At 68.5% G+C, this 115,343-nt stretch carries 98 protein-coding genes and 1 pseudogene (1 of these 99 cut by a window edge); 57 read left to right on the top strand and 42 right to left on the bottom strand.

The window, feature by feature from the left end; translation table 11 throughout:
- The 5 genes from sctN to asnB all read left to right on the top strand — a co-directional run.
- Positions 1–625, top strand: partial view of a type III secretion system ATPase SctN gene (gene sctN / locus WS49_RS09045; protein ID WP_059526754.1) — the final stretch only. It extends 761 nt beyond the left edge of the window; the window shows 625 of its 1,386 coding nt (coding positions 762–1,386); the start codon falls outside the window, past its left edge; it ends in the stop codon at positions 623–625.
- Positions 618–1,292, top strand: a complete 675-nt coding sequence (locus WS49_RS09040) for a hypothetical protein (RefSeq protein ID WP_059526751.1) — start codon at positions 618–620, stop codon at positions 1,290–1,292. The genes sctN and WS49_RS09040 overlap by 8 nt, the downstream gene beginning before the upstream one ends.
- Positions 1,286–2,095 (top strand): type III secretion system export apparatus subunit SctT, encoded by an 810-nt coding sequence (gene sctT, locus WS49_RS09035; RefSeq protein ID WP_059526749.1) that lies wholly within the window; start codon positions 1,286–1,288, stop codon positions 2,093–2,095. Before WS49_RS09040 ends, sctT begins: the two co-directional genes overlap by 7 nt.
- 24 nt (positions 2,096–2,119) lie before the next feature.
- Positions 2,120–3,151, top strand: coding sequence for an EscU/YscU/HrcU family type III secretion system export apparatus switch protein (locus WS49_RS09030; RefSeq protein WP_059526746.1), 1,032 nt, complete (start codon positions 2,120–2,122; stop codon positions 3,149–3,151).
- Positions 3,152–3,407: 256 nt separating this feature from the next.
- On the top strand, positions 3,408–5,375 hold the full coding sequence (gene asnB, locus WS49_RS09025; protein ID WP_059526743.1) for an asparagine synthase (glutamine-hydrolyzing): 1,968 nt from the start codon (positions 3,408–3,410) through the stop codon (positions 5,373–5,375).
- 15 nt (positions 5,376–5,390) lie between these two features.
- Here the strand turns inward: asnB and WS49_RS09020 are convergent, their stop codons facing one another.
- From WS49_RS09020 to WS49_RS08990, 7 genes are all read right to left on the bottom strand, one after another.
- Entirely contained in the window at positions 5,391–18,827 is a 13,437-nt protein-coding gene (locus tag WS49_RS09020) for an LWXIA domain-containing protein (RefSeq protein ID WP_059526739.1), read from the bottom strand.
- Positions 18,828–19,061: 234 nt separating this feature from the next.
- Positions 19,062–19,856, bottom strand: coding sequence for a lytic transglycosylase domain-containing protein (locus WS49_RS09015; RefSeq protein ID WP_059526737.1), 795 nt, complete (start codon positions 19,854–19,856; stop codon positions 19,062–19,064).
- Complete coding sequence (gene sctR, locus WS49_RS09010) at positions 19,853–20,527, bottom strand: type III secretion system export apparatus subunit SctR (protein ID WP_044847619.1); 675 nt, start codon at positions 20,525–20,527, stop codon at positions 19,853–19,855. The genes WS49_RS09015 and sctR overlap by 4 nt, the downstream gene beginning before the upstream one ends.
- Positions 20,528–20,530: 3 nt before the next feature.
- Positions 20,531–21,709 carry a type III secretion system cytoplasmic ring protein SctQ gene (gene sctQ, locus WS49_RS09005; protein ID WP_059526734.1) on the bottom strand — a complete coding sequence of 393 codons (1,179 nt, stop codon included), beginning with the start codon at positions 21,707–21,709 and terminating at the stop codon, positions 20,531–20,533.
- A 359-nt stretch (positions 21,710–22,068) separates the two neighbouring features.
- Positions 22,069–22,467, bottom strand: a complete 399-nt coding sequence (locus tag WS49_RS09000; RefSeq protein WP_059526731.1) for a winged helix-turn-helix domain-containing protein — start codon at positions 22,465–22,467, stop codon at positions 22,069–22,071.
- A gap of 462 nt (positions 22,468–22,929) precedes the next feature.
- Positions 22,930–25,140, bottom strand: a complete 2,211-nt coding sequence (locus WS49_RS08995; protein WP_059526728.1) for a xanthine dehydrogenase family protein molybdopterin-binding subunit — start codon at positions 25,138–25,140, stop codon at positions 22,930–22,932.
- A gap of 2 nt (positions 25,141–25,142) precedes the next feature.
- Complete coding sequence (locus WS49_RS08990; protein ID WP_059468378.1) at positions 25,143–25,604, bottom strand: (2Fe-2S)-binding protein; 462 nt, start codon at positions 25,602–25,604, stop codon at positions 25,143–25,145.
- 183 nt (positions 25,605–25,787) lie between these two features.
- Here WS49_RS08990 and WS49_RS08985 point away from each other — a divergent pair, with 183 nt between their 5' ends.
- Positions 25,788–26,714, top strand: a complete 927-nt coding sequence (locus WS49_RS08985) for an AraC family transcriptional regulator (protein ID WP_059526726.1) — start codon at positions 25,788–25,790, stop codon at positions 26,712–26,714.
- A gap of 12 nt (positions 26,715–26,726) precedes the next feature.
- Here WS49_RS08985 and WS49_RS34915 read toward each other — a convergent pair whose 3' ends face one another.
- Complete coding sequence (locus WS49_RS34915; protein ID WP_156441367.1) at positions 26,727–26,876, bottom strand: hypothetical protein; 150 nt, start codon at positions 26,874–26,876, stop codon at positions 26,727–26,729.
- A gap of 103 nt (positions 26,877–26,979) precedes the next feature.
- Between WS49_RS34915 and WS49_RS34910 the strand changes: the two genes are divergently transcribed.
- The 7 genes from WS49_RS34910 (at position 26,980) to WS49_RS08955 (ending at position 33,977) form a co-directional block, all read left to right on the top strand.
- The gene (locus tag WS49_RS34910; RefSeq protein WP_156441366.1) at positions 26,980–27,144 is read left to right on the top strand and encodes a hypothetical protein; all 165 of its coding nucleotides are present in this window, start codon (positions 26,980–26,982) and stop codon (positions 27,142–27,144) included.
- A gap of 1,477 nt (positions 27,145–28,621) precedes the next feature.
- On the top strand, positions 28,622–28,948 hold the full coding sequence (locus tag WS49_RS08980; RefSeq protein WP_059527202.1) for a hypothetical protein: 327 nt from the start codon (positions 28,622–28,624) through the stop codon (positions 28,946–28,948).
- A 111-nt stretch (positions 28,949–29,059) separates the two neighbouring features.
- The gene (locus WS49_RS08975; protein ID WP_059526722.1) at positions 29,060–29,650 is read left to right on the top strand and encodes a hypothetical protein; all 591 of its coding nucleotides are present in this window, start codon (positions 29,060–29,062) and stop codon (positions 29,648–29,650) included.
- Between the two features lie 76 nt (positions 29,651–29,726).
- Positions 29,727–30,008: a hypothetical protein gene (locus tag WS49_RS08970; RefSeq protein WP_059526717.1), complete on the top strand. Its 282-nt coding sequence runs from the start codon at positions 29,727–29,729 to the stop codon at positions 30,006–30,008.
- A gap of 44 nt (positions 30,009–30,052) precedes the next feature.
- Positions 30,053–31,702, top strand: a complete 1,650-nt coding sequence (locus WS49_RS08965) for a hypothetical protein (RefSeq protein WP_059526713.1) — start codon at positions 30,053–30,055, stop codon at positions 31,700–31,702.
- A gap of 156 nt (positions 31,703–31,858) precedes the next feature.
- Positions 31,859–32,443 (top strand): hypothetical protein, encoded by a 585-nt coding sequence (locus WS49_RS08960; RefSeq protein ID WP_059526709.1) that lies wholly within the window; start codon positions 31,859–31,861, stop codon positions 32,441–32,443.
- Between the two features lie 112 nt (positions 32,444–32,555).
- Positions 32,556–33,977, top strand: coding sequence for a sigma-54 dependent transcriptional regulator (locus tag WS49_RS08955; protein ID WP_059526706.1), 1,422 nt, complete (start codon positions 32,556–32,558; stop codon positions 33,975–33,977).
- Between the two features lie 75 nt (positions 33,978–34,052).
- On the opposite strand, the gene WS49_RS08950 is transcribed toward WS49_RS08955, so the two are convergent.
- On the bottom strand, positions 34,053–34,544 hold the full coding sequence (locus WS49_RS08950; protein WP_059468385.1) for a hypothetical protein: 492 nt from the start codon (positions 34,542–34,544) through the stop codon (positions 34,053–34,055).
- 373 nt (positions 34,545–34,917) lie between these two features.
- Here WS49_RS08950 and WS49_RS08945 point away from each other — a divergent pair, with 373 nt between their 5' ends.
- On the top strand, positions 34,918–35,595 hold the full coding sequence (locus tag WS49_RS08945; protein WP_059526704.1) for a response regulator transcription factor: 678 nt from the start codon (positions 34,918–34,920) through the stop codon (positions 35,593–35,595).
- Positions 35,596–35,717: 122 nt separating this feature from the next.
- Here the strand turns inward: WS49_RS08945 and WS49_RS08940 are convergent, their stop codons facing one another.
- Positions 35,718–37,271: a methyl-accepting chemotaxis protein gene (locus tag WS49_RS08940; protein ID WP_059526701.1), complete on the bottom strand. Its 1,554-nt coding sequence runs from the start codon at positions 37,269–37,271 to the stop codon at positions 35,718–35,720.
- A 258-nt stretch (positions 37,272–37,529) separates the two neighbouring features.
- On the opposite strand from WS49_RS08940, the gene panE reads away from it, so the two are divergent.
- From panE to WS49_RS08900, 8 genes are all read left to right on the top strand, one after another.
- Positions 37,530–38,468 (top strand): 2-dehydropantoate 2-reductase, encoded by a 939-nt coding sequence (gene panE / locus WS49_RS08935; protein ID WP_059526697.1) that lies wholly within the window; start codon positions 37,530–37,532, stop codon positions 38,466–38,468.
- 295 nt (positions 38,469–38,763) lie between these two features.
- A complete protein-coding gene (locus tag WS49_RS08930) occupies positions 38,764–39,723 on the top strand; it encodes an AraC family transcriptional regulator (protein WP_059526694.1) in 960 nt (319 codons plus the stop codon).
- A 118-nt stretch (positions 39,724–39,841) separates the two neighbouring features.
- A complete protein-coding gene (locus WS49_RS08925) occupies positions 39,842–40,783 on the top strand; it encodes a substrate-binding domain-containing protein (protein WP_059526691.1) in 942 nt (313 codons plus the stop codon).
- Complete coding sequence (locus WS49_RS08920; RefSeq protein ID WP_373557188.1) at positions 40,780–42,366, top strand: sugar ABC transporter ATP-binding protein; 1,587 nt, start codon at positions 40,780–40,782, stop codon at positions 42,364–42,366. Before WS49_RS08925 ends, WS49_RS08920 begins: the two co-directional genes overlap by 4 nt.
- Positions 42,353–43,360, top strand: a complete 1,008-nt coding sequence (locus WS49_RS08915) for an ABC transporter permease (protein ID WP_059526688.1) — start codon at positions 42,353–42,355, stop codon at positions 43,358–43,360. The genes WS49_RS08920 and WS49_RS08915 overlap by 14 nt, the downstream gene beginning before the upstream one ends.
- 46 nt (positions 43,361–43,406) lie before the next feature.
- Positions 43,407–44,495 (top strand): alcohol dehydrogenase catalytic domain-containing protein, encoded by a 1,089-nt coding sequence (locus tag WS49_RS08910; protein ID WP_059526685.1) that lies wholly within the window; start codon positions 43,407–43,409, stop codon positions 44,493–44,495.
- 34 nt (positions 44,496–44,529) lie between these two features.
- On the top strand, positions 44,530–46,077 hold the full coding sequence (locus WS49_RS08905) for an FGGY-family carbohydrate kinase (RefSeq protein WP_059526682.1): 1,548 nt from the start codon (positions 44,530–44,532) through the stop codon (positions 46,075–46,077).
- The gene (locus tag WS49_RS08900; RefSeq protein WP_059526679.1) at positions 46,074–46,832 is read left to right on the top strand and encodes an SDR family oxidoreductase; all 759 of its coding nucleotides are present in this window, start codon (positions 46,074–46,076) and stop codon (positions 46,830–46,832) included. The genes WS49_RS08905 and WS49_RS08900 overlap by 4 nt, the downstream gene beginning before the upstream one ends.
- Before the next feature lie 30 nt (positions 46,833–46,862).
- Here WS49_RS08900 and WS49_RS35565 read toward each other — a convergent pair whose 3' ends face one another.
- From WS49_RS35565 to WS49_RS08880, 5 genes are all read right to left on the bottom strand, one after another.
- Positions 46,863–47,006 (bottom strand): hypothetical protein, encoded by a 144-nt coding sequence (locus WS49_RS35565; protein ID WP_006752960.1) that lies wholly within the window; start codon positions 47,004–47,006, stop codon positions 46,863–46,865.
- A 200-nt stretch (positions 47,007–47,206) separates the two neighbouring features.
- Complete coding sequence (locus WS49_RS08895) at positions 47,207–47,791, bottom strand: nucleotidyltransferase family protein (protein WP_059526676.1); 585 nt, start codon at positions 47,789–47,791, stop codon at positions 47,207–47,209.
- 368 nt (positions 47,792–48,159) lie between these two features.
- Entirely contained in the window at positions 48,160–48,843 is a 684-nt protein-coding gene (locus WS49_RS08890) for a Fe2+-dependent dioxygenase (RefSeq protein WP_059526674.1), read from the bottom strand.
- Positions 48,840–49,595: a tetratricopeptide repeat protein gene (locus tag WS49_RS08885; RefSeq protein ID WP_059526671.1), complete on the bottom strand. Its 756-nt coding sequence runs from the start codon at positions 49,593–49,595 to the stop codon at positions 48,840–48,842. Before WS49_RS08885 ends, WS49_RS08890 begins: the two co-directional genes overlap by 4 nt.
- A gap of 3 nt (positions 49,596–49,598) precedes the next feature.
- Positions 49,599–51,842 carry a TonB-dependent receptor gene (locus WS49_RS08880; RefSeq protein WP_059526668.1) on the bottom strand — a complete coding sequence of 748 codons (2,244 nt, stop codon included), beginning with the start codon at positions 51,840–51,842 and terminating at the stop codon, positions 49,599–49,601.
- Between the two features lie 323 nt (positions 51,843–52,165).
- Between WS49_RS08880 and WS49_RS08875 the strand changes: the two genes are divergently transcribed.
- Entirely contained in the window at positions 52,166–52,405 is a 240-nt protein-coding gene (locus WS49_RS08875) for a FitA-like ribbon-helix-helix domain-containing protein (RefSeq protein WP_059527196.1), read from the top strand.
- Entirely contained in the window at positions 52,402–52,821 is a 420-nt protein-coding gene (locus WS49_RS08870) for a type II toxin-antitoxin system VapC family toxin (RefSeq protein ID WP_059526665.1), read from the top strand. The genes WS49_RS08875 and WS49_RS08870 overlap by 4 nt, the downstream gene beginning before the upstream one ends.
- A gap of 88 nt (positions 52,822–52,909) precedes the next feature.
- Here WS49_RS08870 and WS49_RS08865 read toward each other — a convergent pair whose 3' ends face one another.
- Positions 52,910–54,205 (bottom strand): aspartate carbamoyltransferase, encoded by a 1,296-nt coding sequence (locus tag WS49_RS08865; protein ID WP_059526663.1) that lies wholly within the window; start codon positions 54,203–54,205, stop codon positions 52,910–52,912.
- Between the two features lie 235 nt (positions 54,206–54,440).
- On the opposite strand from WS49_RS08865, the gene WS49_RS08860 reads away from it, so the two are divergent.
- Positions 54,441–54,575, top strand: coding sequence for an entericidin A/B family lipoprotein (locus WS49_RS08860; RefSeq protein WP_059449563.1), 135 nt, complete (start codon positions 54,441–54,443; stop codon positions 54,573–54,575).
- Between the two features lie 90 nt (positions 54,576–54,665).
- Here the strand turns inward: WS49_RS08860 and WS49_RS08855 are convergent, their stop codons facing one another.
- The 3 genes from WS49_RS08855 to WS49_RS08845 form a co-directional block, all read right to left on the bottom strand.
- Positions 54,666–55,214, bottom strand: a complete 549-nt coding sequence (locus WS49_RS08855) for a hypothetical protein (RefSeq protein ID WP_059526660.1) — start codon at positions 55,212–55,214, stop codon at positions 54,666–54,668.
- 151 nt (positions 55,215–55,365) lie between these two features.
- Complete coding sequence (locus tag WS49_RS08850) at positions 55,366–56,289, bottom strand: DMT family transporter (RefSeq protein ID WP_059527193.1); 924 nt, start codon at positions 56,287–56,289, stop codon at positions 55,366–55,368.
- A gap of 205 nt (positions 56,290–56,494) precedes the next feature.
- On the bottom strand, positions 56,495–57,289 hold the full coding sequence (locus WS49_RS08845) for an AraC family transcriptional regulator (RefSeq protein WP_059526657.1): 795 nt from the start codon (positions 57,287–57,289) through the stop codon (positions 56,495–56,497).
- Between the two features lie 170 nt (positions 57,290–57,459).
- Between WS49_RS08845 and WS49_RS08840 the strand changes: the two genes are divergently transcribed.
- Positions 57,460–58,293, top strand: a complete 834-nt coding sequence (locus WS49_RS08840) for a molybdenum cofactor biosynthesis F family protein (RefSeq protein WP_059527190.1) — start codon at positions 57,460–57,462, stop codon at positions 58,291–58,293.
- Positions 58,290–59,099 carry an SDR family oxidoreductase gene (locus tag WS49_RS08835; protein ID WP_059526654.1) on the top strand — a complete coding sequence of 270 codons (810 nt, stop codon included), beginning with the start codon at positions 58,290–58,292 and terminating at the stop codon, positions 59,097–59,099. The genes WS49_RS08840 and WS49_RS08835 overlap by 4 nt, the downstream gene beginning before the upstream one ends.
- 79 nt (positions 59,100–59,178) lie before the next feature.
- On the opposite strand, the gene WS49_RS08830 is transcribed toward WS49_RS08835, so the two are convergent.
- A complete protein-coding gene (locus WS49_RS08830) occupies positions 59,179–59,856 on the bottom strand; it encodes a dihydrodipicolinate reductase C-terminal domain-containing protein (protein WP_059526651.1) in 678 nt (225 codons plus the stop codon).
- Between the two features lie 297 nt (positions 59,857–60,153).
- On the opposite strand from WS49_RS08830, the gene WS49_RS08825 reads away from it, so the two are divergent.
- Both WS49_RS08825 and WS49_RS08820 read left to right on the top strand, forming a co-directional pair.
- Entirely contained in the window at positions 60,154–60,867 is a 714-nt protein-coding gene (locus WS49_RS08825) for an SDR family NAD(P)-dependent oxidoreductase (RefSeq protein WP_059526647.1), read from the top strand.
- Positions 60,868–61,044: 177 nt separating this feature from the next.
- On the top strand, positions 61,045–61,242 hold the full coding sequence (locus WS49_RS08820) for an oxidoreductase-like domain-containing protein (RefSeq protein WP_059468460.1): 198 nt from the start codon (positions 61,045–61,047) through the stop codon (positions 61,240–61,242).
- Between the two features lie 69 nt (positions 61,243–61,311).
- Here WS49_RS08820 and WS49_RS08815 read toward each other — a convergent pair whose 3' ends face one another.
- A complete protein-coding gene (locus tag WS49_RS08815) occupies positions 61,312–62,772 on the bottom strand; it encodes an MFS transporter (protein ID WP_059526644.1) in 1,461 nt (486 codons plus the stop codon).
- Between the two features lie 137 nt (positions 62,773–62,909).
- Between WS49_RS08815 and WS49_RS08810 the strand changes: the two genes are divergently transcribed.
- Both WS49_RS08810 and WS49_RS08805 read left to right on the top strand, forming a co-directional pair.
- Positions 62,910–63,782, top strand: coding sequence for a LysR family transcriptional regulator (locus WS49_RS08810; RefSeq protein ID WP_059526642.1), 873 nt, complete (start codon positions 62,910–62,912; stop codon positions 63,780–63,782).
- A 196-nt stretch (positions 63,783–63,978) separates the two neighbouring features.
- A complete protein-coding gene (locus WS49_RS08805) occupies positions 63,979–64,299 on the top strand; it encodes a DUF7660 family protein (protein ID WP_059526639.1) in 321 nt (106 codons plus the stop codon).
- Between the two features lie 40 nt (positions 64,300–64,339).
- Here WS49_RS08805 and WS49_RS08800 read toward each other — a convergent pair whose 3' ends face one another.
- Complete coding sequence (locus WS49_RS08800) at positions 64,340–65,239, bottom strand: LysR family transcriptional regulator (RefSeq protein ID WP_059526635.1); 900 nt, start codon at positions 65,237–65,239, stop codon at positions 64,340–64,342.
- 99 nt (positions 65,240–65,338) lie between these two features.
- Between WS49_RS08800 and WS49_RS08795 the strand changes: the two genes are divergently transcribed.
- Positions 65,339–66,319 carry an NAD-dependent epimerase/dehydratase family protein gene (locus tag WS49_RS08795; protein WP_059526632.1) on the top strand — a complete coding sequence of 327 codons (981 nt, stop codon included), beginning with the start codon at positions 65,339–65,341 and terminating at the stop codon, positions 66,317–66,319.
- 76 nt (positions 66,320–66,395) lie between these two features.
- Here the strand turns inward: WS49_RS08795 and WS49_RS08790 are convergent, their stop codons facing one another.
- The 5 genes from WS49_RS08790 to WS49_RS08770 form a co-directional block, all read right to left on the bottom strand.
- Positions 66,396–67,097, bottom strand: a complete 702-nt coding sequence (locus WS49_RS08790; protein WP_059526630.1) for a DUF2848 domain-containing protein — start codon at positions 67,095–67,097, stop codon at positions 66,396–66,398.
- A 49-nt stretch (positions 67,098–67,146) separates the two neighbouring features.
- Positions 67,147–68,466 carry an MFS transporter gene (locus WS49_RS08785; protein WP_059526627.1) on the bottom strand — a complete coding sequence of 440 codons (1,320 nt, stop codon included), beginning with the start codon at positions 68,464–68,466 and terminating at the stop codon, positions 67,147–67,149.
- A gap of 99 nt (positions 68,467–68,565) precedes the next feature.
- On the bottom strand, positions 68,566–69,252 hold the full coding sequence (locus WS49_RS08780) for a DUF4286 family protein (RefSeq protein WP_059526624.1): 687 nt from the start codon (positions 69,250–69,252) through the stop codon (positions 68,566–68,568).
- Between the two features lie 99 nt (positions 69,253–69,351).
- On the bottom strand, positions 69,352–70,398 hold the full coding sequence (locus WS49_RS08775) for a LysR family transcriptional regulator (protein WP_059526621.1): 1,047 nt from the start codon (positions 70,396–70,398) through the stop codon (positions 69,352–69,354).
- A gap of 216 nt (positions 70,399–70,614) precedes the next feature.
- Positions 70,615–71,406, bottom strand: a complete 792-nt coding sequence (locus WS49_RS08770) for an SDR family NAD(P)-dependent oxidoreductase (protein WP_059526619.1) — start codon at positions 71,404–71,406, stop codon at positions 70,615–70,617.
- A gap of 394 nt (positions 71,407–71,800) precedes the next feature.
- Between WS49_RS08770 and ypfJ the strand changes: the two genes are divergently transcribed.
- The 11 genes from ypfJ to WS49_RS08715 all read left to right on the top strand — a co-directional run bounded on the left by ypfJ (position 71,801) and on the right by WS49_RS08715 (position 84,739).
- Positions 71,801–72,676: a KPN_02809 family neutral zinc metallopeptidase gene (ypfJ, locus tag WS49_RS08765; RefSeq protein ID WP_059526616.1), complete on the top strand. Its 876-nt coding sequence runs from the start codon at positions 71,801–71,803 to the stop codon at positions 72,674–72,676.
- A gap of 320 nt (positions 72,677–72,996) precedes the next feature.
- Positions 72,997–73,752: a helix-turn-helix transcriptional regulator gene (locus WS49_RS08760; protein ID WP_059526613.1), complete on the top strand. Its 756-nt coding sequence runs from the start codon at positions 72,997–72,999 to the stop codon at positions 73,750–73,752.
- A gap of 147 nt (positions 73,753–73,899) precedes the next feature.
- A complete protein-coding gene (locus WS49_RS08755) occupies positions 73,900–75,402 on the top strand; it encodes an aldehyde dehydrogenase family protein (RefSeq protein WP_059527187.1) in 1,503 nt (500 codons plus the stop codon).
- 88 nt (positions 75,403–75,490) lie between these two features.
- Complete coding sequence (locus WS49_RS08750; RefSeq protein WP_059526610.1) at positions 75,491–76,831, top strand: aspartate aminotransferase family protein; 1,341 nt, start codon at positions 75,491–75,493, stop codon at positions 76,829–76,831.
- A gap of 253 nt (positions 76,832–77,084) precedes the next feature.
- Positions 77,085–78,587, top strand: coding sequence for an APC family permease (locus WS49_RS08745; RefSeq protein WP_059526608.1), 1,503 nt, complete (start codon positions 77,085–77,087; stop codon positions 78,585–78,587).
- Positions 78,584–79,174 (top strand): DUF3156 family protein, encoded by a 591-nt coding sequence (locus WS49_RS08740; RefSeq protein WP_059526604.1) that lies wholly within the window; start codon positions 78,584–78,586, stop codon positions 79,172–79,174. The genes WS49_RS08745 and WS49_RS08740 overlap by 4 nt, the downstream gene beginning before the upstream one ends.
- A 59-nt stretch (positions 79,175–79,233) precedes the next feature.
- The gene (locus tag WS49_RS08735; protein ID WP_059527184.1) at positions 79,234–80,172 is read left to right on the top strand and encodes a helix-turn-helix domain-containing protein; all 939 of its coding nucleotides are present in this window, start codon (positions 79,234–79,236) and stop codon (positions 80,170–80,172) included.
- A gap of 171 nt (positions 80,173–80,343) precedes the next feature.
- Positions 80,344–81,552 carry a porin gene (locus tag WS49_RS08730; protein WP_059526602.1) on the top strand — a complete coding sequence of 403 codons (1,209 nt, stop codon included), beginning with the start codon at positions 80,344–80,346 and terminating at the stop codon, positions 81,550–81,552.
- Between the two features lie 187 nt (positions 81,553–81,739).
- Positions 81,740–82,978, top strand: coding sequence for an ABC transporter substrate-binding protein (locus tag WS49_RS08725; RefSeq protein WP_059526600.1), 1,239 nt, complete (start codon positions 81,740–81,742; stop codon positions 82,976–82,978).
- A gap of 34 nt (positions 82,979–83,012) precedes the next feature.
- A complete protein-coding gene (locus tag WS49_RS08720; protein WP_059526597.1) occupies positions 83,013–83,882 on the top strand; it encodes a carbohydrate ABC transporter permease in 870 nt (289 codons plus the stop codon).
- Positions 83,879–84,739, top strand: coding sequence for a carbohydrate ABC transporter permease (locus WS49_RS08715; protein ID WP_059527180.1), 861 nt, complete (start codon positions 83,879–83,881; stop codon positions 84,737–84,739). The genes WS49_RS08720 and WS49_RS08715 overlap by 4 nt, the downstream gene beginning before the upstream one ends.
- A gap of 9 nt (positions 84,740–84,748) precedes the next feature.
- Here the strand turns inward: WS49_RS08715 and WS49_RS08710 are convergent, their stop codons facing one another.
- On the bottom strand, positions 84,749–85,771 hold the full coding sequence (locus WS49_RS08710; RefSeq protein ID WP_059526594.1) for a LacI family DNA-binding transcriptional regulator: 1,023 nt from the start codon (positions 85,769–85,771) through the stop codon (positions 84,749–84,751).
- 6 nt (positions 85,772–85,777) lie between these two features.
- On the opposite strand from WS49_RS08710, the gene WS49_RS08705 reads away from it, so the two are divergent.
- Complete coding sequence (locus tag WS49_RS08705) at positions 85,778–86,710, top strand: phosphatidylinositol-specific phospholipase C (RefSeq protein ID WP_156441365.1); 933 nt, start codon at positions 85,778–85,780, stop codon at positions 86,708–86,710.
- A 249-nt stretch (positions 86,711–86,959) separates the two neighbouring features.
- Positions 86,960–87,388: a hypothetical protein gene (locus WS49_RS08700; protein WP_059526591.1), complete on the top strand. Its 429-nt coding sequence runs from the start codon at positions 86,960–86,962 to the stop codon at positions 87,386–87,388.
- 90 nt (positions 87,389–87,478) lie between these two features.
- Here WS49_RS08700 and WS49_RS08695 read toward each other — a convergent pair whose 3' ends face one another.
- Positions 87,479–88,090: a LysE family translocator gene (locus tag WS49_RS08695; protein ID WP_059526588.1), complete on the bottom strand. Its 612-nt coding sequence runs from the start codon at positions 88,088–88,090 to the stop codon at positions 87,479–87,481.
- A gap of 83 nt (positions 88,091–88,173) precedes the next feature.
- Here WS49_RS08695 and WS49_RS08690 point away from each other — a divergent pair, with 83 nt between their 5' ends.
- The gene (locus WS49_RS08690; RefSeq protein WP_059526586.1) at positions 88,174–88,701 is read left to right on the top strand and encodes a GNAT family N-acetyltransferase; all 528 of its coding nucleotides are present in this window, start codon (positions 88,174–88,176) and stop codon (positions 88,699–88,701) included.
- 15 nt (positions 88,702–88,716) lie between these two features.
- On the opposite strand, the gene WS49_RS08685 is transcribed toward WS49_RS08690, so the two are convergent.
- The 3 genes from WS49_RS08685 to gcvA form a co-directional block, all read right to left on the bottom strand.
- A complete protein-coding gene (locus tag WS49_RS08685; protein ID WP_059526583.1) occupies positions 88,717–89,778 on the bottom strand; it encodes an alkene reductase in 1,062 nt (353 codons plus the stop codon).
- Between the two features lie 71 nt (positions 89,779–89,849).
- A complete protein-coding gene (locus WS49_RS08680; protein ID WP_044846683.1) occupies positions 89,850–90,158 on the bottom strand; it encodes an ArsR/SmtB family transcription factor in 309 nt (102 codons plus the stop codon).
- Positions 90,159–90,302: 144 nt separating this feature from the next.
- The gene (gene gcvA / locus WS49_RS08675) at positions 90,303–91,202 is read right to left on the bottom strand and encodes a transcriptional regulator GcvA (RefSeq protein WP_059526580.1); all 900 of its coding nucleotides are present in this window, start codon (positions 91,200–91,202) and stop codon (positions 90,303–90,305) included.
- A 121-nt stretch (positions 91,203–91,323) separates the two neighbouring features.
- Here gcvA and WS49_RS08670 point away from each other — a divergent pair, with 121 nt between their 5' ends.
- Complete coding sequence (locus tag WS49_RS08670; RefSeq protein ID WP_059526577.1) at positions 91,324–92,028, top strand: SDR family oxidoreductase; 705 nt, start codon at positions 91,324–91,326, stop codon at positions 92,026–92,028.
- Positions 92,029–92,055: 27 nt separating this feature from the next.
- Here the strand turns inward: WS49_RS08670 and WS49_RS08665 are convergent, their stop codons facing one another.
- The 3 genes from WS49_RS08665 to WS49_RS08655 form a co-directional block, all read right to left on the bottom strand.
- Positions 92,056–93,195: a patatin-like phospholipase family protein gene (locus WS49_RS08665; protein ID WP_059526574.1), complete on the bottom strand. Its 1,140-nt coding sequence runs from the start codon at positions 93,193–93,195 to the stop codon at positions 92,056–92,058.
- Positions 93,196–93,311: 116 nt separating this feature from the next.
- Complete coding sequence (locus tag WS49_RS08660) at positions 93,312–93,653, bottom strand: cupredoxin domain-containing protein (RefSeq protein ID WP_059527173.1); 342 nt, start codon at positions 93,651–93,653, stop codon at positions 93,312–93,314.
- Between the two features lie 23 nt (positions 93,654–93,676).
- Positions 93,677–94,621 carry a metallophosphoesterase family protein gene (locus WS49_RS08655; RefSeq protein WP_059526571.1) on the bottom strand — a complete coding sequence of 315 codons (945 nt, stop codon included), beginning with the start codon at positions 94,619–94,621 and terminating at the stop codon, positions 93,677–93,679.
- 255 nt (positions 94,622–94,876) lie between these two features.
- Between WS49_RS08655 and WS49_RS08650 the strand changes: the two genes are divergently transcribed.
- The 3 genes from WS49_RS08650 (at position 94,877) to WS49_RS08640 (ending at position 98,294) form a co-directional block, all read left to right on the top strand.
- Entirely contained in the window at positions 94,877–95,101 is a 225-nt protein-coding gene (locus tag WS49_RS08650; protein ID WP_059526569.1) for a hypothetical protein, read from the top strand.
- A gap of 80 nt (positions 95,102–95,181) precedes the next feature.
- Positions 95,182–96,936, top strand: a complete 1,755-nt coding sequence (locus tag WS49_RS08645; protein WP_059526566.1) for an ABC transporter permease — start codon at positions 95,182–95,184, stop codon at positions 96,934–96,936.
- 11 nt (positions 96,937–96,947) lie between these two features.
- Positions 96,948–98,294: an ABC transporter ATP-binding protein gene (locus tag WS49_RS08640; RefSeq protein ID WP_059526563.1), complete on the top strand. Its 1,347-nt coding sequence runs from the start codon at positions 96,948–96,950 to the stop codon at positions 98,292–98,294.
- Between the two features lie 27 nt (positions 98,295–98,321).
- On the opposite strand, the gene WS49_RS08635 is transcribed toward WS49_RS08640, so the two are convergent.
- A complete protein-coding gene (locus tag WS49_RS08635; protein WP_059526560.1) occupies positions 98,322–99,200 on the bottom strand; it encodes a MurR/RpiR family transcriptional regulator in 879 nt (292 codons plus the stop codon).
- 344 nt (positions 99,201–99,544) lie between these two features.
- Here WS49_RS08635 and ggt point away from each other — a divergent pair, with 344 nt between their 5' ends.
- On the top strand, positions 99,545–101,296 hold the full coding sequence (gene ggt, locus WS49_RS08630; RefSeq protein ID WP_059526557.1) for a gamma-glutamyltransferase: 1,752 nt from the start codon (positions 99,545–99,547) through the stop codon (positions 101,294–101,296).
- Between the two features lie 230 nt (positions 101,297–101,526).
- A complete protein-coding gene (locus tag WS49_RS08625; RefSeq protein ID WP_059526554.1) occupies positions 101,527–102,855 on the top strand; it encodes a dicarboxylate/amino acid:cation symporter in 1,329 nt (442 codons plus the stop codon).
- Here the strand turns inward: WS49_RS08625 and WS49_RS08620 are convergent.
- Complete coding sequence (locus WS49_RS08620) at positions 102,852–103,241, bottom strand: DUF3331 domain-containing protein (protein ID WP_059526553.1); 390 nt, start codon at positions 103,239–103,241, stop codon at positions 102,852–102,854. The two genes, WS49_RS08625 and WS49_RS08620, sit on opposite strands and share 4 nt — an antisense overlap.
- A gap of 44 nt (positions 103,242–103,285) precedes the next feature.
- Positions 103,286–104,578, bottom strand: a complete 1,293-nt coding sequence (locus WS49_RS08615) for an NAD(P)/FAD-dependent oxidoreductase (RefSeq protein ID WP_059526550.1) — start codon at positions 104,576–104,578, stop codon at positions 103,286–103,288.
- A gap of 148 nt (positions 104,579–104,726) precedes the next feature.
- On the opposite strand from WS49_RS08615, the gene WS49_RS08610 reads away from it, so the two are divergent.
- On the top strand, positions 104,727–105,380 hold the full coding sequence (locus WS49_RS08610; protein ID WP_059527170.1) for a TetR/AcrR family transcriptional regulator: 654 nt from the start codon (positions 104,727–104,729) through the stop codon (positions 105,378–105,380).
- Between the two features lie 22 nt (positions 105,381–105,402).
- On the opposite strand, the pseudogene WS49_RS36005 reads toward WS49_RS08610, so the two are convergent.
- Positions 105,403–105,531, bottom strand: a pseudogene (locus WS49_RS36005) (LysR family transcriptional regulator); the annotation flags it as partial.
- Positions 105,527–106,003, bottom strand: coding sequence for a redox-sensitive transcriptional activator SoxR (gene soxR, locus WS49_RS08605; protein WP_059526547.1), 477 nt, complete (start codon positions 106,001–106,003; stop codon positions 105,527–105,529). The pseudogene WS49_RS36005 and the gene soxR, both read right to left, overlap by 5 nt.
- A gap of 79 nt (positions 106,004–106,082) precedes the next feature.
- Here soxR and WS49_RS08600 point away from each other — a divergent pair, with 79 nt between their 5' ends.
- The 4 genes from WS49_RS08600 (at position 106,083) to WS49_RS08585 (ending at position 113,798) form a co-directional block, all read left to right on the top strand.
- Positions 106,083–107,279, top strand: coding sequence for an efflux RND transporter periplasmic adaptor subunit (locus WS49_RS08600; RefSeq protein ID WP_059526544.1), 1,197 nt, complete (start codon positions 106,083–106,085; stop codon positions 107,277–107,279).
- Positions 107,280–107,292: 13 nt separating this feature from the next.
- Positions 107,293–110,466, top strand: coding sequence for an efflux RND transporter permease subunit (locus WS49_RS08595; protein WP_059526541.1), 3,174 nt, complete (start codon positions 107,293–107,295; stop codon positions 110,464–110,466).
- On the top strand, positions 110,463–111,959 hold the full coding sequence (locus tag WS49_RS08590; RefSeq protein ID WP_059526538.1) for an efflux transporter outer membrane subunit: 1,497 nt from the start codon (positions 110,463–110,465) through the stop codon (positions 111,957–111,959). The genes WS49_RS08595 and WS49_RS08590 overlap by 4 nt, the downstream gene beginning before the upstream one ends.
- A 321-nt stretch (positions 111,960–112,280) precedes the next feature.
- Entirely contained in the window at positions 112,281–113,798 is a 1,518-nt protein-coding gene (locus WS49_RS08585; protein ID WP_257127673.1) for a purine-cytosine permease family protein, read from the top strand.
- A gap of 138 nt (positions 113,799–113,936) precedes the next feature.
- Here the strand turns inward: WS49_RS08585 and WS49_RS08580 are convergent, their stop codons facing one another.
- Positions 113,937–114,692, bottom strand: coding sequence for a glucose 1-dehydrogenase (locus WS49_RS08580; protein WP_059526532.1), 756 nt, complete (start codon positions 114,690–114,692; stop codon positions 113,937–113,939).
- Positions 114,693–114,732: 40 nt separating this feature from the next.
- On the bottom strand, positions 114,733–115,266 hold the full coding sequence (locus WS49_RS08575; RefSeq protein WP_059526529.1) for a VOC family protein: 534 nt from the start codon (positions 115,264–115,266) through the stop codon (positions 114,733–114,735).
- Positions 115,267–115,343 lie beyond the last annotated feature (77 nt).

Here is a 115,343-nt window from a genome sequence, read left to right as displayed (position 1 = left end):
ATCCGCGCTGGTCGCGACCGCGATCGCCGAGCACTTCCGCGACGCGGGCAAGCGCGTGCTGCTGCTGGTCGATTCGCTGACGCGCTTCGCGCGCGCGCAGCGCGAGGTCGGTCTCGCGAGCGGCGAGCCGCCGACGCGGCGCAGCTTCCCGCCGTCGACGTTCGCCGTGCTGCCGCGCCTGCTCGAACGCGCGGGGCAGGGCGCGACCGGATCGATCACCGCGCTGTACACGGTGCTCGTCGAAGGCGATGAGGAATCCGATCCGATCGCCGAGGAAGTGCGCTCGATCCTCGACGGCCACATCGTGCTGTCGCGCAAGATCGCGCTCGCGAACCGCTATCCGGCGATCGACGTGCTCGCGAGCCTGTCGCGTGTGATGCCGCTCGTCGCGAGCCGCGCGCATCAGCACTCGGCCGCGCGCGTGCGCGAGCTGATCGCGAAGTACCAGGAGATCGAGCTGCTCGTGCAGATTGGCGAGTACCGCGAAGGCAGCGACCGGCTCGGCGATCTCGCGCTGCGCGCGCGCGATGCGATCGGCGCGTTCTGCACGCAGGCGTCGCACGAGGACGTGCGTTTCGACGCGCTGCTCGCGAAGCTGACGAAACTCGCGAACGACCATGTCTGAAGCCGACGACCGTCTCGTGCTCGCGACGCTTGCGCGCCTGAAGCGCGTGCGCGAGATGCGCAGCCAGATCGCGCGCGTGGCGGCCGCGCGCCAGCAGGGCATCGCCGCGCAGAGCCGCCGCGCGCTCGATGCCGCGCACGCGCAGCTCGCGCGGCAGGTCGCGGCGAAGGCCGCGATCCAGACGCGGCTCGCCGACGACCTGCGCGAGGCGCGCGCGCTGCAAAACGCCGCGGCCGACACGCGCACGTTCGATCGTCACATCGGCGTCGCGAATGCGTCGGTCAGCGAAGCCGCGCACGTGCACCGCAATCACGAGGCGACGCTCGCGGACCTGCAGCGCGCCGCGCGCAAGGCGAAGGCCGCCGAGGACAAGCTCGACAAGGCGGGCGAGAAGGCATTGCAGGCGCGCGCCGCGCGGGTCGAGCGCGACGCCGACGAGGTCGCGGATGCGCATGCGGTGCGGCGTTTCGCGACAGCCGGCGTGTGGGCGGGCGATGCGCCGGAGCATGCGGCGGGGCAGCCGGAGATGGCCGCCGTATTCGATGCGGAGATGGTGTCGCGGCCGGCGGATGCGGATGCGACGGCCGCGGCCGACACCGCCGACTCGACCGCTGCCGACGCTGCCGACGCTGCAACCCCTCCCGCCGCCGCGGACCGCCGATGCTAGACCACGCCGCGAATTTCAACGACATCGCCGGCACGCTGCGGCCGCTGCTCTACGTGATGCCGCGCCTCCTGCCGGTCATGTTCGTGGTGCCGGTGTTCAACGAGCAGATCGTCACGGGCCTCGTGCGCAACGGAATCGCGGTGGTGATCGCCGCGTTCGTCGCGCCGGTGATCGATCCGGCGCAGGTCGCCGCGCTGCCGTTCCTGATGTGGTGCCTGCTCGTTGCGAAGGAGGCGGTGGTCGGCATGCTGCTCGCGGGCGCGTTCAGCGCGGTGCTGTTCGCGATCCAGGGCGTCGGCTACCTGATCGATTTCCAGACCGGCAGCGGCAGCGCCGCGTTCTTCGATCCGATGGGCGGCCACGAGGGCGGCCCGACGTCAGGCTTCCTAAATTTCGTCGCGATCGCGTTGTTCGTCACCGCGGGCGGCCTTCAAGTGCTGGTGCAACTGTTCGCGCAGTCGTACGCGTGGTGGCCGATCGGCTCGCTCGGCCCCGATTTCTCGTCGATGCTCGAGACCTTCGTCGTGCGGCAGACCGACACGATCTTCGAATGGATGGTGAAGCTCGCCGCGCCCGTCATCATCGTGCTGGTGCTCGTGGAGCTCGGCATCGGTCTCGTCGGGCGCGCGGTGCCGCAACTGAACATCTTCGTGTTCGCGCAGCCGGTGAAGAGCGCGCTTGCGGTGCTGATGATGGTGCTGTTCCTGCCGGTGGTGTACGCGTCGCTGCATGCGCTGCTGAGCCCCGACAGCGGGCTGATGGCGCTGTTGCGCGCGCTGTTCGCCGCGCACGGCGGCGCGTGACGGCCCGCCGGAACCGGAGCGACGATGGCCGAAAAGAACCAGCAGCCGACCGCGAAGCGCCTGCGCGAAGCACGCCAGAAGGGCGACGTGCCGAAGAGCGCGGAGACGATCTCGTCGGCGTTCTTCGTCGGCGTGTGCGTCGCGCTCGCGGTCGGGCTCGGCACGCTGTTCGCGCGGCTGCAGGCGCTGTTCCGGCTCGTGTTCGATGCGGCCGGCGCGGCCGATCCGTCCGCCCGGCTCGCGGTGCTGGTCGACGGCGCCGCGCGCGACTGGGCGCTGCTGTCCGCGCAGATCGTCGCGGCCGGGCTGCTGGCCGGCCTGCTCGCGGGCTTCGTGCAGGTGGGCGGCGTGATGGCGTGGAGCCGGCTCGTGCCGCAGCTGTCGCGGCTCAACCCGGCCGAGGGGCTGAAGAACATGTGGTCGATGCGCAACCTCGTGAACCTCGCGAAGATGCTGCTGAAGACCGTGCTGCTCGCCGCGACGCTCGGCTGGCTGATCGTCGAGTCGCTCGACCCGTCGGTGCAGTCCGGTTTCACGCGGCCGATGTCGATTCTCGCGCTGATCGTGAAGCTGCTGATGCTGCTGTTCGGCTGGGCCGCGCTGATCTACATCGTGATGGCGCTGATCGACATCGTTCACCAGCGCCATGAGTTCAACCAGAAGATGAAGATGTCGATCGAGGAAGTGCGGCGCGAGCACAAGGAAGACGAGGGCGATCCGCACATCGAGGCAAAGCGCCGGCAGCTCGCGCGCGAAGCGCAGTTCTCGTCGCTGCCGGACCGGATCGGCTTCGCGTCGGTGGTCGTCTATTCGTCGAGCGTCGCGGTTGCGCTCTATTACGGCGGGATCGGCACGCTGCCGTGGGTGCTCGCGCGCGGCGAGGGCGAGGCGGCCGAGCGGATCGTGCGGCTCGCGCGCGACGCGCTGCGCCCGACGCTCGCGAACGCCGGCCTCGCGCACGCGCTGTACGAGAGCACGCCCGAAAAGGGCACGATCCAGCAGCAGCATTTCCGCGAGGTCGCGCAGTTGCTGAAGTGGGCGACCGGCGCGGCATGACGGGTACGGCACGCCGGGCCCGGAACGCCGGCATGCACGCCGTTCGCCGATGCGGAATGATGTGGACCCTTTTCCTGCTTGCCGGGCCGATCGCACGTCGGGCTTGACGCGGCTTTTTTTCCGGATTTGTCCGACATTCATCCATGAATTATTGCTGATTTATTTCTTCGTAATATGGCTCGACCGTCAGCCGGGCGGCGGGCCGCGAGGTTGCGCCGCCGCTGACGGACCAGGTCAACAGAGGCAGACAAATCAAATGTGCGGAATCGACGGCTTTCTGAATAGCGTCGCCTTCGATGAGGAGACAGCGCGCGGCACGCTCGCGCGAATGACGGCGAGCGTCGCGCATCGCGGGCCCGACGGGCAGGGCCTCTGGGTCGACCCGGAGGCTGGCATCGCGCTCGGTCACCGGCGGCTTGCGATCGTCGATCTGTCGGTCCACGGCCGGCAGCCGATGGCATCCGCGTGCGGCCGCTACGTCATGGTCTTCAACGGCGAAATCTACAACCATCGCGAGTTGCGCGCGGAGCTCGAGCGCGCGGGGCGCGCCCCGGCATGGCGCGGCCACTCCGACACCGAGGTGCTGATCGCGGCGATCGTCGCGTGGGGCGTCGAGGCGACGCTGCGGCGCGCGACCGGCATGTTCGCGTTCGCGCTGTGGAATCGCGCGTCGCGGGTGCTGACGCTCGCGCGCGACCGGATCGGCGAGAAGCCGCTCTATTACGGCCGGATCGGCGACGCACTGGTGTTCGCGTCGGAGCTGAAGGCGCTGCGCGGCTATCCGGGCTTTGACGGCACGATCGATCGCGACGCGCTGTGCCTGTACCTGCGCCAGTCGAGCGTGCCGGCGCCGCATACGATCTATCGCGGCATCAGCAAGCTGCCGCCGGGCACCTTCATCCAGTTCGAGCATGCGCGCGACACGCCGCGCGTGCGCGCGTACTGGACGCTCGAGCAGGCGATCGAAGCGGGCCGCGAGCGGCCGTTCGAGGGCAGCGCCGACGAGGCCGTCGGGCAGCTCGACACGGTTCTGCGCCAGGCGGTTGCGCGGCAGATGGAAGCCGACGTGCCGCTCGGCGCGTTCCTGTCGGGCGGTATCGATTCGTCGGCGATCGTCGCGCTGATGCAGGCGCAGTCGGCGAACCCGGTCGACACGTTCACGATCGGCTTTCACGAGGCCGGTTACGACGAAGCCGGCTACGCGAAGGCGGTTGCGCGCCATCTCGGCACGCGCCACACCGAGCTTTACGTGACGGCCGACCATGCGCTCGGCGTCGTGCCGAAGCTGCCGGCGATCTACGACGAACCGTTCGCCGACGCCTCCCAGATTCCGACCTTCCTCGTGTCCGAGCTGACGCGCCGGCACGTGAAGGTGAGCCTGTCCGGCGACGGCGGCGACGAGCTGTTCGGCGGCTATACGCGCTATTTCCTGACGCCGCGCCTGTGGCGCAAGCTGCATCGCGTGCCGGCGGCGGTGCGCGCGCGGATCGCCGCCGCGCTGCACGCGCTGCGTCCCGATCACGCGGACCAGCTCGCGGCGGTCGCGCAGGGCGCATGGGGCGGTGTGGAAGCGCGCGACTCGGCGACCCGCATCGGCGACCGGCTGCACAAGCTCGGCCACGTGATGACGGCCGAGAGCCGCATCGGGCTGTACCGGCTGCTGATGTCGTCGGTGCATCATCCGGAGCGCATCGCGCTCAGCGGCCAGGAGCCGCCGACGCCGCTCGATACGGTGTCCGCATGGCCCGCGAACCTGAGCTTCGCCGAGCAGGCGATGGCGATCGACACGCTCACGTACCTGCCGACCGACATCCTCGCGAAGGTCGATCGCGCGGCGATGGCGGTCAGCCTCGAGACGCGCATGCCGTTCCTCGACCATCACGTCGTCGAATTCGCGTGGCGGCTGCCCGCGTCGGTGCGCTTGCCGGAAGGGCAGTCGAAGGCGCTGCTGCGCCGGCTGCTTTACCGGTACGTGCCGCCGGCGCTGATCGACCGGCCGAAGCAGGGCTTCTGCGCGCCCGTCGATCACTGGCTGCGCGGCGCGTTGCGCGACTGGGCCGACGCGCTGCTGCAGCCGTCGCGGCTGCGCGACGAGGGCTTCTTCGATGCGGCGGCCGTCGAGCGGCTGTGGCGCCAGCATCAGGCGGGCCGGATGAACTGGCAGCACCAGCTGTGGACGGTGCTGATGTTCCAGGCGTGGCTGGAACATCAGCGGGCGGCTTAACGCGCGGCGCAGATTTCAGCCCACGATCAGCGGCGTGCCGATCGACAGGCGGTTCGGATCGTGCGCGACCGACGGATTGAGCTGCAGGATCTCGTTCAGCGCGCGCGCATCCTGTTCGCCGCGCGTCATCGTCTGCTGATCGGCGCGCGACACATGCGCGGCATCGAGCAGCGACTGACGATGCTGGTCGGCGATGACCCACAGCGAATCGCCTTCGACGACGATGTAGGGCTGCGCGCTGGACGTGCTTGGCGTGCTCGATGTGCCCGACGACGGGGCAGTCGGCGTTGCCGGTGTCGCCGGCGCCGCGTGCACGTGCGTGCCTGACGGCGGCCCCGCCGGCGGGCCGGGCGGTTTCGTCGAGCCCGTCGGCGGCGTCGATTTGCCGCTGCCGCTGCCGCCGAACGCCGTATAGAGCCAGTTGCCGACGTAGATGCCGATTGGCGCGAGCAGCAGGATCGTCGGCATCTTGCCGGTGACGCGCTTCGTCAGGTTCGGGAAATGCGTGTCGGTGCGTGCGAGCGCGAGCAGCGTCGCGGAGCTCAAGGACGAAATCGCCATCGGCAGGTTCGCGTGAATCGTCGGCGCCGAGCCGACGAACGGCCCGATGTAGCCGCCCGCGATGCTCGCGAGGTCGGAGGCGGTGTCGATGAAGCGCACGACGCGGCTGCGCCGCTCGATGCTCAGGTGCGTGAACGCGCTCGCCTGAACGAGCCCCGTGTAGGTGAGGCCGAGCAGCGCGCCGGCGGTGCCGAGGAACGGCACCAGCGAAGGATCCTGGAGCAGCGTATGCAGCGACAGCTCGCCGAGGCTCGCGTAGCCGGCGATCGCCGCCGTGCGGCCGACCTTGCCGAGGAAGCGGCGCGGATTGCCGTGATGGAGCTGCTGGATCGACGTGCCGGCCAGCACCCCCTGCATCTGCTGGACCATGTCGTTCGCGATCAGCTTCGTATATTCGACCGTCTTGTCGGCGGGCAGCGACTGCCTGCGATGCAGTTCGAGCTGCAGGTTGATCTTCGCGCGGCCTTCGTCCGCCAGCCGGATCAGCGACGCGCGACGCTGGTCCTCGTGCATCCGGTGCGCCGACAACTGGTTGTTGAGGCCGCTCATGAAGCGGTCGATCACATGGTTGAAGAGCCGCGGATCGCCGCTTTGCAGCGCGCGCAGCGTGTCCTGATGCAACGCCTGGACGAGGCGGCCGGTCCGCACGCCGACGAACGTCGTATTGGCCGCCTGCTTGTAGTTCGTCGGCGTGAGGCCGATGTGATGGACGGCGACGCCGGCGCCGATGCCGACCATCCCGGACAGCACGTTCTTCCAGTTGAGCAGCGACCACGAGCGCTCCACCTGCTGCAGGCGCAGCGCATTCAGTTCGGCGTAGGCGGCGAGCGGATCGTCCGCCGCGACGTGCGCGACCGCCTGCGCGCTGACGAGCCGGCTGTCGCTGACGGGCAGCGAGTCGTCGACGATCAGTGCCGGTTGCCGGACGATCTCGCGCCACGGCGCGAGCGGCGCCGGGCCGCTCTGGCCGGGCCGCAGCGTCGTGTCCTGGCCGGGTGCGCGAAGCCGCGCGCCGACGCTCGCCAGCCAGGTCTCGGTGAACTTGCGTCCCGGCGCGTCCGCCTTCGGTGCGGATTGCCGGTTTGCCGCCCAGGCCCGGGTCGCGAACGTCGACGTCGCGTAACGCGCGCGATTCAGCAGCCGCGTCGTGTTGCCTTCGTAGATCCCCTGCCGCAAGGCCGCGATCGCGTCGGGCGGCAGGCCCCTGGCGCGGCCGATCCGCTCGATTTCGGCCAGCAGCATCTGGTGCTGGTCCGCCAGCGTGGCGCGGTCGACGCGCTCGAACACGCGCGTCAGCGCATCCGAGCCGTGCAACCGCTCGAGCGTGCTTTCGACCGGTTTCGCGCCGGCCCGCGCGGCGGCTTCCGCCTGCGCGCGGTCGACGAGCATCGTGGCCAGCGCGGTCGTCAGTTCCTGATTCGCGATGAAGTCGGCGCCGTGCGTGGCGTACGACAGGCCGACATGCACCCATTTCAGCGTCGGCCGGTCGAGCAGCGAGTTGACGAGCGCCAGATGACCAGCGCCCGGCACCGGCTCCGGCACGGCATCCCAACCGTGAAACGTCACCATCACGTGCGGCGCGGGGGCGCCCGGGTGCGCGTCGGCCCACGATTCGAGCAGCTCGCCGAGGCGTGCGTGATGGTGATAGCCATCGTTGGTGCCGGCCAGATGCCGGTTGTCCTCCGACGACACGAGCGCGCGTGCGGGCGCCATTTCGAGGCGCAGCAGGAAACCTGCCTGCGATGCCGCGTCGAGCCACCGATGCAGATTCGCCTCGGTCAGGTCGTCGAGATGCATGACGGCGCCGTTTTCGCCGGTGATCGTGCCTTCCCAGTAGTCGATCTTCGCGGTCTTCTGGTTGCCGATCGATTTCACGTCGCCGACGAATTCCGGGTCGTGCTTCGCGCCGCGCGTGGCGTTGAGCGTGTGCGGATCGATCGGGATTGTCACGACCGGCATCACGCCGCCGTTGCGCACAATCTGCCGGACGAACGGCGCCGGATCGTCGGACAGCCGGTGCGCGCGGCTCATCGGCACCATGCGGTGCTGCAATGCCTCGCTGGTCCCGAGGAACGCGCGCCGCAGCGCGCGATCGGTGGCCGCGGCCGTGCTCAGGCCACGCTGCGCGCGCTTCCAGAACGGCACCGGCGCATAGCGTGCGCCGCCGCCGGACCAGTCGCGCGCCACGTACAGCGGCATGCCGGTGCCGCGCCACGCGGCTGCGTCGGCCATCATCGCCGGCGGCGGCGCATCGGGCGGCGTGTCGATCAGCTCGAGCGACGCAAGGCGCGGGTCGCGTTCCCGCTTCGCGAGCGCGTCGATCCGTTCGAGGTGCGCAAACAGGCCGGACACGTTGCCGTCGCCATACAGGCGCTTCCATTCGACGAGCGTCGCGCTGACGAGCGACGGCTGGTAAGGCCTGATCCTGAGCTTCGGGTTGGCGGGCACGGGCTGGCCAAGACGCTTGGCAGCGTCCTTCTCGGTCTTGATCTGCTTCTTCAGCGCGCTGCGCGCGCGGCGCGCGTCACGCGCCTGCTGGCTCGCCCACGTGCGCAGCGACGCGAACGTGCCGGGCGACTTGTCCCGTTCGATCGCTTCGAGGTGCGCGAGGCGCCGCGTCAGCGCCGCGAGCCGTGTGCCGCGCGCATGCGCGGCCAGTTCGGCGGGCGTCAGTTCGGTCAGCAGCAGATGCACGTTGGCGCCGTATGGGCCGTCGCCGATCGGCGACGACTCGAGCGGCACGCCCGGCGCGGACGGGGTGTGCGGGTCGTGCCACGTCAGCTTGCCGTTCGCGTCGGGCACCAGCATGCCCTCGGGCGCGTCGAGCCGGTCGGTCAGCGGCTCCGCGGTGTCGTAGACGTAGATGTGATGCTTGCCCGCCTCGAGGCCGCCGAATTCGGCGACGCTGAGCAGGTGCACGGCGTTGTGGCCGCTGAAATCGAGTGCAGCGTCCTTGCCGGCGGGCAACACGTTCTTCTCGAACAGCCGCGTAGCGGGATCGGCCGCGCGCGTGCCGCCGGCGGGGAGGGCGGCGCCGGTGCGCCCGCGTCCGAGCACCGCGGCGGCGCGGTTGCGTGTCAGCAAGGCGACGCGGCGCGGCGCGTTCAGCGTTCTCGTGAGCCCCAGATGGCCGAGATAGCGCAGGCCCGGCCGCGGCAGCTTGTCGGGCTTGCCGGCTTTCGGCGGCTTGACCGGATCGAAGCGGTTGCCGATCCGTTCGAGCGTCGACGGGGCGATGCTGCTGACCGCGAACGTCATGCCGCGCGCTCGCGCGCGCGTGAGCGGCACGCCGTGCGATTTGCCGTGCGGCCGCACGCGCACTTGCGCACGTCGCGGGTACGCGCCGGCCAGGGGCCGTTGCGCGACACGGGTATGCGCCAGGGGCGCGTTCTCCTGGTATTGCCAGACGCCATGGCTGCTGTCGTAGCGTGCGTGGCCGCGAATCTCGCCGCTTGCCTGGTCGACCGCGTAGATCGTGTCGGACTCGGCGGCCGCCGCGATCGCCTTGTGCGCGCTGCGGTAGTGCTTCGTATTGTCCAGCGCGACGATCGCGGCGACGTAGCGGTGGGTCACGCGGCCGGGCTGCGTGAACGTCACCGGCTTGCCGTCGCGCACGGGCTCGATCTTCGCGACCCCGCCGAGCGACCGCAGTTCGTTGAGCGACACCGGCGACGCATGGAACGCGAAGGCCTGGCGGGCGGCCGCGGCCTGCGCCGGATCGGCCGCGTCCAGCGCGGTGTCCAGCGCGGCCCCGAGCCATTCCCGTTCGTCCTGCGTCAGCGTGTTGCCGACGAATTTCGGCGGCTTGATCGCGCCGTTCGCATCGATGCGCGCGGACGCGACGAATTCGGGCGGCGCGTCGGGCGTCACCGGGCTGGCGCGCGCAATCAGCAGTTCGGTATCGACGCCGGTTTGCCGCACGAGTGCGCGCAGCGACGGCGCATGCGTGCCGTCGACGCGTCTGAGGGTGCGCATGCCGCGTTCGTCGAGCCACGCGCGCGCGCGCGTCATTTCCGCGCTGTCGATCGCGTAGCGGCCGCGCCGTGCGCCGCCGCGCGCCGGTGCCGCGAGCTTCGCCGGCGCCGGCCGGCCGGCGAATTCGGCGCGCGCCTGCTCGGCGTACAGCGTGCGATAGGTCGGCTTGCCGGGCAGCGACGTGCGCATGTCGCCGAACGTATCGGCGAGCGCATCGAGCGCTGCCTCGTCGCCGCTCGCGAACGCGTGCTCCGCCGCGCGGGCGAGCGCGTCCGGAAGTTGCGCGTGCGCGGCGATGTCGGGGCCGCCCGCCGCCAGGATTTCGTCGCGCACGCGACACGCGTTGAGTTGCGCACGCGCTTCCGCGAGCAGCAGGCTCCTCACATACGCTTCGGGGCTGCTGCGGTCGATGCCGAGGGTGTCCGTCGAGATGTCGACGCTGTGCTGCGCCTCGTGCGCGAGCGCGAACACCAGCGTGCCGGCGCGACGCGTGTTGCCGTCGAGGACGATCACGCGCCGCGCCGCGTCCACGTATTGGCCGCCGCCGGGGGCGCCGAGCTTCACCTTCCACCCGTCGCACCGCGCGAGCCGCATCTGTGCCCGCAGCGTCGGCGAACGCGCGGCCAGCGCGTGTGCGTGCAGCTTCAGCACGATGCCGCGGAAGGTCGTGACGACGCGCCCGATCGCGCCGGGCCGCGGCGCATACGCGCCGGCTTCGACGAACGCCGGATGCGCGAGCCGGATACGGCCGGTCGCGATCCCGTCGTGGATCTTCGCGGCGACTTCGTCGATTCGCCCGAGTACGCTGCCGTCCGGGTCGGCGCCGGGCCGGAGGTGGCCGGGATCGTGCAGCATCACGTCGCCGTTGCGGCCGAACAGCACCTGGAAGTCGTACAGCAGATGGTGCGTCTGCGTGACGCGGCGGATCCGCTCGAGGTCGGCCAGACCCGTGCCCGACACCACGCTCGGCAGCCCGATGTCGAGCTCCACGTCGACGCTGCTGAGCTGCGCGGACGGCTTCAGCACGACCGCGACGCGGTTTCCGACGGTGAACGGCCCGTCGGTGCTGCTGGTCGGTAACTCGTAGACGTCGCGCAGCATCGCGAGCCCGCTCTGTTCGAGATCGACCGCCGCATGGGCGTCGGCGACGCCGTCGGCCGAGTCGTCGCGGTACACGCCGATCGCTTGCCCGGCGCCGCCGTCGAACACGGTCTTGTCCGCTCCCGAGCCCAGCACCGGCCCGAGGAAATCCGCCGGATCGGCGCGCCTGGCGGGATCGCCGCCGAGATGGAGGTGGCCGTGCACGGGGTCGACCGACAGCTCGCCGAGCGACGGCTGGCGATACGCGGCCGGCACGTAGCGGTTCATTCCGGCCAGGTCGGTCAACGCGCCCGCCGCGCCGACCGCGTCCGGATGCGCGGTGTAGATCGCGCGCTGCCACAGGTTCGTGAGCTGCGCGGCCGCGCCATCGTTCGCATGCCGCGCCGACAGGATCGTCGTATAGCCCGGGTCGGACGGCGGTGGATTGAGCAGCGTGAACGTGTGCGGATCGACGGGCTGCCCGTCGGGGCCGAGCAGCGTGCCGTCGGGCAGCGTCTCGGCGGGCACGATCGCGAGACGCGTGACCGGATCGATCAGGGTGCGGCCGTCGCGCAGGAACGACAGCGTGTCGAGCGGCGGCGGACCGCCGGCGCCGAACGGCGACGCGTCGTGCGCCGCGTTGGTCTGCGACCACGCCGCACGCTGCGCCTGGATCTCGCGCATCGTGTGCGGCCCGTCGTTCGCGTCGCCGCGCGTGGCGCGTGTTTCCGGCGCCGGCATCGCGCGCATGCCGCGTGCCTTCGCACGCGCGTGCGCGTCGCCGTAGAACGTCGTGTACGTCTTGCCGCCGGTGCCCGACACAGCCGCATCGGCGAACGCATCGGCGAGCCGCGCGACGGCGACGGCGGGATCGGTCGACGGTTGCCACGCGTCGGCTTCGCGCTGCAGCGCATCGGGCAACCGCACCGTCGCGGCGATGTCGATGCCGCTCGTCAGCTTGATTTCGTAGCGTGCCTCGAATGCGTTGATCTGCGCGCGTGCCTCGGCTTCGAAGGCCGTCCGCGAGAAACGGCCGCGGTCGCTGTAGTCGAGCCCGAGCGTACCTTCGATCGCCTCGACCGCATGCTTGGTCTCGTGCGCAAGCACGTACGTCATCGATTCGGGGTCGGCCAGCGCGCCGTCGATCGTCACGCGCCTGTGCTTCGTATCGATCCGGCTGCCGCCGCCGCGCTTGCCGACGCGCACGCGCCAGCCGTTGGCGTCGAGCATGCGCAATTGCGCCGCGAGCGTGTCCGACTGCAGCGCGAGCGTGGTGACGGCGTCGGGCAGCGGCACGCCGCCGACGCGCATCCGCACGCGCATGATCGGCGACGGCTTCTGCACGAACGCGTCGGGCGGCAGCGCTCCGTCACGTTGCGCGAGCGTGGTGCCGGTTTCATTCGACTGGAGCCAGCGTAGGACGCCGCGCTCGATTTCCGCGAGCCGCGACAGCGACATCTGGTGCGATCCGTAGTCGTCGCGGCGAATCCGTCCGGGGTCGCTGACCAGGAAGTCGCCCGAGCGCGTGAAGATGCCCTGCAGGTCGAAGCCGATGCCGGACTGGTGGAGCACATCGTGCAGCCGCAGGATGTTCTGGATTCCCGCGCGCGAGATGTAGGACGGCAGGGCGCCTGTCGCGAACGCGTCGCTGTGGAACACGCCGAGCGGGTGGACCAGCGCGGAGACGATGCCGCCCAGCGAGCGAAACGGACCGTGCAGCTGCACGGTGCGTATGCCCAGCGCTTCGAGTTCCTGAAGCGCCTGACGTTCGGCGTTCACGAGCTGCTCGTCGGCCGCGCGCCGTGCGTCGAGCGATTCGGGCGCCTCCCGCGGCGCCAACGGCGTGGGGCCGTGATCGACCGTGACGAGCGCCGCGTCGTCGCCGAGCGCGAACGCGGTCTTGCGCGCGCCCGCGCCAAGCAGTGCGCCGACGTTGTGCTCGACGTCGATCCGCGTGCCCGGATCGCCGGCGAGATGGACGCCCTCGGCGTCGGCCGCGAGTTCGCCGAGGGCGTGCGGCGCCGCGGGCGCCGGGTCGAAGCGGTGGAACACGCGCGTGTCGAGCACGGCCGCGTCGTCGCCGACGGCACGCTCGGGCGGCGCGTAGACGGCGCGCTGCAACACGTTCGCGAGCCGCGCGGCGGTTTCATTGCCGCCGTGCTTCGCGGACAGCACGATCGTGTCGGCGTCCTTGACCAGCCTCCACGGCGCCTGGGCGAGCGTGTATTCGTGCACATTGGCCGGCTCGCCGTCGACGAGCAGCGTGCCGTCCGGCAGCGTGTCCGCGTGCAGCACGAGGAGGTTGCGATCCGGCAATCGCGCCGTGTGCCCGTCGCGGTGCGCGTGCAGGTCGGCCGCGTCGGGTACCGGGCGGCCGTCGCCGAACGGCGACGCGAGCACCGCATGCGCGTGGCTCCACGCGGTGCGCGCGTCGAGGTGTTGCCTGCCGTCCGGCGCGTCGCCGGCGGCGTGCATGCGCGGCGCGGGCATGCGGCGCGGAATGCCGCCGCGGCGCTTCTGGTGCGCCCATACGTCGTCGTAGAACGCGCTGAAGGTCTGCCCGTCACGCCCGGACACCGGCGCATCGGCGAACAGGTCGGCGAGCCGCCCGACCGTTCCCGTGTAATCGCCCGACGTGCGCTGCCAGTCGACGCCCTCGCGCGCGATCCCTTCGGGCAGATGCGCGTGTTCGGCGATGTCGACGCCGCTCGAGAGGGCGATCTCGTAGCGCGCCTCGAACGCGTTGATCTGCGCGCGCGCCTCCGCTTCGAGGGCCTTGCGCGTGAAGCGGCCGCGATCGCCGTAGTCGGGCTTCAGCACGCCGTGCATCGCTTCCACCGCTTGTCGCGCCTCGCCGGCGAGCGTGTACGTGATGCTGCCGGGATCCTTGAGCGCGCCGTCGATCGTCATGCGGCGCCTGCGCGGATCGATGTAGCTGCCGCCGCCTCGCTTGCCGACCTTCACGCGCCAGCCGGCGTCGTGGAGCATGCGCAGTTGCGTCACGAGGGTCGCCGACTGCATCGCAAGCGCCTGCACGGCCTCGGGGAGCGGCGCACCGCCGAAACGGAACTGCACCTGCGTGAACCGGCCGGGGTGATCCGGCGCGGCCGCTTCGGGCGGCGCGGCTTCCGTCAATTCCGGGTGCGCCGCCGCGAGATCGGTATCGGTCAGCGCCGCGGCGTCGCTCGTCGTTGCGGATCGCGGCTTTGCGCCGTCCGCGCGCGCGGCGGGCGCCGCGCGGGATTCGTCCGGCGCCGTCCCGTCGCGGGCAGGCGCACGCTGCGCCGCATCGGTGCGTTCCGGGCGGATCAGCACGAGCACCCGGTTCGGCGGGCTGAACCTGCCGTCGAGCGCGTTCACCGGTTGACGCGTCGCGGCGGGTTGCGGCACCGTAGGCTCGTTCGGGCCGCGCCTGCCGGCGAGCACGATCACCGTATCGTCGCCTGGGTTGCGTGGCGAACTCGCGTGCGGCGTTTCGTCGGCGGCCACATGGCCGGCAGCCGCCCCGGTGTCCGGCGCGGGGTCGAAGCGGAGCACGCGCGCATCGGGGCGCAACTGGCCATCGGTGCCGAACGCATCGGGCGCGGCCGCATAAATGGCCTTCTGCCAGCGGTTCGCGAGTTCGGGCGCGAGTAGCCCGTCGTGTTCGCCCGCGACGACGATGACGGGTTCGTCGAGGTCCTGCGGACGGACACCGCCGACAGCGGGGGCGTCCGCTTCGGCGCCGTCGCGGACGATGTACACCGTGCGGTCGCCGATCTTCATCGGTTCCGCGCGCGGCCCGCGCGGTACCGCGATGCCGGCCGGGTCGGACGTCGCCGGACGGGTGGCGGGCGCCTCGTCGGCGAGATCGACGACCCGGACGTCGACGCGCGGTCGCGCGGCCCCGGGCGTCTCGCGATTGCCGGCGCCGGCCGGCGTATCGGTGTCGAGCGGACGATATCGCATCGCGTGCGCGTCGGCGCTGCGGCGGTTGCTGCCTGCATTCGTTGCGTGATCGGCATCGCTTTCGTCGCGCTGCTCGTCGATGCGTGCGCGTTCCTCGCTCGTGCGCCGCGTGCTGCGCGCGTCGGTCGCGGCGCTCGCCGTGTCGTCCTGCGTCGTCGTCTGCGCGAGGCTGCGTGCCGTCTGTTCGCCGCCGTTCTCGGCGGTGTACGCGTCGCGCGCCTGCTGCAACGCGCTGTCGAGCAGATCGAGCCGCGTTCTCGCCGCGATCTTCGGCGTCGTGCTCATCCGGCCGCCCGGGCCGAACGACAGGCTTTCACCCGTGTCGGTCAGCGAGTCGATGCGCGTGCCGTTGGTCCAGTTCTTGTCGGAAACCGAAGCGAGCGACAGTTTTCCGTCCGCGCCGAGCACGACGGATTCGCCCGTCGGCAACGCCTTGCGCGACGCGTTGTCGAGCATGCGGATCGGCTTGCCGTCATAGGTCAGCACGTTGTCGCCGACCATCAGCGTGCCGTCGTGCGACACCGTCACGCGCTCGCCGTCGAAGGTCGCGCGATTGCGGCCGGCCGCAAGCGACGCGTCGCCGCCGTTGTTCAGCAGTTGCCGGATCGTCTGGCCGTCGATCGTCACCGCCTTGCCGTCCGTCGTGCGCGCGACGATGCCGGTGCGATTGACGACGCCCGTGACCGCGCGCGCCTTGAGCCCGCCCGCGGCGATCAACGCGACGTTCGTGAGGCCGCCGACGAGCGCCTTGTTGCCCGCGTCGGCATTGCCGCTGAGGTAGTCGGCCCCGGCCTCGAAGAACGACTCGGTCGCACCGGCCACGCCGGTCCCGACCGCGAAGACCTTCGTGGCGCCGCGGAGGAACGACGTCACTTTCGGCATGCGCGTCAGCCCCGTGACGCCGCGCATGAACAGCTTGCTGCCGACGAGCTTCGAGGCCCCCGCCGCGCCCATCGGTATCAGGTTGATGAAATCCGAGCGCGCCCCCGCGTCGCTCAACGGGTTGAAGCTGCGGCCATGGTCTGCACGGTTCGCGAGGTCGAGCGCCGAACTCGTCATCGTCGCGGCGATCGACGTATACGCCATGCCGGTGCCGATGACGTTCAGCGTCGCGCCGAGCGGCAGGCCGAGCACCGTCGCGTCGAGCACGCCGCCGATGCCTTCGAGCACCATCCCGCCGATCAGCATCCCGAGATTGAGCTTGGTGCCCGTCAACGTGTTGAGGAAACTGTCGAAGCCGCTGTCGTGGTGCGCCGCGCGCGACACGATCTGCAGCGTGCCGTCCGCGTTGTGGCCGGTCGCGATGTCGACCGTGCCGTCCGACGACAGTTCGTTGTTGTCGATGTAGTCGTTGATGTCGTGGTACGTGCTGGCCGTCTCGTCCACGAACTGCGTGACGCCTTTGGTGTCCTTGACTTCGAAGAGCGCGGTCGTCTGCATGCCGACGTCTTTCGCGGCATACACGATCGGCCGCACGTTGATCTGCGTGCCGGCGCCGCCACCGATCTTCAGCAGCGTGTTGCGCACGCCGTCGATCGCCGACAGCTTGTCCTTGTTGGTGAAGTGCGTCTGCGGGTCGTTGGCGACCGACGTGGTCGACGAAGGATCGCCGCCGACGTCCGGCGACATGCCGAGCGCGACACCGATCAGGTTGCGCTGCTGCGTGTCGCTCAGCTTGCCGAAATCGATCGTCGCGCCATTGCCGGTGTTCGCGCTCGCAACGTCGAGCAGCGTGTTCGACATGTCGCTGTGATGCGCCGAATAGAAGTCGCGCGCTGCCTTCTGGTAGTCCTTGTACGCGTCCGAGTGATCGTCCGTCACGTAGCGCAGACGCTCGTCGAGGCCCGCGTCGAACTGGTCCATCAGCACCTGACGATGCGCCAGTTCGCCCATCAACTGCAGCCGCTGCACCGTGTTGTCCGCGTTCTGCGCGTCCTGCTTCGCCTGGTCGAGCTCGCGCTGGTGCGGGTTCGGCAGCGGCGGCGAAAAGGCCGGCAGGATGTCGCCGTCGGCCACTTGCCGGAAGCGCGGCGGTGCCGGATGCGACGCCTGCCAGTCGTCGTATTTCTGCTGGACGTTCGTCAGCGAGTCGTGCTTCTGCGATTGCAGGTCGCGCGCCTGGGCGAGCGCCGCGTTCGTGGCGCGCTCGTTGACCGAATCGGACAGGCGATCGTCGGCCGCGCGGATCGCGCCCGCGACGACGCGCAGGCGTTGCGCATCGGCCAGCGTCGGGCCGGCGTCCGCCGTGCCGCTCGCCGTCGCATCGCTTTGCGCGGGCTGGAGCGGGCTCGTCACGAACGGCGACGTGCCGAGCGACGGCGTGTCGCCGTTCGGTGTGCCGCCCGCAAGCGGATTCGCCGCCGGGTTCGCCGCCGAAAACGGCGATGCGAACAGCGGCGCCGCGCCGGGCAGGTTCGCCGTGCTGTTCGCGGCCGTGCTCCACGGCGGCGCAAACAGCGGCGACGCATTCAGCCAGTTCGGCTGCACGCGGCACATGGTGGGCGGCTTCGCCGTCGCCTTCACCGTCGCCTCGATCTGCGCGGCCTGGTCGTCGTACTGCTGCGCGAGCGATCCGCCATACGCGACGACGAACGCATCGTGCGCGATGCTTGCCTGCTGCTTCGCCAATTGCAGTTGCGTGTACGGGTCGCCCGGATCGTCGTCGATCCTCGCATGCTTGCCGCGGAAGTTCGCCTGCAGCGTGTCGGCCTGCTGTTGCGTGGACAACATCTGCAGATAGCTGCTGCTCGTGCCTGCGGCGGTCTGCGCGCGATCGAGCGCGGTCTTGTCCTTCTCGATCGCGCCGGGCGCGACGACCGTCGGGCCTTCCTTGCCGTGGTCCGCGTCCGATTGCTGCTGCGCCTGCACGAGCGTCACGTTGTCGTTTGCCGCCGAGAGCGCGGCATTGGCGTAGTTCGCGTCCTTCGCGGCGGTCGTGACGGCCTGCTGCGCGGCGTCCATGGACGCCGGTGCATCCGGCAGCGACACCGCCAGGTTCAGCGGCGCGAGCGCGTCGTTCAGCTTCCCGACGCCGGCGTCGACGGCCGCCTTGTAGTCGGGATCGGCGAGGTATGACTGAAACTGCGTATAGGCGAGATTCGAGTTCGCGATATCCGCGTAGTATTTCGCCTCGCCCGCGGCGGCATGTGCGTCGGCGGTCTGCCAGTCGTCGTACGCGCGGATCTGGACAGGGGTCTTGCAGTCGCTCGCCTGCGGCGCCCAGTTCTTGTCGTTCGGATCGTGCGGGGAGTCGGGGAACAGCGCCTGCAGCGCGGCGAGCTTCTGGTCGGCGAGATTGCGCGCGTCCCCCGGATTCGTGATTTCGCCCGTATCCGACTGCACCATGCCGGCGGGCATGTCGTTCGTCGCCTGTTCGCCGTACAGGATCATGTAGCCCGCGTCGGTGGTGACGTTCAGGTTGCGCTGCGCATCGTCGGCGGCGGCACGCGCCTTCGCGTAGCTGGCCTGGGCGGCATTGCGTTCGTCGGGGGTCGACTCGGGGTCGCGGTTGGCGAGGTGCAGCACGTTCTGCGCGCCCTGCAGCGATTGCGACGCGGTGTCGTATTGCGTCTGCGCGTCCTGGATCGCCTTCTGCACCGCCCGCGTCTTGTCGTTCTCGACCGTGATGTCGGGCGGCGGCGGCCTGTATTGCGCGGCCATGCTCTGGATCAGCGACGTCGCGGATGCGATTTCCGGGTTGGTCGGCTTCGACGGGTCGGTGAACGGCGTGGCCGTCACGGGAATCGGCGGCGCCACGGTCGGGTTGGCCGGGCCGGTCGACGAATCGTCCTTTTGCGGCGGGGGAGGCGGCGCGACGACCGGGTCCAGCGTGTCGGACAGGAAGCGTTGCCAGTTGACGCCCAGTCCCATTCCGTCGATCGACAGCATGCTCGTCTCCCTTACGCGCGCGATGCGCGTCCCGCACGGCGCCACGTGCGCCACGATGCGATCCGACGAGTGTAGGGATACGAATTGCGGCCGGCTCCTCGCCGTTTCGTAGCGCGGCGTGCCGGCCGCCGCGCGCGGCCACGGTGCGCTACGAGACGCGCGCGGCCCCGCGTCGGCGGCGTGCCCGGGGCCGCGCGGCCGATGTTCCCGCCCCGGAAAACGGGCCGCGCGCCGTCACTGGTCGAGGCACCGCACGCACAGCCGCTTCGCCTGGCTCGCCGACAATCCGCGACACATCATCACGACCGGTCGCGCATGGCACGACGGCGCGCCGGCGGAGGCCGCGGGCGACGCGAGCCTGCGCGCGCGCTCCGGCGGTGTGGTCGCGGCCGCGTCCATGCGCCGTTGTCGCGCGGGCGGCGGCATGTCGCGCACCACCGGAATCGGTTCGACGCCGCCTTCGCGCGCGTTGCGCTGCGCGCTCGCGACGACGCGGCTCACATAGCCGCTCGAGAACCCGGTCGTGAAGTTGCCGCTGTAGTAGCACGACAGCGCCGCGCGCAGCGCGGCCTGCGCGGGGCGGCCGGTGTTCGACGAGCGCGCGAAGCATTCGGTCAGGATCGCGCCGCCCGCCCGCAGGTTGCGGCACGGTTCGAACATCGTCGTGTCGTCGAGGCCGTATTTCGCGAAGTTTCGTTCGTTGACCTGAGCGAGGCCGACGCTGTAGCTGAAGCCGCGCGCGGCCAGCTCGCTTGCGGTCGCGCGTGCTTCGTCGAGCGACGCGGGCTGGCGCGTCAGGTGGCCGCCGACCACGCCGATCGCATACGGATTGAAGCCGGATTCGGTGCGCACGAGCGCGGCGAGCGTGTCGGGATCGACGTTCGGCGCGCAGGCGCGCGCGAGCTGCGCGAAGCCCGCGGCGCTGCCCGCCGCGTGCGCGCCGCGCGGCTGCATGCCCGCGCATGCGAGCGTCAGCGCGAGCATCGCGCACAGGCTCGCGACGACGCCGCGCGGGCCGCGCGCGCTCATCCCGCCCCCGCCACGCGATACGACAGCACGAGCCCGTGCACGAGCAGCGACCAGCCGTCGAGCGCGACGAACAGCAGCAGCTTGAACGGCACCGAGATCGTCGTGGGCGAGATCATCTGCATGCCTAACGCGAGCAGGATGTTCGCGACCAGCAGGTCGACGACGATGAACACGATGTAGATCACGAAACCGATCTGGAATGCCTTCGTCAGCTCGGCGAGCGTGAAGCTCGGCACCAGCACGAGCAGGTCGTCGTCCTTGATGCCGTCCGCGCGGTTCTTCGGCCAGACCGACGTCGCGGTGCGCACGAAGAATTCGCGGTCGCGCTGCCGCGTGTGCGACACCAGGAAATCCTTGACCGGCGGCAGCGCGGCATCGGCGAGCGCGCCGATGTCGGCGGTCGACAATTGTCCCGATGCGTCGAAGTGGCGGGCTTGCAGCGCGTCGCGGATCGACATCCCGACCGGCGCCATGATGAACAGCGACAGGATCAGCGCGATGCCGTTGAGCACGAGGTTCGGCGGCACCTGCTGGATCCCGAGCGCGGAGCGCAGCAGGCCGAGCACGACCACGAGCTTCGTGTAGCTCGTCACCATCAGCGCCGCGAACGGCGCGATGCCGAGCGCGGCGATCACCGCGATCAGCGCGACCGGATTCGGCAGGCTGCCCATCGTTCAGCGCTCGCGCGGCGCGGGCTGCGTCAGCGTGACGACGCGCACGCCGAGCTTCTGGCCGACCGCGATCAGATGGCCGGTGCCGATCAGCATCCCGTTCGCGACGAGATGGATCACGCTCTGGTTGATGCCTTGCTGCAGTTCGATCACCGCGCCGGGCTGCAGCGTGCCGAGTTCGCCGAGCGGGATCGACGTGGGCGGCAATTCGAAGCGCAGGTCGACCGCGAGGCCGTCGAGCGAGCGCGGCGCATCGTCGGGCGACGCGTCGTGCGCGCTCGCGGTGGCGGGCGGGGTGTCGGTGCGGGTCGGTTCCAAAGGCATCTCCCTGATTCGTTCGACGGTCAGCCGGGTCCCCGACGGCCGTCCGGTGATCTCCCACGCCGGCGCGGCCGGCACCCGCGCCACGCACAGCAGGTTCTGCTCGTGCGCGCGCCAGCGCTCGATCGCGATGATGTCGCCGCTGACGACGTCGGCCAGCTCGGCCGTCGTCAGCTCGGTCCGGCCGATCTCGAATACCAGCGGCACCGGCAGGCTTGCATACGCGGCGCGCGTGTCGGGCCGCGCGGCCGTCGGCGCCGCGAAGAACACCGCGAGCGCGTCCGGCGCATCGAACAGCAGCGCGCCGTGGCAGCGCCATGCGCCGTCGGCGCGACGCAGTTCGAAGCGCAGCGCGGCCGGCGCGGTGCGCCATGCGGGCACGCTCGCCGGCGGCGGCAGCAGTTCCACGCGCTGCCGTGTCGCGGCCTGCAGCACCGCTACGAGCGGTGCGGCGAGGTCGGCGAGCAGCGCCGCGCGGATCACGGCCGGCACGGCCGGGTCGGCCGCGTCGCCGAGCCATGCGCTTTCCGCGACCGGATCGATCCACAGCGTGCCGGCGGCCGGGCCGATGACGAAGCGGTACGCGTGCGCGTCGGCGGCCGGTTCGGCGTCGACGCGCCAGCGCACCTCGTACGCGTGTTCGCCGAGCGTGACCGGGACCGCGCCCGTGGCGCCATACGCATGCGACAGCCCGCGCGCGGCGGCGGCGGACAGGCGCGGCAGCCACGGCGACGCGTCGAGCGCGACCGCGGCCGGCGGGGGCGGGATGGCGGGCGCCGCGGCGGGCGGGGTGGCAGCGGCGGGCGAGGCCCGGTTCGCGGCGTCGCCGGCGTCGGCATTCGTCAGGGACAGCGCAGGCACGGCGGGATCGGGGCGGATTCGGCGTTGGTTCGACGGGTTGTTGTGGCCGGCGGCGCAGGGGGCGCGCGGCTGCTGCGTCGATTGTAGGGACGGTGCTGGCCGCGTGCCGCGCCGGAATCCGTAGTCGCGCGCATCCGCCGGCCGCGCGGGCGGCGGCGAGCTACGAAGCCTGTTGCGCGGCGGCGTGGCCGCGTGCGGCGCGTCGCGCGCACAAAGGCAACCGCCGCCCGGAGGCGGCGGTCGTGGCGCGGCGGGGCACGTGTGCCGGGCCGCGCGGCGCCGCACGGCGGACGTGCGGCGCGGTGGGGAGTCTTGCCGGCGCGCCGCGCAGTGGCGGCGCGCGGGTGAGCCGTGACGCGTTACGCGTAGTCGGCAGCCAGCGCCTGCTGCGGCGCGGCGCGCAGGATCGGCGCCGCGTCGTGGCGCTCGACGTGCGTCATGGCCGCGCCGAACAGCACCAGCCGATAGCCGACCGCATAAATCGGGATGATCCGCAGGTTCTTGTCGTGATCGAGTTGCAGCTTCGAACGGATGCGCGAGATGTGGGTGTCGAGCGTGCGCGACGACACGCCGAGCTCGCGGCCCCAGACCGCTTCCTGGATCGCTTGCCGCGGCACGATCTTGTTCATGTTGTCGAGCAGGAATTCGACGACGTCGAATTCACGCGGCGTGACGTCGACGACTTTGTTGTCGATTTCGATCGTGCGGCGCACGAAGTTGATTTTTATATTGTCGATGTACAGGTATTTGCAATCCATGTTGGCCCTCGCATGTCCGTAAAGGAGTGTTTGCGGGTCATGTACCGCAACTTCCGGGCCAGGGATGGTCCGTCAGGCGTCGACGGGAGGCGGGGGCGGGGCTGGCGGCGCGCCGGCCTTGAATCTAAAAGAATTTTTAACGCGGGAGGCGCGGCGCGCTTCGGAAGGGTCGGAGCAACATTGAAGGATTGTTACGTAGCATCCGGGGGAACGTTACGGGCGTTACGGGCGGTGTTACGTGGGGCGGGCGATTTCCGCCGATCGTGCAGGGTTTCGAGCGGACGGCGAACCCGACATCGAACCCAACATCGAACCCTCCCGAATAGGACGGATTGCGGAGTCAAATCAATAGGTTGGTGCGGTTTTTTGCCGACTTCGAACCCTACATCGGAGCCTACCGCACGCTGGGGAAAAAACGGCCGCGCGGCACTTCTGCCGCGCGGCCGGCATTTCGCCGCCCCGTCAAGCCTTCGCCGTATCGCCCGAATCGAACGGCAGCACGTAATGCCGCTTGCCGGTCGCCGCGAAGATCGCGTTGGCGACCGCCGGGCCCACCGGCGCGACGCCCGGCTCGCCGACGCCGGTCGGCGCCTCGGCCGACGGCACGATATGCACCTCGACCTTCGGCATCTCCGCCATCCGCAGCACGTGATAGCCGTCGAAGTTGCGCTGCTCGACCTGGCCGTCCTTCAGCGTGATCGCGCTGTGGAGCGCCGCGCCGAGCCCGAAGCCGATGCCGCCTTCCATCTGCGCGGCGACGATGTCGGGGTTGATCGCGATCCCGCAGTCGACCGCACACACCACGCGGTCGACCTTCACCTTGCCGTCGGCGTCGACCGACACTTCCGCGACCTGCGCGACATAGCTCTTGAACGCCTCGGCCACCGCGATCCCGCGCCCGCGGCCCTTCGGCAGCGGCTTCGCCGGATCCCAGCCGGCCTTCTGCGCGGCCAGCTCGAGCACCGCGCGCATCCGCGGCTCCTTCGCGAGCAGGTCGCGGCGGAACAGGTACGGATCCTTGCCGGCCGCGTGCGCGGCTTCGTCGATGAACGCCTCGACCGCATAGGCCGTGTGCGAGCTGCCGACCACGCGCCACCACAGCACGGGCAGGCCGACCTGGGTGGTCGTGAGTTCGACCGATACGTTCGGCACCGCGTACGGCAGGTTCGCCGCGCCCTCGACCGATGTCGCGTCGATCCCGTTCTTGACCATGAACGCCTCGAACGGCGTGCCGGCGAGGATCGACTGGCCGACGATCCGGTGGCGCCAGCCGACCAGCTTGCCGTCCGCGGTCAGCCCCGCGTCGAGCTTGTGGAAGTACATCGGGCGATAGAAGCCGCCCTGGATGTCGTCCTCGCGCGTCCACTGCAGCTTGACCGGCTTGCCGTCCGCGCCGAGCGCCTTCGCGATCGACACGGCCTCGACCACGTAGTCCGACCACGCGTTCGCGCGCCGGCCGAAGCTGCCGCCCGCGTACAGCGTGTGGATCCGAACCTGCTCGGGCTTCAGGCCCGCGACCCGGGCGGCGTTGCCCTGGTCGACCGTCTGGAACTGGTCGCCGGCCCAGATCTCGCAGCCGTTCGCGGTCAGCTTGACGACCGCGTCGAGCGGCTCCATCGGCGCGTGCGCGAGATACGGGAATTCGTACGTCGCGCTGACCTTGCGCGCGGCACCCGCGATCGCCGCGTCGGCATCGCCGTCCTTGCGCGCCGACGCGCCGGGTTTCGCCGCGAGCTGCCGGTACTCGCGCATGATCTCCGCCGACCCGCGCTTCTCGGCGTTCGTTTCGTCCCAGTCGATCTTCAGCGCGTCGCGGCCCTGTTTCGCGGCCCAGAAGCCGGTCGCGACGACCGCGACGCCGCCCGGCACCTGCACGACCGACACCACGCCCGGCACGGCCTTCGCGGCCGTCGCGTCGAACGACTTGACCGTCGCGCCGAAGCGCGGCGGGCGCTGCAGCAGCGCGACGCGCATGCCGGGGAAGGTCGTGTCGAGCGTGAAATGCGCGGTGCCGTTCGACTTGGCCGACCCGTCCACGCGCGGAATGCGATGGCCGATCAGCTTGAAGTCGGCCGGCTGCTTCAGCGTGACCTTGTCGGGCACCGGCAGTTTCGACGCGTCGGCGACCAGCGTGCCGTAGGCGGCCGTCTTGCCGCTCTTCGCGTGCGTGACGACGCCGTTGGCGGTGGTCAGCTCGCCGGCCGGCACCTTCCAGCGCGCCGCCGCGGCCGACACGAGCATCGCGCGGGCCTTGCCGCCCGCTTCGCGCAGTTGCTGCCACGAGTTCGACATGGCCGAGCTGCCGCCCGTGCCCTGCATCGTGCCGAACGCGAGGTTCGCGTAGCGTTTCGCGTCGGCCGGCGCGCTTTCGACGCGTACGCTCGACCAGTCGGCGTCGAGCTCCTCGGCGACGATCGTCGCGATGCCCGTGTACGCGCCCTGGCCCATTTCCACGTGTTTCGCGATGACGGTGACCGCGCCGTCGGGCGTGATGCGCAGGAATGCGTTCGGCGCGAAGTCGGCGGCGCGGGCCGTCGCGGCGAGCGCGCGGCGGCCGAGGCCGGCCCATTCGAAACCGATCGTCAGGCTGACGGCGGCCGCGGCGCCCGCGGCCTTCAGAAACGTGCGGCGCGACGGCCGCACCGAATCGCGATTGTCGAGTTCGATCGTCATGGTCAGGCTCCCAGCGTCGCGGCCGCGTCGTGGATCGCGGCCCGGATGCGGGCGTAGGTCGCACAGCGGCAGATGTTGCCGTTCATCGCGGCGTCGATGTCCGCGTCGGTCGGTTTCGGGTTCTGTTCGAGCAAGGCGGTGGCCGACATGATCTGGCCGGACTGGCAATAGCCGCACTGCGGCACCTGCAGCTTCACCCAGGCGGCCTGCACGGCCTGCGCGGGCTTGCTCTGCAGGCCTTCGATCGTGGTGACGTGCTTGCCGGCGATGCCGGCGAGCGGCAGCACGCACGAGCGCACCGCCTGGCCTTCGAGATGGACGGTGCACGCGCCGCACTGCGCCATGCCGCAGCCGAACTTCGTGCCGGTCAGCCCCGCGTGCTCGCGGATCGCCCAGAGGACGGGCATCGACGGATCGGCGTCGAGCGTAACGTTCTTGCCGTTGAGGACAAACGAGGTAGGCATGTTGGTATGTCTCCATGGGGAAAACCCGGCATGCGCCCGGTTAGCGGGCAGTGTGCGCGAGCGCGCGTTTTTTGCGTCTACCCAATCCTGCAAATTTATTGAACAATCCTGCAAATCCCCGGCGCGGCGGCGAGCGATTCGCTATGCTCGCGCGATTCGGGGAAACGAAGCGAGGAACCCGTCATGGACATGACCGATATCGCGGCGTCGCGCGAATCCGGGCGACGCGAACTGGCATCGCTGATCGCCCGCTTCGCGCCGACCGACGGCTCCCACTCGACGGCCGTGCCGGCGCTGATGCTGCACCGGCACGGGCATCCGGTCGATCTCGGCTGCGGCGTGTCGCGCGCCGCGCTCGTGATCGCCGCGCAGGGCGCGAAGCGTGTGATCGTGGGCGGCCAGGCTTACGAATACGACACGCGGAACTGCCTGATTGCGTCGATCGACTTGCCGATTCTCTCGCGCGTCACGCAGGCGTCGCCGGACGCGCCTTACCTGTGCCTGTCGCTCACGCTCGATCCGCAGCGCATCGTCGAACTCGCGGCCGAGATGCGGCTGCCGGAGCCGGATGCCGGCCCCGAAGGCGAGGGGATCGCGCTTGCCGAGCTGACGCCGCCGCTGTTCGATGCCGCGCTGCGGCTGTTGCGGCTGCTCGATACGCCGGCCGACATTCCGGTGGTCGCGCCGCTGATCGAAAAGGAACTGCTTTATCGGCTGATGACGAGCGGGCAGGGCACGCGGCTGCGGCACATGGCCGTCGCGGGCAGCCAGACGCACCGGATCGCGCGCGCGATCGAATGGATCCGCGATCACTACGCGGAGCCGATGCGCGTCGACACGCTCGCGCAGGCGGTCAACATGAGCGTGTCGTCGCTACATCATCACTTCAAGCACGTGACCACGCTGAGCCCGCTGCAGTATCAGAAGCAACTGCGGCTGCACGAAGCGCGGCGGCTGTTGCTGCGGCAGGGCGGCGACGTCGGGTCCGTGGCCGCGACCGTCGGCTATGAAAGCGCGTCGCAGTTCAGCCGCGAATACAGCCGGCTGTTCGGCGCGCCGCCGATGCGCGACGTCGTGTATCTGCGCAAGAAGGAATTGCTCGGCACATAGCGGCGACGCGGTTCATTGCGATTGCGTCGCGCGTGGCTTCGTCGCGCGATGCGCAGTCTGTCGAATCAGGATGACATTCAAGCGGCGTGCCAGGGTTGCCGCATGCGGATGCGAGGGAGCAGCGGACGGCGCTGCCACGGCGCGCACGAACTTCTGTTTCACGCATGTATCCGTGGATTGCGCGAACCGGTGTGACAACTCTCGGCAGCATACGAACCGGCCGGTCGAAACGCGCAAAAAGGTCGCGCCGTCACGAATTTTCTGCATGAATCACGCTTTGCACGAACATGTTTCAGCGATGAGATTCGCGGCCGATATCGCATCGGAAATGTTTCTCGCGCGCATCGTGCGTCGTTATCCGGCGATTGGCGCGAGGCGGTTATCGACATCGAATGCCGCCGAATTGAATGACGCCAGTAACAATGAATAAAGGGTGTTGAAGGCTTCGTGCGGCACAGGTTGTCATTTTTTCCGTTATGCAGGCGGCGCGAACGCCATGTCGGCCTGCACCGCAATTGCCGTCTTTTGCCGCGCGTTCGCATTGTCGGCCGACGCTTGATCCCGTCGGTATTTTCACGGATGAATCAACTGCGTTTCGCGGCGGCCGGCGTGCACAGCCGGAAGCCTGGCGATATCCGCTGCGCAGGCTTCACTGCACCGGGGGGCCGCGCGTTTCGATTCGTCGTTTCTCAGGGATGCGAACGCTGTCGAACGGGCCGCAGCAGGCGGTTTGGCAGGGCCGATGTGCTGATCGGCCGCAATCTGCGACCCCGCACTTCTCAAGTATGAAACACCCGTTCGTCACCCCCTTGCGCGAGGCCCCGCGGGCCGCATTCGTCCGCCTTTTCCGGCATTGCTTCGCGGCATTCAATGATCGGCGCAAGTCGCCCACCGTTGTCGCGATACATTCCTGAAACAAAAAATGCGATTCGCGGCGAAATGGCCGGGCGTTGCGGATGGGACGCGTCAGGCAACCGTCGGCGGAATCACGCATGGCATGCCGCTTGCGACGTTGGACGCACCGGCGAGCGGTCGACCTGATGCGACAAAGATGGGGGGCGACGCGTTCGTCAATAAGCAGTCGGGGAAACAGCGATGAAGACCAGAAGCAGTCGTTCGTTCTGCGCATTCCTTGCGCATCCGTGGGGTAGTCGGACAGCTCGGAGTACGGCTCGCGAAGCAGTGCCAGCCTCGCGGGTTCGTCGCCGGTTTCCCGGCATCCGCGTGTCGCACGTGCTGGAACGCCTGTCGTTCCGCATGACGACCGGCCGACAGCGGTGCTCCCTTTCATTCAGCGCGTCCGGGTGGACCGGGCTGTTCGTGCCGGACAGCTTGACCCCGACCCGACTTCGACCGTGCAGGGCCGTATCGAGTGCGCCGGGCAACTGCCGGCGCTCGCCGGACTCGCGCGAATACCCGATGGCCGGATGACCCGGAAGATCATTGATCGCTAGCTCAGGGAGAGGCGATGCCGACTGACCGTCATGCAGGCCCGTTATCGCCACGATGATGTGCATGTTTTGGATGGCGCTGCATTTTCGGTATTTAACCATTTTCACGCATTTTCGATCGCTGAAGCGAATGCCGTGTGCCGGTGTGTCGCGGGTGCGAATTTCGAAAAAACCAGTTCGGGATATCGAATGCCTGTATTCGGGTGCGTGAGGCGATTTGTTTTCTGATTTTTAAAAATCGATATGCGATATCGAGAATTTATATAAAAAATTCGGAAAACTAAAAAATACTAACTGAACTTCGACTGGCCAAAAGTTACGTGGTCTCGGATTCGAGACGAATCGTTGCTTTGTGATTGGATAGTGATCCTTATTTTTAGGGATTGCTCGAGGCAGGGAAGTTGAAGGCGTGCAGCTTTCCTCGCTTGTTCCGTCCACGCCGTTATGGAGTCGACCATGAAGAAGCTTCTGATTGCAGCAGCAGTGATGGCGGTTTCGGGTGCAGCGTTCGCAGCGAGCGGCACGGTCTCGACCAGCAACTCGTCGAGTGGTGGCCAGACGATGGCCGGTGTTGTCGGGTTCGGTCACTTCACCGCAACCGATTCGGGCGCGGCGCTCGGCGCCGCCGGTGCAACGGCTGGCGGCGGCGCGAGCAGCTCGATCTCGTACACGAACCACATCAACACGTCGACGGTGAGCGGCTTCGGCTTCGGCGGCGCACAAGCTGGCGGTTCCAGCGGCGCGAACGCCGGTTCGACCGGCTGGACGATGTATCACTACTAAGCCGCGGCGCATAGCGTTCGTCATGGACAGGTGGCACGGATGCCGGGTTTCGTCCCGCGAGGGCGGACCCGGCGACCCGGCCACCGAACTTCCTCACAGCAAGGAATTGCTATGAAAGCCAACGTCATTTTAGCGACAGCGCTCACCGTCCTATCGTCAGCCGTGCTGGCGGCAGGTCCGACGACATTCAACCAGACGCAATCCGTCGCGGCAGGCGTCTCCGGTTCGGTGCTGGTCGGTACCGGCAGCTACACGAGCAACTCGACTTCGGTGGCGGGCGCGAACGCCGGAAGTACCGTGACACCCGCCGGCTCCATCGGCACGGCATCCGCCTATCACGACTCGACTTCGACGGCCAGCGGCTGGGGCACGAACGGAGGCGCGTTCGCGGCAGGCGGCGGTATCGGTGCCGCAGGCTCGTTCGGTGGAACCGGCAACACGAGCGAGAACGCCAATGCGCTGTCGGGAGGGGTGACCGCCACGATCGTACTCGGCGCGAACCACTACACGGCAACCGGCGCGAACGACAACGGCATTGCCAACGCAGGTGCCGCCGGCATGGCGGGCAGTGGGTGGTCGGGAACGGTCGCGGGCTCGAACCACTTCAACTCGTCGACGGTATGGGGCACCGGTCCGGCCGGATCGCCGTTCGCATCGGGCGGCAGCCAGGGCAGTTCCGGCGCGACCGCCGGCAGTCCCTGAATCGGGTGTCGGGGGGGCCAGCTTCCCAACGACGCTGGTCTCTTTCCTCACCTTGTTGTCACCGTAAGGAGTTGGCATGAAGCAGAAACTGATTGCCGCCGCTCTGATGCTCGCGTCTCTGACGGCGTATGGCGCTGACCGTGCTGCCGACGACGTGCAATCGAATGTGCAAACGTCAAACAACCCTGACCAGACAACCAAACCGTCACAACAACACACGCTTTCGTCGGGCAGTGCCATCGGCGCATCGGCGGCCCAGCAATGGCCGGGCATGTCGGGCGGTTCGTGGTCCCAGCTGGGCAGTGGCTGGAAGCAGTTCGGGGAAGCAGGCAAAACTGAAGGCATTCAGGGGAATTAATACGGTTGCCTGGGTGGGAGGTCAAACCACGTCCGGAGATTGAAATGAACAGCAACAAGATCAGGGTGGCATGTGCGGCGATGTTCGCGATGGCCACGATCGGTGCCCAAGCGCAGACCGCCGACTCGACTTCAAGCGCGCAGTCCTCGACGTCGTCGACGGCGATCAGCCAGGGCGGTGGCTCGAGCATGAACACGAACACCACGAGTTCGCGCGGTGGGAGCGCCACGAGCAGCAGCGGGGTGCGTGGCAGCGGCAATTCGAGCGTGCAGGTGAACTTGAACTTGCCGTCGTCCACGAGCGGCGGCTCGAACGTGACGCCGCAGAGCGTGAGCTCGCTCCAGTCGGCGGGCTCGCCGGGGACTAATCCGTTCAACACCCAGACGTCGGAAAACGTCAACTACTCGGGTACCCAGACGATCAAGACGAACCCCGCGATCCAGGCGCCGGGCCTCACGACCACGCTGTCCGATACCTGCATGGGCTCGGTGAGCGTCGGCGTGTCGTTTCCGGGCTTCGGCGCGACGGGCGGCACGACCCTGGTCGACCAGGCATGCGTGCGTCGTCTCGACGCGCGTGAATTCCGCGCGATGGGGCTGACCGACGTCGCGCTCGCGCTGCTTTGCCAGAGCGATGCGAACCGGCGTGCGGTGGAAGCGACCGGTCACCTGTGCCCGGGCACGACCGCGCCGCTCGCGCGCTCGAACGTGGCGCCCGCCGTCGAAGCGACCGTGGCCGACGACGTGAAGTATCGCGATCCGATCGTGCGCAACCGCATGGGCCTGCCGCCGCTCGACGCCGCCGCGCCCGCGCAGACGCGCCCGGTGGCGACGACCGCGGTCCAGGCGGCGCCGATCCCGGTGCCGGTGCCCGCGCCGTCGATCGCCGCGCCGGCCGTCGGCGCGGTGCCTGCCGCTGCACAGGCGGCCGCCGTGAAGGCGACGCAAGCGGCTGCGCTCGTGCCTGCCGCCGTTGCCGCACCGGTTGCGGCGGCAGCGCCGGCAGTGAGTGCCGCGCCGGCCGCGGTGAGTGCGGTGCCGGCTGCCGCCATCGTCGCGGCGCCGGCGGTTGCCGACAAGGCGCCGGCACCCGCGCCGGCCGCAACCGACACCACGGCGCAAGCCGCGGCGACGCCTGCGGTCGATACGAAGGCGAAGGAACCCGTGCCGGCGGTTGCCGACAAGGCGCCGGCGCCTGCGCTGGCCGCAACCGACACCACGGCGCAAGCCGCGGCGACGCCTGCGGTCGATACGAAGGCGAAGGAACCCGCGCCGGCGGTTGCCGACAAGGCGCCGGAACCTGCACCGGCCGCAACCGACACCACGGCGCAAGCCGCAGCAGCGCCCGCCGCCGACACGAAGACGCCGGACATCGCGCAATCCGGACCGACGGCGACCGACGCCGCACCGCAGACCGCGGACGCCGCAACGTCCGCGCCCGCGGTCGATGCGAAGGCTGCTGAACCGGCATCGCAGGCAGCCGCCGAGGCGCCCGCACCGGAAGCCGCGCAGCCCGCGGCTGCTGCTGCCGCTGCCGACGCGCCGGCAGCCGATGCGAAGGCGACGGACGCGGTCGAATCCGCTGCCACGCCCGCACCGTCCGCCGACGTGCCGGCCGCGGTTGACCAGCAGGCCGCCCCGGCCGCGCCGGCGATGCCGGCGCCGACCGTCATCTCGACGAGCACGTCGTCGTAAGCATGCGGACAAGGCGCCCGTGCGATCAACATGCCGCTCGCACGGGCGCCGCCGGGATTCGCGGCGCGACGCACGTCGCAAGTTTGACGGGTGTTGGTCCCTTCCCCGAGGTCAACACCTCTTTTTGCCTGACGAGGGTACAAGGAGGCCTCAATCATGAGGATCTTTTTGGTCGCGCTGCTGCTGGCCGGCACACAAGCCGCCGCGCAGTCGGTTTTCCAGAACCCCGCGGTCTTTGTCATCCTGAGCGAGCAGACCCTCGCGAATGCCGCGAGCGTCCAGCAGGCGCTGACGACGCTCGGCCGCCCGGACAACACGGCATGCGTGCCGATGATGATGGTCGGCGATCCGCAGATGATCTACATGATGCCGGCGGAGGGGCACGCACCGTCGTGGCAATCGCCGGTGTACGGTCGTGGCGCGCCGTTCGCCGCGCAGAACGGGCCGAGGCCGACCGGCAAGACGGTCGGCGCGATGCAGCACGCGGAGGACATGCAGACGCAGCCGTGGAGCGACGGCAGCGCGATCACGCAGAAGATCGCCGGCGAGTCGAGCCTGTCCGCGTCGGCGCGGGTCAGCGACTGGCAGCGCAAAGGGCTGAACACGATCGAGACGGCGCCTGCGACGGAAGTGACGGTGAACGGCAAGACCTACCGTGCTTATCGCGAGGACCTCAACCAGGCCGCGCGGCCCGTCGTCGAACCGCAGATCTACATGCAACGCGTCGTGTTCTGCCGATGACGAAACTTTCCCGAGCGGACATGCCGGCAGCGTCGCGCGTGGGCAGGGAGGCCTGCCGCGCATCGTTTCGCGCCGCCCGTTCCGCCAGACAACCCCATGCGGCGAGGCCATCGTGAACCATTGCTGCCCGATCAGACTGTCAGGCCCGCAGGAGGGTGAGCGGGCGCCGTGCACGCCACCGTTCGTCGCGGTCCGGCGTCACCATGGCGTGCCGTCACGCCCGCTCGTGTATCTGTCGCCGCGTCCCGATGCGGGGCTCGTCGACTGTCTCGCGTCGCGCGGCTGGGACGTGTGGCGCGCGAAATCCGTTGCGGACGCACTCAATCTCGTGAAGGCGAACCGCCTGCATGCGGGCATCGTCGATTTCGACGATTTCGCGTCGCCCGACGTCGCGTCGTTCGAGGCGCTGCTGCGCGATCCACGGATCGGCTGGGTCGCGCTCGCCGACGACGAGCGACTGCGCGACGCCACCATCGCGCGTCTGATCCGCCAGTGCTGCTTCGGCTACGCCCGCGATGCGACGGCCGATACGACGATCGGTTATCTCGTCGGCCATGCGTACGGGATGCTGAAACTGGCGGAAGGCGATCCGGCCGTCGACGCCGCGCCGCCCGGCGGCACGATGATCGGCGCGTGCGATGCGATGCGCCGTCTGTTCGCGACGATCCGCAAGGTTGCGAACACCGAGGCCACCGTGTTCATCGCCGGCGAATCCGGCACCGGCAAGGAGTTGACCGCATCGGCGATCCATCAGCATTCGTCGCGCGCCGACGCGCCGTTCGTCGCCGTGAATTGCGCGGCGATTCCGACGACGCTGCTGCAGGCCGAGCTGTTCGGTCATGAGCGCGGCGCGTTCACCGGCGCGCATCAGCGCAAGATCGGCCGCATCGAGTCCGCGCACGGCGGCACGCTGTTCCTCGATGAAATCGGCGACATGCCGTTCGAGAGCCAGGCGAGCCTGCTGCGGTTCCTGCAGGAGGGCAAGATCGAGCGGCTCGGCGGACACACGTCGATTCCGGTGGATGTGCGGATCGTGTCCGCGACCCACGTCGATCTCGAGGCCGCGATGCAGGCGGGACGGTTCCGTGCGGACCTGTATTACCGGCTGTGCGTGCTGCGCATCGACGAGCCGCCGCTGCGCGCGCGCGGCCGCGACATCATGCTGCTCGCCGATCACATCTTGCGGCGCTATCGCGGCGACAGCGCGCACCGGATTCGCGGCTTCATGCCGTGCGCGATCGAGGCGATTCACAACTATGCATGGCCCGGCAACGTGCGCGAACTGATCAACCGGATTCGCTTCGCGGTCGTGATGACGAATGGCCCGCTGATCTCGGCCGTCGATCTCGAACTGAACCAGTACACGTCGCAGCGGCCGCCGACGCTCGCGGAATTGCGCCGCCAGGCCGAGCGGCGCACGATCGAGGAAACGCTGTTGCGGCATCGGCGTCAGCATGCCGACGTCGCGGCGGAACTTGGTGTCTCGCGCGCGACGCTGTACCGCCTGATGACCGCGCACGGCCTGCACGGCTGACGCGGATTGCGCAGGTTGCGCGCGTTGCGCACGCGCGGGCGGGTGGCGGCGTCGCGCGGGCGCCGGCCCGTGGCGTCAGGCCGGCCGTTCGAAGCCCGATTCGACCCAGCGTGCGGCACTGGCCTTGTTGAGCTTGAACCCGGCGGAGACCTTCGCGTCGGCCAGCAGCTCGCCGTACGGGTCGAACGCCTTCAGTTGCGCATACGGCTCGAACTCGTCCGGCACGATGTCGAGCGTGACCGACACATCCTGTCCGTCGTCGTCCTGCACCGTCACTTCCTTGTGCAGCATCGCACGGCGTTGCTGCTCGTGTCGCATCAGCACCTCGGTCGCGGTCTTCACCAGCGTGCGGAACGCATTCGCGTCCATCGGCTTCGGATTCTTCTTGTCGCGACCCATCGTCCACGGGCCGACGAGCGCGGGCTCGGCTTCGCCGTCCTTGATCATCTCGACGGCCCAGCCGTCGTCGTCCTCGTTCTTGATGATGCGGGCCGTCCAGCCGTTGTCGCGCCAGAGGCCGTCTTCGTGGATGGTGGTGTCGTCGGATTGCAGATCGGATTCGGTCATGGGGGAAGCGGGAGTACGGGCAGCCGGCGAACGGGCGGGCGCGCGGCCGGGAATGGCGCGCTGCCGCCGGCCGGTCGCCCGGAGTGGCATGCAAAGGCCGCAATTTTACCCCGCGGGCCGTCCGTGCGGCCCGCGCGACCCGCAACGTCGGCCGTCCGGCCGACCCCGGCCGCCGCCGGACGGTCGGACCGGCGCCGATATCAAACTCGTATCACGCCTGCACCGACCAATTCAGACGACGCCCCATATCCCGGCCGTGCGTTGCTGCCTAGAATGATGTCCAGGATAAAAATATCCTGAACGTCGATTCAATGCCGATCCGCCGCGCACGCATTCCGCGACGTGCGGCCCGGCGAAACTTCTGGGACTGCGCATGGGGAAATTCAGAATTCGCACTGTTTTCGCGTACGACTCGCCGCTGACGCTCGCGGGCATGGAGCACATTGCCGGCGACGCGTGCGCGATCGATCTGGTCGGCGTCTCCCGGACCCCGGGCGATCTGATCGAGGCGCTCGGCAGCGTCGACTGCGACATCGTGCTGGTCGACTATCCGATTCGCGGCGACGTGCAGATGGACGGTCTCGCACTGTTCGACTGGCTGCACAGCACGCGCCCGAACGTCGGGGTCGTCGCGCTGGTGGGCAACGAGAATCCGGTGATCTTCCGCTCGATCCTCGCGAAAGGCGGCGCGAGCCTCGTCAGCAAGTTCGACGAAGTCGGTCACATCGTCACCGCGATCCATTCGAGCTACAGCGGCGGGCGCTATCAGTCGCCGCTCGTCCGGCGCGCGCTCGATGCGGTCGCCGAGCACGACCAGGCGCCGGTGAAACTGTCGACGCGCGAGATCGAGGTGATGCGCCTTTATCTGGCCGGCCTGCCGATCAAGACGATCGCGCAGCGGTTGAACAAGGGCAAGCAGACGGTCAGCGCGCAGAAGATCAGCGCGATGAAGAAGCTCGGCGTGACCAACGACATCGAGCTGGCCCAGCGGGCGGCCGGGATGGGGTTCGGCGGTTTCAAGCCCATGAGCCGGCCGGGCGGAGCGGGGTGAGCGTGGAAGACGCGCGGAAGAAGTGAGGGCGGGGCCCGGGTCGCGCGGGGCCGGCCGCGCATTGCCGGCCGGTCAGGCGAAATCCGTCGGCATCCGGCGGGATGCCGACGGACGAGGCGACGTCAGGCCGGCAACGCGAATCGCGTGACGGCGTCGCGCAGCGCCTCGGCCTGGTCGCGCAGCGAATGCGCGGCGGCCGCGGCCTCCTCGACGAGTGCCGCGTTCTGCTGCGTGACCTGATCCATCTCGCCCACCGCGCGGTTGACCTGCTCGATCCCCGCGCTCTGCTCGCGCGACGCATGGCTGATCTCGTCGAGGATCTCGTTCACGCGCCGCACCGACTGCACGATCTCGGCCATCGTCTCGCCCGCGTGCGTGACGAGCGTCGCGCCGTGCTCGACGGTTTCGTTCGACGACACGATCAGCGACTTGATCTCCTTCGCGGCCGTCGCCGAGCGTTGCGCGAGCGAGCGCACCTCGGCCGCGACCACCGCGAAGCCGCGGCCCTGTTCGCCCGCGCGCGCCGCTTCGACGGCCGCGTTCAGCGCGAGGATGTTGGTCTGGAACGCGATCCCGTCGATCACGCCGATGATGTCGCCGATCTTGTGCGAGCGGTCGGTGATCTCGTTCATCGTCCGCACCACATCGTCGACCACCTCGCTGCCGCGCGTCGCGACCTGCGCGGCCTGGCCCGCGAGCGTCGCGGCCTGGGCGGCGCTGTCGGCGTTCTGCTTCACGTTCGCGGTCATCTGGTCCATGCTCGACGCGGTCTGCACGAGCGCGGCCGCCTGTTCCTCGGTGCGCTGCGACAGATCGGTGTTGCCCGACGCGATCTCGCTCGCGCCGACGTTGATGTTCTCCGTGCCCGTCCGCACGCGCGACACCATGTCGATCAACCCGTTCTGCATCGTATGCAGTGCATGCAGCAGGCTGCCGCGGTCGTCTTGCTTCACGCTCACGCGCGCGGTCAGGTCGCCCTGCGCGATACGCTGCGCGGCGTCGAGCGCCACTTCGAGCTCGCCGCCGAGGTTCGCGCGCACGCTTTTCAGCACGAGCACCATCACGGCGGTCGCGATCGCGCCGAGCACGGCCGTGATCGCGAGCCAGCGGCCGACGCTCGCGAGCACGGCCGAACGCACGTCGTCCATGTACATGCCCGTCACGAGATACCAGTCCCACGGCGCGAAGCGCTGCACCGCGCTGGTCTTGTCCTGCGGCTTGTCGGCGCCCGGCTTCGGCCACAGATACTCGACGAAACCCTTGCCGCCGTCCACGTTGCCGGCCTTCACGATCTCGACGAACAGATGCTTGCCGTTCGGATCCGTGAAATTCGACACGTCCTTGCCGTTGAGCTCGGTCTTGATCGGATGCATCACGATCGCCGGCTTCGAATCGTTGATCGAGACGTAGCCGTCGGTGCCGTAGCGCATCGCCGCGATCGCCTCGAGGGCCTTCTGCTTCGCGTCGGCTTCCGGCAATGCGTTCTGTTGCGACAGCTTGTAGTAATGGTCGGCGACATTCGTCGCCTGCGCGACCAGCGACGCAAGCTGGTCGCGGCGATCCGTGATCATCGATGCGCGCGTCTGCCATGCGCCGATGCCGGCGATCACGAGCAGGCCGAGCCACAGGATGACGATCATCGAGGCGAGTTTCTGGTTCAGGGAAAGGGTGCGCATGGGTAGTGAGGTCGGTCGGTCGAACAAGCGCGCCGGAACGGCGTGACGGGATAATTCTTTGACGGCGCGAAACGGACGTTGCCGTAGGCGGGAAATCCCTTAGAAACGGCGGCGGCTCGATACCGCCGAGCGCGGTGCGGTTATCTATGCATATACATATTCGGCGTCGCTATACTGTCGGGCGATGGCGGTTGCGCGTCGTGCCCCGACGGTCGGGCGAACGGCGGCGGCGTCGAACCAATCCGAAAGGAGGCAACGATGCGAATTCTGGTGGTGGGGGCCGGCGCGGTCGGCGGATACTTCGGCGGCCGGCTCGCGGCGGCGGGGCGCGACGTGACGTTTCTGGTGCGCGACGGCCGGGCGGCCGCGCTCGCGCGCGACGGGCTCCTGATCCGCAGCCCGCGCGGCGACCTGACGCTCGCGAACGTGCAGACGCTGCGCGCGAGCGACGCGGCCGCGCCGTTCGACCTGGTGCTGCTCAGCTGCAAGGCGTACAGCCTCGACGATGCGATCGCATCGTTCGCACCGTTCGTCGGGCCGTCGACGCTGATCCTGCCGATGCTCAACGGGATGCGCCATCTCGACGTGCTGCGCGACCGGTTCGATGCCGCGCAGGTGCTCGGCGGCCTGTGCGTGATCGCGGCGACGCTCGATCGCGAGCAGCGGATCGTGCATCTGAACGACACGGCAGGGCTGTCGTTCGGCGAACTCGCCGGCGGCGAATCGGCGCGCGTGCGCGCAGTGGCCGACGTGCTCGGCGGCGCGGGTTTCGATGCGACGCTCAGCGACGACATCGCCGCGCGGATGTGGGACAAGTGGGTGTTTCTCGCGACGCTCGCGGCGAGCACGTCGCTGTTTCGCGGGTCGATCGGCGACATTCTCGCCGCGCCGGACGGCCGCCGCCTGCTCGAGACGATGCTCGACGAATGCAGCGCGATCGCCGCGCACAACGGTTACCGGCCCGATTCCGCCGCGGTCGAGCGGATGCAGCGGATGGTGCTGACGCCGTCGCCGCTGACCGCATCGATGCTGCGCGACGTCGAAAACCGCGCACGGGTCGAAGCCGATCACGTGATCGGCGACCTGCTTGCGCGCCGCGACCCGCAGGCGGCGGATGCGTTGTCGTTGCTGCGCATCGCGTACAACCACCTGAAGGCGTACGAGGTGCGTGTCGCCCGGGAAAGCGCGGCAGCGTAGCCGCGGCAGCGGCCGTCGTCGACCCGCCTGGCGGCCGTGTTCCGGCGCGCGCGTATGTCCCGCCGGCGCTCGGTCGGCGGGGTGCCGCACTGCACAATTTTGCGTTTCGCGCCCCTTTCCACCCGCAACCCGCAAAAAAGTATCGAAAATCAGGCGTAAAGTTGGTGGAGCCGCGCACGCGATCGACCTACATTGCTTCCCATGCGACCGGTCGCGTTGCCGCACGACTCACGCGGCGAACGAGGCGAACCGCCGAGCGGCCCGGCCAGCGAGACATGGGAATGGAGACGCCAGGATGATGCATCCCGATCTGGAAGTGGTCGACGTGCGACGCGACGAGTCGTTCAAGGTCTGGTCGCACGGCTATCCGTACCGCACGATCCGCTGGCATTTCCATCCCGAATTCGAACTGCACCTGATCGTCGCGACGAGCGGCAAGTATTTCGTCGGCGACCATATCGGCTCGTTCGGCCCCGGCCATCTCGTGCTGCTCGGCCCGAACCTGCCGCACAACTGGGTCAGCGACATGGCCGAAGGCGAAACCGTCGAGCGCCGCAATCTGGTGATCCAGTTCGATCCGTCGTTCGTGCGCCGCTGCATGGACGCGTTTCCCGAATGCCGCGACGCGCAGGCGCTGCTCGACGACGCGCGGCGCGGCGTCGGCTTCGATGACGACACGAGCGCCGCGATCGCACCGCTGTTCGACGAATTGCTGACCGCGCGCGGGATGCGTCGCATCGCGCTGTTCATGACGATCCTCGAGCGGTTGTGCGGCGCGGCCGAACGCACGCTGCTCGCGAGCCCCGCGTACGACCAAGCGCACGTGACGCCGACGCGGCTCAGCCACGCGCTGTCGTATATCGGCAAGAATCTCGCGTCCGAGCTGCGCGAATCCGATCTCGCGCAATTGACCGGGCAGAGCGTCAGCGCATTCTCGCGCGCGTTCCATCGCCATACCGGGTTGCCGTTCGTCCAGTACGTGAACCGGCTGCGGATCGAATCCGCATGCCAGATGCTGCTCGCCGACGACGCGAACATCACCGACATCTGCTTCCAGGCCGGCTTCAACAACGTGTCCAACTTCAACCGCCAGTTTCGCGCGGTGAAGGGGATGGCGCCGACCGAATTCCGCGCGCTGCAGCGGTTGAACGCACGCAGCCGCGAGCTCGCGCTGCATGCGGCGCCCACCGGCAACCCGATGCCGCCGCGCGTGGTCACGCCCGATGCACGCGGGCGCGTACCGCAGCCCGGATGATCGCCGGGCGTTCGCCCGCCTGACTTTTCCTTGCCGTTTCACCCAGCCCATCGCGCCGTTCGCGTCGCGAGGGGCTCGCTCACCCACGAAAAAACCGCACATAACCGGAGACACCGTCATGACGCACGCATCGCCCGCTTCATCCCGCCGCCGCGCCGCACGCATCGCGGCCGTTGCCGCGACAGCTGTCGCAGCCTGGTTCCCGATGGTCACGCATGCGGCGCCGCTGCGGATCGGCATGACCTTCCAGGAGTTGAACAACCCGTATTTCGTGACGATGCAGAAGGCGTTGAACGACGCAGCCGCGTCGATCGGCGCGCAGGTCGTCGTGACCGACGCGCATCACGACGTCAGCAAGCAGGTGAGCGACGTCGAGGACATGCTGCAGAAGAAGATCGACATCCTGCTCGTGAATCCGACCGATTCGACAGGCATCCAGTCGGCGATCACGCAGGCGAAGAAGGCCGGCGCGGTGGTCGTGGCCGTCGACGCGAACGCGAACGGCCCGGTCGATTCGTTCGTCGGCTCGAAGAATTACGACGCGGGCGTGATGTCGTGCGAATACCTCGCGAAGGCGATCGGCGGCAGCGGCGAGGTGGCGATCCTCGACGGCATTCCGGTCGTGCCGATTCTCGAACGCGTGCGCGGCTGCAAGGCCGGCCTCGCGAAATTCCCGAACGTGAAGCTGGTCGACACGCAGAACGGCAAGCAGGAGCGCGCGACCGCGTTGTCGGTGACGGAGAACATGATCTCCGCGCATCCGAACCTGAAGGGCATCTTCAGCGTGAACGACGGCGGGTCGATGGGCGCGCTCGCCGCGATCGAGGGATCGGGCAAGGACATCCGGCTGACCAGCGTCGACGGCGCGCCCGAGGCGATCGCGGCGATCCAGAAACCGAACTCGAAGTTCATCGAGACGACCGCGCAGTTCCCGGCCGACCAGGTGCGCATCGCGCTCGGCATCGCGATCGCGCGCAAGTGGGGCGCGACGGTGCCGAAGGCGATTCCGGTCGACGTGAAGGTCGTCGATCGCGGCAACGCGAAGGGATTCAGCTGGTGAGCGACGCGCAACGCGACGTGAAGGGCGGCGGCGCGGCCGACGCCCTTCGCACGGAGAAGCCGATGGACACGATACTGACGCTCAGTCACATCACGAAAAGCTTTCCGGGCGTGAAGGCGCTGTCGGACATTCACCTCGAGATCGCGCGCGGCGAGATTCATGCGCTGCTCGGCGAGAACGGGGCCGGCAAGTCGACGCTGATGAAGATCCTGTGCGGGATCCACCAGCCGGATACCGGCACGATCGAGATCGACGGCAGCGCGCGGCATTTCGCGAGTTATCACGACGCGGTCGCGGCCGGTGTCGGCATCGTGTTCCAGGAATTCAGCCTGATTCCGCACCTCGATGCCGTCGACAACCTGTTCCTCGGCCGCGAGCTGCGCACCCGCTGGGGTGTGCGCGATCGCACGCGGATGCGGCGCGTCGCCGCCGGCATCTTCGCGCGGCTCGGCGTGACGATCGATCTCGACGCGCCGCTACGCACGCTGTCGGTCGCGCAGCAGCAGTTCGTCGAGATCGGCAAGGCGCTGTCGCTCGACGCGCGCATCCTGATCCTCGATGAACCGACCGCCACGCTCACGCCGGCCGAGGCCGAGCATCTGTTCTCGATCATGCGCGAGCTGAAGCGGCAGGGTGTCGCGATGATCTTCATCTCGCATCACCTCGACGAGATTTTCGCGGTCTGCGATCGCATCACGGTGCTGCGCGACGGTCAGTATGTCGCGACCACCGACGTCGCGCGCACGGACGTCGAGCAACTGGTGCGGATGATGGTCGGCCGCCGGCTCGAAAGCAGCTTCCCGCCGAAGCCGGCGCGCGCCACGGATGCGCCCGCCGTGCTCGAAGTCGACGCGCTGCAGATCGAGCGCGACGGCCCCGTAAACCGCTTCGCGCTGCATGCGGGCGAGATTCTGGGCTTCGCGGGGCTCGTCGGTTCGGGCCGAACGGAGACCGCGCTCGCGGTGATCGGCGCGACGCGCGCGCACCGCAAGGACGTGCGCGTGCGCGGCGCGGCGGCGAAGCTCGCCGATCCGGCCGACGCGCTGCGCGCGGGCATCGGCCTTCTGCCGGAGAGCCGCAAGACGGAAGGGCTCGTCACGTCGTTCTCGATTCGCGACAACATCTCGCTGAACAACCTCGGCAAGTACCGGTCGATGCGCTGGCTGATCGATCGCCGCGGCGAAGCGCGCACGACGCACGACGTGATGCGGCGCGTCGGCGTGAAGGCGCCGTCGATCCACACCGAGGTCGCGACGCTGTCCGGCGGCAACCAGCAGAAGGTCGTGATCGCGCGCTGGCTGAATCACCACGCGACGGTGCTGATCTTCGACGAGCCGACCCGCGGCATCGACGTCGGCGCGAAAGCGGAAATCTACGGGCTGATGCGCGAACTCACCGCGCGCGGCTACGCCATCATCATGATCTCGTCCGAGCTGCCGGAGATCGTCGGCATGTGCGATCGCGTCGCCGTGTTCCGGCAGGGCCGCATCGAGGCGACGCTCGAAGGCGACGAGATCGATCCCGACACGGTCATGACCCATGCCACGGCCGGCACGCGAGGAGCGACCCATGAACCTGCATGATTCTTCTTCCCCGTCTTCCCCGACACTCGCGGCCGCGGCCGGCGAGATGCCGCCGCCGCGCGCGATGTGGACGCAACTGCGACGTTCGACGCTGTTCTATCCGCTCGTCGGGCTGATCGTCGTGTGCATCGCGATGATGGTCGCGAGCCCGAGCTTCCTGTCCGCCGCGAATCTCGAGAACGTGCTGCGCCAGGTGTCGATCAACGCGATCATCGCGGTCGGCATGACCTGCGTGATCCTGACCGGCGGGATCGACCTGTCGGTCGGCTCGGTCATGGCGCTGTCCGGTACGCTCGCGGCCGGGTTGATGGTCGCCGGCGTGAATGCGGTCGCCGCGCTCGCGATCGGCATCGCGGTGGGCTTCGGGTTCGGTTTCCTGAACGGCGTGTTCGTCGCGTTCGCGGGGATGCCGCCGATCATCGTCACGCTCGCGACGATGGGCATCGCGCGCGGCCTCGCGCTGATCTATACCGGCGGCTATCCGATCGACGGGTTGCCCGACTGGGTCGCCTTCTTCGGCAGCGGCAAGGTGCTCGGCATCCAGGCGCCGGTGCTGATCATGCTGGTCGTCTATGCGATCGCGTGGCTGCTGCTCGATCGCATGCCGTTCGGCCGCTACGTGTATGCGATCGGCGGCAACGAACAGGCGACGCGACTCACCGGCGTGCGCGTGGCGCGCGTGAAGCTGATCGTCTACACGCTGGCCGGGCTCACGTCGGCGCTTGCCGCGATCGTGCTGACCGGGCGCCTGATGAGCGGGCAGCCGAACGCCGGCGTCGGCTTCGAGCTCGATGCGATCGCGGCCGTCGTGATGGGCGGCACGTCGATTTCCGGCGGGCGCGGCGCGATCCTCGGCACGCTCGTCGGTGCGTTGCTGCTCGGCGTGCTCAACAACGGGCTGAACATGATCGGCGTGAACCCGTATGTGCAGAACGTGATCAAGGGCGGAATCATCCTGCTCGCGATCTACATCAGCCGCGAACGGTCGCGGTAACGATTCATTCATCAGATATCCGAAACATCAACGGAAGAGACAACTCATGACGACACCCGAAGCCCAGCCGCGCATGACCGCGGTGGTTTGCCACGGCCCCGAGGATTACCGCGTCGAACAGGTCGCGCAGCCGCGCGCGGGCGCGAACGAGCTCGTGATCCGCATCGCCGCGTGCGGGATCTGCGCGAGCGATTGCAAATGCTATACGGGCGCGAAGATGTTCTGGGGCGGCCCGAGCCCGTGGGTGAAGGCGCCCGTGATTCCCGGCCACGAATTCTTCGGCTACGTGGAAGCGCTCGGCGACGGCGCGGCCGAGCATTTCGGCGTCGCACTGGGCGACCGCGTGATCGCCGAGCAGATCGTGCCGTGCGGCAAGTGCCGCTACTGCAAGTCGGGCCAGTACTGGATGTGCGAGGTGCACAACATCTTCGGCTTCCAGCGCGAGGTCGCCGACGGCGGGATGGCCGAGTACATGCGCATTCCGCCGACGGCGATCGTGCACCGGATTCCGCTCGGCGTGTCGCTCGAGGATGCGGCGATCATCGAGCCGCTGTCGTGCGCGATCCATACCGTGAACCGTGGCGACCTTCAGCTCGACGACGTCGTGGTGATCGCGGGCGCGGGCCCGCTCGGCCTGATGATGACGCAGGTCGCGCACCTGAAGACGCCGAAGAAGCTCGTCGTGATCGACCTGATCGACGAGCGGCTCGAACTTGCGCGGCAATACGGCGCGGACGTGACGATCAATCCGACGCGCGACGATGCGCGCGAGATCGTCCGCGCGCTGACCGACGGCTACGGATGCGACGTGTACATCGAGACGACGGGCGCGCCGGTCGGCGTGAACCAGGGGCTGGAACTGATCCGCAAGCTCGGCCGCTTCGTCGAGTTCAGCGTGTTCGGCGAGGACACGACCGCCGACTGGTCGATCATCGGCGATCGCAAGGAGCTCGACGTGCGCGGCGCGCACCTGGGGCCGTATTGTTATCCGGTCGCGATCGACCTGCTCGCGCGCGGGCTCGTCACGTCGAAAGGCATCGTCACGCACGGCTTCGCGCTGGAGGACTGGGACGAAGCGATTCGCATTGCGAAGTCGTCCGAATCGATCAAGGTGCTGCTGAAGCCCGCGCGTTGAACGACGGCTCGTGCGATCCCTCACCGGAGACATCATGGAATACGTGATAGGCGTCGACATCGGCACGCAGAGCACCAAGGCGCTGCTCGTCGACCGGCATGGCACGATCGTCGCGCGCCGTTCGGCCGGCTACCAGCCCGACACACCGCGCCCGCTGTGGGCCGAGCAGTGGCCGCAGGTGTGGTTCGATGCGGTGCTCGACTGCATCGCGGGCTGCGTGAGCGACGCACGCGCTCACGGCGTGCCAGCCGACGCGATCCGCGCCGTGTGCGTGAGCAGCCTGTATGGCGGCTCCGGCGTTCCGGTCGACAGCGACATGCGGCCGCTGCACCCGTGCCTGATCTGGATGGATCGGCGCGCGACCGCGGAGGTCGACTGGGTGAACGAGAACGTGAACGTCGAGCGGCTGCGCGTGATCACGGGCAACGGCGTCGACAGCTACTACGGGTTCACCAAAATGCTGTGGCTGCGCGAGCAGCGCCCGGACGTGTGGGCGAACGTGCGTTATTTTCTGCCGCCGAACGCGTACGTGATCTATCTGCTGACGGGCGAAGTCGCGGTCGACCACAGTTCGGCCGGCAACATCGGCGGCGTGTACGACGTCGCGCGCCGCGAGTGGTCCGACGATGCGCTCGACATGCTCGGCATCCCCGCGACGATGATGCCGGAGCGGCTCGTCGAATCGACCGACGTCGTCGGCGGGCTGCTGTCGCAATGGACGGAACGGCTCGGCCTGCCGGCCGGCACGCCGGTCGTCGCGGGCGGCGTGGATGCGGCCGTCGCGACCTTCGCGGCCGGCGCGACGCGCACCGGCCAGCATGTCGCGATGATCGGCACCAGCATGTGCTGGGGCTACGTGAACCAGCACGTCGATGCGCGGCACGGGCTCGTCAGCATGCCGCACGTGTTCAACGGTCAGCGCGACCTGTACGTGTTCGGCGGCGCGATCACGGCCGGTGCATCGGTCGCGTGGTTCCGCGATCAGTTCTGTCATGCGGAGATCGATGCGGCGCGATTGCTGCCGCACGGCGACCCGCACCTGCTGCTCGAGGAAGCGGCCGAAAGCGTGCCGCCCGGCGCGGACGGCGTGCTGTTCCTGCCGTACCTGATGGGCGAACGCAGCCCGGTGTGGGACGCGAAGGCGAGCGGCGCATTCGTCGGGCTGAGCCTCGCGCACACGCGCGCGCACCTGTATCGCGCGGTGCTCGAAGGCGTCGCGTTCGCGCTGCGGCACAACATCGAGGCCGGCCGGCGCGGCGCGGCGGCGCTGGACGACCGGTTGATCGTCGTCGGCGGCGCCGCGCATTCGGCGCTGTGGATGCAGATCATCGCGGACGTGACGGGTTTTCCGGTGTGGACGATCGAGCAGGACGTCGAAGCCGCGATGGGCGCCGCGCTGCTCGCGGGCGTCGGCGCGGGGCTGGTGTCGCACGACGACGCGCAAGGCGGCTGGGTCACGCTCGTCGAACGCGCGCGTCCCGATGCCGCGCGTGCGAATGCGTATGCGGCGCGCTTCGCGCTTTACACGGCGTTGTATCCGGCACTCAAACCGATCATGCACGAACTGCGCGCGTCATCATGAAGACACGATTCGATTTCAGCGGTGCGCGAGTGCTCGTCACCGGTGCGTCGAGCGGCATCGGGCGCGCTTGCGCGGTTGCGCTGGCCCATGCCGGCGCGCGGGTCGTCGCGGCGGGGCGCGATGCGGCCGCGCTCGATTCGCTGGCGGGCGAGATCGCATGCGAAACCTTGCGCATCGATATCGGCGGCGACGAACACGCGATCGATGCGGCGCTCGCCGTGCATGACGCGTTCGACGGGCTCGTCAACTGCGCGGGGATCGCGTCGCTCGAACCGGCGCTCGAGGTGAGTGCGGCGCACTTCGATCGCGTGATGGCCGTCAATGCGCGCGGCGCGGCGCTGGTCGCGCGGGCCGTCGCGCGGAAGATGATCGAACGTGCGGGGCGAGGCGCGGCACGCGCGCGGGGCAGCATCGTCAACGTATCGAGCCAGGCCGCGCTCGTCGGCCTGCCCGCGCATCTGAGCTATTGCGCGTCGAAGGCGGCGCTCGACGCGATGACGCGCGTGCTCTGCATCGAACTCGGCGCGCACGGGATCCGCGTGAACAGCGTGAACCCGACCGTCACGCTCACGCCCATGGCGCAGTTCGCGTGGAGCGAGCCGGAGAAGCGCGCGCCGATGCTCGCGGCGATTCCGCTCGGGCGCTTCGCGGAGCCGGACGAGGTGGTCGAGCCGATCCTGTTCCTGCTCAGCGACGCGGCGTCGATGATCAGCGGCGTGTCGCTGGCGATCGACGGCGGGTACACGGCGCGGTAGCGGACGGACGCTCGCGGGCGGATGCGCCGGCTAGACCGGGTCCTTGCTCGGCGGTCCGTCGGGTTGCTGCGGGTTGTCGTGAGGATGCCCCGGCGGTGGCGGCGACAACGGATCGTCTTCCGGATCGCGGTTCGGGTCGGCCGGGGGCTCGGGCATCGGGGTCGTGTGGTCCATGGGGAACTCGCGCAATGCGTGGCGGCGGTGGCGCGGCGGGCGCGCCTCGTCTCCGTTATAGGCAATCGGGCGGGTGTTTGCAGCGGGATTCTCGCGGCGGCATGCGGATTGCCGGCGACATGCGAGCCTCTGCAGGTATCGCGCCGGATCGCGCGAAGGCCGGCATCCACGATGTGCGGTGCGGCCGGCGCGCGCCGATGTCAGCGCAGATCCGCGGGCGTGTCGACGTCGCGCAGGATGCCGGGATCGTCGACGCCGAGCAGGTTGACCGGTGCGCTCGCGAACAACGCGCGGGCGCCCGTATCGCCGTCGAGCGCGGCCAGTGCATCGTAATGGTGCGCGGCGAAGCCGACCGGATGACCGCGCACGCCGCGATGAACGGGGGCGACGATCGATGCGTCGTCGGCGTCGAGCGCGCGCGTCACCGCTTCGTAGGTGGATGCCGCGATCCAGGGCATGTCGCCGAGCGCGACCAGCCAGCCGGTTGCTTCCGGCGTCGCGCGGACGCCCGCTGCGAGGCTCGCGCCCATGCCGCGCATCGCGTCGGGCGCATAGACGACCTGGCAGCCGGCTTCGTTCAGCAGAATCGCGAGTTTTTCCGCGCCGGGACGCACGACGGCGATCACGTCGGCCGTGGCTGCGGCGAGGCGACGCGCGGCCGCGACCGCAACCGGCGTGCCGTCGGGAAGCAGCGCGAGCAGCTTGCTGTGCAGACCGCTTGGGTCGAAGCGTTGACCGAGACCGCCGGCGAGCAGGACGCCGGTGGCGAGTGACGCATAGGACATCGGCGCGGGGGGAGGAAGGCAGGTGGCCCGATTGTGCGGGAGCGGGCGGGGATCGGCAAGTGCGGATGTTACCGATGCGGGGGCGTTGTCGTCGGAAAGAATGTCGGCGGGTGCGTTCGTTGGGGAAGGTTCGCTCGACGAGGCGTCATATCGCGGGCGATTCAACTTGCATCACGGCCCAATGGCGCTCGCCGGACGACCCATGCCGACCATTCCGACGGGTAATCGATGAAACCGTCGCCGGTGAATGCGGTGCAAGGCGCGTCGTCCGTCATCGGCGATTTCGTTAGATGAATGCCGGCACGAGAAGGGGGCGATGGCCCGTGCACTTGCGCATGGCGCGTGCATAGCGGGCGTGATTGCCGCGACTACGCATCCGCCCACTTCCTCAACAGGTTGTGATAAATCCCCGTCAATGAAATGACCATCGGATCCTTCGCGCCTTTTTCCGCCGACAACGCCTGAATCTGCGTATCGAGCTGAAACAGCAGCGTGCGGTCGCCATCGTCGCGCACCATGCTCTGGATCCAGAAGAACGACGCGACCCGCTCGCCGCGCGTCACGGGCGTCACCCGATGCAGGCTCGACGCCGGATACAGCACGAGATCGCCAGCCGGCAGCTTCGCGCGATGCACGCCGTACGTATCTTCCACGCACAGCTCGCCGCCGTCGTACGCGTGCGGTTCCTCGAGAAACAACGTCGCCGACAGGTCGCTGCGCACGCGAAAATCCGTGCCGCGCAGCAGCCGGATCGCGTTGTCGACATGCGTGCCGAACGCCTCGCCGCCTTCGTAGCGATTGAACAGCGGCGGAAACACCTTCAGCGGCAGCGCCGCCGAAAAGAACAGCGGATGGCTGGCCAGCGCATCCTGGATGGCATCGCCGACCGCGCGCGCGACCGCCGAACCTTCCGGCAATTGCCGGTTGCGTTTCGCGAGCGCCGACTGCGTGCCGGACGTCGCGTTGCCGTCGACCCAGTCGGCGGCATCGAGCATCTCGCGGCATTGCGCGACCTGTGCGTGGGTCAGCACGCCGGGGATATGAAGCATCATGATTCGGATTCCATACCGTGAGACGGCAACTGCAGCGCCGCCGCGCGCAACGCATCGAGCGGCGACGACGCGAGATACGCGCGCATCTTCGCGATGAACGCGGGGGTGGCGGTGGCCGGCACGCGCGCGAGCCAGACGAGGGCTTCGTCGACGCGCCCGCGATCGGCGAGCAGCCGTGCGTAGTTGAACTGGCCGCGAAAATCGCCGGCCTCGGCGGCGCGGCGATAGTGGTCGAACGCAGTGTCCACATCGACGGCCACGACCCAGCCGTCCTCGTAAAAGCCGCCGATCAGGTTGATCGATTTCGCATGGCCGAGCGCGGCGGCGCGGCGAAACCAGTCGAGCGCGGCGGCGCGATCCTCGGCGACGCCGGTGCCGAGCGCGAGCGCCGTCGCAAGGTTGTACATGCCCCAGTCGAGGCCGACCTGCGCGGCGAGCCGGTACCAGTAAACCGCCACCGGTGCGCAGGCGGCCGTCCCCCAGCCGAACTCGTAGCAGCGGCCGAGCATGTTCATCGCCATCGGGTGACCGGCCCGCGCCGCATGCCGGAACCAGCCGAATGCGGCGGCCGGATCGCGCGCGACGCCGTGCCCGTCGAGCAGGTACTGGCCGTAGACGGCCTGCGCGTCGACGATCCCGTTGTCGGCGGCTGCCGCGACCCACGCGGCGGCGCGCTCGGGCGGCCCGGCCAGGATGGCGGCGAACGCGCGCGGCGACACCGACGCGAGCGCCTTCAGCGAGACGGTTTCCATCGATCAGTAGCGCGCGTTCAGCGTGATGAACGCCGAGCGGCCCGGCGCGATCGACGCGTAGTGCGCCGGATACGCCTGATCGAAGTACGTGCGGTTGAACAGGTTGTTCACGTTCAGCTGCAGATCGAGCTTCTTGTTGATCCGGTATTGCGCCATCGCGTCGAAGCGCCAGTACGACGGCACCGCACGCAGGTTCGCGGGATCGCCGAACACTTCCGACATGTAGAACGCGCCGCCGCCGACGGTGAATTTCGGCGTCACGTCGTAGTTCGACCACATCGTCAGGCTGTGCTTCGGCGTATTGGGGAACCGGTGGCCGTTGTTCGCGGCATCCTTGCCGTTGTCGCGCAGCTCGCTCTTCATGTACGTGTAGCCGCCGAACACCTGCCACTGCTTCGTGATCTGGCCGGCGACACCGAGTTCGAGGCCCTGCACGCGCTTGTTGCCGACCATCGCGTACTGGTTGTTCGGCAGCGTCACGCGTGCATTCGTCGTGTCGATCTGGAACAGCGCGGCGGTCAGCGACAGCTTGTCGTTCAGCACGTTCCACTTCGTGCCGAGTTCGATGCTGCGGTTCTTCTCCGGCGACAGCTGATCGGCGTTCGAGCCGACGCCGCCGCGACCCGGCGTGAGCGACTGCGTTTCGCTGCCTTCGCCGAGCAGCATGCCGGCCGGCGTCGACGACGTCGCATACGACGCGTAGATGCTGCCGTTCCGCGCGGGCTTGAACACGAGGCCGGCCTGCCAGTTGAAGAGCGTGTCGTCGCGCGTGGTGGTCTTGCTGCCGTTGGCCTTGGTGTCGGTGAAGCGGGTCGAATAATCGTCGATGCGCACGCCGGCGTTCACCTGCCAGCGCGGCGTGAGCTCGATCGTGTCGAAGCCGTAGATCGACTTGGTCGTGGTGCGTGCATGCGCATAGTCGTTGTTGCGCGTGACGGAACCGGCCCACGGATCGTTCGGGTTCGGCGACCACAGGCTCGTGCAGTTGTAGCCGGACGGCGCGCCGATGCCTTTCTGACAGACCGTGCCCTTGTCGGTCGCGACCGTGTACGAATCGCGCTTGCCCCATTCGCGCGACAGCTCGATGCCGGTCGAGAAGCTGTGCTTGAACGGGCCGGTGCGGAATTCGCCGAACAGTTCGGTCAGGTTCGCGAGGCTGTTGATCGAGCTGTTGCGGTTGTTGTTGCGGCGCCAGACACGGCCGTTGACCACGTTGCCCTGGCTGTCGTCGGGCTGCGTCCAGATGTAGTCCTGCGTCGATTCCGTGTAGCGCGTGGTGTTGCGCACCGTCAGATTCGGCGTGATGTCGTGCTCGATCTTGATCGTGCTGATGTCCGACGTGGTCTTGCGGAAGTCGCGGTCGATCAGGCCGTAGAAGTTGTGGCGGTCGACGGGCGCCGGATAGATCGTGTCGACGTTCGCGGGCTTGTTCGACGTCGTGTAGAAGTACGGAATGCCGCCGTCGGGCATGTCGTCGGTCGACAGGTGGTAGTAGCTCGCGGTCACGCGCGTCGGCGTGCCGAGACCGAACGCGATCGACGGCGCGACGCCCCAGCGCTCGTTGTTGACGGCGTCGCGGCCGGCGACGTCGTTGTTGTGGCTCATCAGGTTCAGGCGGAACGCCGCGTGATCGGCGAACTGCCAGTTGCCGTCGGCGGTGAAGCGGCGGTAGCGGTCGGTGCCGAGGCCGGCGCTCGCGGCCGCCGTCGTGCCGAGGTGCGGCGCTTTCGTGATCAGGTTGATGCTGCCGCCCGCGCCGCCGCGGCCGCCGTATGCGCCGTCGGAGCCTTTGGTGATCTCGACGCGCTCGGTGTTGAAGATCTCGCGCGTGGTCGCGCCCGTGTCGCGCATCCCGTCGACGAACATGCTGCCTTGCGTGTCGTAGCCGCGGATGAACGGACGATCGCCGAGCGGGTTGCCGCCTTCGCCGGCGCCGAACGTGATGCCCGGCACGGTGCGCAACGCCTCGGTCAGCGTTGCCGCGCCGCTGCTCTGGATCAGCTCCTGCGGGATCACGGTCACGGACTTCGGCGTGTCGACGAGCGGCGCGGTGAATTTCGTGGAGGCGGAAAAGTCGGCCTTGTAGCTGTGCTCGGCCTTGCCCTGGACCTCGATCGGCGCGAGATGGCCCTCAGTGCTGACCGGTCCGGGCAGCGGCGTGCCGTCGGCGAACGCAGGGCTCGCGGCGAGCACGCTGCACAGGGTGGTGAATTTGCCGAGCTTCAGCTCTTCAGGACGGGACTTCATGATGCGCTTCGACCTCGCAGTGTGGCCCCCGGAACGACGCGCGACGGAAATGTGCACGCCGCCGGGAATTATTACGATTTGTTTTCAGGCGGCATTCTATGTAATTTTCGGTTAAATGAGAAGCGTTCTTGTTCGCATTTGTGATGAGAATGTTGACGAATGTTGCAGAGGGCTTGAACGCTTGCGGGGAGGGGGCAGGATGGCCGAATGGCCGAGTGTGATGGGCGTGGCGGGCCGATTACAGTGGTTGCATCTTCGTTCGTTCAGAGTGACAGCAGGGTGATAGTATGACTGCATTGAAAGCAATCTCAGTGAGGCGCATCATGCCCGTGATCACGGTTCGAAATTTGCCCGACGAGGTGCATCGCGCACTTCGGGTCCGCGCAGCGCAACATGGCCGCAGTACCGAAGCCGAGGTGCGCGACATTCTGGAGCAGGCCGTCCGGCCAGACGGGCGGCCCAAGCTGGGAACGCTGCTGGCTGAAATCGGGCGGGAGGCCGGCGGTATCGATTTCGAGGTTCGGCGTGACGGATCGCCCACCGACCCGATGAGCTTCGAATGATCCTGGTCGATACCAACGTCATTTCCGAGCCGTTGCGACGCGAGCCGAGCTTGGCCGTGATCGAATGGCTCGACGCGCAGAACGTCGAGACGCTGTTTCTTGCCGCAATCAGTCTCGCGGAAATGCGATTCGGCGTGGCGGCATTGCCGGAAGGGCGGAGGCGAGACTGGCTGCACCAAAGCATCGAGCAGCGCATCGTGCCGCTGTTTCGCGGCCGGGTCCTGCCGTTCGACGATGCAGCCAGCAAAGCGTATGCGGGCCTTCGTGCGAAGGCTCGTGCGACGGGCAACGCGCTGGCATCGGCAGATGGCTTTATCGCCGCGACAGCCGCAGCGAACGGCTTGATCGTGGCTACGCGCGACGTCGCGCCGTTCGAAGCGGCGGGCCTGCGCGTGATCGATCCGTGGGTCGGTTGACGCGGGGCCGGCCGCTTCCGCATCATCCGCATCGAAAATGAAAAACGCGCCGTGCAAGACGGCGCGTCGTGTGTATGACGTCTGCGGGTCAATCGATCCCGTGAAACACCGCATCCTCCGGCCCGAGGTACGCCGGCGGGCGCCATGTGGCGTCGCGCATCGAATGTTGAACCAGATTCTCGACGCCGAGCAGCACCGCGAAGATCGCCATCCGCACCGGAATGCCGTTGTCGGTCTGCCGGAAGATCGCGAGGCGCGGATCGCGGTTCAGGTCGACCGACAGGTCGTTCGCGCCGGGCCGGCTGTCGCGCGGCAGCGGGTGCATGATCAGCGTGTCGGGTTTGCAGACGGAGTCGACGAGCGCCTGGTTGATCTGGAAATCCGGCGTGTAGCCTTCGAACGACTCGTCGGTGAAGCGCTCCTTCTGGATCCGCGTCGCATAGACGACGTCCGCGCCGCGCAGCCCGGCCGCGAGGTCGTTCGTCTGCTCGATCACGTGGCCGTTCGTCGCGATCTGGTCGATGATGTACGCGGGCATTTCGAGCGTCGGCGGCGACACGAGCGTGAACTTGAGCCCGCGGTACAGCGCGAGCAGCTTGACGAGCGAGTGCACGGTGCGGCCGTATTTCAGGTCGCCGACGAGCGCGATATGCGCGCCGTCGACGATCTTGCCGAGGCGCGAGAACTCGCGCTGGATCGTATAGAGATCGAGGAGCGCCTGGCTCGGGTGCTCGCCCGGGCCGTCGCCGCCGTTGATCACCGGCAGGTTGGTCGCGCGCGCGAACTCCGCAACCGAGCCTTTCTCCGGGTGGCGGATCACGAGCGCGTCGACATAGCCGGCCATCACGCGGCTCGTGTCGTAGATCGATTCGCCCTTGGCCATCGACGAGAACGTGAAGCCGGTCGTGTCGCACACCGAGCCGCCGAGCCGGCAGAAGGCCGCGCCGAACGACACGCGGGTGCGCGTGCTGGCCTCGAAGAACAGGTTGCCGAGCACCGCGCCTTCGAGCACGCGCGAGATCTTGTGGCGGCGCGCGATCGGCTGCATCACGTCGGCGACGCGGAACAGCGCCTCGACCGAATCCCGTGAGAACTGGTCCACGGAAATCAGTTGCGGCTTGCCTTCGAACAGGAATTGCTTCGCGAGCCCCTGTTTTTCTACGCTTTGCGTATAGTCCCCGCCATCCGGTGCCGGGCGTTCGACGATTTCCGACACGAAGCGCTCGACGATCTCGGGCATGCCGCGCGATTCCTGCGAGTCGTCGGGCAACAGCCACGTGTCCAGCGCACGACGGCTTACGCCGATGCGGTTCGCGAACGCTTCGCGGGTCATGTTGAGGCGGCGCATCGCGTCGCGCAGGAAGGCTTGTTGGGGAACGGTCATCGGCGGCACCTGATGAGAAATATACGCGGTGCGTATATTAGTTCGAGGCCCGCCGAAGTCAAGGAAAATCTGCGCGACGGCCCGTGTGGCCTGGGTTACGCCCGGCCCGGCGAACACTGGCGCGCGGCGGCCGTCTCCGTATAATCAGGTCAGGCCCCGTGTCCTGCGCGCCGCAGGGCATCGACGCCGCATACGATTCGCCCGGTCGGGCATGTTGACTCGAAGGAGAATGAGAATGACGCGTACGATTGCTGCAGTGCTGCTGGTGGTGACCGCCGCGCTCGCCGGTTGCAATACCGTTGCAGGCATGGGGCAGGACATTTCGAAGGGTGGCCAGGCAATTAGCGATACGGCCGAGAAGGCCAAGTAAGCCACCGGATTCCGGAATGAAAAAGGCGCCGGGCCGTCCCGCGATCGCGGGGCGGCCCGGCGCCTTTTTCATGGCGCGCGGTCGACAGCGTCAGGCGTTTTCCACGAACGCGTAACGGCCCTCGACCTTGCGCGGCGTGAACCAGCCGAAGTCCGGGAACAGCCGGTTGCGGACGAACCAGACGTAGCCGACCAGGATGACCGTCACCCCGAGGGTCGGCAGCGCGCCCGACGGATCGCGGCCGAGATCGGCGATGGTCCTCGGCACTTGCAGCAGCGACAGAACGATGAACGCGTGATACGCGCCGACGCGATGAGTCGCGAAGCCCCAGATGAACAGCAGCGACAGCGGCACCGTCAACGCCAGGAACAGCACCGCGGCGCCGATGCTGAGCCCGTCCACCAGGAGCAGATAGGCGAGTGCGAGGCTGATCAGCAACTGCGCGATGCCGAGCGCGATCAGGATCCGGGTATGCACCTTGTTCTTTCGGCACAGTTCGGGGTCGGGGCGCGACGCGATCAGGCGCGCGAGCACGCGATCCTTGAGGCCCTGTCCGGCGAGCTCGGCGAGCACGTCGGCTTTCCTCGCGCCCGCGGACAGCAGCGCCGCGATTCTTGTTTTGGCTTCCTTCTTGTTCATGGCAATGCGAATTATTGTTCGATGGTGGTCAAATGGCCCGGCCACGCGAATATTGCATCTTGCGCGACGGTACGCAACGATTTTGCCGCGTGCGGACACATTCCTACAGTCGTCGATGGCGCGCGGTGACGGCCATCGATCGACGAACGGGTTAGCCATCGAGACAACCGGCTGACGCGATGCGTGCCGGCGGCTCGCGCCGCCGCGTCGCACCCACCAGCATCCCCGCGACGACGAGCGCGATGCCGAGCAATCGCGTGCCGCCGAGCGTCTCGCCGAACAGCGCGACCGCGAACAGCACGGCCGAGACCGGCGCGACCGCCGTGAACAGCGCGGCTTCGGTGCCGCTCGTGCGAGCCGAACCCGCGTACCAGCACAGATAGCCGAGCACGGTCGGCACCAGCGCGTAGTACGCGATCGCCGACACCGCGCCGACGTTCCAGCCACTCGCCAGCGCGTGCCATTCGAACGCGGCCGGCACCAGCGCGAGCACGAAGCCGAGGCCCGACATCGCCGTCGACAGCGCGAGCGGCGGCAACGGCGCCGACAGCCGCCGGTTGAGCAGGATGAACACGGCCTCGCAAGCGACGGCGGCCAGCACCAGCGCGTCGCCGGCGAGCGTCCGGAGCGACGGCATGGCCTGGCCGGGCGCGAACGTGACGAACAGCACGCCGGCGGTGGCCAGCGCGGCCGCGCCCCAGTCGCGCGGCGTCTGCCGCTCGCGCAGCACGACCGCCGCGATCAGCGTCGACATCGCCGGCAGCGTGCCGAGCATCACGCCTGCATCGACGGGCGACGACAGCTTCGTGCCGCTGATCAGCAGCACCGTATAGCCGACGCCGCCCGCCGCGGCCTGCACGACGAGCAGCACGGCGTCGCGTGCGGAGACCCGCGGCCATCGCATTCGCTGCGCTCGCATCAGCGCGAACAGCAGCGGGGTTGCGATCAGGAAGCGCAGCGCGGTGGCCGCGAACGGCGGCAGGCCGCCGGCCGCGAGGCGGCTCGCGATGACGGTGCTGCCGACGCCGGCCATTGCGGCGGCGAGATAGAGATAGCCGATCAGTCGTGTCTTCATGTGCCGCATCGTCGCGTGCGGCGGCGCGGGCGTCTTGAACGAAATTGCAGCGGCGTCGGCGAGCGGGGCGGGTGAGCGGAAACGGCGATGTGTCCTGTCCGGTATCTCGGTTGAACGGTAGCGCTGCCATCCAGAGCCGTTGCTGCCGGGCGGCGACGATCGACATCGCCGCGCACCGGGTGGCCACGCCGCGAGGCGAGGCCCGTCAGCCTGCCTGCGTGAATCGTCCCGGCGTGATCCCGAACTGGCGTGCGAATGCGCGCGTCAGGTGGCTCTGGTCGGCAAAACCGGCTTCGGCCGCGGCATCCGCGATCGGCCGGCCGCTGGCGATCAGGGCGCGCGCGAGCCGCGTGCGCGACTGCATCAGATACGCGTGCGGCGTGATGCCGAGTTCGCGCGCGAATCCGCGCAGCAGCTGGAAGCGGCTCACGCCGCTCAGGCCGGCGAGTTCCGCCAGCGAAACGGGTGCGGCGGGCGCCGCGTCGAGTCGCTCGCGGGCGACGCGGATCGCCGGTGCGACGCCGGCGGGCGGCAGCGCGCGGTTCGAGTGCCGCGCAAGCAGCCCGGCGACCAGCGTGACGAGCGCCTCGTCGCGGGCGAGCGGCAGCGTGTCTCCTGCGACGAGCCGTGCATGCAGCCGGCCGAACGCGGCCGCGAGCCGCGCGTCACGCACGGCCGGGTGCGCGAGCTCGACACCGCCGAGGCCTTCTTCCGCCGCGACGCCCGCGACCAGTGCGGGCGCGAGGTACAGCATCCGCCAACGCCGGCCCGTGCCCGTTTCGATCGGCATGCCGTCGTGCATTTCGCCCGGATTGACCATGATCGCGTCGCCGGCCAGCGCATCGACCTGCCCGCGGCCGCTCCAGGACCGGTGCGCGCCGCTGACGATCACGCCGACCCCGAATTCGTCGTGCGCGTGCCGCGGAAACGTGCGATCGGACTCGAGGCTGATCGCCTCGATGCCTTCATCGGTGCGTCGGTAATGGGTGACACGGTGCATGGGCGCTCCTCGCGCCGGCAGCGGCGCGGATCACGTGCACTTTAGCGCGTTCCGGCGCCGCGCGCCCTTCATCCTTTCGGCCGATACCGCGCGGCGCGCGCAGCCCGCACCATGTGCACATGAGCAGCGTACACGGCCCGCCGGGCCTGAAGCTGCGCGGGAGACGGCAGGTGGAACGACAGGACCCGGTATTCATTCAGGTTGGCGCGCTCGCCGACGGCTTCGCGCCGGACGCGAACGTCCTCGCGCCCGTGGACGCGCTCGTCGGGCGATCGCTGGCCCTCGGCGATGCATCGGGCGCATGGCGCGTCTATACGTTCGAGGCGGGCGCGCTGCAATGGCGCGACGCGGCGACCGACGCGGGCGGCCGTGCGCCGTGCCGTGTCACGCGGCTGCGCGACGACCTGTACTTCGTCGATTACATCGACTCGGCAGCGCGCGCGACGTCGGTCAGTCTCGTGATCGACGTCGGCGACGGCGTGTGGACGTCGGTGATCGGCACGCTGCCGACCGAATCCGATACGCATGTCGACGCGTTCACGCGCGTCGCGCGCGGGCTGCCGCTGACGGGCGTCGATGCGACATTCAGGCACGGCACGCTCGGCGGCCATGCGCAGCCGGGCCCGCTGCACGGGCCCACGCGCGAACTGATCGGCAAGCGCACGATGTATCGCTACAGCCCGACCGAATGCTACGAGCACATCTACCTGAACGAGAACTTCTACGCCTGGCAGTGTCTGCAGGGCGTCGAAGGCGGCCTGGCCGACGTGGACCGCTGCCATTACTTCAGGCTCGCCGAGCAGTTGTATCTGTTCGTATGGCGCGAGAAGGTGGTGCCGACGCTCGGCGTCGTGCTGATCGACCTCGCGCAACGCAAGACGGACGGCAAGATCTTCGGCTACCAGGGCGGCGATTTCGGCACGCTGTCGAACTTCCCGATCGGCGCGCATGCGCAGGTGCTGAATGAAACCGCGTATCCGCTCGCCGGCGAGGCGCAGCGATGAGTGCCGTGCCGGGCAGCGGCCGCCTGCGTGCGGATTTCAGTGGACGTGTCGTGCTCGTCACGGGCGCGGCGCAGGGGATCGGCGCGGCGATCGCGCGCCGTTTCGCGCAATCCGGTGCGTTCGTCGCGCTCGCCGATCTCAACGGCGATGCCGCTGCCGCGCAGGCGGATGCGCTTGCCGGAGCGGGCGGCGCTGCGTGTGCGTATCGCGTCGACGCCGCGAGCCGCGACGAACTCGTCGCGCTGGTCGAGGCGGTCGAGCGCGACGGCGGCCGGCTCGACGTCGTCGTTCACAACGCCGCGTACTTCCCGCTGACTCCGTTCGAGCAGATCGATGTGCCGATGCTCGAGCGGACGCTGTCGGTCAACCTGTCGGCGCTGTTCTGGCTCGCACAGGCCGCGTTGCCGGCATTCGAATGTGCGGGGGCGGGGCGGCTGCTCGTCACGTCGTCGGTGACCGGGCCGCGCGTCGCCTATCCGGGGCTCGCGCACTACGCGGCGTCGAAGGCAGGCGTGAACGGCTTCATTCGCGCGGCGGCGCTCGAACTCGCGCGCCGCAACGTGACGGTCAACGGTGTCGAGCCGGGGATGATCCGCACGCCGGCGGCCGGCAATCTCGGCGATGCGTCGGTCGCCGCGCAGATCGCACGCGACATTCCGCTCGCGCGGATGGGCGAGCCGGAGGACATCGCGAACGCGATGCTGTTTCTCGCGTCGGCCGATGCGGCGTACATCACCGGGCAGACGATCGTCGTCGACGGCGGGGCGACGTTGCCGGAAAGCGGGGCTGTGCTGGGTGACAGTTAAGAGGGCGCGTGCGCGATCGTGCGATCAGGGCCGTCGAGTGGGCCGGCGGGGGCGTCGCGCGTCGCGCGCATCGTTGTGCTTACAGCCAACCGTTGTGAATGAACTCGACAATCGAATACCGGCGAGGTTCGAGCTCGTGCTGCCTGACGGCCTCGACGATCCGCGACACGCCATCCGCGTAAGGCGACGCGCCGTATACGCGGGATTCGAATTGCAGGCTGCATTCGCCGTCCTCGATGCGGATCCGGTGGAACGCATGGCGGCCGAGTTGGTCGTCGGGAATCTGCAATGCGTCGCGCTGCTCGGCAGGGTCCCGCACGGAGTGGATGTCCTGCGCGGGAACGCCGAGCGACTGGCCGATGCCGACCGCGGTGCCGGGCACGGACGTCTTGCTGGCCTGGTGCGATTCCGTCACGCTGATGTGGCAGTCGCGAAACAGGTGGCCGCTGGTTTCCAGCATGCTCATGAACTTGAGCATCAGGATGTTCGTATTCGGACAGAGCACGACGGGGAAGTCGTGCGATCCGGTTTCGAGGTCTGAGCCGGTGGACAGCTCGACGAGCGGCGACCCCGTTGCGCGGCAGAATTCGATCGCGGCAGGCAGCTCGCGGCCGGAGCCGGCGTGAACGACGATCGAGCGGACGTCGCTGCGTGCGGGGTCCGACCAGGCCATCGCGCGACAGGTTGCCGGGTCGAGCCGGTGTGAGCCGAGCAGTTCGGTTGCCAGCTTGCCGGTGCCAACGACGAGTACTTGCATGGGATGGACGGGTTGAGGTTCGGGGTTCGGTACGCAAACGGCGCGATCACGGTGCATCGTGCGGCGCGCCGTGATCGCGCATTATGCCCGGCCATGCCGTCACGCGTGGTGCGCACCTGCACGGCCGCGGCGGATCGACAGATCGGCTTCGTCGGCGGCGACGCCTGTGTCGCCGTGCGCATGGAGGCGTGAACGGCGCTACGCTGTCGAAACGTCGGCCGGGCACGCCCGTGTCGCGGCCGGCATCGCACCGAACCGCGTATCATCCAACCCCCTTCGACTCAGGAGAGCATATCGATGGAACACGACCTGAAAGGCAAGGCAGTCGCGATCACCGGCGGATTCGGCCACCTCGGCGTCGCAACCGCCGCCTGGCTCGGCCGGCACGGCGCGCGCGTCGCGCTGATCGGCCGTGGCGCGGCGCCGGACGCGCAGGCGTTGCCCGGCGTGCCGGCCGATGCGCTGCGCCTCGGCGGCATCGATCTGGTCGATCCGCAGGCGGCTGCGCGCGCGCTCGACACCGTGAATCGCGAATTCGGCCGGGTCGACGCGCTGCTGAACATTGCAGGCGCGTTCGTGTGGCAGACGATCGCCGATGGCGACGCGGCCACGTGGGACCGCATGTACGAATTGAACGTGAAGACGGCGCTGAATGCGTCGAAGGCCGCGCTGCCGTATCTGGTGGCGAGCCCGGCGGGCCGCATCGTCAACATCGGCGCGGGCGCGGCGTTCAAGGCAGGCGCGGGAATGGGCGCGTATGCGGCCGCGAAGGCGGGCGTCGCGCGACTCACCGAGGCGCTGGCGGCGGAACTGCTCGATCGCGGCGTGACCGTGAATGCGCTGTTGCCGAGCATCATCGACACACCGCCGAACCGCGCGGACATGCCCGACGCGGATTTCACGCGCTGGGTCCGGCCCGAACAGATCGCCGCGACGATCGGGTTCCTGCTGTCGACTGATGCGCAGGCGATCACCGGCGCATCGATTCCCGTGAGCGGTCGCGTGGCGTAGCGGATGGCGGACGGTCGCACTCGAGTATGACGTCAGGGCATGCGAAATCGCGCACGCGGCGGTTGCGTGACCGTCGCGATTTCGATCGGCAGGTTGCGCGGCTGCATACGGCCGGCATGCCTGCATGCGGCGGACCATCACCGTATACTGGACGTTCGACATCATGTGACTGAAGCCGTGACCAAGCCTGCCTCCGCGGATACGCTCGCCGACGATCCGCGTCCCACCCCGCCCGAACAACCCGAACTGGAAGACTGCTGCAACAGCGGCTGCTCGCCGTGCGTTTTCGACCTGTACGACGAAGCGCTGGCGCGCTATCGCGTCGAGCTGGCCGAATGGGAAGCGCGGCACGCGCAACGCAAACATCACAAGTGAGCTTAATGCCGGCAAGCGATCGCGCATGCCCCGATTCGCTGCCGGCGATGTGTCGTCCGACCCGCGTCGTCACGTGCCGGCCCGCACCCGGCGATGCATCGGCCCCAGCGCGGCCGACAACGCGACGCACACGAGCAGCACGACCGTCAGCGCCCACATCGCCGTCCTGAACCCCTGCACGTAGTCGAGCGCGCCCGGCTGCGCGCCGAGCCGCGCGAAGAATAGCCCGCCGAGTGTCGCCGCCCCGACGGCCGCGCCGATCTGCAGCATCGTGCTGACCATGCCCGATGCGACCCCGGCGCGCGCCGCGTCGACTTCCGCGAGCACGATCCGCACGACCGACGGCAGCACGAGGCCTTGCCCGATGCCGATCGCCGCGATGCCCGCGTAAAAGCCCGGGCCGGGCGCGTGGTCGCCGGCCAGTGCGGCGGCGGTCGCGACGCCGGCCGCGAGTATCGCGAAGCCGAGCGTGAGCACGCGATGGCCGCCGAACCGGTCGACGAGGCGCGGCATCAGCAGCGGGCTCGCGAGGAAGCCGATGCCGAGCGGCAGGATCGCCAGCCCCGACGCGAGCGGCGACCAGTCGAAGCAACCCTGCAGATAGATCCCGTAGCTCAGGAAGAACGCGCTCAGCATGTAGAACAGGAACGCGAGCGTGAGCCCGAGCGCGACGACCGGATTGCGCAGCAGGCGCACGTCGAGCAGCGCATCGCGGCCGCCGGCGAGCCGGCGCGCTTCGACCGCCAGCAGCGCGCCGAGCATCGGCAGCGCCCCGGCGATGCACGCGATCATCCACAGCGGCCAGCCTGCCTCGCGTCCGTGCGTGAGCGGATAGACGAGCATCAGCAGGGACAGCGACAGCAGCACCGTGCCGGGCACGTCGATACGCTGGCCGCGCGGCGGCCGGCTTTCCGGGATGAAGCGCCAACTGCCGAGCAGCGCGAGGATGCCGATCGGCACGTTGACCAGGAAGATCGCGCGCCAGCCGAGTCCGAACGGATGCAGGCTGATCAATGCGCCGCCGCCCAGTTGGCCGATCACGGCCGCGAGGCCGAACACGAAACCGTAGAAACTCATCACGCGCACCTGCTCCTGCGGGCTGAACACGCTGCGGATCGTCGCGAGCACCTGCGGCGCGAGGATCGCGGCGAACAGGCCCTGCAGCACGCGGCCGCCGACCAGCACCGCGCCGCTGCCGGCGAGCCCGCACAGCGTCGATGCGACGACGAAGCCGGCCATCCCGATCATGAACATCCGCTTGCGGCCGTACAGGTCGCCCAGACGCCCGCCGGTGATCTGCACGACCGCGTTCGCGCACGCGTAGGCCGACACGACGAGCTGCAGCTCGGACGGTCGTGCGCCGATGCCGTCGCGGATGGCCGGCAGCGCGAGATTCACGATGAAGTAGTCGAGCGGCGGCAGAATGGCGCCGACCAGCAGGACCACGAGCGCCCAGCCGTGATGGCTGCGCGGCGGCGCCGCGGCGGCCGTGCCGGCCGGCGCGCAAGTGGCGAGGGTGTTGTCGGTCATGAACGGAAGTCCGGAAGAATGAGGGCCGCACCGTAGGTCGAAACCCGTTGAACCGACATTCTGCGGATTGACGATGAATCGGAAAAGCGGGAATTGGTGGTAGCATCCATCGGGTTATTCGATGGATGGAGAGGGCGATGCGCGGTTTCGATCTGGATCAGTTGCGCACTTTTGCGGCGGTGGCGGATGCGGGCAGCCTTACGGCGGCCGCGCCGTTGCTGCATCTGTCACAGTCGACGGTGAGCGAGCAGGTGCGCAAGCTCGAATCGCGCGCCGGCGTGCCGCTGTTCGTGCGCAGCAAGCGCGGCGTGGAGCCGACGCCGGCCGGCGCACGTTTGCTGCAGCATGCGCGCCGCATCGTCGCGCTGAACGAGGCCGCGTTCGACGAAGTACGCGGACAGGCGATCAAGGGCGAGTTGCGCGTCGCGATCACCGATTACTACCGGACGCATGAAGTCGCGGGCCTGCTCGCGCGGTTGCGGGAGTGCTACCCGCAACTGAGCCTGCACGTGAGCGCGATGAAGAGCGCGGAGATCGAAGCCGCGCATGCGCGCGGACAGATCGATCTCGGTGTCGTGATGAACCTGTCGAGCGGCCCGTTCCGGCCCGCGTCGGCCGATACGCGCTGGGTGCTGCGGCGCGAGCCGCTGTCGTGGGTCGCGTCGCCCGCGCTCGCCGAGCAGTTGCCCGAGCCGTTGCCGCTCGTGCTGCTGCCGGACGACTGCATGATGCATCAGATCGCCGTGCGCTCGCTCGACGAGCAGCACGCGCCGTATGTGCTCGTGCACAGCGCGTCGGGTGTCGCGGGGCTGCAGTCGATGCTGGCGGCGGGGCTCGGCGTCGGCTGCCTGTGCGCATCGGCGATCGGAGAGGGGCTCGTGCGGCTCGGCGCGAAATACCGGCTGCCGGCGCTGCCCGACGCCGTGTTCTCGCTGACGCCGCCGATGCCGGGCGAACGCGAGACGGTCACGCGCGCGCGCGAGGTGCTGTCGCGGCAGTTGCTGATGTGACGCAGGCATGCGCGTCGGCGCAGAGGCACGTATTCGACGGGAGTCGTTACCGATGAAAATATCGGGAGATTTCGGGATCGTCGCTCGAGCGGCTCGGGCGGGTCCATTTCGACGATTTCTTCATCGTCGACGAAACGTATTCCGATTGGTGCGAGGTGGAAGCTTTCCGAACGTTGCGTAGCAGGGGGCGAGACGCATGAACGACGAACTGAAAAGCGAGATGGCCGCGCGGCTGCAGCACGCGCTGGAGCGGGTGGTCGACGAGCGCTCGCTGATCCACTTCCTGCGCGTGCTCGGCCACGACTGGCAAAAGGAGCGCCAGCTCGACGCCGACGTGCCGCCATCGCCGTTCGCGGCCGCCGCGCTCGGCTGGGAAAACCGCTCGATCGGCGAGTACCTGGAGGCGATGGTCGACTGGGCCGAGGCGTCCGAGGACGGGCTGCGCTGCTACGACCTGCCCGACAACCCGTGGCGGCGCATGGCCGACACCCTGTTCGCCGGCAAGATCTACGAATAGCGCGTCGCGGTGATGCGCGGGCGCAGCGGGTTGGAGCGGCCTAGTCGGCCGTCCCTTCGGCATAGGCGCGCAGCCCGTTCGCCAATGCATCGAACACGGCCCGGCAACGCGGGCTCGCGCGCAGATCCTCGTGCATGACCACCCAGGTTTCCAGTTTCGTCGCGGGCCCGTCCGGCAGCACGCGCACGAGCCGCGCATCGCGCTGCGCGAGCCGGTTCTGGCAAAAGCCGATTCCGTAGCCGGCGCGAATCATCGCGAGTTGCGCGAGATTGCTGTCGGTGCGCAGCGCGAATGCATCGCGCTTCCACAGCGGCATCCCGCGCCCCGCCGAACGGATGAACGGCGTCACCGTATCGAAACCGATCAGCGCGTGATGCGCGAGTTCGTCCGTCGACGATGGCGTCCCGTTGCGGGCCAGATAATCGTCGCGGGCATGCAGCGCGACGTCGATCTCGCCGATGCGCCGCGCGACGAGCGCTTCCTGCGCGGGCGGCGCCATCCGCACCGCGATGTCGGCCTCGCGTTTCAGTACGTCCTGGATGCGGTCGGTCGGCACCAGTTCGATGACGAGCCCCGGATGGTCGCGCCGCAACTGCGCAAGCATCGGCGGCAGCACCTCGACCGCGATCACGTCGCTGGCCGAGATCCGCACGGTGCCGCGCACGCCCGCGCCGTGACTCGCGGCCGCGCGCTCGAACGCGGCCGCCGCGCTGCGCAACGCCTCGGCATGACCGCGCAGCGCGAGCGCCGCCTCGGTCGGCAGCAGTCCCGACGGCGAGCGCGTGAACAGCGTCTGGCCGAACGCGGCCTCGAGCGCCGCGACGTGACGGCCGGCCGTTGGCTGCGTGATGCCGAGCGCGCGCGCCGCGCCCGACAGCGAGCCTTCCGTCAGCACGGCGAGGAAGGTGCGGTAGCGTTCCCAGTTCAGATCGATGGCCATACATAAATGTATAGCTGATCGATTGGGTTCGGCAATTCCTTGTTAGGCGGCTCCGCGCCAGAATGCGTGCAGACAACGGTTCATCCACGGAGAACGGCCATGACGGCAAACGCAGGCGGAACGCAACGACAGGCACTCGTGCTCGGCGCGAGCGGAGGCATCGGCGGCGAGGTCGCGCGTCAGTTGCGCGATGCCGGCTGGCAGGTGCGCGCGCTCAAGCGCGGGCTCGACGCCGGGACGGTGGAGCGCGACGGGATCGCATGGATGCGTGGCGACGCGCTCGACCGCGACGCGGTGGTCCGCGCGGCGCGCGGCTGCAGCGTGATCGTGCACGCGGTGAACCCGCCCGGCTACCGGAACTGGTCGACGCAGGTGTTGCCGATGCTCGACAACACGATCGCGGCGGCGACGGTGGCGCGGGCGACCGTCGTGCTGCCGGGGACGATTTACAACTACGGCCCCGACGCGTTTCCCGAGTTGCGCGAAGACGCGCCGCAGCATCCGGTGACGCGCAAGGGCGCGATCCGCGTCGAGATGGAGCGGCGGTTGCAGGCGGCGACCGCGCAGGGCGTCCGGACGATCATCGTGCGGGCCGGCGATTTCTTCGGGGCGCATGCGGGCAACAACTGGTTCGGGCAGGGGCTCGTCAAGGCCGGGCGGCCCGTCGCGGCCATCAGCGTGCCGGGCCGCCCGGGCGTCGGCCATCAATGGGCGTACCTGCCGGACGTCGCGCGCACGATGGTCGAGTTGCTCGAGCGACGCGACACGCTGGAGCCGTTCGCGCGCTTCCATTTCGGCGGGTACTGGGACGCGGACGGCACGCAGATGGCGCAGGCCGTGCGCCGCGTCGCGCAGCGGCACGGGATGCGGCCGACGGTGCGGCGCTTCCCGTGGTGGCTCGTGTGGGCCGCGGCGCCGTTCGTCACGACGATGCGCGAGATGCTCGAAATGCGTTATCTGTGGCGCGAGCCGCTCCGGATGGACAACGCGCGGGTGACGGCGGTGCTGGGCCGCGAGCCGGTGACGCCGCTCGATACCGCGGTGGAGACGGCGCTCGCGGGGCTGGGCTGCTTGCGATGACGGCGGGCGCTGAAGGCGGGTGACGGACCCGCGTGCCGGTCAGATTCTTTATTGCCTGCGTACCCGCCACCGTCCCTTACGCGACGACCGGCAATACCTCGACCTCGTACCGGTGCCGCAGGCTGCGCCCGAGCACCGGATCGTGGAGTTCCATCTCGAACGCGTCACCGTCGCCCATCGCCGCGATGGCGCCGTGCACGGCGACCGTGCCGCCGAACATCGCGCAGCGCGCGGGCATCGTGCGCCGGTCGTCGAGGCGGTGCCACAGCGCGGCGGGCGCAAGCAGCCCGCTGAGCGCGCCGTGCTGATACGCGACGCGTTCGCCGCCGGGCTTGATCAGCCATGAGCGCATCTCGATCGCGTCCCAATGATCGGCGACGTCCGCATGACGCCACGCCTCGCGGCCGAGCGGTTTCGCGCACACCTGTTTCGACACCGCGACACCGTAGGCCTCGACTTCCCGATCCGTATGATCGGAGCCGACCGTTACCAGCGTGCCGACCGGGCTGTCGATCAGCACGCACTCGATCTCGCCGCCCGAGCGTGCGCCGAGCACGCCGATCGACGGCGCCTGCGTGAGCAGCGCGGACGACACGCGATAGAAGCACGGCGTGGCCGACGGCGGCGCGACGCCGAGCGCCGCGAGTTCGTCGATGTGCGCGCGGATCGCTGCCGGATCGCGGCCGGCCCAGCCGGCGATCACGACACGTTCGATCTCGACGTCGATCTGGGCCGAAGCGCCTTGCGGGGACATCACGTTGAACGACAGGGCTTGCATGCGGGTATCCGTTTGAAGTGCGAATGAATGAAACGATCGGCAGGGAAGCTCAATCCGCGAGCGGCCGGTGCGCGGTCTCGCGCGCGGCCAGCAGCGCGATCGACGTGACGACGAGCGCCGCGGTGACGTACAGCGACACGGCCGTCGTCGTGCCCGTCTGGCGGAACAGCGTGGCGATCACGAGCGGTGCGAAGCCGCCGCCGGCGATGCCGGCGAGCGTGTAGGCCAGCGACGAGCCCGCATAACGCACACGGGTCGGGAACTGTTCGGTGACGAACGCGCCTTGCGGGCCGTACATCACCGCATGGATCACGAGGCCGATCGCAACCGCCGCGACGATCGCGCCCGGCCGCGCCGAATCGAGCATCGTGAAGAACACGAACGCCCACACGATCCCGGCGATCGCGCCGGCGAGGTATACCGGACGGCGTCCGAAGCGGTCCGACAGCGCGCCGAAGAACGGCACCGCGAGTGCGTTGCAGGCCGTGCCGATCATCACGGCCGTCAGCGCGACCGGGCGCGACAGGTGCAGCACGGTCGTCACGTAGGTCAGCGTGAACACGACGATCAGCGCGTACAGCACGTCGGAGCCGATCCGCGAGCCGCCGGCGATCAGCAGGCGCCGCCAGTGACACTTCAGCACTTCGGCGACAGGCACGTCGGCGGTCGCGTGCGATTCGGCGAGCTGCTCGAACTGCGGCGTTTCGTCGACGCCGCGCCGCAGCCAGAAACCGAATACGACGAGCAGCGCGCTGGCCGCGAACGGCACGCGCCAGCCCCACGACAGGAAGGCGTCGGACGTGATGGAGAGCGTCACGAGCGCGATGCAGCCGGTGCCGAGCAGCGTGCCGAACGACGGGCCGATCTGCGTCCACGACGCGGACAGTCCACGCCGTTTCTGGTCGCCATGCTCGACCGACAGCAGCACCGCGCCGGCCCATTCTCCGCCGAGCGCGACGCCCTGCACGAAGCGCAGCGCGACGAGCAAAATCGGGCTCAGGATGCCGGCCTGCGCATAGGTCGGCAGCGCGCCCATCAGCGCGGTCGTGACACCCATCAGCACGAGCGTGAGCATCAGCACCGCGCGGCGGCCGATGCGGTCGCCGAGGTTGCCGAACACGAAGCCGCCGAGCGGACGCGACACGTAGCCGACCGCATAGGTCGAGAACGCGAGGATCGTGCCGGCCAGCGGATCGACCGACGGAAAGAACAGGTGGTTGAAGACGAGCGCGGCGAGCGTGTTGTAGATCGTGAAGTCGTACCACTCGAGCGACGTGCCGATCATGCTCGCGGTCGCGAGTCGGCTGTTGCGGACGCGGCGGGGCGTGTGGGCGGCGGGCTGGGCGAGAGTGCTCATGGTGTCGGGCATGTCGTGAAGGAGGACGGGGGTGACGCACGGGGACCGATGCGCCGGCCGCGTGCGGATCACGGACGGCGCGGCCGGCACGGCCGGTGGCGGCGTCGGCGTTCAGGCCGGCAGCGCGGCGGCGGCCGGTTTGGCTTCGGCGTCGCGACCGGCAGCCGGCCGCGGCGCGGCGGCGCGCCACAGCAGGTCGAAGGTGCGTACGTCGTCGTGACCGGCAATGGCGGCGGCGACACGGCGCGTGGTCGCGGCATCGCTGCCCTCGATCAGCACGAGCGCGTCGGCGGCCGGACGCGCGGCCGCGTCGGCGCCGATCGGCGCGGACAGGTCCGGCGCGGTGCGGAACAGCCGGGCCGCGTGGATGCCCGGTTCGTGCAGCGCCGCGCCGAAGCGCTCGCGCAGGTGCGGCACGTCGACGCGCTCCGGCGGCAGCACGAACAGCGCGAGATGCATGCCTTCGCCGTCGCCGGCCTCGATCGTCAGGTCGCCGACCCGCCGCTGCGTGCCCGTCATCCGTTCGAAGTTCGCGAGCGACCACGCGGTCTGCTGCGTGAACGCGCGCCGGTACGCGTCGCCGCGGAATACGTCGAGCGTGTCCGTCACGTACAGCGCGAGGTACTTGCGCGGGCCGCCGTCGGTCGCGCGGAACCGCCGCGCATGCGTGAAGCCGGGAATCGCGACACGCTCCTGCATGTGCTCGCGGTCGTACCACGCGTTGAAATCGGCTTCGTGCGCGGGATCGATGTCCGTCCAGACGCAGAGCTGGCCGTGCGGAAGGGAAAGGCGGGACATGGCGGGTTCCTTGTGACGGGGTGTGTCAGGAACCGCAGTGTCCCGAAGACGGGCCGCACCCGTCCAACAAGAAAACAAATTCGCGGTGAACAGGTTTTCTTATGAGCGGCGCGGGCGGCGTTTCGCCGGGGTCGCGGGCGATGCGGATTGCGGCGTGCGTCTTGCCGACGCGGGTCGGGTTTTTTTCGCCGGGCGGGCTGGGGACTTGTCGACGATGTCGGTTTCGGTTTCGGCCTTTGCCGACGCGGCGGGCTTCGCATGACTGGAAACCGCCGGCATTGCGCGCGCGACTTCGCTCGCCAGTTCCGCGATGCGCGCGGCGACCGGCAGGCCCTGCGTGCGATACGACGCGACGAGCGGCAGCGCGGGGAATTCGGGTTCGACGTCGAGCAGTTCGAGCGTGCCTTCCTGCAGTTCGCGCCCGATGATCGCGGGCGGCAGCGCGGCCACGCCGAAGCCGTCGGCGACGAGCCGGATCATCGCGGCGACCGACGTGATGCAGTTGATGCTGGCCGGCCGCTCGACGGCCGCGAACAGCCGCTCGATCGTCGCGTGGGGGCCCGAGTGGCGCGAGAAGCTGATGATCGGGTACGCGGCAAGCCGCGCAACGTCGAGCCGTTCGCCGCCGAGCCCGAGACGCGGGCTCGCCGCCCAGCGCACCGGGAATTCGCACAGCGGCAGGTTCGTGAAGTCGGGGCCCGGCACCGGGTCGGTCTGCAGGATCAGGTCGACGCCGTCGGTGCTCAGCAGGCGGATCAGGTGCAGTGTCGTGTCGCTCGTGATCTCGACGTCGAGGCGCGGATAGCGCTCGCGCAATTGCGCCATCAGTGCCGGAAACCAGCTGTGGACGATCGACTCGATCACGCCGATCCGGATCAGCCCCGCGTCGCTCGCCGCGTCGATGTCGCGGCGCATCTCGCTGTCGAGCCGCACGATGCGTTCCGCGTACGCGAGCATGCGCCGCCCCGCGGGCGTGAGCGTGGCCGAGCGCGTGTTGCGGTCGAACAGCCGCACGTCGAACGCTTCTTCCAGCGACGCGATGCGGCTCGACACGGCCGCCTGCGTCGTGTGCAGTTTCTCGGCCGTGAGCCGGAAGTTCTCCAGCTTCGCAAGCCAGACGAAGGTTTCAAGAAACCGGATGTTCATCGAATGCCGATCGGTGAGGCAGTGCCGCGCGGGGGCGGCGGGACCGGTCGATGTTAGCGGATTTCCGGGGCGGGAAACGCACGCGGCGTGGTGCATGCGCCGGGCGAGGGGACGGGCGGTCGCGTACCGGCGGGCGACCGCCCCTTACGATGCGCACGCGGGCAATGCGTCTCCGTGCAGCGAAGATGCGTCGTGCGGGCGGCGTACTCCCATGCATCAAAGCGTGTCGAACGCGAGCGTCGGCACATCGACGACCGTTGCGCCGCCGTCGGCGACGAGCGTCGCGCCCGTTACGAACGATGCATCCGGTGATGCCAGGAATGCGCACACGGCCGCGATCTCGTCCGGATCGGCCGCGCGCCGCAGCGGCACGTCGGCACTGACGCGCGCATACGCGCCGTCGAGTGTGTCGCCGTATGCGGACATCAGCGGTTCCATTTCCGCATCGGCCATCGGCGTGCGGACCCAGCCCGGGCACACCGCGTTCGCGCGCACGCCGTGCGGCCCGTAGTCGCGTGCGAGCGATCGCGCGAGCCCGAGCAGCGCATGCTTGCCGACCGTATAGCCGCATACGCCGGGCCCGGCCGCGAGCGCGGCGATCGACGCGACCAGCACGATGCTGCCGCGCCGCGCGATCAGATCGGGCAGGCATGCGCGTGCGCTGACGAACGCGGTGTCGAGATTCGCATGCAGCGCGTCGCGCCAGTGCGCGTCGTCGGTTTCGTCCGCGCGGCCGAGACCGTGGCCGCCCGCGCATGCGACGAGCGCATCGACGGGGCCGAACCGTGCGGCGATCTCCGGCAGGAAACGGGTCCAGTCGGCCGTGCTCGCGGCGTCGCCGGCGAGCGCGAGGCCGCCCGTCTCGGCGGCGAGCGCGTCGAGCGGGGGCCGACGCCGCCCGATCAGCACGACGCGATCGCCGCGGGCGGCGAAGCGGCGCGCGCACGCGGCGCCGATGCCGGTGCCGGCGCCGGTGATGGCGATCGTGCGGGGTTGCGGGTGCGTCATGGCGTTCTCCGGAAGGTGTCGTTTCCGGTCACTCTAGGCGGCGCCGACGCACGCCGGTATCCGCCGAAAGGATGAACGCGCACCGGGCCGACCGGCCGGATCGCGGTCATTTTGCAAAGGCTGACGATGTTCGGCGCCGAATCGCTCTATCCTCCGTATTTTTGCGATGCGTCGCAAAAGCCCGGCAAAATGGCGCGGGCGCGCCCGCGCATCGGTGCGGGGCGCGACGGCCGCCGATTCCGTCGTGCAAGCGGAGCGGCAGGCGGCGAGATCGGCGCGCGCGTACGACCGATATGGATACACCGCGTCCGCCGATGGCACAGGGCGCGATGGCTGATCGCCCGGTCGCGCATCGCGCGGCCGGACCATCGACAAGAACAGGGAGGGGCCGGCAATGAGGCTGGACGACGAAAGAGAAAGCATGAACGTCGAGGATCGACGCGGCGGCGGGTTCGGCGGCGGGCGCGCGACGATCGGCATCGGCACGATCGTGGTCGCGCTGGCCGCATCGTATTTTTTCGGGATCGACCCGCGCGTCGTGCTCGAAGGCGCGTCGGCGCTGCAGGGCCGGCAGCAGCAGGCGCAGCCCGCGCCGACGCAGCATCAGGGCGCGCCGGCGAACGATCCCGGCGCGGTGTTCACGCGCAAGGTGCTCGGCAATATCGAGCGCACGTGGACGGGCGTGTTCAACACCCAATTGCACGCGCAGTACCAGGCGCCGAAGCTCGTGATGTTCACGAACTCGACGCCGACCGCGTGCGGCACCGGCCAGACCGCGATGGGGCCGTTCTACTGTCCGGGCGACCGCAACGTGTACATCGATCTCGGCTTCTACGACGAACTGCGCAAGCGGTTCGGCGCGGGCGGCGATTTCGCGCAGGCCTATGTGATCGCGCACGAAGTCGGCCATCATGTGCAGAACCTGCTCGGCATTTCCGACAAGGTCGACGCCGCGCGCCGCCGGTCGAGCGAAGCGCGCTCGAACGCGCTGTCGGTGCGGATGGAACTGCAGGCCGACTGCTTCGCCGGCGTGTGGGCGAACAACGCGCAGCGCGCGAACCAGCGGCTGATGGAGCCCGGCGATTTCGAGCAGGGGCTGAAGGCGGCGGCCGCGATCGGCGACGATCGGCTGCAGCAGCAAGGCCAGGGCTACGTCGTGCCGGAGAGCTTCACCCACGGCACGAGCGAGCAGCGCGTGTACTGGCTGCGGCGCGGGATGGAGTCGGGCGAAGTGAGCGCCTGCGACACGTTCGCCGCGAACGCGCACTGATATTGACCGACGGGGCGGGGCGCGCATGTCGCCGCGCCTTCGCTTCGAGGCCGCACGCGCGGCCGCTCCGGAAACTTCACCGGTCGTTCCGGTCGCGCTCGATCGGCGTGCGCGATGTTCCGCACCGTCTTCGACGTCCATTCCCGATCCCGCGGCTCGCGGCGCATGCCTTCCCGGCGCAGCTTCCGTCGTCGAGACACGGCCGGCGCGTCCGCCATCCGCCACCCGCAGATGAATTGCCGATTTGTGCTCACCGGCCCATTTCGGCGCCGGTAGGCTGGCCCGAACTTCGACGCGTTCGGCCGCCGGCCGCTCCCATCATGCCGACCTCACCCGTTCCCGCCGATCACGAAGCCGCCGATCACGAAGCCGCCGACTGGCAGCGCGCGCTGCGCGCGTGCGTCGACGCGTTCGACGCGTTCGCGAGCCCGTCCGCGATCGTGTTCTACCGGCTCGACCTGAGCGGCGAGCCGGCCGATTTCGAGCTGTTCGGCATGCCCGAGTCGATGCATCGCACCTACATCGCGCGCTACCGCATGCTTGATCCGCTGCATCCGTCGCGTTGCGCGGCAGGCGCTCACGCGGTCGTGACGCTCGCTTCCCAATTGCCTGACGAAAGTCGCGATGCGTCCGCATACTGGACCCGTTTCCTGCGGCGGCACGATGTTGCCGACGTCGTCGAGATCTGGCTGCGCGACGACGCGGGCCGGACGATCGGCGCGTTTTCGCTGCTGCGCTTCGGGAAGAGTGACGCGGGCGGTGGCGCGGGCAACGGCACGGCGGGCCGGTTCGCGCCGGGCGAGATCGACGCGCTGGCACGGTTGCAGCCGGTTGTCGAAGCCGCGCTGTGCCCGCTGCTGCGCGCGCGGCGCGGGATTCACCGGATCGGTTGCGAGGAGCGGCTGACCCATCGCGAGGAGCAGATCGCGCGCCTCGTGCGCGACGGCCGCTCGAACAAGGAGATCGCGCGCGATCTCGCGCTCGGTCAGCCGACCGTCAAGACGCATCTGATGCGGATGTACCGCAAGCTCGGCGTGTCGAACCGCACCGAACTGGTCGGCACGTTGTTCCTGTAGTTTTTTCGCACCCGACTCGCGCGCGTGTCGATCCCCCGCACGCTTGCCAATTTGCGCTCACCGGGCGCGATCCCTCGTCGATACAGTGGTTCGACACCCGCATGCCGGCGCGCACGCGGCCCAGCCATGACAATCATCGAGACGCCCATGAGCACCACGAACTTCGTCGCGGTCAGCGACACCGTGCGCACCTTCGTCGCACGCGATTTCGGCCTTTTCATCGACGGCGCCATGCAGCCCGCGCACGCGGCCGCGCGGCTCGACGTGTACGACCCGGCGACCGGCGAGCGGCTCGCGACGGTCGCGGATGCGGACGCGCACGACGTCGACCGCGCCGTCGCCAGCGCGAAGCACGCATTCGACACGCGCGTGTGGAGCGGGCTGCGCCCGGCCGACCGCGAGCGCATCCTGCTGAAGCTCGCCGACCTGATCGAAGCCGACGCCGAAACGCTCGCGCAGCTCGAAACGCTGAACCAGGGCAAGTCGATCCACGTGTCGCGCGCGATCGAAGTCGGCGCGAGCGTCGAATACGTGCGCTACATGGCCGGCTGGGCGACCAAGATCACCGGCCAGACGCTCGACGTGTCGATCCCGTTCCCGCCCGGCGCGCGCTATACGGCCTATACGCGCAAGGAGCCGGTCGGCGTGGTCGCCGCGATCGTGCCGTGGAATTTTCCGCTGATGATCGCCGTGTGGAAGCTGATTCCGGCGCTCGCGGCCGGCTGCACGATCGTGTTGAAGCCGTCGCCGGAAACGCCGCTCACCGCGCTGCGCCTCGCCGAACTCGCCCTCGACGCCGGCGTGCCGCCCGGCGTGTTCAACGTCGTCACCGGCGGGCGCACGTGCGGCGCCGCGCTGGCGAGCCACCCGTCGATCGCGAAGATCTCGTTCACGGGTTCGACCGCGACCGGCAAGCGGGTCGGCGCGGCGGCCGTGCAGAACATGACGCGCTTCTCGCTCGAACTCGGCGGCAAGAACCCGATCGTGATGCTCGACGACGTCGACGTCGCGCAGGCGCTCGACGGGGTCGCGGCCGGCGCATTCTTCAACCAGGGGCAGGTGTGCGCGGCGGCGTCGCGCATCTACGTGCATCGCAGCAAGTTCGCGCAGCTCGCGGACGGCCTTGCGGGCGTCGCGCAGTCGATGAAGCTCGGCGCGGGCCTCGACACCACCGCGCAGATCAACCCGCTCGTCTCCGCGCACCACCGCGACACGGTCGTCCAGCACATCGAGGGCGCGCGCCGCGCGGGCCTCACGTTCCTCGCGGGCGGCACGCCGGCCGACGACCTGCCCGGCTACTACGTGAAACCGGCCGTGATCGCCGATCCGCATCCCGACAGCGCGATCGTGCGCGACGAGGTGTTCGGTCCGGTGATCGTCGTCGTGCCGTTCGACGATGCGGCCGACGCCGTGCGTCTCGCGAACGCGTCGCCGTACGGCCTCGCCGCGAGCATCTGGAGCAACGACCTGAAGCGCGTGATGAATCTCGTGCCGCAGATCGAGGCCGGCACCGTATGGGTGAACTGTCACATTCCGCTCGACCCGTCGATGCCGTTCGGCGGCTACAAGCAGTCGGGCATCGGCCGCGAGTTCGGCCAGTATGCGATCGAAGGCTTCACCGAAACCAAATCCGTGTGCATCGCGCACTGACGCGCGGCGCCCGTTCCGAACATCCCGACAACCTCGAACCTCGTCCGTCCACGGCCGAGGTTCGAACGATCCGAAAGTGGAGACTGCAATGAGCTACAACGAAGCGAAGTTCTGGCACCCGATGCTGCACCCGAACGAAATGAAACAGCGCAAGCCGATCCGCATCGTGCGCGGCGACGGCTGCTACGTGTTCGACGAAACCGGCAAGCAGCTGGTCGACGGCGTCGCGGGCCTGTGGAACGTGAACGTCGGGCACAACCGCCAGGAAGTGAAGGACGCAATCGTGCGCCAGCTCGACGAACTCGAATACTTCCAGCTGTTCGACGGCATCTCGCATCCGCGCGCGGAAGAACTGTCGAAGAAGCTGATCGACATGCTGGAGCCGGAAGGGATGCGCCGCGTGTTGTACAGCTCGGGCGGCTCCGACTCGATCGAGACCGCGCTGAAAATCGCGCGCCAATACTGGAAGGTGCGCGGCCAGGCCGACCGCACGAAGTTCATCTCGCTGAAGCAGGGCTATCACGGCACGCACTTCGGCGGCGCGTCGGTGAACGGCAACACGGTGTTCCGCCGCAACTACGAACCGAACCTGCCCGGCTGCTTCCACGTCGAGACGCCATGGCTGTACCGCAATCCGTTCACGCAGGATCCGGAGGAACTCGGCCGGATCTGCGCGGAAATGCTGGAGCGCGAGATCCAGTTCCAGAGCCCTGACACGGTCGCCGCGTTCATTGCCGAGCCGGTGCAGGGCGCGGGCGGCGTGATCGTGCCGCCGGCCAACTACTGGCCGCTCGTGCGCGAGGTGTGCGACCGCTACGGCGTGCTGCTGATCGCCGACGAAGTCGTGACGGGCTTCGGCCGCAGCGGCAGCATGTTCGGCAGCCGCGGCTGGGGCGTGCGCCCGGACATCATGTGTCTCGCGAAGGGAATCTCGTCCGGCTACGTGCCGCTCGGCGCGACGGCCGTGAACGCGCGGATCGAGGATGCGTTCGCCGCGAACGCGGACTTCGGCGGCGCGATCATGCACGGCTACACGTATGCCGGGCACCCGGTCGCGTGCGCGGCCGCGCTCGCGAGCCTCGACATCGTCGTGAAGGAAGACCTGCCGGCGAACGCGGCGAAGCAGGGCGCGTATCTGCTCGAAGCGCTGCAGTCGTTCCCCGAACGCTTCGCGGCGGTCGGCGAGGTGCGCGGCAAGGGGCTGATGCTCGCGCTCGACCTCGTCGCGAACAAGCAGACCCGCGAGCCGATCGACCCGCTGTCCGGCTATGCGAACGCGGTCGCGGAAGTGGCGCGCGAGCACGGCGTGCTGGTGCGCCCGGTCGGCACGAAAATCATCCTGTCGCCGCCGCTCGTGATCCAGCGCGAGCAGCTCGACCGGATCGTCGACGCGCTCGCGGCGGGCTTCGAGGCCGTGCCGTTCGCGTGAGGCCGTGACGGCATGAGCGCATGACGCCGAACCGGCGGTGGAGGGCGGGATAACCCGTTCGCCACCGCCGGTTTGCCGATTTGCGCTATGACCGGATTATTTTGCCTGCGTATTTTTTCGACATCGGATCTGGATTGGATCGACAGGGGCCTGGTGGCGACGCGCTGAAGCGCCGCCCAGGGCCGACCGCGAAGCACGGAACGGAGCGGGCGCCGCAGCGCCGGCGCCGGCCCGAAAAGGGAAGGAGACGAAGATGTCGGGATGGTCTGGAGTGACCGGCGCCGCGGGCGATACGCCCGCCGGTGCGTCGGCTGAAGCGGGCGGCGGCACGGTGCTGAAGGCGGGCGCGGTCGGTTTCCCGACCGCGCTGGCGAGCGCCGTCGGCCTCATCATGGCGAGCCCGGTGATCCTCACCGCGACGTCGGGCTTCGGGATGGGCGGCTGGGCGTTCGCGGTCGCGATGATCATCGCGTTCGTGATGATGCAGGCGCAGGCGACGACGTTCTCCGAAGCCGCCGCGATGTTGCCGACGGCGGGCTCGGTTTACGATTACCTGTCGTGCGGGCTCGGCCGCTTCTGGGCGATCACCGGCACGATTTCCGCGTATTTCCTCGTGCACGTGTTCGCCGGCACGGCGGAGACGATCCTGAGCGGCATCATGGCGCTCGTGAACTTTGAGTCGCTGAACGCCGCGTTCGAGAAGCACAACAGTTCGTGGCTCGTCGGCGTCGGGCTCGTCGTCACGTTCGCGATCACCAACATCATCGGCATCAAGGTGTTCAGCAAGCTCGAGATCGTGCTGACGGCCGGCATGTGGCTGTCGCTGATGATCTTCGGCATCCTCGGCCTCGCTGCCGCGCCGGCCGTGCATCTCGACGGCTGGTTCGGCGGCTCGGAAGTCGGCACGTCGGTGCCGGCGGTGCTGTCGCTGGTCGGGATGGCGATGTTCATGTTCGTCGGGTGCGAGTTCGTCACGCCGCTCGCGCCGGAAATGAAGGCGCCGGGCCGCACGATTCCGCGCGCGATGGCGCTCGGCCTCGTCGGCGTCGCGATCTGCATGTTCCTGTACGGCGCGGCGATCCGCCGTCAGGTCGCGAACGTGCCGGTGAGCCCGGACGGCCTCACGCATCTGCTCGACACGCCGGGCGCGATTCCCGCGTTCGCGCTGCAGGTGCTTGGGCCCTTCGGCCGCGTGTGGTTCGGCATCGCGTTCCTGTGCGCGGGCGCCGCGACGATCAACACGCTGATGGCCGGGCTGCCGCGCATCCTGTACGGGATGGCGATCGACGGCGCGCTGCCGCGCTGCTTCGCGTATCTGCATCCGCGCTTCAAGACGCCGGTGGTCGGCATCGTCGCGTCGGCGATCGTGCCGATCTTCCATGCGTGGCTGATCAACGGCAACCTCGACAGCATCCTGCATCTCGTGCTCGCCGCGACCTGCGCGTGGGGCACCGCGTATCTGCTCGTCACCGCGTCGGTCGTGATGCTGCGCATCCGCCGCCCGGACCTGCCGCGTCCGTATCGTTCGCCGTTGTTCCCGCTGCCGCAGATCGTGTCGAGCGTCGGCATCGTGCTCGCGATCTGGTACATCACGCCGCCCGGCATGAACGCGCGCGACATCTACGTGCCGTTCGGCGCGATGCTCGGGCTCACCGCGCTGTACGCGCTGTTCTGGACGCTCGTCGTGCAGCGCCGGCATCCGTTCAAGCCGGTGCCGGTCGAGGAAGTGCTGCGCAACGAGCACGTCGCGTCGTGAGGCTCGCATTCGCCCGGTGGCGCGCGGCGCCCGACACGCCGCCGCCCGGCCACCGGCCCGGCGCGATCGCCGCGCGCGTGCTGGCCGACCTCGGCGCGGCGCGGGATGCGAGCAGCGGCGCGGCCGAACCTCTGGCCCGGCTGCCGAATGGCGTGCACGTGGCCGTCGAAGAACGCGTCGACCGTCAGTTCCTGATGCATACGGTCAGCGTGCAGGTGTCGATCGGCGCGGACGGCCCGGCCGGGCAGGGCCATGCCCGCGTGCTGCAGACCGGCTGGCTGCGGCGCACCGGTGTCGTGGCCGAGCCCGCAGCGGGATGCAGCCCCGGATTCGTGCGGGCGGTGGCCGCGCTCGTCGCCGATTCGTCACTCGCCGACGCGCTGCGCCGGCTGCACCTGACCGACTGTACGATCGCCGCGCGCGACGGGCGCTGGACGCTCGCCGTCGTGCCGTTCGGCGGCAGCGAGGTCGTGAACCGGATGCCGTCGTTTCGCCGCTATGTCCGCCTGACCGGCGAGCAGGCCGCCGCGCTGTCGGCGGCATGCCTTGCATTCGAAACTGCACTGCGCGGAATTTTGCGGGGGTAAGCTGTGCCGTTGCGCGCCGTGCGGCGCAACGTGGATTCAGGGTTTCACCGGAGATGCCGATGCTGTTCCAGTCACGCTCACACGAAGACGTGCATGACCACGGGCTCGCGATCGCGGGTTGGCATCAGGTCTACCGCCAGATGACGCCGGGCCGGTTCAGGGGCACCGTCACGCAGGTGCTGTACGACGAGTTCCATTTCTTCCGCGAGACGACCAACCGGCGTGTCGCGCAAACCGGCCTCGCGCCGGCCGGACGCACGTCGCTCGCGGTGCCGCTGTCGATGCCGCTCGCCGGCACGTTCCAGGGCCAGCCGGTCGACGGCTATGCGCTACTCGCGCTGCGCGCCGGCGAGGATTTCGAATTCCACACGCCGGAAGGGATGGGGCTCGTCGGGATCAGCGCCGCGTCGGACATGATCGACGAGCTGTGCGAAGCCGAGTTCGGCGCGGCCGGCGCGCGCAAGCTGCGGCACGTCACGCGGCTGTCGGATGCGCAAGGCGTCGCGCTCGGCGCGCGGCTGTCGTCGCTGATCGACGACGCGCAGCGCAACCCCGGCTGCCTCGACTACGCGGCCACCCGCAAGATGTTCCGCGACGCGATGCTCGGCATGTTCCTCGATGCGCTCGACCAGGGCATCGGCGTCGAGCGCCGCGACATCACGCACGCGACCTACAGCGATATCGTCAGCCGTTGCGAGAAACACCTGCGCGACCGGCCCGAGGAACCCGTCACCGTGCTCGAGCTGTGCCGCGCGCTGCGCTGCAGCCGCCGCACGCTGCAGACGAGCTTCCAGCGCGTCGCCGACGTCACGCCCGTCGGCTATCTGCGCACGATCCGGCTGAATGCGGTGCGGCGCCTGCTGCGCACGACCTCGGCGCAGCAACTCGGTGTCGGGGAGGCCGCCGCGAGCTGGGGCTTCACGCATCTCGGCTATTTCGCACGCGAGTATCGCGACCTGTTCGGCGAGCTGCCGTCGCAAACCTTGCGTCCCGAGTGACGTCCGCGCATCGCGACCGTGCCGCCGGGCATGGTCGCGTGTCGTCCGTTCGCTTCATCGTTTGCTGATTTGGGATAGGGGTCCCGAATTTTCGCTGGATAGAGTCCTGTCACCCATATCGACAACACCATCGATCTGCACTGCGAATCGATGACATCAGAGGGGCGGGACATGAAGATCGGACGAAGACTGGCCGCGAGCGCGGCCGCGCTGGGTTGCATGCACGCACACGCGCAAACCTCGGGCAGCGTGACGCTGTACGGTACCGTGGACACCGGCATCATCTATTCGACGAACCAGCAGTTCACGCGCGCCGATGGCAGCACAGGCGGCGGCCACGCATGGCAGATGGGCGGCGGCAACCTCGTGCCGTCCCGCTTCGGATTCCAGGGCGCCGAGCCGCTCGGCGGCGGGCTCAACGCGGTGTTTTCGCTCGAGCAGCAGTTCCTGTCCGCGAACGGGCAGGCGCTGCAGGGCGGCACGGCGTTCAGCCGGCAGGCGTGGGTCGGGCTGCGCCAGGATTCGATCGGCACGCTCGGCCTCGGCCGCCAATACGATTCGTACACGGACATGCTCGGCGCGTACGTGTCGAGCAACAACTGGGCGACGCCGTACGGCTCGCATCTCGGCGACGTCGACAACCTGAACGCCGCGTTCAACTTCAACAACGCGTTGAAGTTCACCAGCGCGGACTTCAACGGCTTGACGTTCGGCGGCACGTTCAGCTTCGGCGGGCAGGCCGGCGATTTTTCCGCGAAGCGCGGCTATGCGGTCGCCGCGACCTACACGCGTGCGCCGGTCGCGTTTTCGGTCGGCTATCTCGACCTGCACCAGCCGCTCGACGCGGCGCTCGGCGGCGCGAACGGCTATATCGGCGACTTCGCGTGCAGCAATCCGGGCGCGATGTACTGCCTGCTTCAGGACGCCGGCTCGATGCGCGCGTTCGGCGCCGGCGGCTCGGTGACGCTCGGCGCGGCGACGGTCGCGCTGACCTACACGCACACGCGCCTCGGCGACAGCCGCTATTTCCCGACGGGCGCGCAGCCGCGCACGCAGGCGTTCACGTTCGACGTCGGCGAGCTGAACGTCACGTACATGTTCACGCCCGCGCTGCAGGGCGGCGTCGCGTACATCTTCAACGCCGCGCACACGGACGGCCGCGGCACGACGCGCTTTCACCAGGTCAACGTCGGCACGAACTACAGCCTGTCGAAGCGCACCGCGCTGTATGCGGTCGCGATCGGCCAGATCGCGAGCGGCACGGGGCTCGGCACCGACGCGAACGGCAATGCGGTGAACTACGCGCAGATTCCGGTGCTCGCGAACAGCAATTCGAGCCGGCAGCTCGCGGTGATGGCCGGAATTCGCGTGAACTTCTGACGGCGTGCACGTGGCGAAGCGGGCGGGGCGCCGGCTGCGATGGCCGGTCGGTTTCGCCGCGTGCCACAAATTCTTAACGATCGACGTGAACAATGGCGTTCGCTTCAGGACGCCCGAAGCGTCGCCCGCGTTGCACACGTGTGCAACGCGAGGCCGACCCGCCACCACGCCGATCGAGAGAGACCACATGACCTTGCTGAGCCGCCTGCGCGCGCTGTCCGCCGCCGTTGCGCTGTCCCTTGCCGCCTCGCACGCCTTCGCGGCGGATCTCGTCATCGCGGGCCGCGACGACATCTACGGCAAGGGGCTGGCCGACGCCGTCGCCGGCTTCACCAAGCTGCATCCGGGCACCGACATCGAGCTGCTCAAGCTGCCGAACGCGAACCTGTACCAGAAGCTGAAGCTGTCGATGCGCGAAGGCACCGGCACGTACGATCTCGTGATGATGGACGACACGTGGGCGCCCGAATTCATCGGCAACGGCTGGCTGAAGCCGCTGCCGGCGTCGCTCGCGGACGCCGATCTCGTGCCGTCGGCGGTCGCGCTCGGGCGCAACGCGGCGGGCGCGCTGTACGCGCTGCCGATCGTCGGCAACGTCGAGATGTTCGCGTACCGGAAGGATCTGCTCGCGAAATACAAGCTGCAGCCGCCGCGCAACTGGGACGACGTGCTGAAGATCGCGCAGACCGTCGGCGGCGCGGACAAGAGCGTGTCGGGCGTCGTGTTCCGCGGCACCAAGGGCAACCCGGTCGTGACGGGCTTCCTGCCGATCCTGTGGGCTTATGGCGGCGACGTGTTCGACCGCGCCGGCAACGTGACGATCGATTCGCGCGAGTCGCAGGCCGCGCTGAAGACGTTCCTCGCGCTGAAGGCCTCCGCGCCGAAGGACGTCGACGTATACGGCGCCGCCGAAGTGCGCGATGCGCTTCAGCGCGGCACGGCCGCGCAGTCGATCGAGGTGTGGCCGGCGTGGATTCCGGCGCTCGACGATCCGAAGCAGTCGCGCGTGGTCGGGCAGATCGCGCTGCAGCCGCCGCCCGGGCAGACGGCCGGCCCGGCGCCGATGCTCGGCATCTGGCAGATGGGCATTGCGAAGGACGCGCCGCACGCGAAGCTCGCGCAGGACTTCCTGGCCTACCTGAGTTCGCGCGATACGCAAACGCGCCTCGCCGGGATCGGCATTCCGCCGACACGCCGCAGCGTGTTCGCCGATCCGGCGCTGGTGCGCCAGTACCGCTGGTATCCCGATCAATTGAAGGCGCTCGAGGCCGGCCGTGCGCGGCCGCGCGTGAAGGACTGGCAGCAGGTCGAGAGCATTCTCGGCGACCAGCTGCAGCTCGCGCTGACCGGGCAGGCCGCACCCGACGCCGCGCTGCGTCAGGCGCAGCAGAAGATCGCGCAGGCGATGGCCGCGGCCGGCAAGTGACGGCTTGTCGCCACGCTTCAGCCGGAACCCTCGCATGAAAGCCCTCGGCCGCAGCCTGCCGTTCGTCGCGCTGCTCGGACCCGCGCTCCTGGTGCTGGCCGCGCTCGCGCTGTACCCGGTCGCGCAGGTGCTGATCGACTCGTTCTGCCAGGTCGACTACACGGCGGGCCGCCGCGCGTTCGCGGGGCTCGCGAACTATCGCGCCGTGCTCGGCGACGACGCGTTCGCGGCCGGCTTCGGCAACACCCTGCGTTTCACGATTGCGGCATCGTTCGTCGAAGTCGCGCTCGGCTTCGGCCTCGCGCTGCTGTTCGTGCGCGCGTTTCCGGGGCGGCGCATCGCGCTGCCGCTCGCGATCCTGCCGATGATGCTGTCCACGCTCGTGTGCTCGGCGATCTGGCGCAACTGGCTCAATTTCGACGGCTTCCTCAACGCGCTGCTCGCCGTGTTCGGCATCGAAGGCGTGCGCTGGCTGTCCGATCCGCATCTCGCGCTGTGGTCGCTCGCGCTCGTCGACGTGTGGCAGTGGACGCCGATGGCGTTCCTGATCGTGCTGGCCGGGCTGCAATCGATCCCGCAGGAGCTGTACGAAGCCGCGCGCACCGACGGCGCGAGCGAGTGGCAGTGCCTGCGCGACGTCACGCTGCCGCTCGCGGCGCCGCAGATCGGCCTCGCGTTGCTGCTGCGCTCGATCGACACGTTCAAGTTGTTCGACAAGGTCTATGCGTTGACGGGCGGCGGCCCCGGCAACGCGACGCAGACGCTGTCGACCTACATCTACGACACTGGCTTCCGCTTCTTCGACGTCGGGCCGGCGAGCGCCGCGTCGGTGCTGATGCTCGCGGCGTCCGCGCTGCTTGTTTCGGGGTACGTATGGCAGACGGTTCGCAAGCGGCGCGCATGACGGCGCGATCCGCGGGCATCGCGCACGCGCGAACGGGGGCCACGTTCGGTCGCGCGGCGCCGTGGATTCTGCGCGTCGCCGCGCTCGCGCTGTTGCTGCTGCCGTGCCTGTGGATGGCCGGCGCGGCGTTCATGCCGACGCTCGAGCGCCTCGATCATCCGCTGCGGATCGTGCCGGCCGCGCCGACGCTCGAGCATTTCGCGTCGGTCTGGTCGAACGGCATCGGCGTGCCGCTCGCCAATTCGCTGCTGGTCGGGTTCGGTACGACGCTGCTCGCGCTGACGCTCGCGTTTCCGGCCGCGTATGCGCTCGTGCGGCTGCGGTTTCCGGCGCGGCTGGACGTGCTGTTCCTGATGCTCGTGCTCGCATTGAAGCTGATGCCGCCGATCACGATCGCGGTGCCGCTGTTCGCGCTCGCGAAGCGGTTGCATCTGCTCGATTCGACATTCGGGCTGATGCTCGCTTACCAGATCTACGCATTGCCGATGGCGATCTGGATGCTGCTCGCGTTCGTGCGCGACGTGCCGATCGAATACGAGGAGGCCGCGTGCATCGACGGGGCCGGGCTCGCGCGGCGGCTCGTACAGATCGTGCTGCCCCTGTGCGCGCCAGGATTGATCGCGACCGCGATCTTCGTGTTCATCGCCGCGTGGAACGAGTTCCTGATTGCGTTGCTGTTCGTGTCGACGCCGAGCCGCTTCACGCTGCCGCTCGCCATCGCCGGCTACGTGACGGAGAACGGCATCGACTGGGGCGACTTGATGAGCGCGGGGCTGCTGGCGTCGCTGCCGACGCTTGCCGTGGCCGGCTACGTGCAACGCTACCTGCTGCGCGGCTTCGCGGGCGGGCTGAAGTGACGCGACACGTTACGCGCAGCTGTGCCGGACCACGTGCGTAACCGGCACGACACGCGTGCGCGATGCGCCGTCGAACGTCTGGATCCGGTCGGCGAGCAGATCGACGGCCGCGTGCGCGAGGCCTTGCGTGTCCTGGCGCAGCGTCGTGAGCCGATACGCGCCGTATTCGGCGGCGGGAATGTCGTCGAAGCCGATCACGCGCACCTCGTCGGGCACGCGCAGGCCGAATGCGTCGCGGGCGGCGTCGATCACGCCGAGCGCGAGCAGGTCGGACGAGCAGAACACGCCGTCCGGGCGCTCGCCGGATGCGAACAGTTGCCGCGCGGCGTCGATGCCGCATGCATGCGTATCGGAGTGCGTATCGATCACGTGGACGAGCGCCGCATCGAACGCGTCGCCGCGTTGCAGCGCCTGCGCGAACGCATCCGCACGTGTGCGTGCGCTGTAGCTCGCGGTGCGCGGCCCGACGAACGCGAGCCGGCGCGCGCCGGCCCGCACGAGCCGTTGCGCGGCATGGGCGGCACCCGCCGCGTTGTCGCTGATGACGACGTCCGCACCCGGCAGGTTCGCTTCGCGATTGATCATCACGACGGGAATCCGGTGATCGAGATACTGCCGCGCGACCGACAGCGGCGGCGACGCGGACGTCATTACGAGGCCCGCGATCCGGTAGCTGAGCAGCCGTTCGAGCGATTGCCGGACCTGGTGCGGATCGTCCGCATTGGTGACGAGCGGCGTGAACGCGCGCTGGCCGAGCGCGGCCATCAGGTCCGACAGCAGCCGCGCGCGGAACGGATTCTCGAATCCGGCCGTCACGACGCCGATCATGCTGCTGCGCTGCGTGATCATGTCGCGTGCGATCAGGTTGACCTGGTAGCCGAGCGCACGCGCGGCCACCATCACGCGTTCGCGCGTTTCGGGTGCGATGCTCGCCGTCGGCGAGAACGCGCGCGACACCGCGGAGCGCGACACGCCGGCCCGCACGGCGACATCCGACGCGGTCACCCACGTTTTTCTTTCCTTGTCAGTCATCGATTCATGATCCCTTCGCGATACGAAGCTTCCACGCCGCTGGCCGACTGGATGTCGGCGCTCGACGACGCGCGGCCGCTGCATACGCTGACCCTACCGGGCAGCCATGACACCTGTGCGTATACGGTCGACGATCCGCTCGTGCGCACGCAACGCGCGCCGCTCGCCGCGCAGCTCGCGCACGGCGTGCGGCTGCTCGACATCCGCTGCCGGCACCGCTGCGATGCGTTCGACATCCATCACGGCGGGATCGCGCTCGGCATGTCGTTCGACGACGTGCTCGCGGACTGTGCGCGTTTTCTCGATGCGCATCCGCGCGAATGCATCGTGATGTCGGTGAAGGACGAATGGCCGGCGCAGGCGTGCACGCGCGGTTTCGATGCGACGTTCGATGCGCATCGTGCGCGGCACCCGCGGTTGCGCTGGCACGCGGGCGGCGCGTTGCCGGCGCTCGGCGACGTGCGCGGCGCGGTGGTGTTGCTGCGGCGGTTCCGCAGCAGCCGGCCGCTGGGCGTCGACCTGACCGCGTGGCCCGACAACGCGACCTTCACGATCGATCATCCCGATGCGGCGTTCGTGATCCAGGACGAATACCGCGTGCCCGTTGCCGGATCGATCAACTACAAGTGGCGCGCGATCGATGCGCTGCTGACCGGCATGCCGTCGCCGGAAAGCGGCCGCTGGGCGATCAATTTCTGCAGCGGTACGGGGATGGGCGCGAATCCGTCGGTGGTCGCGCGCGGCGACGGCAGGGTGCAGGGGATTCAGGCGCGGCTCGCCGAGCGGTTGCGCGCGCAACGTGGTTCGTATGGCGCGATGCTGCTCGATTTCTGCGACGACGATGACTGGGCATTGGTGCGGGCGCTGGTTGCGTGCAACGATCACGTGCCCGAGCCGGCTGGCGCGCGCAGGCTGGCCCGCGATTCCCGCTGCCCGTGAAGATCGGCACGGTGCCGAATGTGTGACGAGCGGTCCATGTTGCGAAACGAGGCCGATGGATAAGGTTGAACCGTCCGTGGCGAGCGCGGTTCGATCGAGTCCGTCGCGGATATCCGGATGTTTCTCAACTCGGCGGGAGGCAACGGGCACGTGTGCCCGGCATCGCGCCGGCCCATGAACGTCGTCGTGACAAGCAGCGCCCGATTCGCCGCGAACCGTCCACGACGCAGGACTGCAAGGAGAGAGGTCATGGCAACGCTCGTCAACATCATGCAGGGCACCCCGAACGCGGTGCAGATCTGGGGCTTTCACGGCCCGTGCAACGTCAGGGACGTCGCAGCGGCATTGAATACCATCGCGTCGGGATTGAGCGGCGACGGTCACACGATTCACATCATGTCGGGAACGCACGGCTATTGCGCGGGGCAGGTCGGGGCAGTCGCCACGCGCGAACAGCGATTCGCCGCGGAAGACCGGGCGCTGGCTTCGCCGAAGACGAAGGACAACAAGCCGGTCGCGGTTGCGGTACACGACTTCAATACGGCGAAGCTGCCCGCACCGGATTACGTGACGGCGGCGATGGCGAAGCTGAACGGCGACATGCGCGCGATCGTGCAGGGCGACGCGGGCACCGCGACGTTCCTGCTCGCGTATTGCTGCAGCGCCGGGACGCCGTAACGCGCCGTCGTGCGCTGACGGGCGGGCGTGGCGGTCCGCCCCGTTTCGCAACCACGAGACGTCGTGCGGATGCGCGTGCGGCCGCGCCGTTCAGCGCGTCGCGATCGCCACCGCCGCACCGGCCATCGCCGTCGCGCTGGTGCGGTTCGCGATCCGCTTAGCGCGTGCGGACGTGAGGAACGCACGCGCACGCGACGCGAGCAGCGACCAGAAGCAGTCGGCCAGGATCAGGACCGCGAGCATCGTGCCGACGAGCTCGGCCCACGCGAGGACACCGACGTGCGTCAGGTCGACGATCGTCGGCAACAGCGCGAGATAGAAGAGCATGATCTTCGGATTGCCGAGCGTGACCAGCGTGCCCGCGACGAACATGCGCCACGGCGACTGGCCGCGCGGCAGGTCGCCGGCCTTCGTGTCGGTCGGCGCGGTCCACATCTTCCACGCGAGAAACAGCAGGTACGCGACGCCGAGCAGCTTCAGTACGAGCATGCCCGTCTCGAACGTGCGCGCGAACGCGGACAGCCCGGCAACCGCGAGCGTGAGCCACAGCGCCTCGCCGATCCACATCGCGGCGAGGAACGGCAGCACGTCTCGCACGCCGTTCGTCAGCACGCGCGCGACGAGCGCGGCGACGCTCGGGCCGGGCGTGCCGGCGGTGACGAGCAGGGCGATGGCGAACACGGCGAGCGCGGACAGCGTCATGACGAACCTCGTGGGCAGGGCGTTCGAAACGTATGAACTTTCGATTATAGTGACGGCCGTTCCCGTCTGCCCACCTCGTCGTGATGACAGTATCGATCCGGATTCGTCCCGCCACGCGGGAAGACGCGGCCGCGATGGCCGCCGTGGAAGTGGCCGCTGCCCAGCGCTTTCGCGACATCGGCATGCCCGACATCGCCGACGGCGAGCCGACCGATGCGGCCGACGTGCGGATGCGCATCGACGACGGTCGCGCGTATGTCGCGACGGACGAAGCGGGGACGTGCGTGGGTTTTGCGTTCTACCGGCTGCTCGATGTGCGGCGGCTTTATCTGGAGGAGCTGGATGTCGCGCCGTCGCACGCGGGGCAGCGGATCGGCGCGCGCCTGATCGAACGGATCATGACGCGCGCCGCGCAAGACGGCGTCGCCGAGGTCGTGCTGTCGACGTTCCGCGACGCGCCGTGGAATGCACCGTACTACGCGCGCCTCGGCTTCGTCATCATCGACGACGCATCGCTCGACGACACGTTGCGCGCGATTCGCGCGCATCACGTCGCACGCGGGCTCGACGAAGCGCAGCGCGTGTTCATGCGCGCGGACGTGCGCGCATGAACACGCCGCCGGCCGTCAGGCCGCGTCGCTGAGCGCCGGGTAGTCGGTGTAACCCGTTTCGCCTTCGGCGTAGAACGTCTCCGGCACCGGCTTGTTCAGCGGCGCGCCGAGCTCGAGGCGGCGCGGCAGGTCCGGGTTCGCGATGAACAGCTTGCCCCACGCGATCGCGTCGGCGTGGCCGCTCGCGAGCGTTTTCTGCGCCGATTCGAGCGTGAACTGCTCGTTCGCGATCAGCGGGCCGCCGAACGCCTCCTTCAGACGCGGGCTCAACTGGTCGCCCGAATACGATTCACGCGTGAAGATGAACGCGATCTTGCGGCGGCCGAGTTCGCGCGCGACGTAACCGAACGTCGCGGCCGGGTCGGAATCGCCCATCGTATGCGCGTCGCCGCGCGGCGCGAGATGCACGCCGACACGGCCCGCACCCCACACGTCGATCGCCGCGTCGACCACTTCGAGCAGCAGGCGCGCGCGGTTCTCGATCGGGCCGCCGTACGCGTCGGTCCGGAGGTTGGTGCTGTCCTGCAGGAACTGGTCGAGCAGGTAGCCGTTCGCGCCGTGGATCTCGACGCCGTCGAAGCCGGCCTTCTTCGCGTTTTCGGCGCCCTTGCGGTATGCGGCGACGATGCCCGGAATTTCATCGAGTTCGAGCGCGCGCGGCGTCACGAACGGGCGCGGCGGCCGCACGAGGCTCACGTGACCGCCCGCGGCGATCGCGCTCGGCGCGACCGGCAGGTCGCCGTTCAAAAACATCGGATCCGAGATCCGGCCGACGTGCCAGAGCTGCAGGACGATGCGGCCGCCGGCCGCGTGCACGGCCTGCGTCACGCGCTTCCAGCCTTCCACCTGCTCGTCGGACCAGATGCCCGGCGTGTCCGCGTAGCCGACGCCCTGCGGCGTGACCGAGGTCGCTTCGCTGATGATCAGGCCGGCCGACGCGCGCTCGGCGTAATAGCGGGCCATCAGGTCGTTGGGCACGCGCGCGCTGCCTGCGCGGGCACGGGTGAGCGGCGCCATCACGACGCGGTTCGGCAGCGTCAGGTCGCCGAGGGTAACGGGATCGAACAGGGTGGGCATGGCAGATAACCTTTTCAGAAAGGCGGGCTTACCGCCGCGTCGTGTGCGGCGTGCGGCCCGCATGGCCTGGGTCAGAGTTCGCGGCGCAGGGCGTCGAGAAATGCGTCGATGACGGCCTCGTTGCGCTGGAAGAACGCCCACTGGCCGATCCGCGTCGACGTCACGAGCCCCGCGCGCTGCAGCGTCGCAAGGTGCGCGGAGACGGTCGACTGCGACAGCCCGCAGCGCGCATCGATCTGCCCGGCACAGACGCCGTGGTCGTACGGCAGCGTCTGCTCCGGGAAATGCGCGCCCGGCGTTTTCAGCCAGACGAGGATTTCCCGGCGCACGGGGTTCGAAAGCGCTTTCAGGATCGCGTCGATGTCGAGTTCGGTCGGCATGGAAAGGGGTGGTGTTCGGGGCGTTCGGCCGGAAAACCGGCGCAAACGGGTATCGTCGATGGGCGAATCATATATCGGAAAAGTGCGATATACGCGAAGGCACTGATGCAAGTGGGGTTGTCGGTCGGCCGGAGCATCGGCGAATCACGCGCCCCCATACTGCGCGAACAGCCACCGCCGCATGGCCTCGAGCGCTTCCGAATGGGCATTGGCCTGCGGAAAGACGACGTAAAACCCGAGCGACATCGGAAACGAAAAATCGAACACGCGGCGCAGCCGGCCTTCCGCGATATCGCGTTCGACGAGCGGCTCGCTGGTCAGCGCGATGCCTTGACCCGCGACGGCGGCGTCGATGGCGAGCAGCGACTGGCTGAACCGCGGCCCTTTCGTCGGATCGGCCTGCCCCGTTCCGCCGAGCTTCTCGATGAACTCCGGCCACAGGTCGTGCGCGTCGTGCAACAGCGCATGCTTCGACAAGTCCGCGGGGGTGCGGATCGGCGGGCTGCTGTCGAGCAGTGTCGGGCTGGCGACCGCGAAGATGTCGAGCGGAAACAGCAATTGCGCGACCAGGCCGGCCGGGAACGGGGGCTTGCCGAGCCGGATCGCGATGTCGACGCCGTCGGCGCGGAACGACGCAAGGCGCTCGTCGGCGATGACGCGAACCTCGATGTCGGGGTGCAGGCGACCGAAGTCCGACAGGCGCGGGATCAGCCACTTCGACGCGAACGACGGCGTCGTGCTGACCGCCAGGACCATGGGACGCTGGCCCAGGGCGTCCGTGGCATCGGCGATGATCTGCAGCGCGCGCTGGACCGACGAAAAATACTCGAGCCCTTCGCGCGTCAGCGCCAGCCCCCTGGGCAGCCGCCGGAACAGCTGAATTTCCACGACGTCCTCCAGATGCCTGACCTGCTGCGCCACCGCGCCCTGGGTCACGCCGAGCTCGTCGGCGGCCAGCCGGAAATTGAGGTGGCGCGCGGCGGCCTCGAACGTGCGAAGCGCATTGAGCGGCGGGAATCGGCGGGTACGCGACAAAGCCTTCATGCAGTAGAAAATCTACAGTGTGGGTGGAGAAATCATCGTTCGACACGGCGATTATAGAGTCCTAGAGTAACGCTTCAGGACGATGATCGCGGCATTGAGCCGACCTATCCGGGAGAACGGCATGACTGTAGAGAAAGTGGCATTGGTGACGGCGGCGGGCAAGGGCATGGGCGCCGCGATCGCGCGGGATCTTGCGAGCAACGGCTATCGTGTCGCGCTGATGTCGCCGTCCGGCAGCGCGGTCGAGCTTGCCGGGGAACTCGGCGGTTTCGGCATGGCGGGGTCCGTCACCGAAGACGCCGACATCGAGCGTTTCGTGAACGGGACGCTCGCGAAGTACGGCCGCATCGACGCGGTCGTCAACAACACCGGGCATCCGCCGAAGGGCGACCTGCTCGCCATCGAGGACGACCAGTGGCACGCAGGGCTCGACCTGATCGTGCTCAACGTCGTTCGCGTGCTGCGCCGGGTGACGCCCGTCTTCCTGAAGCAGGGCGGCGGCGCGGTGGTCAACATTTCGAGCTTCGCGGCCGACGCGCCCGAGCTGGCGATGCCGGTGTCGTCCGCGCTGCGCGCGGCGCTGAGCTCCGTCACGCGCCTGTACGCCGATCGGTATGCGAAGGACAACATCCGCATCAATTCGGTGCTGCCGGGCTTCATCGACAGCTGGCCGGAGACGCCCGAGATCGTCGCCCGCATTCCGGTCGGCCGCTTCGGCAGGACGCAGGAGATCGCGCAGACCGTGACGTTCCTGCTGTCGGAAGGCGCCGGCTACATCACCGGGCAGAACATCCGCGTCGACGGCGGGATCGTGCGCGCACTGTAAGCGGAAGGGGGCGCGCCGCCCGCGCCATCAGTTGTGCCGCTCGCCGATCCGGTTTTCTTCCGGACTCCAGACGCTGAGCCCTTCCGTCGGGTCCATCGGCAGGTCCCAGGGCCGCGCGGCGATCGCCTGCATCGTCGCGTCGAACCCGGCCTGCCGGCGGGCCGCGATGCCGGCGGGTGTGAAATCGATGTCCTTCCACTGATCGTCGCCGTCGAGCCGCGGCGCCGCGAGCTTGATCACGTGCATCGTGGTCTGGCAGCCCCACGCGGCGAGTGCCTTCACATCGGCCGTCGTGCGCTCCGCCTCGGGCAGCCGCATGACCAGTTCCCGGATCACGTGGCGCAGCCGGTGAATCTGCTGCTGCCGCGCGATGTTGCTGTCCGTGCGGCTCGCGTACTGGATGTCCTTCTGCCGCTCCGACACCTGCCAGATGCTTTGCGGCTCCGGCCCGACCGGATTCCACATCTGCACCGAGAAGATGATCGAGCTGCGGCGCGGCGCGTCGTCCAGCACGACCTCGACCGGCGTATTCGAATAGATGCCGCCGTCCCAGTAGGGCGTGCCGTCGACCCGCACGGCCGGGAACGCGGGCGGCAGCGCACCCGAACTCATCACATGGTCGATGCCGAGCGGCCGGTCGCGCGAATCGAAATAGCGCATCGTGCCCGTGCACGCGTTGACCGCGCCGACGGTCAGTCGCGGCCGGCCCGCGTTCAGCAGGTCGAGATCGACGAGCGACGCCAGCGTGTCGCGCAGCGGCTCGACCACGTAGTACGACGCGCGCTCGACGCCGACCCGCGCCAGCGGCCCGAACCACGCAGCGGGATTCGGCCGGAAGAATCCCGGGAGGCCCGCGCCGATGACCGCGAGTTCCGAGCCGATCTTGTCCCAGCTCGTCGGGAAGCCCGGCACGTTCACGGCGGGCCGGTCGGTGACGTGTCGCCAGAATTCGGCCATCCGTTGCGCGCGGTGTCCGGGCGCGTTGCCGGCGATCAGCGCCGCGTTGATCGCGCCGATCGACGTGCCGATGACCCAGTCGGGCTGAATGCCCGCCGCATCCATCGCCTCGAATACGCCGAGCTGGTATGCGCCCAGCGCGCCGCCGCCCTGGAGCACGAGCACGACCTGGCCCGGCAGTTTCGGATGTGCGGGTTGACTTGCCGTCATCGCTTGCCTCGTGGTCGGTGACGGCCGGCGGGGGCCGGCCGGATGGAACCAGTGTAGGCGATCGTCGGGCAGCGTCCGCGGTGCCGGATGTTCGCGGGGCCTTGCGGCGCGCCGCGTCATTCCACGGTGATGGTCTCCTTCATGTACGGATGAATCCCGCAGAACACCTTGTAGACCCCCGGCTTGTCGAAACGGAACGAGTAGGTTTCGTCCTGGTCGAGCGCTTTCGAATGGAAGATGCCCGCGTCGTTGACGACGGTATGCGGTTCCGCGTCGAGGTTTTTCCACGTGACCGTCGTGCCGGCCTTGATCGTGGTCGACATCGGCGAAAACATGAAATTGCGGATCGTCACGAGCGGGCCGGCCGGGGTCTGCGCGCATGCGGCGAGCGGCGTGCCGACGGCAGCCGCGCTCAGGATGAGTGTTGCTGCCAACGTCGAGGGCTTGAGGAAGGTCATGTCGGTCTCCTTGTATGTCGGCATCAGGCCAGCGTCGTGTCGTGCAGCGACGCCGCGACGGGATGGCCGGCCAAGTCGACGGTCGTCACGCCGAGCATCGCGGGCAGCCGGTCGTGCGGCACCGTGAGCGGCACCGGGCCCGGGCCGTTGCCGGCGGTCGGCTGCGGGAACGCGGTGGAGCGCGCGGTGTGGAACGTCACGTTGCCCTCGACCTTCGACACGATCTGGTGGATGTGCCCGTTCAGCACGGTGACCGAGCCGAAGCGGCGCAGCAGCGCCATCGTCTGCGGCGCGTCGCCGGTGCCCCAGCCCCACGGCTCGTAGATGGTCCACATCGGCATGTGCGAAAACACGACGATCGGCGTGCTCGACGATTGCCCCTTCAGATCCTGCGCGAGCCACGCGAGTTGTTCGTCGCCGAAGCTGCCGAGCCCGTTCGGCTTGAAGTGCATCACGTTGACGAGTGCGACGAAGTGCACGCCCGCGTGATCGAAGCTGTAGTAGCCGCGGTTGTCGGACGCCTTGCCGAACCGGCTGAAATACTCGGCGCCCGAGCCATCGGTCACATCGTGTTCGCCGGGCACCGTGTGCAGCTCGGGCACGCGCAGCCCGGACAGCAGTTGCGACGCGTGATCGAATTCTTCCGCCTTGGACAGGTGCGTGATGTCGCCGGTATGGATCGCGAGCGCGGGCGTGGCAGGCATTCCGTTGACCAGATCGATGGTCTGCCGCAGCGTGGCCGCGACGTCGGGATTCGCGTCCTTGTTGAAGCCGATGTGCGTGTCGCTGATCTGCACGAACAGCGGCCGGCCCGCATTCGCGGGGAGCGCGGCGCCGCTTTGCGCGAGCGCGAGATCGAACGGCGTGAGGATGCCGCCCGACAGCGTAAACAGCGTGCCGAGGCCGCCGAACGCCATGCATTGCAGGGCCTTGCGGCGCGACGGGCGGGTGGGAGTCGATGAAGACATGTTTGCCTCGCATTCGTATGACGGAACCGGACGGCCGGATCGTCCTGGAATTAGCCGGCGCCTTCGCATGCCATACCGATGCGGCGACGGATTTATTCCCGTTTATTTGCGAGGCCCGATGCGGCCGTTCGAGCCTTGCGGCGCGATGACGGATCGCTGACGGATGACCTGTCAATGTCCTGTAAGTGACACGTCACGTTTGCGTCATGTTCGCCCGATAGCCTGCGACACCGAATCACCTCTCCGGAGCCCCTCATGCCGAATCTCGCGGCAACGGAAACCCGTGGTGCGGGCGGTCGAAGCACGCGCACCGTCGGCCTCGCATCGTTCTTTCCGAGCGTTGCCTGCGGCATCGTTCATGTCGACGCTCGCCCGAGCGCGGATCCGGGTCCGGTCAAGGAACGTTCGGTCCTGCCGATCGTGCCGCGCTTCGTCGCGCTGTCGGCGGCACTGCACCGGGCGATTCGCACGTTGTTCTGAGCCGCGCCGGCCGATGCCATACCCGGCCGCGCGGCACGCGGCCGATCCCATCGATTTTCAATTCGAACCAGACGCTACCGATGGACATCAGTTTCTTCGATCCGAATCGCACCGCCAACGCGTCCGCGTGGCGCGTGCTCCCCAACCGCTGGGATGCGGTCGCGTTTCCGCTGATCATCGGCATACTCGCGATGGCGATCGTCGGCTTCCACGAGACGATGGCGCCGATCGCGACCCTGCAGACGCAGAAGATCTCGCTCGATCCGTCGAACCTGCCCGAATACGCGTTGCGCACCACGCTGCGGATGCTCGCCGCGATGGTCGCGTCGCTCGCGTTCACGCTGATCTACGGCACGCTCGCCGCGAAAAGCCGCCGCGCCGGCATGGTGCTGATCCCGATTCTCGACATCCTGCAGTCGGTGCCGGTGCTCGGCTATATCTCGTTTACGGTCACGTTCTTCCTTGCACTGTTCCCGGGCCGCGTGCTCGGCGCCGAGCTCGCGGCGATCTTCGCGATCTTCACGAGCCAGGCGTGGAACATGACGTTCAGCTTCTATCAGTCGCTGCGCACGGTGCCGCGCGACCTGAGCGAAGTGTCGCGCGGCTTCCACCTGACGTCGTGGCAGCGCTTCTGGAAGCTCGAGGTGCCGTTCTCGATGCCGGGGCTGATCTGGAACATGATGATGTCGATGTCGGGCGGCTGGTTCTTCGTCGTCGCATCCGAGGCCATCACCGTCGGCAACCAGACCATCACGCTGCCCGGGATCGGTGCGTATCTCGCGCAGGCGATCTCGGACAAGAACCTCGGCGCGGTGGGCTGGGTGATCGTCGCGATGTCGGTCGTGATTCTCGCGTACGACCAGTTCCTGTTCCGTCCGCTCGTCGCATGGGCCGACAAGTTCCGGATGGAGAACACCGCGTCGGGCGATGCGCCGCAGTCCTGGCTGCTCGACATGCTGCGCCGCACGCACCTGATCCATCAGCTGCTGGTGCCGGCCGGCTGGCTGCTGTCGCAGGCCGCACGGATTCCGCTGCGCGTGCCGGCGCTTGCGGGCAGGCGTTCGCGCGGCACGTCGGCGCGCGGGTCGTCGCGCGTCGGCGACATCGTGTGGGGAACGTTCGTGATCCTGATGACCGTGTACGTCGCGTGGCGCGTCGTCAGCTTCGTCGCGACCGGCGTGACGATGAGCGAGGTCGGCCACGTGCTGACGCTCGGGTTGATCACGCTGCTGCGTGTGATCGTGCTGATCGCGATCGCGTCGGTGGTCTGGGTGCCGCTCGGCGTGCTGATCGGGTTGCGCCCCGCGCTGGCCGAGAAGATCCAGCCGCTCGCGCAGTTCCTCGCCGCGTTCCCGGCGAACCTGCTGTTTCCGGTGTTCGTGATCGTGATCGTCCACTTCCATCTGAATGCGGACATCTGGTTGTCGCCGCTGATCGTGCTCGGCACGCAGTGGTACATCCTGTTCAACGTGATCGCCGGCGCGATGTCCTATCCGAACGACTACAAGGAGGCGACGAAGAATTTTCGCATTCGCGGCTGGCAGTGGTGGCGGCAGGCGATGCTGCCCGGCATCTTCCCGTATTACGTGACCGGCGCGATCACCGCGTCGGGCGGCGCGTGGAATGCGAGCATCGTGTCCGAGTTCGTGCAGTGGGGCGACACGAAGGTCGTCGCGCACGGCCTCGGCTCGTATATCGCCCAGACGACCGCGGCCGGCGACTTCCCGAAGATCATCCTGGGCATCGCCGTGATGTCCCTGTTCGTCACCTTGTTCAACCGCCTGCTGTGGCGTCCGATGTACGCCTATGCGGAATCCCGGCTCCGTCTCGATTGAGAGTAAGCGCGATGCAAAATTCGACCGTAATCAATGCCCCCGCCCAGACGTCCCAGCCGCTTCAGCCGCCGCGCCTCGGTGAGGAAATCCTGCGCGTCGATCACGTCTGCCGCGGCTTCAACAAGACGCAAGGCGAACTGCTCGTGCTCGACGACGCGAACCTGTCGCTGCGCGAAGGCGAGATCGTCGGACTGCTCGGCCGCTCCGGCTCGGGCAAGTCCACGCTGCTGCGGATCATCGCGGGGCTGATCGAGCCGACCGGCGGTGAAGTGACCTACCTCGGCAAGCCGCTGACCGGCCCGGCCGAAGGCGTCGCGATGGTGTTCCAGACCTTCGCGCTGTTTCCATGGCTGACCGTGCTGCAGAACGTGGAAGCCGGGCTGGAAGCGCTCGGCGTCGGCGCGCGCGAGCGGCGCGAACGCGCGCTCGCCGCGATCGACCTGATCGGTCTCGACGGCTTCGAGAACGCATACCCGCGCGAGCTGTCGGGCGGCATGCGTCAGCGCGTGGGCTTCGCGCGTGCGCTCGTCGTCGACCCGACGATCCTGCTGATGGACGAGCCGTTCTCGGCGCTCGACGTGCTGACGGCCGAAACGCTGCGCACCGACCTGCTCGATCTGTGGACGCAAGGCCGCATGCCGATCAAGTCGGTGCTGATCGTCACGCACAACATCGAGGAAGCGGTGTTCATGTGCGACCGCATTCTGGTGCTGTCGTCGAACCCGGGCCGCGTGATCGCCGAAATCAAGGTGCCGTTCAAGCATCCGCGCAACCGACTGGATCCAGCCTTCCGCAAGCTCGTCGACGACATTTACGCGAAGATGACCGCACGCCAGACCGGCGAGGCGACGAAGAAGGGGCTTGAGCTCGGCAGCTGGATGCCGCGCGTGTCGACCAACCTGATGGCCGGCCTGATCGAGACGCTCGCGATGGCGCCGTATCACGGCCGCGCCGACATGCCGGAAATCGCGCGCACGCTGCATCTGGAAGTGGACGAACTGTTCCCGATCGCAGAAGTGCTGCAATACCTCGGCTTCGCCGACGTGCGCGAAGGTGACGTATTCCTCACGCCGCCCGCGCGCGTGTTCGCGGAGTTCGGCACGCAGGAGCGCAAGTTGATGTTCGCGGATCACCTGCTGAAGCACGTGCCGCTCGCCGCGCGAATCAGGAAGGTGCTGAACGAACGCCCCGGCCATCGCGCGCCGCGTGTGCGTTTCGAGCAGGAGCTGGAGGATTTCCTGTCGGACGAGGCGGCCGAGGAAACGCTCGACGCGGTGATCGACTGGGGGCGTTACGGCGAAGTCTTCTCGTACAACGACAAGACGGAGGTGTTCAGTCTCGAAGATGTCGAGAGCTGACGCCCGCGCCCGAATGATGGCCGACCGTCATTCGGGCAAATCCCACTGATTCGCATCCTGCTCGCTGCCGCCCGTACTTAGCCGCTCGATCTTTTCCATCCGCTGCCGCGCCAGTTCGGGAAGCCGGTTCGTCACGCCGATCACCAGCGCTTCGGCGAGCGCGAGCGCCGGCACATTGGTCTGCAGCATCGCGAACGGGCGCCCCTGGATCCGCAGCACGATCTCGGCGAACGCGCTGATCGGCGAGCGCCATTCGTCGGTGATCAGCAGTATCCGCGCGCCGAGCCGGTGCGCGGCCTGCGCAAACCGGATGCTGTCCTTCTGATAGCGGCGAAAATCGAAAATGACGAGCACGTCGCCGGGCCCCATGTCCGTCAGCGAGACCGACGCGAGATTCACGTTCGGCTCGACGTACTGCACATGCGGGCGCGCATACGCGAGCGTGAAGGAAAACAGCGACGCGAGCGGGGCGGTATAACGTCCGCCGCCGCAGAACACGCGGATATCCGGATCGGCCAGCAGCGTCACCGCTTCGTCGAACGCCGCCGCATCGAGTCCTTCGATCGTGGTGGCGAGCGATTGCGAAAGCCGCTGGAAGATCGCCGCATGGCTGTCGCGCATCCCCGATTCCGAGTGGAATGCGTCCATCCGCGCGAGCGGCGAATTCATCGCGGTGTCGATCTCGTCGTGCAGCGCCTGCTGAAACGACGGGTAGTTCGGAAAGCCGATCCGCACGACGAAGCGAAACACGGTCGGGTCGCTGACTTCGGCTTGCTTCGCGAAGCTCGCGATCGGCCCGAGCCCGAGGCTCGGATAGCGATCCAGCAGCGCGTGCGCGACCTTCTGTTCCGACGGCGTGAAGCTATCCATCTGGGATAGCAGCAACGCCCTGATGCTTGTCCCCATCGGGCACTCCGGCTTGCTCTTATCTGAATGAACGACAAACGGCAGACACGCGTCTGCCGGCGACTCCATGCATGTTAGCCCATCGACAGGCCGCCAATCGCGTGAGGCTGCAGATTAGAGGGACGCATCACTCCGGGCATCAGACATTCATATGTGTAATAAAACGAACATCTCACGCGGTCGATCGGCGCGCAATCTCGCGCATAAGCTGAGTGATAACCCTAGGTTTTGAGATCAAAATGCCGATGTATGATCGCGGCCTCGCCGGAATGTATCGTTCATTACATGCCGGATCAGCAACGTCGACCGGCAAGGCTCCGGTCATTCGTCTGGAGGATTCCGTCATGAGGCGGCTCGTCGTACTCACCCTGTTGTCGGCCCTGAGCGCAGGCGCGCTCGCCGCTTCGGAACCCGCGGTGGAAGCGAAGAACGGCATGGTCGTGTCGTCGCAGCACTTCGCGTCGCAGATCGGCGTCGACATCCTGAAGGAAGGCGGCAACGCGGTGGACGCCGCCGTGGCGGTCGGCTACGCGCAAGCGGTGACCAACCCGTGCTGCGGCAACATCGGCGGCGGCGGGTTCATGACCCTGCACCTGGCGGACGGCCGCGACCGCTTCATCAACTTCCGCGAGACCGCGCCGGCCGCGGCGTCCGCGAACATGTATCTCGATGCGAACGGCAACGTCATTCCGGACGACAGCCTGTACGGCTATCGCGCGGTCGGTGTGCCGGGCACGGTCGCGGGTCTCGACCTCGCGCAGCGCAAGTACGGCAAGCTGACGCGCCGGCAGGTGATGGCGCCGGCGATCCGGCTCGCGCGCGACGGCTTCGTGCTGACGCGCGGCGATACGGACATCCTCGACACGACGATCGACCGTTTCAAGAAGGACCCGGAAGCCGCGCGCATCTTCCTGCGCCCGGACGGCACGCCGCTGCAGCCGGGCGACCGCCTGGTGCAGAAAGACCTGGCGCGCACGCTCGAGCGCATCGCGGAGCAGGGCCCCGACGCGTTCTATCACGGCGAGATTCCGAAGATCGTCGAAGCGGCCGCGAAGCGCGGCGGCGGGCTGATCACGGCGGCCGACTTCGCGTCGTATCGTGCGCAGGACATGGCGCCGCTGACCTGCACGTATCGCGGCTACGAGTTCGTGTCGGCGCCGCCGCCGAGCTCGGGCGGCGTGACGATGTGCGAGACGCTGAACGTCCTCGAAGGGTATGACCTGCGCAAGTTCGGCTACCAGTCGGCTTCGGTGGTTCATTACATGACCGAGGCGATGCGCCACGCGTACGAGGATCGCAACACGCTGCTGGGCGACCCGAACTTCATCGACAATCCGGTCGCGAAGCTGACGAGCAAGGCGTATGCGGCCGAGATCCGCAAGCAGATCAGCGGCGACACGGCGACGGCGTCGGTCGACGTGCAGCCGGGTGTCGGCGTGCACGAAAAGCCGGAGACGACCCACTATTCGATCATCGACCGCGACGGTAACGCGGTGTCGACCACGTACACGGTCAACGGCCGCTTCGGCGCCGTGGTGATCGCGCCGGGCACGGGCTTCTTCCTGAACGACGAGATGGACGACTTCACGGTCAAGGTCGGCGCGCAGAACCTGTTCGGCCTCGTGCAGGGCACGCGCAACTCGATCGCCCCGGGCAAGCGTCCGCTGTCGTCGATGGCGCCGACGATCGTGAAGAAGGACGGCAAGGTGTTCATGGTGGTCGGGTCGCCGGGCGGCTCGCGCATCATCACCATCACGCTGCAAACCGTGCTGAACGTGATCGACTACGGAATGACGCCGCAGGATGCGGTCGGGGCGCCGCGCATCCATCATCAATGGCTGCCGGATCAGGTCTATTACGAAACCCGCGGCCTGTCGCCCGACACGCTCGCGATCCTGCGCAACATGGGCTACAAGATGGTCGAGCAGACGCCGTGGGGCGCAGCGGAGTTGATCTTGGTCGGCCTGCCCGGCACCGAGGCGGCGAGCCGTCAGAGTTCCGGCAACGACTCGTCGGTGTCCGGCAACGTGCGCGTCGGCTACATCTACGGCGTCAACGATCCGCGCCGGCCGGCCGGTTCGGCGATCGGCTACTGACCTGCGCGGATGAGATTCGATTTGATTGCATCAGGCTGAACGGTTGCCCCGGCGTTCGCCCTCGCGCGAGCGCCGCGGCAGCGACAGCGCGTCCGTTCGCGGACGTTCGCAGTATCGAGCGTGGCGGGTGCCAGGAGTCCCGGGCCCGCCTTGCTCGCAACGTGCGCCGTGGCACGGCATCGGCGCGCGTATTTTTTCTTTCACTCCTGCACCGTGCGTCGAGTTCCGTTATGAACAAACGAATGTCTGCGGCAGTCTGGATCCTGCTCGCGATGGCGGCCGGCATCTTCATCGGCTACATGATCTACACGCAGTTTCCCGACAAGCAGGCGGCGACCGAAATCGCCGGCTACATCTCCCTCGTGTCCGACGTGTTCCTTCGCCTGATCAAGATGGTGATCGGGCCGCTCGTCTTCTCCACGCTCGTCGTCGGTATCGCGCACATGGGCGACGCATCGTCGGTGGGGCGCGTATTCGTGAAGGCGTTCGGCTGGTTCGTCACCGCGTCGCTGATCTCGCTGCTGCTCGGGCTGTTGATGGCGAACCTGCTGCGCCCGGGCGAGAACCTCGGCCTGCCGCTGCCGGACATCGGCGCATCCGCGCATCTCGCGACGTCCAAGTTCACGCTGAAGGATTTCGTCAGCCACATGGTGCCGAAGTCGATCGCCGAGGCGATGGCGAACAACGAGATCCTGCAGATCGTCGTGTTCTCGATGTTCTTCGGCGTCGCGCTGTCGGCGCTTGGCGAGCGCGGCAAGATCCTCGTGGCCGCGATCGACCAGCTGGCGCACGTGATGCTGAAGATCACCGGCTACGTGATGAAGCTCGCGCCGCTCGCGGTGCTGGCGGCGATGGCCGCGACCGTCGCGGTCAACGGGCTGTCGGTGTTGCTGAAGTTCGCGGTGTTCATGGGCGACTTCTACGTCAGCCTGTTCCTGCTGTGGAGCACGCTCGTGATCGCCGGCCTGCTGTTCCTCGGCCGCCGCGTATTCAAGCTGCTCGTGCTGATCAAGGAAGCGTTCATGCTGTCGTTCGCGACCGCGAGCTCCGAAGCCGCGTACCCGAAGATCCTCGACGCGCTCGACCGGTTCGGCGTGCGACGCAAGATCTCGAGCTTCGTGATGCCGATGGGCTATTCGTTCAACCTCGACGGCTCGATGATGTACTGCACGTTTGCGTCGCTGTTCATCGCGCAGGCGTACAACATTCATCTGTCGCTCGGCACGCAGATCACGATGCTGCTGGTCCTGATGCTGACGTCGAAGGGGATGGCCGGCGTGCCGCGCGCATCGCTCGTCGTGATCGCGGCGACGCTGCATCAGTTCGATATCCCGGAAGCCGGGCTGCTGCTGATCCTCGGTGTCGACACGTTCCTCGACATGGGCCGCTCGGCCACCAATGCGGTCGGCAATTCGATCGCCAGCGCGGTGGTCGCGAAGTGGGAAGGCGAGCTGATGTCGGAGTCCGAAGCACTGGCGCATGCCGCGCATCTCGATGCGGAACTGGAACGGCAGAACAGCGAACCGGCCTATGGTGCCGGTCAGGCGACGTCCGTTTAAGCGGCACACGCCTCGTCGATGAACGCCGCCAGCACCATCGCGGCGGCGTTGCCCGGCGCCGAGCCGAGCAGTTGCGGCGCATACACGCTGTCGCCGGGCGCGATCGGCTGCCCCGACAGCGCACAGACGCCGCGCTTGCGCGTCGTGAACAGCCGCCACTTCTGATAGCCGTAGTGGCCGGTGCACGCGTCGCGCCACGAAATCATCACGGTGTCGGCCGTGGGACGTTCGAGCACGCTGATCGTCGGCTGGCTCGTCGCGTCCCACGACGGCAGGCGGTCGCGCGTGATGCTGCGCCGTCGCGGTGCGGCCCATGAGACGGACGGCATGTCGAAGCTGCCGATCGCGGCGACCGTCTTGAGCCAGGCTACTGCACTGTTGCTCATCTTTGTTTCCCTCGAAACGTTACGCGATGCCGCGACGTGCGGCATCACGACAGGCGGATGCGCGGCTGCACGCAGCCGTTGATCCGTTCGGCGATCCACAGCAGCGTCGCCTTGGAAAATCCGTGCAGCGCCTGCTGGTGGCGCCGATACAGCATCAGATGGCTGAATTGCGCGAAACGCCCCTGGATGAAGCCGCCGCGAAAGAACCCGAATTGCCCGAGTGTGCCGAACGCGTCGTAGTCGCTGATCGACACGAGCGCGCCGAAGTCGTGGAACGCGAACGGCGGCAGCGGTTTGCCGTCGAGCCACGCCGGCAAGTGCTTCGCGAGATGCTCGGCCTGCTGGGCCGCGACCTGCGCGGTGGGCGGCAGCGGTCGCTCGTGGCCGTCGGGCTGCAGGCTCGCGCAATCGCCGATCGCGAACACGTGCTCGTCGGCCGTGGCCTGCAACGTGGGCCCGACCAGGATCTGGTTCGCGCGGTTCGTGTCGAGCCCGCCCAGCGCCTGCATGAAATCGGGCGCCTTCACGCCGGCCGCCCACACCATCAGATCTGCTTCGGCAAACGAACCGTCGCCATAGTGGAAGCCGTTCGCATCGGCCGCCGTCACGCGCGTCGACGTCAGCACATGAAAGCCGATCTGTTCGAGCCGCCGCTGCGCCGACGCGGAAATCCTCGGCGGAAACGCGGCGAGGATGCGCGGGCCGCTTTCGAGCAGCGTCAGCCGCAGCCGTTCGCGCACCGTCTCGTCGCCGTATGCCTGCGCCACTTCCAGCAGCCGGCTCAGTTCCGCTGCCAGCTCCACGCCCGTCGCACCCGCACCGACGATCGCGACGCGCAACGGCTCGTCGCGCGCGATGCTGCGAAACACGCGCATCCGCAACGCTTCGTTGAAGGTTTCGGCCTGCTGCTGGCTGTCAATGAAGTAGCAGTGCTCGCGCACGCCCGGCACGCCGAAATCGTTGGCCTGGCTGCCGAGCGCGAGGATCAGCACGTCGTATTCGAGCTCGCGCGCGTCGATCATTCGTTCGCCGTCCTGCGAGCGGATCTCGGCGAGCTGCACGCGGCGACGCGCACGATCGAGCCCCGTCAGTTCGCCGGGCTGGTACGTGTAGCCGTGATCGCGCGCATGGGCGAGGAAGATCACCTGCTGTTGCTGCACGTCGCGCGTGCCGGCCGCGATCGTGTGCAGCATCGGCTTCCAGATATGGGTCGGGCTGCGGTCGACGACGGTGACCTGAGCGCGCCCGGTGCGGCCGAGACGTTCGCCGAGGCGGGTCGCGAGCTGCAATCCGGCGATGCCGCCGCCGACGATCACGATGCGGGTAGGGGTTGTCATGGATAAATCATCACGTGATGAATAATGTATGATCCTAGCGCTTCCCGGCTTTGCATGTCAACGGAGCGGGGCAGGCGACCCGGTTCTGGCGATGTGGAACTGGGGCCCGAACGCGGGCATTCGATTCATTCAACGGGAGCAGGAAAACGTGGCTGAAGTCACTGAGCGCGCGCCGTCGAAGCGGCGTACGCGGGGGCGGCCGCTGGCGGAGGCGTCCGTCGGTCCGGACGTGATATTGCGGGCCGCCCGTCGCACGTTCGCGAAGCGCGGCTACGATGCGACGAGCGTGCGCGAGGTCGCGCGCGAGCTGGGCATCGACGCCGCGCTGATCGCCCACCATTTCGGCGCGAAGGAAACGTTGTGGCTGGCCGTCGTCGAGCAGATCGTCGATCTCGCCGAGCCGCTGTTCGATGCGTTGCGCGCGCTGCGCACGTCGTCATTGCCGCATCGCGAGCGCGTGCGGCGCGCGATCGAGCTGTGTGTCGACCACGAATTCGAGGAGCCGGACATCGGCATGTTCTTCTCGACGGCGGCGACCGAAGAGGGCGCACGGCTCGACTGCCTGCAGCAGCGGATCGTGCGGCCGTATCACGACGCGATGTTTCCGCTGCTGGCCGACGCGGTCGAGGCCGGCGAAATCCGCACGGTCGATCCCAACGTGCTGTTCTTCATGATCGCGAGCGCGGTCGGCACGACGGTGTCGTACAGCCACATGATGTTGGAGTTCACGTCGCTGCCCACGCGGCAGGATGCGTTCCGGCAGGCCGTGCTCGACGTCGCGCTCAGCATTCTGCGCGTCTGAGCGCCGCGCGCACGACGCGCGGTCACGTTGCCTCCGCCAGCCCCAATGCATCGATCGCGTGCCGCGCGCTCTCGCGCAGCGCGTCGACGCGCTGCGACGGCGTCCGGTAGGCGATCGCCAGTTCGTATGCGAGCGGGCCGCCCGCGTCAGTCGAGATCGGGCGGCGCGTCGCCGAGCCAGCGCCGCGCGCCGGGCCCGTTGCGGCCCGCGCGGTCCTCGGGGTTGGTCAGCTTGCAGCGCTTCAGCGACAGGCAGCCGCATCCGATGCATTCGTCGAGGTTGATGTAGAGCCGCTGCAGTTCCTCGATCCGGTTCGCGACGCGTTGCTTCCAGCCGCGCGACAGCCGCTGCCAGTCCTTGTTGGTCGGGGCGGTGTCTTCCGGCAGGCTCACGAGCTGTTCGGCGATCTCGTCGAGCGAATAGCCGATCTTCTGCGCGAACACGATGAACGCGATCAGCCGCAGCACCGCACGCGAATAGTGACGATGGCTCGAGCCGTTGCGGTGCGACTTGATGAGCCCGCGCTTCTCGTAGAAGCGCAACGTCGATGCCGGCACGCCGCTGCGTGCGGCCACTTCGCGGATCGACATCAGCGGCCATTGCGGGGTTTCGTCGATACCCATGACGCCCTCCGGGAAAGCTTGACTTGAAGTTAACTTCAACTTTTATGCTACGCGGCAGTTTAACCCGTCGCGAGGCATCATGCTCCTCTTATCCCCACGCAGGACGTCGCCTTTGGGCGCGGCCTGCGCATTGCTGCTGGCGTTGTCGGGCTGTCACGACGGCAAAGGCGAATCGTCGGCCCATCCGCTGCCCGAAGTCGGCGTGACGACCGTCGCGCCGCGCACGATCCGCCTCGCGGACGAATTCAACGGACGCGTCGAAGCGGTCGACGCGGTCGAGCTGCGGCCACGCGTGAGCGGCTATCTGCAGCGCATCGCGTACAAGGAGGGCGACCTCGTCGCGCAGGGCGCGGTGCTGTTCGAGATCGATCCACGCCCGTACCGGATCGCGCTCGACCGCGCGAACGCGCAGCAGCAGCGGGCGCGCGCGGCCGCGAGCCTCGCCGATGTACAGCTCAAGCGCGTGCGGACGCTGATCGATGCGCATGCAACCTCCCAGGAGGAACTCGACAACGCGCGCGCGACCGCGGAGCAGGCGCGCGCCGACCTGCAGGCGGCCGACGCGGCCGTCGCCGACGCGAAGCTCAATCTCGGCTTCACCGAAGTGCGTGCGCCGATCGCGGGGCGCGTCGGCCGTGCGATCGCGACCGCCGGCAACCTCGCGCGTGCGGACGACACGCTGCTGACGACGGTCGTGTCGCAGGACCCCGTCTACGTGTATTTCGACTGCGACGAGCAGAGCTACCTGCGCTACAACGCGCGGCGCGCCGACCCGAAACATCGGGCGATCGGCGCGGATCCGGTGCGCGTGGGCCTCGCCAACGAGACGGGCTTCCCGCACGCGGGCACCGTCGATTTCCTCGACAACCGGCTCGATCCGCAAACCGGCACGATCCGCGCGCGCGTGCGGCTGCCGAACGCGGATCACACGTTCACGCCGGGCCTCTATGCGCGCGTGCAGCTCGTCAGCGGCCGCGACCAGGATGCGCTGCTCGTCGACGACAAGGCGGTGCTCACCGATCAGGATCGTAAGTATGTCTACGTGATCGGCGCAGGCGACAAGGCGATGCGTCGCGACGTGACGATCGGCCGTGTGCTGGACGGCGAGCGGATCGTCGAAAAGGGGCTTCAGTCGGGCGATCGCGTGGTCGTCGACGGCGTGCAGCGGATCTACTATCCGGGTGCGCAGGTGAAGCCGAAGGCGCTGCCCGCACGCGCGGATGCGGGCAGCAGCACGCAGGCCGTGGCCGACGCCGGCGCGCCGGCCGCGCAATAACGGGAGACCTGCGATGGATTTCTCCCGATTCTTCATCGACCGGCCGATCTTCGCGGTCGTGCTGTCGATCGTCATCTTCGCGATCGGCCTGATCTCGATCCCGATGCTGCCGGCCGGCGAGTATCCGGAAGTCGTGCCGCCGAGTGTCGTGGTGCGTGCGACGTACCCTGGCGCGAACCCGAAGGAAATCGCCGAATCGGTCGCCGAGCCGCTGGAAGAAGCGATCAACGGCGTCGAAGGGATCATGTACATGAAGTCGGTCGCGGGCTCGGACGGCAGCCTGCAGGTCGTCGTCACGTTCCTGCAGGGCGTCGATCCCGACACGGCCGCCGTGCGCGTGCAGAACCGCGTGAGCCAGGCGCTGTCGCGTCTGCCCGACGAGGTGCGCCAGTACGGCGTGACCACGCAGAAGCAGTCGCCGACGCCGCTGATGTACGTGAGCCTTTATTCGCCGGACAACAGCCGCGATTCGCTGTATCTGCGCAACTATCTGACGCTGAACGTGAAGGACGAGCTGTCGCGCCTGACCGGCATCGGCGACGTCGGCGTGTACGGCTCCGGCGATTACGCGATGCGGCTCTGGCTCGACCCGAACCGGCTCGCATCGCGCGGGCTGACCGCGAGCGACGTGATCGCCGCGGTGCGCGAGCAGAACGTACAGGTATCGGCCGGCCAGCTGGGTGCGGAGCCGACGCCGAAGAAGAACGATTTCCTCGTGTCGATCAACGTGCGCGGCCGGCTGCGCACGGTGCAGGAATTCGGCGACATCGTGCTGCGCAATGGCGACGACGGCCAGGTCGTGAAGCTGTCCGACGTCGCGCGCATCGAGCTCGGTGCGGGCGACTACACGCTGCGCTCGTATTTCAACGACCGGCATTCGGCCGTGGTCGGCATCTTCCTGTCGCCGGGCGCGAATGCGCTCGACGTCGCGAAGTCCGTGTATGCGAAGCTCGACGAGCTGTCGAAGCGCTTCCCGCCGGGCATCGCGTATCGCCCGGTGTGGGACCCGACCGTGTTCGTGCGCGAATCGATCCGCGCGGTGCAGCACACGCTGATCGAGGCCGTCGTGCTGGTCGTGCTCGTCGTGATCCTGTTCCTGCAGACCTGGCGCGCGTCGATCATTCCGCTCGTCGCGGTGCCGGTGTCGGTGGTCGGCACGTTCGCGTGGCTCTACCTGCTCGGCTATTCGATCAATACGCTGACGCTGTTCGGGCTCGTGCTCGCGATCGGGATCGTCGTCGACGATGCGATCGTGGTGGTCGAGAACGTCGAGCGCAACATCGCACAGGGGCTGAGCCCGCGCGACGCCGCGCATCAGGCGATGCGCGAGGTGTCGGGGCCGATCGTCGCGATCGCGCTCGTGCTGTGCGCGGTGTTCGTGCCGATGGCGTTCATGTCGGGCGTGACCGGCCAGTTCTACAAGCAGTTCGCGGTGACGATCGCGATCTCGACGGTGATTTCCGCGGTCAATTCGCTGACGCTGTCGCCCGCGCTCGCCGCGAAGCTGCTGCGCCCGCACGGCGCGCCGAAGGATGCGCTCACGCGTGCGCTCGACCGTGCATTCGGCTGGCTGTTTCATCCGTTCAACCGCTTCTTCGAGCGCAGTTCCGGTCGCTATCACGGCGTCGTCGCGCGCACGCTGAAGCGGCGCGGCGCGGTGTTCGCGGTCTATGCGGCGCTGCTCGCGGCGACCGCGCTGCTGTTCAACGCGGTGCCGGGCGGCTTCATTCCCGTGCAGGACAAGCTGTATCTGTTCGCCGGCGCGAAGTTGCCGGAAGGCGCGTCGCTCGCGCGCACCAGCGCGGTGACCGAGCAGATGACGAAGATCGCGCTCGGCACCGACGGCGTCGAGATGGTGCCGGCGTTCGCCGGACTGAACGCGCTGCAGGGCGTGAATACACCGAACATCACGAACTCGTACGTAATCCTGAAGCCGTTCGACCAGCGTCACCGCAGCGCCGCGCAGATCAACGCGGACCTGAACGCGCGCTTCGCGGCAATCGGCGGCGGCATCACCTATGCGCTGATGCCGCCGCCGATCCAGGGCCTCGGAAACGGTTCGGGCTACTCGCTGTATCTCGAGGATCGTGGCGGGCTCGGCTACGGCGAATTGCAGAAGGCGTTGACGGCATTCCAGGCCGCGGTCGCGAAGACGCCGGGGATGAGCTACCCCGTCAGCGCGTACCAGGCGAACATCCCGCAGCTCGAGGTGAAGGTCGACCGGCTGAAGGCGAAGGCGCAGGGCGTCGCGCTGACCGATCTGTTCAGCACGCTGCAGGTCTATCTGGGCTCGATGTACGTGAACGACTTCAATGCATTCGGCCGCGTGTACCGCGTGATGGCGCAGGCCGATGCCGGTCACCGGCAGACGGCCGCCGACATCGCGAACCTGCGCACGCGCAACGCGAAGGGCGAGATGGTGCCGATCGGCTCGATGGTGACGGTCGCGCCCGCGTACGGGCCGGATCCGGTCGTCCGCTACAACGGCTATCCGGCCGCGGACCTGATCGGCGACGCGGACCCGAAGGCGATGTCGTCGTCGCAGGCGATCGCGAAGCTGCAGCAGATCGCGAAAGACGTGCTGCCGCCGGGCATCACGCTCGAATGGACCGACCTCAGCTACCAGCAGGTCACGCAGAGCAACGCGGCGATCGTCGTGTTTCCGCTCGCGGTGATGCTCGTTTTCCTGGTGCTCGCGTCGCTGTACGAAAGCTGGACGCTGCCGCTCGCGGTGATCCTGATCGTGCCCGTGTGCATGTGCGCGGCGCTGTTCGGCGTATGGCTGTCCGGGGGCGACAACAACGTGTTCGTGCAGGTCGGTCTCGTCGTGCTGATGGGTCTCGCGTGCAAGAACGCGATCCTGATCGTCGAGTTCGCGCGCGAGCTCGAAATCCAGGGCAAGGGCGTGATCGACGCGGCGTTGGAGGCGTGCAGGCTGCGGTTGCGGCCGATCGTGATGACGTCGGTCGCGTTCATCGCGGGCTCGGTGCCGCTGCTGATCGGCAGCGGCGCGGGCAGCGAGGTGCGCGCGGCCACCGGCGTCACCGTGTTCGCGGGGATGCTCGGCGTCACGTTGTTCGGGCTGTTCCTCACGCCCGTGTTCTATGTGGCGATCCGCAAGCTCGCGGGCGGCACGCCGGCCGTGTGGAACGAACAGCATGGCACCCTCGAAGGAGAAAACCGATGAGCGCCGCTTTCCGTCTTTCCGCGCTCGCGATGTCGGTGACGCTCGCCGCGTGCGCGGTCGGCCCGGATTTCAAACGGCCAGACACCGCGGCTGCCGCGCGCTTCGCACGCGACGCGCATCCGGCCACGCAGGATGCGTCGTCGCCGGACGCGTCGGCGGCTGCCGATGCCACGTTCTGGCGCGGCTTCGGCGACCCGGCGCTCACGCAGTTGATCGACGCGGCGCTCGCGGCGAACCAGGACCTGCAGGTCGCCGTATCGCGCTACGACGCATCGAACGCGATGCTGTCGCAGGCTACGTTCGACCGCTATCCGACGATTACCGCGAGCGGCCGGATCGGCCACCAGCTGACGAGCAAGGACCAGGCGTTCGGCGCGCCGCGCAGCCAGCGCGATACGCCGATCTCCAATGTCGGGATCAACGCGGCGTGGGAACTGGACCTGTTCGGCCGCGTGCGCCGGTCGATCGAGTCGCAGCGCGCGGAAACGGCCGCGAGCGCGGCCGACGTGCGCGCGGTGCGTGTCGCGATCGCGGGCGAGGTCGCGAGCACGTACGTGGATCTGCGCGGCTCGCAGGAGCGGCTGCGGATCGCGCGCGAGAACGCCGACAACCAGAAGCAGACGCTCGCGCTGATCAATGCGCGCGTCGGCGCGGGGCGCGGTTCCGAGCTCGATGCGGCGCGTGCGCGCGCGCAGTTCGAATCGACGACGTCGCGGATCGCCGTGTACGAAGCGGCGATCGGCGTCGACGAACACCGGCTCGCGGTATTGACCGGACAGACGCCGGATGCGCTGATCGGCCGGTTCGACATGCCGAACGCCGACGCATCGAAAGGCACGCCGGTGCCGCTGCCGGCGCTTGCCGCCGACATCGATCCCGGCACGCCGGGCGACCTGCTGCGCAGGCGCCCCGATGTCGCGGCTGCCGAGGCGCGGCTGCATGCGGCCACCGCGCGGGTCGGCGTCGCGACGGCAGACCTGTTTCCGCGCTTCACGCTGTCGGGGCTGCTCGGCAGCGCGACGAGCAGCTATGGGTTCTTCCGTGCGGGCAGCGACACGAACCTGATCGCGCTCGGCGTCGACTGGTCGTTCCTCGACGTCGGCCGCGTGCGCGCGCGGATCGCGGCGAGCGACGCGGAGGCGGCCGGCCAACTCGCGCAGTACCGGCAGACCGTGCTCGGCGCACTGGAGGAAACCGAGAACGCGCTGCTGCGCGTCGCCCGCACGCGGGACGAGACCGCACACCTCGTGCGGGCGGCGGACGACAGCGCACGCGCGGCGCAGCTCGCGCAGACGCGCTTCTCGGCGGGCGCGATCGACTATTACGAAGTGCTGGACGCACAGCGGACGCTGCTGCAGGCGCAGGACGCGGCGGCCGACGGGCGGATGCGCAGCGCGGCGTCGACGGTCGCGCTGTACAAGGCGCTCGCGGGCGGCTGGCCAGCGGGAACGGCGCAGGCCGCACCGGGGCCGCTCGCGCGAACGGTGCCGTAGTACGCCGGGTCGCGCGGCGGGCGGGCGCGGTGCGTCTGCCCGCCGTTCAGCAGGCGGGAGCGCCGGGCTGCGGTTCCGCTGTCCGCTGGCGGCGGAACCGCGCTTCGCCGTCGTACCTGCCTCGCATCGCCCGCACCGCATGCGCGGCGCGGCCCGCGGCCGATTCCCGGCCGCGAAACATTGTTCTCCTTCGTCGTAAACGTCTCGAATGCGTGATATTTGCGCTGCCCGATCCGGTTTAGAGTGGCCGCAAATTGATGACGATGTGTCGTATGGCCGAAGTCGCAGGCCGTACCGATGCACCAGAGGAGTTGGAGACAAATGGCTGAAGGCAGGATTACGCAAGTTGAATCGTTCGGTTTCGAGCGGATTCCCGACGCATCACGCTATGCACGTCCGATCGATCTGTTCCGGTTGCTGTTCGGCGGCTGCAATACGTTTTCCACGTCGGTGCTCGGCAGCTTCCCCGTGCTGGTCGGGCTGTCGTTCAAGGCGGGCGTGTGCGCGATCGTGCTCGGCGTGCTCGCCGGCACCTGCATCCTCGCGCCGATGAGCCTGTTCGGTCCGCGCAACGGCACGAGCGACCCCGTGTCGTCCGGCGCGCATTTCGGCATCCACGGCCGGATCGTCGGTTCGTTTCTCGCGCTGCTCACGTCGATCGCGTTCTTCTCGCTCGCGGTGTGGAGCTCAGGCGATGCGCTCGTCGGCGGCGCGCACAACATGGTCGGCGTGCCGGTCAACGGCTTCACGCTCGGCGCCGCGTACATGGTGTTCGCGGTGCTCGTGCTGATCGTCTGCATCTACGGCTTTCGCTTCATGCTGTGGGTCAACAAGATCGCCGTGTGGGCGGCGAGCCTGTTGTTCGTCGCCGGCCTGTTCGCGTTCGCGGGAATGTTCGACATGAACTACGCGGGCACGCTGAGCCAGGGCAGTGCGGGTTTCTGGGCCGCGTTCGTCGGCGCGGTGCTGGTCGCGTTGAGCAACCCGGTGTCGTTCGCGTCGACGCTCGGCGACTGGGCGCGCTACATCCCGCAACAGACGCCGAAGCGGCGCGTGATGGGCGCCGTGTTCGCCGCGCAGATCGCGACCTTCGTGCCGTTCTTCTTCGGCCTCGCGACCGCGACGATCATCGCGTCGAAGGCGCCCGCGTTCATCGCGTCGAACGACTACGTCGGCGGGCTGCTCGCCGTGTCGCCGCGCTGGTTTCTGCTGCCGATGTGCCTGATCGCGATCATCGGCGGGATGTCGACCGGCACGACCGCGCTGTACGGCACGGGCCTCGACGTGTCGAGCATGTTTCCGCGCGCCCTGAACCGTGTGCGTGCGACGCTGCTGATCGGCACGATCGCGATCGCGTTCATCTTCGTCGGGCGTTTCTGGTTCAACCTCGTCGAAAGCGTCGCGACGTTCTCGACGCTGATCGACACGTTCAGCTGCCCGTGGATGGCGATCATGGTGATCGGCTACGTGACGCGTCGCGGCTTCTATCTCGCCGACGACCTGCAGGTATTCAATCGCGGGCTGCGCGGCGGCCACTACTGGTTCACGCACGGCTGGAACCTGCGCGCGATGGGCGCGTGGCTGCCGGCGGCGTTCATCGGGCTGTCGTTCGTGAATCTGCCGGGCCAGTTCGTCGGGCCGCTCGGCGCCCTGGCGGGCGGGCTCGATCTCAGCGTGCCGGTGTCGTTGCTGGTCGGCGGATTGCTGTATTTCGTGCTGCTGACGGTGCATCCGGAAGCGGACGGCGTGTACGGCCCGAACGGACGCTTCCTCGTGCGCGGCCGCGGGCAGGCGGCGCGTGCTGTCGGCGCGCCGGCGATCCAGCCGAAGGGGTATTGAGCGCCGCATCGTTTGCTGCTTCATTTCGGAAACCATCGTGCCGCCGCGCGGGAAAGCCGCCGGCGGCATGGTCGTTTTCGGACGCGTGATGGTCGGTTCGGATGAGCGGCCGGACCTGCCCGTCGACCCCGCCGCGGATCAGTGGAACGTGCTGCCCGCGAGCATTCCGCCGTCGACGATGAATTCCGAGCCCGTGCAATACGCGGATTCGTCGGACGCAAGAAACAGCACGAGGCTCGCCACTTCGTCGGGTTTGCCGATGCGCGCGATCGGCAGCCCGCTGTAGATCGACGACGGGTCGAAATCGACGTATTCCGGCGGGCGCGCCATCACGGTGTCGATGCCGCCCGGATGGACCGAGTTCACGCGGATTCCGTAGCGGCCGAACTCGAGCGCGGCGGCCTTCGTCATCCCGCGCACGGCGAACTTGCTCGACACATACGCGCTGCCGCCGGCCACGCCTTCCATCCCGGCCGTCGACGACACGTTGACGATCGAGCCGCCGCCCGCGTCCTTCAGCGCGGCCAATGCCGATTTCATGCCGAGCCAGCAGCCGACCTGGTTCACGTCGATCACCTTGCGATAGTCGTCGAGCGAACAGGACTCGATCGGCACGAGCTTCAGGATCGCCGCGTTGTTCACGAGGACGTCCAGGCGGCCGAAGTGCGCGAGCGTCGCGCGAACGGCGGTGTGCCAGTCGTCTTCGTTCGTCACGTCGAGATGCTGGTAGCGTGCGGCGTCGCCGAGTTCGGCCGCGACGCGTTGGCCGGCGTCGTCCAGCACGTCGGCGATCACCACGCGTGCGCCTTCGGCGACGAACCGGCGTGCCTCCGCCTCGCCCTGGCCGCGGGCACCGCCCGTGATCAGCGCCACCTTGCCTTCGAGTCGTTTCATCGTGTTGCTCCTGTGAGTGAAGGGGGACGCACGAGCCCGCTCATGCGGCGGCCGGCGCGTCGATGATGCGGACCGGATCGGCGCCATCCCATGCGCGTACTTCGGCGATGCCGCGCGCGATCATGTCGCGCATGCCGGCGCCTTCGATCACTTCGACGCGTACGCCGGGATCGTCGGCGTCGTCGAGGTAGGCGACGCGCGTGGCCGGGTTGCGCGCTTCGAACACGACGCTCAGGCCGCGCGCCGTGAGCCGCGCCACCGCGGCATCGAGATCGTCGACCACCCAGGCGACGTGATGCAGGCCCGCGAGCGGTTGCCCGTGCGCGTCGCGGTATGGCGACGGCGCATCGTTCGTCACGTGGATCAGTTCGATCTGCACGCCGCCGAGATACGCGAGCCCGACATCCATCGTGACCGTCACCGCTTCACCGAGGTAGCGGCCGTCGAGACGCACGTCGCGGAACACGGTCCACGGGCCCGCATCGTGGCGGGCGCGCCAGCGCGCGATGCTGCGGTCGAGATCGGCGACCACATAGCCGATCTGGTCGACGGGGCCGAGGACGGGGGCGTTCATGGTGTCTCCGTGGCGGGGGCGCGAGCGTGCGCGGCGTCGTTCGATTCGGCATGCGGCGTGCGACGAATGACGGCCAT

Origin of the sequence: Burkholderia sp. RF7-non_BP4 (genome assembly GCF_001521935.1) — a bacterium.
GTDB classification, from domain to species: Bacteria; Pseudomonadota; Gammaproteobacteria; order Burkholderiales; family Burkholderiaceae; genus Burkholderia; species Burkholderia diffusa.
This window is presented reverse-complemented; position numbering and strand designations above follow the sequence as displayed.

Coding starts and splice junctions, on each gene's coding strand:
- WS49_RS09040 (WP_059526751.1), top strand. CDS start 618: ATGTCTGAAGCCGACGACCGTCTCGTGCTCGCGACGCTTGCGCGCCTG.
- sctT (WP_059526749.1), top strand. CDS start 1,286: ATGCTAGACCACGCCGCGAATTTCAACGACATCGCCGGCACGCTGCGG.
- WS49_RS09030 (WP_059526746.1), top strand. CDS start 2,120: ATGGCCGAAAAGAACCAGCAGCCGACCGCGAAGCGCCTGCGCGAAGCA.
- asnB (WP_059526743.1), top strand. CDS start 3,408: ATGTGCGGAATCGACGGCTTTCTGAATAGCGTCGCCTTCGATGAGGAG.
- WS49_RS09020 (WP_059526739.1), bottom strand. CDS start 18,827: ATGCTGTCGATCGACGGAATGGGACTGGGCGTCAACTGGCAACGCTTC.
- WS49_RS09015 (WP_059526737.1), bottom strand. CDS start 19,856: ATGAGCGCGCGCGGCCCGCGCGGCGTCGTCGCGAGCCTGTGCGCGATG.
- sctR (WP_044847619.1), bottom strand. CDS start 20,527: ATGGGCAGCCTGCCGAATCCGGTCGCGCTGATCGCGGTGATCGCCGCG.
- WS49_RS09000 (WP_059526731.1), bottom strand. CDS start 22,467: ATGGATTGCAAATACCTGTACATCGACAATATAAAAATCAACTTCGTG.
- WS49_RS08995 (WP_059526728.1), bottom strand. CDS start 25,140: ATGACGATCGAACTCGACAATCGCGATTCGGTGCGGCCGTCGCGCCGC.
- WS49_RS08990 (WP_059468378.1), bottom strand. CDS start 25,604: ATGCCTACCTCGTTTGTCCTCAACGGCAAGAACGTTACGCTCGACGCC.
- WS49_RS08985 (WP_059526726.1), top strand. CDS start 25,788: ATGGACATGACCGATATCGCGGCGTCGCGCGAATCCGGGCGACGCGAA.
- WS49_RS34910 (WP_156441366.1), top strand. CDS start 26,980: ATGAATCACGCTTTGCACGAACATGTTTCAGCGATGAGATTCGCGGCC.
- WS49_RS08980 (WP_059527202.1), top strand. CDS start 28,622: ATGAAGAAGCTTCTGATTGCAGCAGCAGTGATGGCGGTTTCGGGTGCA.
- WS49_RS08975 (WP_059526722.1), top strand. CDS start 29,060: ATGAAAGCCAACGTCATTTTAGCGACAGCGCTCACCGTCCTATCGTCA.
- WS49_RS08970 (WP_059526717.1), top strand. CDS start 29,727: ATGAAGCAGAAACTGATTGCCGCCGCTCTGATGCTCGCGTCTCTGACG.
- WS49_RS08965 (WP_059526713.1), top strand. CDS start 30,053: ATGAACAGCAACAAGATCAGGGTGGCATGTGCGGCGATGTTCGCGATG.
- WS49_RS08960 (WP_059526709.1), top strand. CDS start 31,859: ATGAGGATCTTTTTGGTCGCGCTGCTGCTGGCCGGCACACAAGCCGCC.
- WS49_RS08950 (WP_059468385.1), bottom strand. CDS start 34,544: ATGACCGAATCCGATCTGCAATCCGACGACACCACCATCCACGAAGAC.
- WS49_RS08945 (WP_059526704.1), top strand. CDS start 34,918: ATGGGGAAATTCAGAATTCGCACTGTTTTCGCGTACGACTCGCCGCTG.
- WS49_RS08940 (WP_059526701.1), bottom strand. CDS start 37,271: ATGCGCACCCTTTCCCTGAACCAGAAACTCGCCTCGATGATCGTCATC.
- panE (WP_059526697.1), top strand. CDS start 37,530: ATGCGAATTCTGGTGGTGGGGGCCGGCGCGGTCGGCGGATACTTCGGC.
- WS49_RS08930 (WP_059526694.1), top strand. CDS start 38,764: ATGATGCATCCCGATCTGGAAGTGGTCGACGTGCGACGCGACGAGTCG.
- WS49_RS08925 (WP_059526691.1), top strand. CDS start 39,842: ATGACGCACGCATCGCCCGCTTCATCCCGCCGCCGCGCCGCACGCATC.
- WS49_RS08915 (WP_059526688.1), top strand. CDS start 42,353: ATGAACCTGCATGATTCTTCTTCCCCGTCTTCCCCGACACTCGCGGCC.
- WS49_RS08910 (WP_059526685.1), top strand. CDS start 43,407: ATGACGACACCCGAAGCCCAGCCGCGCATGACCGCGGTGGTTTGCCAC.
- WS49_RS08905 (WP_059526682.1), top strand. CDS start 44,530: ATGGAATACGTGATAGGCGTCGACATCGGCACGCAGAGCACCAAGGCG.
- WS49_RS08900 (WP_059526679.1), top strand. CDS start 46,074: ATGAAGACACGATTCGATTTCAGCGGTGCGCGAGTGCTCGTCACCGGT.
- WS49_RS35565 (WP_006752960.1), bottom strand. CDS start 47,006: ATGGACCACACGACCCCGATGCCCGAGCCCCCGGCCGACCCGAACCGC.
- WS49_RS08895 (WP_059526676.1), bottom strand. CDS start 47,791: ATGTCCTATGCGTCACTCGCCACCGGCGTCCTGCTCGCCGGCGGTCTC.
- WS49_RS08890 (WP_059526674.1), bottom strand. CDS start 48,843: ATGATGCTTCATATCCCCGGCGTGCTGACCCACGCACAGGTCGCGCAA.
- WS49_RS08885 (WP_059526671.1), bottom strand. CDS start 49,595: ATGGAAACCGTCTCGCTGAAGGCGCTCGCGTCGGTGTCGCCGCGCGCG.
- WS49_RS08880 (WP_059526668.1), bottom strand. CDS start 51,842: ATGAAGTCCCGTCCTGAAGAGCTGAAGCTCGGCAAATTCACCACCCTG.
- WS49_RS08875 (WP_059527196.1), top strand. CDS start 52,166: ATGCCCGTGATCACGGTTCGAAATTTGCCCGACGAGGTGCATCGCGCA.
- WS49_RS08870 (WP_059526665.1), top strand. CDS start 52,402: ATGATCCTGGTCGATACCAACGTCATTTCCGAGCCGTTGCGACGCGAG.
- WS49_RS08865 (WP_059526663.1), bottom strand. CDS start 54,205: ATGACCGTTCCCCAACAAGCCTTCCTGCGCGACGCGATGCGCCGCCTC.
- WS49_RS08860 (WP_059449563.1), top strand. CDS start 54,441: ATGACGCGTACGATTGCTGCAGTGCTGCTGGTGGTGACCGCCGCGCTC.
- WS49_RS08855 (WP_059526660.1), bottom strand. CDS start 55,214: ATGAACAAGAAGGAAGCCAAAACAAGAATCGCGGCGCTGCTGTCCGCG.
- WS49_RS08850 (WP_059527193.1), bottom strand. CDS start 56,289: ATGAAGACACGACTGATCGGCTATCTCTATCTCGCCGCCGCAATGGCC.
- WS49_RS08845 (WP_059526657.1), bottom strand. CDS start 57,289: ATGCACCGTGTCACCCATTACCGACGCACCGATGAAGGCATCGAGGCG.
- WS49_RS08835 (WP_059526654.1), top strand. CDS start 58,290: ATGAGTGCCGTGCCGGGCAGCGGCCGCCTGCGTGCGGATTTCAGTGGA.
- WS49_RS08830 (WP_059526651.1), bottom strand. CDS start 59,856: ATGCAAGTACTCGTCGTTGGCACCGGCAAGCTGGCAACCGAACTGCTC.
- WS49_RS08825 (WP_059526647.1), top strand. CDS start 60,154: ATGGAACACGACCTGAAAGGCAAGGCAGTCGCGATCACCGGCGGATTC.
- WS49_RS08815 (WP_059526644.1), bottom strand. CDS start 62,772: ATGACCGACAACACCCTCGCCACTTGCGCGCCGGCCGGCACGGCCGCC.
- WS49_RS08810 (WP_059526642.1), top strand. CDS start 62,910: ATGCGCGGTTTCGATCTGGATCAGTTGCGCACTTTTGCGGCGGTGGCG.
- WS49_RS08805 (WP_059526639.1), top strand. CDS start 63,979: ATGAACGACGAACTGAAAAGCGAGATGGCCGCGCGGCTGCAGCACGCG.
- WS49_RS08800 (WP_059526635.1), bottom strand. CDS start 65,239: ATGGCCATCGATCTGAACTGGGAACGCTACCGCACCTTCCTCGCCGTG.
- WS49_RS08795 (WP_059526632.1), top strand. CDS start 65,339: ATGACGGCAAACGCAGGCGGAACGCAACGACAGGCACTCGTGCTCGGC.
- WS49_RS08790 (WP_059526630.1), bottom strand. CDS start 67,097: ATGCAAGCCCTGTCGTTCAACGTGATGTCCCCGCAAGGCGCTTCGGCC.
- WS49_RS08785 (WP_059526627.1), bottom strand. CDS start 68,466: ATGCCCGACACCATGAGCACTCTCGCCCAGCCCGCCGCCCACACGCCC.
- WS49_RS08780 (WP_059526624.1), bottom strand. CDS start 69,252: ATGTCCCGCCTTTCCCTTCCGCACGGCCAGCTCTGCGTCTGGACGGAC.
- WS49_RS08775 (WP_059526621.1), bottom strand. CDS start 70,398: ATGAACATCCGGTTTCTTGAAACCTTCGTCTGGCTTGCGAAGCTGGAG.
- WS49_RS08770 (WP_059526619.1), bottom strand. CDS start 71,406: ATGACGCACCCGCAACCCCGCACGATCGCCATCACCGGCGCCGGCACC.
- ypfJ (WP_059526616.1), top strand. CDS start 71,801: ATGAGGCTGGACGACGAAAGAGAAAGCATGAACGTCGAGGATCGACGC.
- WS49_RS08760 (WP_059526613.1), top strand. CDS start 72,997: ATGCCGACCTCACCCGTTCCCGCCGATCACGAAGCCGCCGATCACGAA.
- WS49_RS08755 (WP_059527187.1), top strand. CDS start 73,900: ATGAGCACCACGAACTTCGTCGCGGTCAGCGACACCGTGCGCACCTTC.
- WS49_RS08750 (WP_059526610.1), top strand. CDS start 75,491: ATGAGCTACAACGAAGCGAAGTTCTGGCACCCGATGCTGCACCCGAAC.
- WS49_RS08745 (WP_059526608.1), top strand. CDS start 77,085: ATGTCGGGATGGTCTGGAGTGACCGGCGCCGCGGGCGATACGCCCGCC.
- WS49_RS08735 (WP_059527184.1), top strand. CDS start 79,234: ATGCTGTTCCAGTCACGCTCACACGAAGACGTGCATGACCACGGGCTC.
- WS49_RS08730 (WP_059526602.1), top strand. CDS start 80,344: ATGAAGATCGGACGAAGACTGGCCGCGAGCGCGGCCGCGCTGGGTTGC.
- WS49_RS08725 (WP_059526600.1), top strand. CDS start 81,740: ATGACCTTGCTGAGCCGCCTGCGCGCGCTGTCCGCCGCCGTTGCGCTG.
- WS49_RS08720 (WP_059526597.1), top strand. CDS start 83,013: ATGAAAGCCCTCGGCCGCAGCCTGCCGTTCGTCGCGCTGCTCGGACCC.
- WS49_RS08715 (WP_059527180.1), top strand. CDS start 83,879: ATGACGGCGCGATCCGCGGGCATCGCGCACGCGCGAACGGGGGCCACG.
- WS49_RS08710 (WP_059526594.1), bottom strand. CDS start 85,771: ATGACTGACAAGGAAAGAAAAACGTGGGTGACCGCGTCGGATGTCGCC.
- WS49_RS08705 (WP_156441365.1), top strand. CDS start 85,778: ATGATCCCTTCGCGATACGAAGCTTCCACGCCGCTGGCCGACTGGATG.
- WS49_RS08700 (WP_059526591.1), top strand. CDS start 86,960: ATGGCAACGCTCGTCAACATCATGCAGGGCACCCCGAACGCGGTGCAG.
- WS49_RS08695 (WP_059526588.1), bottom strand. CDS start 88,090: ATGACGCTGTCCGCGCTCGCCGTGTTCGCCATCGCCCTGCTCGTCACC.
- WS49_RS08690 (WP_059526586.1), top strand. CDS start 88,174: ATGACAGTATCGATCCGGATTCGTCCCGCCACGCGGGAAGACGCGGCC.
- WS49_RS08685 (WP_059526583.1), bottom strand. CDS start 89,778: ATGCCCACCCTGTTCGATCCCGTTACCCTCGGCGACCTGACGCTGCCG.
- WS49_RS08680 (WP_044846683.1), bottom strand. CDS start 90,158: ATGCCGACCGAACTCGACATCGACGCGATCCTGAAAGCGCTTTCGAAC.
- gcvA (WP_059526580.1), bottom strand. CDS start 91,202: ATGAAGGCTTTGTCGCGTACCCGCCGATTCCCGCCGCTCAATGCGCTT.
- WS49_RS08670 (WP_059526577.1), top strand. CDS start 91,324: ATGACTGTAGAGAAAGTGGCATTGGTGACGGCGGCGGGCAAGGGCATG.
- WS49_RS08665 (WP_059526574.1), bottom strand. CDS start 93,195: ATGACGGCAAGTCAACCCGCACATCCGAAACTGCCGGGCCAGGTCGTG.
- WS49_RS08660 (WP_059527173.1), bottom strand. CDS start 93,653: ATGACCTTCCTCAAGCCCTCGACGTTGGCAGCAACACTCATCCTGAGC.
- WS49_RS08655 (WP_059526571.1), bottom strand. CDS start 94,621: ATGTCTTCATCGACTCCCACCCGCCCGTCGCGCCGCAAGGCCCTGCAA.
- WS49_RS08650 (WP_059526569.1), top strand. CDS start 94,877: ATGCCGAATCTCGCGGCAACGGAAACCCGTGGTGCGGGCGGTCGAAGC.
- WS49_RS08645 (WP_059526566.1), top strand. CDS start 95,182: ATGGACATCAGTTTCTTCGATCCGAATCGCACCGCCAACGCGTCCGCG.
- WS49_RS08640 (WP_059526563.1), top strand. CDS start 96,948: ATGCAAAATTCGACCGTAATCAATGCCCCCGCCCAGACGTCCCAGCCG.
- WS49_RS08635 (WP_059526560.1), bottom strand. CDS start 99,200: ATGGGGACAAGCATCAGGGCGTTGCTGCTATCCCAGATGGATAGCTTC.
- ggt (WP_059526557.1), top strand. CDS start 99,545: ATGAGGCGGCTCGTCGTACTCACCCTGTTGTCGGCCCTGAGCGCAGGC.
- WS49_RS08625 (WP_059526554.1), top strand. CDS start 101,527: ATGAACAAACGAATGTCTGCGGCAGTCTGGATCCTGCTCGCGATGGCG.
- WS49_RS08620 (WP_059526553.1), bottom strand. CDS start 103,241: ATGAGCAACAGTGCAGTAGCCTGGCTCAAGACGGTCGCCGCGATCGGC.
- WS49_RS08615 (WP_059526550.1), bottom strand. CDS start 104,578: ATGACAACCCCTACCCGCATCGTGATCGTCGGCGGCGGCATCGCCGGA.
- soxR (WP_059526547.1), bottom strand. CDS start 106,003: ATGGGTATCGACGAAACCCCGCAATGGCCGCTGATGTCGATCCGCGAA.
- WS49_RS08600 (WP_059526544.1), top strand. CDS start 106,083: ATGCTCCTCTTATCCCCACGCAGGACGTCGCCTTTGGGCGCGGCCTGC.
- WS49_RS08595 (WP_059526541.1), top strand. CDS start 107,293: ATGGATTTCTCCCGATTCTTCATCGACCGGCCGATCTTCGCGGTCGTG.
- WS49_RS08590 (WP_059526538.1), top strand. CDS start 110,463: ATGAGCGCCGCTTTCCGTCTTTCCGCGCTCGCGATGTCGGTGACGCTC.
- WS49_RS08585 (WP_257127673.1), top strand. CDS start 112,281: ATGGCTGAAGGCAGGATTACGCAAGTTGAATCGTTCGGTTTCGAGCGG.
- WS49_RS08580 (WP_059526532.1), bottom strand. CDS start 114,692: ATGAAACGACTCGAAGGCAAGGTGGCGCTGATCACGGGCGGTGCCCGC.
- WS49_RS08575 (WP_059526529.1), bottom strand. CDS start 115,266: ATGAACGCCCCCGTCCTCGGCCCCGTCGACCAGATCGGCTATGTGGTC.